Origin of the sequence: Bacillus sp. FSL K6-3149 (assembly GCF_038630515.1) — a bacterium.
Lineage (GTDB): Bacteria > Bacillota > Bacilli > Bacillales > Bacillaceae > Bacillus > Bacillus pumilus.
Genome location: NZ_CP152034.1, coordinates 3,168,324 through 3,280,998, shown reverse-complemented (window position 1 = coordinate 3,280,998; position 112,675 = coordinate 3,168,324). Strand labels below are relative to the sequence as shown.

Sequence of the window (112,675 nt, the reverse complement as noted above, 5' to 3'; positions counted from 1 at the left end):
AATTGCTGCATTTTATCATAATCAGCAGGCAAGTGGGACGGAGAAGAAGAAGGTAGAACCAGATGCGAGCTATAAAGAAGTTGAGATAGTCACCCTCGTGAATGACGGGAGATACATGAGATATGCAGTCAACTATCCGGTCTTTCATCAAGAAAAGTTAGATCAAGAGATGAAAAGATATGCAGAAACAGCGCTAGACAAATTCAAAACATCATTTAGCGAAGCGAGCGATGTCGATGAAGAGAATCGATACGAATTAAATATAGATTACGAGATTATTCATTATGCCAAGCAAACTGCTGCGATTAAATTCAATACATATGAATTGAAAGGCGGAGTAAAAGGCGCACATCAAACGAAGATATTCAATTTTGATTTCAAGAAACAGCATTTTTTATCAATAGATGATTTATTTTTATCAAAGAAAGAAGATCTGCAAAAACTGTCTCAAATGACATTTGAGGAGTTAAAGAAAGATCGTTCTCTTGCTGAAAATGAGCATTTACTCAAGCAAGGAACGTCTCCTGCGGCAGAGCATTATCAGTATTTTGCCATCAAGGATCGTTTTATTGAATTCTACTTTCCAGCAGGGCAAATCGCACCAAGCGAACAAGGCCCTCAAGTGCTGGCGATTAAAAAAACCCTGCTTAAAGGAATGTTAAAGCCTGAATATATTAATAAAGAAAAGAACAAAAATGAGAAAAAAGAACCGATTCCAAAAAGAAAAATCGTAAAACTGCCAAAACAGGCGGTATTCAACCCAAACCAAAAAGCCATTGCCCTGACATTTGATGATGGACCAAATCCATCAACGACTTCAAAAATTTTAACAGCTTTAAAAGAAAACAAAGGACATGCGACATTTTTTGTATTAGGCAGCAGGGTTCAATATTATCCCGATATGCTAAGTAAAATCAGAAAGGGTGGGAATGAAATCGGAAATCATTCCTATAGCCATCCTTTACTCACAAGACTGCCATTAAAACAAGCCGTCAAACAGGTAGAAGAGACCCAGCAAATCATTGAAAAAGCGAGCGGTTTTACACCGACTCACTTTAGACCGCCATATGGAGGAACAAATGGGCAAATCAACGCGGCTGTCAATATGAAAGTCACGCTTTGGGACGTAGATCCTGAAGACTGGAAATATCGCAACAGCCAGTACGTTGCTAACTACATTCTCACACATGCGTCTAGCGGAGAAACCGTCTTAATGCACGACATCTATGACACCTCGGCAAATGCAGCTGTCACGATTATCAAGGAATTAACCAAACAAGGATATCAATTGTTGACAGTGTCAGAGCTTGAGCAGTGGAAGGAAGCGCGGGCGAAGAAAGGTGAATTGAATACGTAATGATCATGCGAATCTTAGTGGATTCGCATCTTTTTTTAAAGCCATTTATGAAAATAAAGGGAAATGATGTTAAAATGAGTGTGGAAAGGGAGGGCTTCGGATGGTATTGATGAGGTTGATCAGCCTATATATGCTAACAGCGTTTTGTTTGGGTTTTATCGTCAACTATGTACCTGGTTTGATGCTGCCCATCTATATTCTTGCGATGATCGGGCTCATTTTATGTCTCGTTCATATTGCGCTGCATTATATTCATAAAATCAGATATATGTTGCTTCATGAGAAACGGTAAGAATTCTCCAATTGCTTTTTCTAAAAAAACTTCCCTCTAAATGAGAGAAGTTTTTATTTTTTCGGTTTTTGATGTTCTAACAGTTGTATGATTTTCTCGTTTGACTTTTTCATTTGTCTTAATAAGGAAACGATATTCCCAGTAAACCCAATGAGGACAATAAGTAAAATGATGATGATCCACATGCTGTGGCCTCCAATCTGCTCACGAATGCTGCTTTGCTTCCTTAACCATTACCTTGTATCAAGGATACCGTATAATGAATGTATTGAAATGAACTGTTCGTGCTATTTATTCGACAATTGCAGAGAAAAGAGAATATTGAGGGGGATTCATTTGAAACGAGTAGACGTAGTATCAGCTATTATTTATGATGAGGAAGAAAATATGTTAATGGTCAAAAATGTAAAGGGATATTGGGGACTTCCTGGTGGTGCTGTAGAAAAAGGCGAACACCTGAAGCAGGCCGTGGTCCGCGAGGTGAAAGAAGAGACAGGGTATGTTTGCAAAGTAAATGAACTTCATTCGGTTCGAGAAGCATACTTTCAAGACAAAAAGCATCATGCGCTGATGATCACCTTCTTTGCTGAAATCACCGGAGGACAAATGAGTATTCTCGATCCGGATCATGATATTGAAGAAGTAAAATGGGTCAGTAAGCAAACCGTTCAAAAGCTAAACCCCAAGCTATATAACTGGCTAAAATTAAACGAAGAACCACAAGCTTTTTATCAATTTGAAGGAAATAGAACAGTTGGTTAACAAGTTGATATAGGTATGAAGGAGAGATATGGATGTTTTTATACTACGGCCCCACAGGAGCTCCATTAGAAAATCCAGAAGAAGAATTCTTGAAAAGAATCTTCTTTCAGGAGGGTGCAGAGTATTGGAAACAGGGAAATGGGGAATCTTCCATTGAGATTGAGGGAGATTGGGAATGTGAAAGTCTAGTTTTCTTTTATACGGAACCGTATGGTTTCTTGATCATGAGGTATCCGAATTTTTTGGTTCCTTTTAAAAAGGGAGAAAAAATTGAAACCATCGAACATTTGGTCGCAGGATCCCCATTGTATGTGCCGTCGTGTAGCTACATCAATCGGGATCAAGCATATCAAATCGTTCATCATTTTTTGACGACAAAAACGTTTCCTGATTTTGTTGAATGGGTCGAGTTGAGAGATATTGATTTTCAGGAGGATATGGAAAGCTAGGGGTGCCAGATGAAAGTGAGTACAGAAGAAAAATTACATAGCTTAGATGAAACTATGCATTTACATGTAGGGTATTATGAACATGGTTTTGATTATGAAGGCGTGTTTTTTTAAGAGTTTAGAAACAGGAAGATGGCTCTTGTTTTTTGATCAAAAAAGTTATGGAGTAACACTTTTGAAGGAATATGAGAAGTGGAATGATCTAGGGCTATTGATTGGAGAATCTCTGATTGAAGATGATCAAATTGAGGAGGAAGGTCATAAGCTTTTTGAGCGTTACTTAAAAGAAAACAGCATAGTGAAATAAATGGGGATAAAACATGACATAGTTTTCTTTTGTGTATGTGGGCTATATTGTGATGTTCAAATAAAAACAGACCCAACAAGGTCTGTTTTTTTAATAGGAGTTGGGAAAAGTTTGTTTTCACTTCCCCTTCTCCCGCTTCCGCTTCTCCTTCTCCGCCCGGTAAAACTCATGAAACATCTTCATCAGCGCCCGCTTCTCAATACGAGACACATAGCTCCGCGATATCCCGAGCTCCTTTGCTATTTCCCGCTGCGTTTTTTCTTTCTTTAAATCAAGGCCGAACCGGCCGACGATCACTTCTTTTTCCCGGCCGTCGAGAATGTCGATATACTCCTTTACTTTTTCAAGCTCCATGTTGAGCTGAATCGTATCAATCACATCTTCATTTTCGGATTTTAAGACATCAATTAAAGAAATTTCATTGCCTTCTTTATCCTGACCAATGGGGTCATGTAAGGAGACGTCTTTTTTTGTCTTTTTTAGCGCGCGTAAATGCATCAGAATTTCATTTTCAATACACCGCGCGGCATACGTTGCCAGCTTTGTTCCTTTTCCAGAGGAATAGCTTTCGATGGCTTTAATGAGTCCGATCGTCCCGATGGAGATGAGGTCTTCAGCGTCTTCCCCGGTATTTTCAAATTTCTTGACAATATGGGCGACGAGCCGAAGGTTATGTTCAATCAGCATATTTCTTGCGTGTTCATCGCCCTGTGCCATAAGGGCTAAGTATTTTTTTTCATCATCTCCCGAAAGGGGCTGTGGAAAGGCATTGTTTTTGACATAGGACACTAAGAACACCAATTCTTTGACCATCAATCCCATCGCTGTAAATACTCCTGCCACGATTTTCACCTCCACCATGTTTAGGCCACTGCCTATATCCTCAAATGTATGTGAAGGGGGGATTGTCTGTGTCTGTACGATGAAAAAATCATCTTTTTCGAAAAAAACGGGCTTCTGTTCGTCTGTTTTTGCTGCCCTTCTCATATGTTTGCGGTTTCTTTGCGGTGCTTGGCGGTCAAGAAGCGTGCTAAAATATGTAATATTAGACCGAAAAGGAAGGGGTTTTTTCGGAACATGGGGAAGGTTCTTTCTTCACATGTAGGTATGAAAATTAATGAATGGTATCGAATGATACGGCAGTTCAGTGTTCCAGATGCGGAAATCCTGAAAGCAGAAGTAGAAGCAGAAATTGAACGGATGGAAGAGGACCAGCATTTACTGATTTATTATCAGCTCATGTGTTTTCGGCACCAGATCATGCTTGACTATATACACCCTTCAAAATATCAACCTTTCTCAGTATCTAATCTTGTCGATAAAATCGAAAACTCCAATCATGAGTTATCTGATATGCTGCATTATTACCATGCATTTTTTCGTGGCATGCATGAGTTTAGTCAAAAAGAATATTTAGAAGCCGTCAAATATTACCGAGTGGCAGAAAAACAGCTGTCTATGGTATTTGATGATATTGAGCAGGCTGAGTTTCATTTTAAAGTAGCAGAAGCCTACTATATTATGAAGCAAACGCATGTCTCGATGCATCATATTTTAAAGGCGCTAGAAATATACGATCAGCATGATGCCTATACTATTCGCATCATTCAGTGCCTGTTTGTGATCTCAGGAAACTACCAAGATTTAAAACGAAAAGATCGGGCACTGCCTCATTTAAAAAAGGCAAAACAGCTCGCATCACAAATTGATCACCCGCGGATATACAGTTCAGCGCTTTATAATTTAGGAAAATGTTACGGGGAGCTGGGCTACCTTGAGGAAGCAGAACGCTATTTAACGGAATCGGCTGATATTGCCTGTAAAGAGAAGCTTCCCACGCTTCCACATACACTCTATACGCTCGCAAAACTGCTTTTTAGACAAAATGAACAAGTAGCAGCACGCCGCATATTAGAAGATGGAAAATTAGCTGCAAAGAAGCATGAAGACCAGCTGTTCTGTCATATGTTTGAGTATCTGGATGCTTTATATGTTCAAGGAATAAATGAAGAACAACTGCAAAAAACCATTGATTATTTGGAAAAACTTAGCCTATACTCTTATATAGAGGATATCTCACTAGAAATTGCGACAGCCTTAGAAGCCTCTCAACAATACCAGAAGTCCAACCAGTATTATCAGAAATTATTATGGGCTCAAAATCAAATCCAAGAAGGAGAGTGTCTGTATGAATTCTAAGCAACGTTCGACAGTTGAAGAGAGAAACCAAACGTGAAACAAAAAGCGGGCCTGATGGGCCGGCTTTTTTATGTGAAAAAAGAAGTCAGATATGCGGATCGTGACCATGAATGCTGAATGATTCATCAAAAAGCGGGCAATTTAATCTGTAAGAATGTTCTGTGGAGGCGGTCAAATGAGAGGGTTGCATGTCTTGATGTGTATATTGCTGCTATGTGCTTTTGTTCCTAATGAAGTAGAGGCACATACATTAAAACGAGTCGATCTCGAAAAAACGGGACGTGCCTTCTGGGACATGAGAGCGGAACGGAAAAAGATTGCGATCACCTTTGATGATGGACCTCATCCAGTTTACACGAATCAAATATTGGATGTGCTGAAGCAGCATCAAGTAAATGCCAGCTTTTTTGTCGTAGGAAGCCGGGTTCACGCATATCCAAAGATCGCAGAACGGATTGTGGACGAAGGAAATGAGCTTGGCAACCACACGATGAATCATACGTATTTTGACCTGTTATCATCAAAGGAGATCAAGCAGGAGCTAAAAGAATCAGCGGCTCATATCGCTTCACTCCAGCCTGGCGGGCCCTTATTATTTCGTCCTCCTGGCGGCCGCTTGACGATGAAATCTTTCCGCATTTTGTCAAAGCAAGGATATGATGTGGTCATGTGGTCCTTTACGCAAGATCCGAAGGACTGGTCAAGACCAGGCGCACATAAAATTGCGAGCCGTATTATTGATCATATTCAAGGCGGCGATATCATTCTTTTGCATGATGGCGGGGGAAACCGGAAGCAGACGGTCGAAGCACTGAAACAAGTGATACCTGAATTAAAGGATCGAGGATATGAATTTGTCAAAGTGAGCGAACTGCTGCATCATGACAAAGCGTATGTACCTGTTCAACTGCAATAGGAAGTATTCGTCAAAAACAGTCATTCATTGAAACCAAAAGTCTTGTCGTTTACTATATGAAGAGGGCTTTTGGAGGTGAATGTTGTGAAGAAATATGTTGTCCTTTTCATCCTGCTTTGTGTCGCTGCTGGGTGCTCAAAGCCAGAACAAGAAAGTGTCATTGCATTTGGCGACAGCAATACAAAGGGATCAAACTGGGACTTCCGAGATTATCCAACATCTGAAAAATGGGTGAATCTCATGAAAAACGTCGAGCGCGGTCAAATTCAAGTGAAGAACGCAGGGATTGGCGGGCAGACGACTGAAGATGCGAAGCTTCGCTTTGAGCAGGATATTTTAAAGCAGAAACCAACTTACGTCCTTATCATGTTCGGTACGAATGATGCGGCGATTTTAGACGGGAAACATCCCCGAGTGACGAAAAAAAGATTTAAAGAAAATGTAACCTACTTCATTTCTGAAAGTAGAAAAGCAGGCATTACCCCGGTTCTCATGACTTGTGTACCTGTTGTAGAAGGCGGAAAAAAGGGCTTGTATTATTACTCTAGGTATAAGTCGTCTTATTTTGCTGAGAGAGGCGGGGCAAGAGCTTGGCAAAATTCCTATAATGACATCACGAGAGAAATAGCCAAGGATCAGCAAGTACCACTTGTCGACAACTGGAAAGCGTTCATCCGAGAAGCTGGTGAAGATAGTGACAATGCGTTGATTCAATCAGGTTTAATCGACCCTTCTGGCAATCATATGACGCCAAAAGGGGCAAGAATCATTTATAACGAAATCAAAGAGCGTGATGTCATCAAACATTTTTAAATGATGGCCATCTGCCTAAACAAGACCATCCATTTAGCATAGTCTAACAGTATATCTTCCTAGAAGGAGGTAACTGATATGTGGGGATGCCCTTATCCTTACCCTGCGTGTTCGCCTTATCCAGCTCAAGGAGCAGGAATCGGTTACGCTTTTCTTGTTGTATTCCTTGTGGTTATTTTGGTCGTAGGTGGAGGGTTATGGTTTTGGAATGAACAGCCTTGCAAATAAGACACCTCTTCTTTACTTGAGAAGGGGTGTTTTTTACGGAAAATAGTAGTAAGCCTATAGCGCAAGTGATATAATATCAGTCACCTGAGTTTAAAAAAGAGAATGCTCGGGAGGCATGGTTCCTGTGATATGGAATTAAGAGGAAACAGAGAGCATATGCCCGAGCGAACGTCTTTTCATTTCTGTCTCAATTAATTCAATGAAGTCGCGATTTAAGTTCATTTCATTTGCTTTATAATACGATTCTATAAGTAAATCATCTGACAGCTTTTTCATACTAGAAACCCATATGATGGGAAAAACACCTCCCCTGAAAAAGTTGGCATAAAACTTGAGGAAAAGACATATCATCATAGGTTGATCGAATGTCTCTGAAGTACCTTTAATCTACCATGAATGGGAAACAAGAACAATCGTTCTGTTATCCACATGGTGAAGTGGATAACTTGTGGGTAGAGTGTTTATAATTGAATGAAAGCGTGATGAAATATAGGTGGATAATGTGTGTAAAATTATCCACAACTGTTGAAGGTCCTCGTCATATGTCGAAAACTTTTTCATTGTATTCGATAGACAGACAAATTGTGATTTGATTCGACACTATCGCTGAAAAACCAATGGAAGAAAGGGTGCAAATTGTGCTAAAGAAGTATTTCTTACCGGATGAATTTGTGAAAAGCATTTTCCACATTTCACCGCAAAAACTAAAAGAACGAAATGTAAAAGGAATTATTACCGATTTAGATAACACACTAGTAGAATGGGATCGTCCAAGTGCGACGCCCCGCTTAATTGAATGGTTTCAAGAAATGAAGGATCACGGGATACAAGTGACGATTGTATCGAACAATAATGAAAAAAGGGTCAAGCTTTTTTCTGAACCAGTTCATATTCCGTTTATTTATAAAGCGAAAAAGCCGATGGGAAGAGCTTTTAATAAGGCCGTCGCTGATATGCAATTGAAAAAAGAAGATGTGGTTGTCATTGGGGATCAGCTCATGACCGATGTTCTAGGCGGGAATCGTCACGGCTTCCATACGATTTTGGTCGTCCCTGTTGCTGCCTCAGACGGATTTATCACTAAGTTTAACAGGCAGATTGAACGCAGAATTTTAGGAGCCTTAAAGCGTAAGGGCCACATTCAGTGGGAGGAAGAGTAATAATGGAAAAGGTTGTTTGTATTGGCTGCGGTGTAGCCATTCAGACGGAAGATAAAGATCAATTAGGATATGCGCCGGCAGCATCTCTATTGAAAGAAGATGTGATCTGTCAGCGCTGTTTTAGGTTAAAGAACTACAATGAAATACAAGATGTTTCTTTAACAGAAGACGACTTTTTAAATATATTGCACAGTATCGGAGAGACAGATTCTCTGATTGTCAAGGTCGTTGATATTTTTGACTTTAACGGAAGCTGGATTAATGGGCTGAGTCGTATTGTCGGTGGTAACCCGATTTTACTCGTCGGCAACAAAGTAGATATTTTACCGAAATCCGTGAAAAAAGATCGTTTAATTCATTGGATGAAACGGGAAGCGAAAGAAAACGGATTGAACCCGATCGATGTTTTCTTAATCAGTGCAAGCAGAGGTCAGGGCGTACCTGAGGTGATGGAAGCGATCGATCATTACCGCGAAGGAAGAAATGTCTATGTCGTCGGCTGTACGAATGTTGGGAAATCCACATTTATCAATCGAATCATCAAAGAAGTATCTGGTGAAGAGAACGTGATCACCACATCCCAATATCCAGGTACAACACTTGATGCCATTGAGATCCCGCTTGATGACGGATCTGCTCTATTTGATACGCCGGGCATTATCAATCGTCATCAAATGGCGCACTATGTCAGCAAAAATGACTTGAAGATCTTAACGCCGAAAAAAGAATTGAAACCGAGAACGTTCCAATTAAATGAAGCTCAAACGCTTTATTTTGGCGGGCTTGCTCGATTTGATTATGTAAAAGGCGGCAGAACGTCATTTGTCTGCTATATGCCAAATGAGCTGAACATACACAGAACAAAGTTAGAGAACGCAGATGATTTATATGAAAAACATGCCGGTGAACTGCTATCACCGCCATCAAAAGAGGAGATGGAAGATTTTCCTCCACTCGTTCCACATACCTTTACCATTGATCAGCCGAAAATGGATATCGTCTTCTCAGGCTTAGGGTGGATCACGGCAAATGATGCAGGTAAGCAAATTAAAGTCTATGCGCCAAAAGGCGTGCATGTGTTTATGAGACGTTCGTTAATTTAAATGTTCAGAGGGGGAGAGACCTTGAAACCTTTATACGGAGTAATCGGTAACCCTGTTGGCCATTCAATGTCTCCGGATATTCATAATGCAGCATTAAAGGATGCTGGAATTGATGGACATTATCATGGCTTTCAAGTAGAAAATGATGACCTGAAAGATGCCATTAGCGGTATGAAAGCCTTAGGAATCAGCGGCTTTAACGTCACTGTTCCGCACAAGGTAGACATCATGCAGTACCTGGACAAAATTGATGTGACAGCTGAACGCCTGCGTGCAGTCAATACGGTGCGGCTCGAAGGAGGTCAGCTCGTCGGGTACAACACAGATGGGGAGGGCTTTCTTCATTCATTGCTTGAAGCCTTGGATCAGCCTTTATCAGAGCTGTCATTTCTAATGATTGGTGCTGGCGGAGCGGCAAATGCGATTTATACGACAATCGCTGACTATGCACCGAAAAGCTTTGATATCACCAATCGTACCATTGAAAAAGCTGAGGCTTTAATTGAAAGTGCAGATGGGAACTTCACTTCTAGTGCCATTACATTAAAGACGGCGGAAGAGCAGCTTGGGGAATATGATGTCATCATCCATACAACCTCAATTGGTATGCACCCGAATGTTGAAGAAACCCCGATTTCTTTAGTAAACGCAAAAAAAACAGCGGTTGTTTGTGATATTGTGTATAATCCAATAGAAACAAAACTGCTCAGAGAAGCAGCTGGGTTAGGTTTGAAAACAGTAGATGGTGTCGGCATGTTTGTTGGACAAGCAGCTAGAGCCTTTGAACTGTGGACAGGCATCACGCCTGACGCAAGAAAAATGAAGTCAATTGTGATACAGAAATTAGGAGGAACACCATGTTAAAAGGGAAACAAAAACGTTTTTTACGTGCAAAAGCACATCATTTATCACCTATTTTTCAAGTAGGAAAAGGCGGGGTAAATGACAATATGATCAAGCAAATTTCCGAGGCGCTTGAAGTAAGAGAATTGTTAAAGGTCAGCATATTACAAAACTGCGACGAGGACAAAACGGAAGTTGCGAAAGCACTTGTCAAAGGTGCAAAAGCTGAACTTGTTCAAACGATCGGAAATGTGATTGTCCTTTATAAAGAATCAAAGGAAAATAAACAAATTAAGCTGCCGTAAAGGTGGATGTGATATGAAAAAAATAGGGTTGTTTGGCGGTACGTTTGATCCTCCTCATAATGGGCATTTGCTGATGGCAAATGAGGTGCGTTTTCAAGTAGGGCTTGATGAAATTTGGTTTATCCCAAATCACAAGCCTCCTCATAAAACAGACCGGAAGCGAGCAGATAGTCGTCACCGGGTGAAAATGGTGGATGCGGCGATCCAGTCAAATCCACATTTTCGATTGGAGCTCATTGAAATGGAGCGAGAGGGTCCATCTTATACAGTAGATACGGTGGAGCTTTTAAAGAAGCGTCATCCTGAAGATGAGTTCTTTTTTATGATTGGAGCGGACATGGTCGAGTATTTGCCAAAATGGCATCGGATAGATGATTTGCTTCAGATGATTACTTTTATTGGGATGAAAAGACCGGGTTATACCCGAAATACGACATATCCTCTTTTATTTGCAGATGTTCCAGCTTTTGATGTATCATCGACATTGATTAGGCAGCGAATCATGCAGGAAAAACCTGTCGATTATTTGATACCGAAAGCTGTTGAGCGTTATATAAAGGAGCATCACTTATATGAATCGTGAAGAAGCATTAAGCTGTGTCAAAGAGCAGTTAACAGAGCATAGATATACACATACACTCGGGGTTATGGAGACAGCTATTTCTTTAGCGGAACGGTTCGGTGCAGATGTGAAAAAAGCAGAGATCGCCGCTATTTTTCATGATTATGCGAAATTTAGACCAAAGGATGAAATGAAGGGGATTATCCAGCAGGAACAGATGAACCCTCTATTGCTGGAATATTCGCCCGAGCTTTGGCATGCCCCGGTTGGTGCCTATTTGGTTAAAAAGGAAGCAGCTATTAACGACCAAGATATTTTAACGGCCATTGAATTTCATACATCAGGCAGACCAAACATGACATTACTTGAAAAGGTCATTTATGTCGCTGATTATATCGAACCAGGACGTCATTTCCCTGGTGTTGAAGAAGTAAGAGAGTTAGCAGAGCAAGATTTAGATAGCGCACTGATTCAGTCACTAAAAAACACGATCAGCTTTTTATTGAAAAAGAACCAGCCAGTCTATCCAGATACGCTTGCGACTTACAACTCACTTGTGCATAAGAACAATTAAGGAGGAATTTGGATGGATTCATCATCAATTTTAAACGTCGCGGCAGGAGCATGCGATGATAAACGGGCTGAGGATATTATTGCCCTTAATATGCAAGGAATCTCACTTGTTGCCGATTATTTTCTCATTTGTCACGGGAACTCTGATAAACAAGTGCAGGCCATTGCAAGAGAAGTAAAACATCTTGCAGAGGAAAGCGGAATCGAAGTGAAGAAGATGGAGGGCTTTGATGAAGCAAGATGGGTATTGATTGATCTTGGTGATGTCATTGCTCATGTGTTCCACAAAGAAGAAAGAGGATACTATAACCTAGAGAAGCTATGGGGAGATGCGCCGAGAGAAACGCTTTCACTTGGCATTAACTCATGATTTATCAAGGGTTTGCAGGTGTGTATGACGAGCTCATGACACATGCACCTTATGATGAATGGGTTCAGTGGATCCAGCAGAATATCAAACCGAATGCTGCCATTATTGATGTTGGCTGTGGAACTGGAGAGATTTCTCTACGGTTAGCTGAAAAGGGTCACGCAGTCACAGGAATTGACCTCAGTGAAGAAATGCTGGCTTTCGCGCAGCAAAAAGCACAGGCGAAAAAGCAGTCCATTCAATTTTTACATCAAGATATGAGAGAGCTGACGGGTTTTGAGCAAGTCTTTCAAGCGGCGGTTATATGCTGTGATTCCTTGAATTACTTAAAAAACGAAAATGACGTCAAAAAAACCTTTAAAAACATGTTTCAGCTTTTAGAGGCAGATGGGGTTTTACTCTTTGATGTTCATACTCCTTATAAAATGGAAGAGGTATTCCCGGGTTCGACTTATGCCGATCAAGATGAAGAGATCAGCTATATTTGGCAGAGTGATAAAGGGGATGACATGTATTCGGTCATTCACGATTTAAGCTTTTTTGTAAAGGACGGAGACGTGTATCAGCGTTATGATGAGACACATGAACAGCGTACATTTCCATTTGAGACCTATGCGGCGTTCCTTGAGTCCGCTGGCTTTGAACAAATAGAAGTGACCGCTGATTTTACAAATGAAGCGCCCAGGGATTTCGCCGAAAGATATTTCATTTCAGCTAAGAAGCCAAAAACCATCGTTTAATGGAACGATGGTTTTTTAAAACCCTTTTTTCGCTTGTTGCAGAGTTGATTAATTTCTGCGATCATCAGTAAACACACTTGGCGGATATTGATGCGCAACCGCTTCAAGATCTTCATCGAATTTTTCATGGGTGTTTTGAAAAAGGCGGTGGAACATATCTTGAACACCTGCTTCAAGTGCTTTAATCCCTTCACCCGTAACGCCGCCTTTTACACACACTTTGTCTTGTAGTGTCGGAAGGGTATAGACTCTTTTTTCAATCAAACGGCCAAGCCCTACAAGCATATCTTCTGATAAGGTGGTGGCTTCTTCTTTAGAAATATCTGTTTCTTCAACGGCTGCTTCAATCATTTTCTGAACGAGGAAGCTGATAAAGGCAGGACCGCAGCTAACGATATCTGACGCCGCTCTTGTAATCGAATGATGAATTTCGATAGGTGTTGAAATGCAGGAAGCTAATTGTCTTAACGCTGTTTTCGTCGCGACATTACATGACGATCCAAATGTTAAAAGTGACGCACCTGATAAAGCGCGGTTCGTAATGCTTGGAATCAGCCTGGCTGTTTGACAAGGAACGATATCCTGAAGCTGTTCAGGATGAACCGGACTTGTAATGATGACAATGGTTTGGTGCTCTTTTAAAAGAGGGCTCAGCTCTTTTAAAAGAGGATAAATATCAAGCGGCTTGACACAAACAAAGATGAAATCTTTATCCATGACAGCTCCTGTAAGCTGTTTTGTTACTTCAAGCTCTGGGTGGTTCTTTTTTATATTGAACGCTTTTTCTATGGTCCGGTTTGTAATGGTGATGGATGAGGGATTGACTGCCTTTGATTCAATAAATGCCTCAGTAAGTATGGTACCCATGTTTCCTGTACCGATTATCCCGATATTCAAACGTTCTCCCTCCTTAGGCGCATAGGATCTGTTATCTTCTAAACAGTATGTTGAGCAATAGAAAAATATGATTGAAAGAAGCGTGAGCACGTGAAGCGACTCATTCCATTGAAAAAATACAGTCTTTATATCGGAGCTGGGCTCATGGGCGCGATCATCATCACTTTCTTCCTTTTGGCAGGAAATAAGGAGAGCTCTAGAGAGCCAAGTGTATTGAAGGGCGATCAAGACAAACAAGTCACATTAGAAAACAAACAAGAAAAGACCGATAATGAATCATCCTCCATTTTTGTGGAGATCAAAGGGGCTGTAAAAAAGCCAGGTGTTTATACGTTTCAATCTGATGCACGGGTAGAAGAAGCCATTCGAAGAGCAGGAGGTTTTACTAGTAAAGCAGACACGATTGAAATTAATCAAGCAGCAAAATTAGAAGACAGTATGATGATTTATGTCCGGAAGCAGGGAGAAGCAGAGAGAGAGGCACAAACAGCAGGTGCAGACGCTCCATCGGCTAATGAAAAGAGTCAAGGTGTCAATGTGAATCAGGCTGATGCAGCGGAATTGCAAACCATTAATGGAATAGGGCCAGCTAAAGCAGAAGCTATCATTACGTACAGAGAGGAGCACGGAGAATTTCAACAAATTGAAGATTTGCGGAACATTTCAGGTTTTGGGGAGAAGACCATTGAACGGCTGAAAAATGAATTGACCGTTAAGTAGAATTGACGGTATAGAAGGAAGGCATGTACACTTAATACCAACCATCATTCTGGAGGGATCAGCTCGTGGAAAGAATTTCATGGAATCAATATTTTATGGCGCAAAGCCATTTGCTTGCTCTGCGAAGCACCTGTGAGCGGTTAGCTGTTGGGGCGACCATCGTCAGAGACAAGCGTATCATTGCAGGGGGATATAATGGCTCAATTGCTGGTGATGTCCATTGTGCAGATGTGGGATGCTATGTCATTGATCATCACTGCGTTCGCACCATCCATGCGGAAATGAACGCTATTTTACAATGTGCCAAATTTGGTGCACCTACAGCCGATGCTGAAATATATGTCACACATTTTCCTTGTTTGCAGTGCTGTAAAGCCATTATTCAAGCAGGTATTCGAACCGTTTACTATGCAAAGGATTATAAAAATCACCCATATGCCATTGATTTATTTGAGCAGGCAGGTGTTCAAACGGAACAAGTTGAACTCGATGAAATGATCATCGACTTAAAAAATCAAGAAAAATTAGCCTTTGTTGCAGATCTAATTGGCAAACTAAGTGAATCAGGACTTAGTGAATCAGAAATTCGCAATATGCATGAGAAGGCGAATCAATTATTTACTTCCTATGTTTAATTATTTGCCGTTTGGGGCAATTTCAGCAGCTGTTGGAATTGCTCTGGCTGCATATCATCTTCATATGTACTTCCTTCTCTTTCTTCTCATCATCTTCCTTCTCAGCCTACTGAAAAAAATCCCCAAACTCTTTCTCATGATCAGCCTATGTGGAGCCGTCTATACTCTTATTTTTATGGTTCATGAGTTTTTTGAAACGGATCAACCTGTTCAAGAAAAATTCTTTTCCGGCTCTGTTGTGATTGAAACGATTCCGAAAATAGATGGCAATCGTTTTTCGGCAACTGTGTCAACAGAAGATGACCGGCTAGCCGCTTTCTATACCATTCAAACAGAGCGTGAAAAAGAGACGTTAAAAGACGTAGAGCCAGGTATGAGCTGTCATATGACAGGTGATGTTCAACCGCCTAAACACGCAACCATTCCTAACGGGTTTCAATACGATCAATTTCTACAATCAAAAGGCATTCGCGCTATTTTCTTACCGCAGTCAATCAAAGGCTGTACAAAAAATGATCGTCCTTCCTATTATCTTCAAAAGATGAGGCAAAAGGGCTTAAAATTCTTAGAAGATCATGTGCCGAAAAACTCTGTAGGTATTGTACAGGCTCTTATTTTTGGAGACCGTGATTTGATTGATCCTGATACGCTAAGAGACTATCAAATGCTCGGTATTATTCATCTGTTAGCGATCTCAGGACTGCATGTGCAAACGCTTCTTGCCTGTTTATTTTGGTGTCTGCTTCGTGCCGGTGTGACAAGAGAGACAGCGCGTCTTCTTCTATTATGCTTTCTTCCTGTTTATGCTTGTTTGACAGGTGCTGCACCATCAGTTTTAAGAGCTTGCCTTATGGCAGGAATCTATTTAGTGATGACAAGCCTGCCAAAAGAAATGAAACAGCCTTCTGCTGTCGTATTAAGCGCAACGTTTTTATTCTTATTAGCGATTCATCCTCTATATCTATTCGAGATCGGATTTCAGCTTTCATTCGTGGTTACGTTTTTTATTTTGTTATCGACCAGAATCTTATCGCAAGCGAAAAGCGCCGTGATGCAGTTGTTCCTTGTCTCATTTGTTGCACAGCTTGCCTCGCTTCCTGTTCTTTTATATCATTTTCAGCAATTTTCTTTGCTGAGCATCCCATTGAATATGATATTTGTCCCTTTTTATACAACAGTTGTCCTGCCTCTATCCTTACTCTTTTTTCTTTTGTCTATCATTTATCTTCCGCTTGGACAAGTGTTGTTCCAGTTGCTTGATTCGGTCATCCAGCTAAGTCATCAGTTGTCAGCACATATGGCAGTTTTTGATGGGTTCAACTTGATTTTTATGAAATCGACTTGGTGGCATATTCTGCTTGAAGTGAGCGCCATTGTTTTTTTGCTGTTTGTGATGGAGTGCAAAATGTCCGTGAAATCCTATGCCGTGCCGATTATATTACTCATCGGTGTCTTGAGTGCACACTATTTCACCCCGAATTTTCTCCAAAAAGGGGAGGTCACGATGCTAGATGTCGGACAAGGGGATAGTTTGTTTATTCAGCTCCCTTACCGAAAGGGACATCTACTTGTGGACACAGGTGGCAGACTTTCTTTTGATGATGAACCATGGAAAAAAAGACGTAAAGTGTCTACGATCGGTGAACAAACACTAATCCCGTTTTTGCATTCTAAAGGTATAGCAAAACTTGATGTGCTGATTCTCACGCATGCAGATCAAGACCACATGGGAGAAGCAGTTCGTTTAATCAAACGAAATAAAGTAAAGCGGCTAGCCATACCAAAAGGTTTTGCCCGAAGTCCAGAAGATGCAAAGCTGCTAAAAGAAGCAGCTGAAAAAGGGATTATGATTGATGAATTAGAAAGAGGAGATCAGCTCCAAGTTGGAGAGCACATATTTGAGGTTCTTCACCCTTCGCAAGACCGGGTGACAAGTAAGAACAATGATTCACTTGTTCTAACTTTTAATCTTGGCGGGAAACGGTTTCTGTTCACTGGAGATCTTGAACATGAAGGGGAACGAGATATTATAGAAGCCTATCCTCACCTGCAAGCAGATGTCTTAAAGGTTGGGCATCATGGGAGCAAAGGGTCAACAAGTGATGAGTGGCTTCGGCATCTGGAGCCGTCGCACGCACTCATTTCGGCTGGTGAACGCAATCGTTATCAGCATCCTCATCAGGAAGTCTTGAAAAAACTAAAGGATCATCAAACGAAGGTGTACCGCACAGATCAAGACGGAAGTGTGACCTATGGATTTCTTGAGAAGGAAGGAACGTTTTACACGCATCCTCCATATGATATCTTACAAAAACAATAAAAAAACTGCCAAAACGGCAGTCATGTAGCAATCATGAAGTTAAGATCCAACGAGGTGTATAATGGTTGCCAAAATAAACATTGAGGCGAAAAATCCGAATGTGACGATAAAACCAACGGCTGAGTCGGTCACATCATTCCGCTTGCTTTGAACATTTTTTTCAAATTCATTCATTTTCATCCCTCCTGGCTAATTTTAGTATACTTGAACTCATTTGGAATTGCTAGAAGGTAAAGTAACCGTTTTCCTTTTTCATGATCATTTTATGAATATCGTCTGAAGCAAGCTGACCCGGGAGCTTGTACCAGACGTTTACTATAAATGAGGAGGCGGTACTTTCAGCTTCCTCTTTACTAATGTCTTCGCACACTTTAGGATAGAGGAGGAAGTGAAAGAGAGGGATTCAATTTATGGTCTTTGAGGTTTGGAACAATTTAAAAAGAGGGGATATCCATCCCGTTTATTGCTTATATGGAAAAGAAACGTATTTACTGCAAGAAACAGCAGCTAAATTAAGACAAGCTGTAGTAGAAGAAGAGACAAAGGATTTTAATTTCTCCGTCTTTGATATGGAAGAGGTGCCGCTTGAACAGGCTGTGACAGATGCAGAAACCTTTCCGTTCATGGGAGAAAGGCGTCTCGTTGTGATCAAGAACCCTTATTTTCTTACAGCGGAAAAGAAAAAAGAGAAGATTGAGCATGAGCTTTCTCTGTTAGAAGCTTATTTAGAAAAGCCGGCGCCTTATACCATTCTCGTCTTATTGGCACCATATGAAAAGCTGGATGAACGGAAGAAAATCACCAAATTGCTAAAAAAGAAAGCGGCTATGGTTGAGGCAAAAGAGTTAAACCCAAAAGAAACAACGGATTTCACCATTACGCTGGTGAAAACAGAAGGAAAGGCGATGACATCTGAAGCGGCTGAGCAGCTTGTGATGCTGTGCGGCGGAAGCCTATCCTCATTGTTTCAAGAGGTCAGGAAGCTGAGTACATATATTGGAGAGCGAGACGAAATTGAATTAGCGGATGTCAATCAGCTCGTTGCAAGAAGCTTAGAGCAGAATATTTTCGAATTAATTAACCAAATTGTCAACAGACGCCGCTCTCAGGCCATGCAGATGTTTTATGATTTGCTGAAACAAAATGAGGAACCCATTAAAATATTAGCACTTATATCCACTCAATTTCGTTTGATTTTACAGACGAAGTATTTCGCTCAGCAAGGATATGGGCAAAAACAAATTGCTTCAAATCTAAAAGTCCACCCATTCCGCGTGAAACTTGCTATGGATCAGGCAAGGCTGTTTTCAGAAGAAGAGCTGAAGCAGATTGTCAAAGAGCTATCAACGATCGATTATGAAATGAAAACCGGTAAAAAGGACAAGCAGCTATTGCTAGAATTGTTTCTGCTTCGCCTATTAGGCGCTTGAACATAAAAAAACGACCTTCTAAAAAGAGGGTCGTTTTTGTTTAGATGTATAATTGTCAGTCTGTCCTAATGGCTGAGCCGGTCAGGACGGACGTACAGTTAAACAGTGCCTCATTACTGAGGCGTTGCAAGCATTATGCAGAAAGTCCGTTTACTTGTTTAGCAAGTCTTGACTTGTAACGCGCAGCTGCGTTTTTGTGTACAAGACCAGTTTTAACGGCTTTGTCAATGCGTTTTGCAGCAGAAGAAAGAGCAGCTTTTGCTTGCTCAGCATCGTTGTTAGCTACAGAAACTTCAACTTGTTTAATCGCAGTACGCATCGCAGACTTGATTGTCACGTTGTGTGCACGGCGTTCGTTATTCGTTTTTGTACGTTTGATCGCTGATTTAATATTTGGCATGTGTTTCACCTCCTAAGATACAACCTAAACACAATTGTCTTAAGGTTAAATCTTCACAATAGAACAAGTTGTATTCTATCAAACACACCTTTAGAATGCAATATAAATGTAAAGTATTTTTCATTGATGAAGCGCTCGAATGTTTCTTTCAAGAGATGGAAAGACTACTGTTAATTACTTGGTGGAAGGAGTCTTTTTATGGAGAAACAGAAACTTGATTTAAGTGCTTATCAAATTCGGACAGACTTGGCTGTTGAAACAAAAGAGATACTAGAACAAGAGAACGATCCGAATGTTGTCAAAAAGGATGGAATTCAAGGGATTGTCGAAAAGGAAAAAGAGGAGCATGGCATCCGTATACGCACGGTGGAGATTACGAAAGAAGGGGAGGCGCTGACCAGCAAAAAGGCAGGAACATACTTGACACTTGAGGCGCAGGGCATTCGGGAGAAAGATTCTGAGATGCAGGAAAAAGTTGTCGAAGTCTTTGCCCATCATTTTGCTCAGTTTTTAAAAGATCGAGGCATTCAGACTGATGCGAGCTGTCTTGTAGTAGGACTAGGAAACTGGAATGTCACGCCAGATGCGCTAGGTCCGCTCACGGTTGAAAGTCTGCTTGTGACTCGGCATCTCTTTGAATTACAGCCGGAAAATGTACAGGAAGGCTACCGCCCAGTGTCCTCTTTATCACCGGGAGTGATGGGACTGACTGGTATTGAAACAAGCGACATTATACAAGGCGTGATCGAGAGGTCCAAACCCGATTTTGTCATTGCAATCGATGCCCTTGCTGCTCGTGCAGTGGAACGGGTGAATACGACGATTCAAATCTCTGATACAGGTATCCATCCCGGTTCAGGTGTAGGGAATAAGCGAAAAGAATTAAGCAAAGAAACGTTGGGAATTCCAGTGATTGCGATTGGCGTTCCGACAGTGGTAGATGCAGTCACCATTGCAAGTGACACAATTGATTATGTCTTAAAGCATTTTGGTAGAGAACTGAAAGATGACAGGCCGTCCCGCTCTCTTGTGCCGGCTGGTTTGACGTTTGGGAAGAAAAAAGTTCTAAACGAAGAAGACTTACCAGATGAAGAAACGCGTCAATCATTCTTAGGTATCGTAGGAACTCTTCCAGAAGAAGAGAAACGGCAGCTGATCCATGAAGTGCTTGCGCCGCTAGGGCAAAATCTCATGGTCACGCCTAAGGAAGTGGATACATTCATTGATGATATGGCAAACGTGCTCGCCAATGGATTAAACACAGCGCTTCATCAAAAAATCTCTCAAGATAACATGGGTTCTTATAATCATTAATCGGTTCTACTTTCTCTAGCTCGCTCATAGTGTAATTACTAGAAAGCGTGCTGGAGGGAGTAAATCATGAAAAAAAGACCCCGCCGTCCTCGACAGTTGGTCGTTGCGATTAATGGAACAAAAGTAGTCAAAAGCATTTTCTTATTTATAGCCTCGCTTGTTGTAGTGTTTGTGATGTCAGGGGCGTTGACATCTTTAAAACCTGAGCTGAGGCCACAAGCCTCCCTATATGGTGTAGCAGATGAGCTTTCCGGGGCGTTTTTCGCCACATTAATGGGCATGGAAAACCAATATTTCGCCTCAGCCGTCCCGAAAGATCAAAAAGGGTTTCATTTCTCTGGACTGTCACTCAAGCTTGCGACCAGTATCAATTTAGAAGACCCGCGTAGTTTTCTAGGTAGAGAACTTCCAGGCTTTGAACATTTTGATACAAAAATCATCTTAGCAGGTGAAGGAACAGACTATACCAACATGCCAATGGAATCGCCGCCGCCAAGTGAAGTCATTCAAGATGAAAAAGAAGCAAATTTAGCAGAGCTGGACAAGCTCGACAAAGATGTGCCGAAAAAGCCTGCGAAAGAGCCGGACCGGTCGACAGGAAAACGAAAAGCTGTGTACATTTACCATACACATAATACGGAATCATATTTACCATTTTTAAAAGGAGAAACGAATCCAAACAATGCACGGCACTCAAAAGTGAATGTCACCCTTGTCGGTGACATGTTCGGAAAGGCGCTTGATCAGCAAGGAATCGGGAATACGGTCGACAAAACAGAAGTTGAAAAACGGCTTCTGCAAAAAGGACTAAAGTATCCCCAGTCTTATAATGAATCAAGACTGGTCGTAAAAGAAGCCTTAGCGAAAAATGATGATCTCGAATATTTAATCGATATCCACCGTGACTCAAGAAGAAAGAAAGACACTACTGCCGAGATCAAAGGGAAAAAATATGCGAGAATTGCGTTTGTTGTGGGAAAGAAGAATCAAAGCTATGAGAAAAACCTCAAGCTTGCGACGGAGTTCCACCATTTGATGGAGAAAAAATATAAAGGACTCAGTGTCGGTGTGTTTGCCAAAGGCGAAATTGGTGATAATGGAATTTATAATCAAGATTTATCCGACAAAGCCCTTCTTTTAGAATTTGGCGGAGTGGATAATAATATGGAAGAATTGAAAAATGCATCCAATGCAGCAGCTGATGTCTTCAGCGACATTTTCTGGGATGCGGAAAAAGTAAACGGCAAAGCAAAGGATGAGAAAAAACGCTCTTAAGGTGGTGACGGTGCATGGGATCATTTATGGGAAAAACCATTATTTTAGGACTGGTCTTGCTATTTGGCGTCTTTTTAGGAATGCAGCAGGCAAATAATGGCATGCTGCAAATGAAGGGTTACCATGACCCGCAATTAAAAGGCGCTTTCTCCATCCAAATGAACGACGAAGAAGAACGAGAAGCCTCTATCTTAGGAACGGCTGTTACAGAAAAGGATCTTGCCGAAAAACAAAAGCAGCTTGAGGAAATAGAGAGCTTTAATGCTTTCTCCAAAGCAGGAAAGGTGTTGTCTGATGGCATGACACATGCAGCTCGTTCTCTTTATGATTGGGTAAATGGGAAATAAATAAATCTACACCTTATGACTAAAGCCGCTAATCAATGAGCGGCTTTTCTTGATTTCGATTGAATCTTTACAGCCCTATTGATATAATCTAACCTAGCGCAACCCGCGTTTTATAGTAGGAGTGATAGATTGTGACAGATAAAGAAAAACGATTAGAACGGCAATCAAGAATTCGAAATTTCTCCATTATCGCCCATATTGACCACGGGAAATCCACATTGGCCGACCGTATTTTAGAAAAAACAGCGGCGATTACGCAGCGAGAAATGAAAGAACAATTACTTGATTCCATGGACTTAGAGCGTGAACGCGGCATAACGATTAAATTAAACTCTGTCCAGCTGAAATATAAGGCGAAGGATGGAGAAGAATATATTATGCACCTGATTGATACACCAGGGCATGTCGACTTCACCTATGAGGTATCTCGAAGCCTTGCTGCCTGTGAAGGTGCGATTCTCGTAGTAGATGCAGCACAAGGAATTGAAGCACAGACACTTGCGAATGTTTATTTAGCTCTTGATAACAACTTAGAAATTCTTCCGATTATCAATAAAATCGATCTGCCAAGTGCAGAGCCTGAGCGTGTAAGAGGAGAAATTGAAGATGTCATCGGGTTGGATGCGTCTGAAGCTGTTCTCACCTCTGCTAAGGCTGGTATTGGGATCGAAGATATTTTAGAACAAATCGTCGAAAAGGTGCCAGCACCTGCTGGAGACCCAGAAGCACCGCTTCAAGCTCTTATATTTGATTCTCTCTACGATGCGTATCGCGGCGTTATTGCGTACATACGAATTGTGGAAGGAACCGTCAAACCAGGTCAGAAAATCAAAATGATGGCGACGGGCAAAGAATTTGAAGTACTTGAAGTCGGCGTATTCACACCAAAAGCCATGCCGACAGATGAACTCACTGTTGGAGATGTTGGCTACTTAACAGCAGCAATTAAAAATGTCGGCGATACACGTGTGGGGGATACGATCACAAGTGCGGTAAATCCAGCGAAAGAAGCACTGCCAGGATACAGAAAGCTGAACCCAATGGTTTACTGCGGTCTTTATCCGATTGATACAGCGAAATATAACGATTTACGTGAAGCACTAGAAAAGCTTGAATTAAATGATTCTTCACTTCAATATGAGGCAGAGACGTCCCAAGCACTTGGCTTCGGTTTCCGCTGCGGCTTTCTTGGAATGCTTCATATGGAAATCATCCAAGAACGGATTGAGCGTGAATTTAAAATCGATCTCATTACGACAGCACCAAGTGTTATTTACGATGTGTATATGACAGACGGAGAAAAAATCATCGTCGATAACCCGTCAAATCTGCCTGATCCGCAAAAGATTGAGAAAATTGAAGAACCATACGTGAAAGCAACAATGATGGTGCCGAATGACTATGTAGGCTCTGTCATGGAGCTTTGCCAAGGAAAGCGCGGACATTTCATTGATATGCAATACCTTGATGCAAACCGAGTGAGCATTGTGTACGAAATTCCTTTGGCGGAGATCGTGTATGAATTCTTTGATATGCTCAAGTCCAACACAAAAGGCTATGCGTCCTTTGACTATGAGCTGATTGGCTATCGCCCATCTACTCTAGTGAAAATGGACATCATGCTGAATGGCGAAAAAATCGATGCCCTTTCCTTTATTGTTCACCGCGATTACGCCTATGAACGAGGCAAGATCATCGTAGAAAAGCTGAAAGAACTCATTCCACGCCAGCATTTTGAAGTACCAGTTCAAGCGGCGATTGGACAAAAAATTGTGGCTCGTTCTACCATTAAAGCGATGCGTAAAAACGTACTTGCTAAATGTTATGGTGGAGACATTTCCCGGAAAAGAAAGCTTCTTGAGAAGCAAAAAGAAGGGAAAAAGCGCATGAAACAAGTGGGCTCTGTTGAAGTCCCGCAAGAAGCATTTATGGCTGTGCTGAAGATGGACGACAGCACACCGAAAAAATAACATCCTCCTCAAGGCAACCTGCTTTACAATGTCAGCCTTGGCGTTTATAGTCGAAAACAAACAAAGGTGCCGCAGCGATAAACTGCGGCTCTTTACCTGTAAAGAAGGTGTCATCAAATGAAAGCAGCATACATTCACATTCCATTTTGTGAGCACATTTGCCACTATTGTGATTTCAATAAATTTTTCATTAAAACGCAGCCAGTCGATGAATACTTAGCGGCTCTTGAAAAAGAGATGCAGCACACGATCGAGCAAAAGGGTGAGCAAGAACTCAAGACGATCTTTATTGGCGGGGGGACTCCGACATCATTGACCGTCAGCCAGCTAGACCAGCTCATGACCAGCATCCACCGTGTGTTAAAACCGTCAAAAAACCTGGTTGAATTTGCAGTTGAAGCAAACCCAGATGAATTATCACTCGAGAAGCTGCATGTGTTAAAAGAAGCCGGTGTCAATCGGTTAAGCTTTGGCGTCCAAACCTTTGAAGATGATTTGCTCAAAAAAATCGGACGAGTTCATCAAAAGAAAGATGTTCTCACGTCCTTTGAGAGAGCTAGAGCGGTTGGATTTGACAATATTAGCCTTGACCTCATGTTTGGCTTGCCGCATCAAGAAAAGCATCATGTTATGAATTCACTTGAGACAGCTTTCTCATTAGGAGCAGAGCATTATTCTGTCTACTCACTGATTGTGGAACCGAAAACGGTGTTTTACAACTTAATGCAAAAAGGAAAACTGCATTTACCGCCGCAAGAACGTGAGGCTGAAATGTATGAACTTGTGATGGATGAAATGGAGCGCCATGGATTACATCAATACGAAATCAGCAATTACGCCAAACCGGGCTTTGAAAGCCAGCATAACCTGACCTATTGGAGCAATGAAGACTACTTCGGTTTCGGTGCAGGGGCACACGGGTATGTAGATGGCATCCGAAATGTGAACGCAGGACCAGTGAAGCATTACTTGGAACTGATTGAGCAAACTGGGTTCCCGTATAAAGAAACTCATCAAGTCACAAAAGCAGAGCAGATAGAAGAAGAAATGTTTTTAGGCCTTCGAAAAATCGAAGGGGTGAAAAGTGCCGACTTCCAAGCCAAATATGGTGCTTCACCAGAAGCTCTTTTTCCCTCAGTTCTTGAAGAATTAGAAGAAAAAGGTCTCATTGTAAAAGATGACATTGGAATTCGTTTAACAAGAAAAGGGAAATTGTTAGGAAATGAAGTATTTCAAGCGTTTCTCGGTGAGTTATAATTGACATTTTAATTTGAGTTTGGTAATTTTGTTTATACAATTAGCACTCGTTGAAAGAGAGTGCTAACAGGGGTGATGATGATGTTAACAAATCGTCAGCTTTTGATTCTGCAAGTCATCATTAATGACTTTATTCGTTCGGCGCAGCCAGTTGGATCAAGGACTCTTTCTAAAAAAGAGGACATCACATTCAGCTCTGCGACGATTAGAAACGAAATGGCTGATTTGGAGGAACTTGGTTTTATCGAAAAGACCCATTCTTCATCAGGAAGAATTCCTTCAGAAAAAGGATATCGTTATTATGTAGATCATTTGCTCTCTCCGCGAAAACTGTCGTCTAAAGATCTTGTGCTTATCCAGTCGGCTTTTCAGGAGAAAATTTTTGAGCTGGAAAAAACAGTTCAAAAATCGGCGGAAATTTTATCAGATCTCACAAACTATACATCGATCGTGCTTGGTCCAAAGCTGAGTGAAAATCGATTAAAGCAAATTCAGCTTGTCCCCGTTCAGCCAAATAAAGCCGTAGCAATCATGATTACAGACAGCGGACATGTTGAAAACAAAACCATTACCTTCTCTGAGCATCTCGATGTCTCCGATATTGAGAAGCTGATGAATATTTTGAATAGCCGCTTAGCTGGCGTTCCAATGGACCAGTTGAAGGACAGGATGTATAAAGAAGTAGTCATGCTTCTGCGCACACATTTAAAAGATTATGATCACATTTTAGATGCGCTTGGCAACACATTTACATCGACACAAAATGAATCAAAACTTTTCTTTGGCGGGAAGATTAATATGTTGAATCAGCCTGAATTTCATGACATCGACCGCATTCGCTCACTCATGATGCTGATTGAGCAAAAGAATGATGTCATGCAGCTGTTTCATCCAAATCAGCAAGGTATCACCATTAAAATCGGTTCAGAAAACAATTTGGAAGCAATGGAGAACTGTAGTTTGATCACAGCGACTTATTCGATTGATCAAAAATCACTTGGCTCCATTGCCGTCATCGGACCAACCCGCATGGATTACGGGCGAGTCGTTAGTCTTTTGCATCATGTATCAAAAGACTTGTCAAACGCACTTTCCAATTTGTATGATGAGTAGGGTGATAAAAAGATAGGGGCACTGCCCCTTCGTATTCTTGAATCTTTTGAGGGAGGTGAACACAATGTCAGAAGAAAAACAGACACCTGAGCAAGAAGCAGAGGTTGAAGCACAAGAAGAAGCAGTTCAAGCAGATACTGAGGAAGCAAAGCATGATGAACAGTCTGCCTTCCAAGAGAAAATCGATGAATTGAAGCAGCTTCTAGATGAAAAAGAAAACAAGATTCTGCGTGTTCAAGCAGATTTTGAAAACTATAAACGCCGTGCTCGAACTGAAGTGGAGACCGTGCAAAAATATCGTTCTCAACATGTTGTCAGCGATCTTCTCCCAGCTCTTGACAACTTTGAAAGAGCCCTTGGAATTGATCCAGACAATGAGCAGGCGAAAAGTTTGTTAGAAGGAATGCAAATGGTTTACCGCCAGCTGGTAGAAGCGTTGAAAAATGAAGGCGTTGAACCAATTGAAGCTGTCGGCAAAGAGTTCGATCCAAACCTTCATCAAGCCGTCATGCAAGTTGAAGATGAAAACTTTGATTCAAATATCGTAGTAGAAGAATTGCAAAAGGGCTATAAACTCAAAGACCGAGTTATTCGTCCATCAATGGTAAAAGTAAATCAATAACTACATAATGGGAGGTCATCGATTATGAGTAAAATCATTGGGATTGACTTAGGAACAACAAACTCATGTGTTGCAGTACTTGAAGGCGGAGAGCCAAAAGTCATTGCAAACGCTGAAGGAGCACGTACAACACCATCTGTTGTCGCTTTTAAAAATGGAGAGCGCCAAGTTGGTGAAGTAGCGAAACGCCAATCAATTACAAACCCGAACACAATCATGTCTGTTAAAAGACATATGGGTACAGACTATAAAGTAGAAGTTGAAGGCAAGAACTATACACCGCAGGAAATCTCTGCAATCATTCTTCAACACCTTAAATCTTACGCTGAAGGCTACCTTGGCGAAGAAGTAACAAAAGCTGTTATCACAGTTCCTGCTTACTTCAACGATGCAGAACGTCAAGCTACAAAAGATGCTGGTAAAATTGCTGGTCTTGAAGTAGAACGTATCATCAACGAACCAACAGCAGCTGCGCTTGCTTATGGTTTAGATAAAACAGATGAAGATCAAACGATCCTTGTATACGACCTTGGCGGCGGTACATTTGACGTATCAGTCCTTGAGCTTGGAGACGGCGTCTTTGAAGTACGCTCAACTGCTGGGGACAACCGTCTAGGTGGAGACGATTTTGACCAAGTGATCATTGATCACTTAGTAGCTGAATTCAAAAAAGAAAATGGCATTGACCTTTCAAAAGATAAAATGGCGCTTCAGCGTTTAAAAGATGCTGCTGAAAAAGCGAAAAAAGATCTTTCTGGTGTATCTTCTACACAAATCTCACTGCCATTTATCACAGCTGGAGATGCAGGTCCTCTTCACCTTGAATTAACGCTAACACGTGCTAAATTCGAAGAGCTTTCTGCAGATCTTGTAGAGCGTACAATGACACCTGTACGTCAATCATTGAAAGATGCTGGTTTATCTGCTAGCGAGATTGATAAAGTCATCCTTGTTGGTGGATCAACTCGTATTCCTGCAGTTCAAGAAGCAATCAAAAAAGAAACAGGCAAAGAGCCTCATAAAGGTGTAAACCCTGATGAAGTGGTTGCTCTTGGTGCGGCGATTCAAGGTGGAGTCATCACAGGAGATGTCAAAGACGTTGTTCTTCTTGATGTAACACCACTTTCTTTAGGAATTGAAACAATGGGCGGCGTATTCACAAAGCTGATTGAACGTAATACAACAATTCCAACAAGTAAATCTCAAGTATTCTCAACGGCTGCTGACAACCAAACAGCGGTAGACATCCATGTTCTGCAAGGTGAGCGCCCAATGGCAGCAGACAACAAAACATTAGGTCGTTTCCAATTGACTGACATTCCGCCAGCACCACGCGGCGTACCACAAATCGAAGTATCTTTTGATATCGATAAAAACGGTATTGTCAACGTACGTGCGAAAGATATGGGTACAGGCAAAGAGCAAAACATCACCATCAAATCTTCTTCAGGTCTTTCTGATGATGAGATCGAAAAAATGGTCAAAGAAGCAGAAGAAAATGCTGAAGCAGATGCGAAGAAAAAAGAAGAAATCGAAGTGCGCAATGAAGCAGATCAATTAGTGTTTACAACAGAAAAAACATTAAAAGATCTAGAAGGCAAAATCGATGAAGAGCAAGTGAAAAAAGCAAACGATGCGAAAGATGCACTAAAAGCTGCGATCGAAAAAGGCGAGCTTGAAGACATCAAAGCGAAAAAAGATGAGCTGCAAACAATCGTTCAAGAACTAACGACAAAGCTCTATGAAGAAGCTGCAAAACAAGCACAAGCTCAGCAAGAAGGCGCTGAAGGTGCTCAAAAAGCAGATGACAATGTAGTGGATGCAGAATACGAAGAAGTAAACGACGATCAAGAGAAAAAATAATCACCTTTACTTTTGAAAAAGACTGCTGAAACGTACTCGTCAGAAAGTCAAAGTCAGGATCTCTTGGCTTTGACTTTTTTTCTTTCCAACGATGAAAGCAATTGAAAAAGGTCAAATCAAAATGATACAATCGTACTTATGTGAGAAAATCGGGAGTGTGAAGAGATGAGTAAGCGTGATTACTATGAAGTGCTTGGCGTGAGTAAGAGCGCCTCAAAAGACGAGATCAAAAAGGCATACCGCAAGCTTTCAAAAAAGTATCACCCTGATATTAATAAAGAAGCTGGCTCAGATGAGAAATTCAAAGAAGTAAAAGAAGCCTATGAAACCCTTTCTGACGATCAAAAACGTTCGCAGTATGATCAGTTCGGTCATACCGATCCAAACCAAGGCTTTGGCGGCGGCGGTTTTGGCGGGGGAGGAGACTTTGGCGGCTTCGGCGGCTTTGATGACATCTTCTCTAGTATTTTTGGCGGTGGAGCCAGAAGAAGAGATCCAAATGCACCGCGTCAAGGAGCAGACTTGCAATATACAATGACGCTTTCATTTGAAGAAGCAGCATTTGGGAAAGAAGCAACGATTGAAATCCCTCGCGAGGAATCATGTGAAACATGTCATGGATCAGGGGCAAAGCCTGGGACAGAAGCGAAGACTTGTTCACATTGCGGCGGCTCTGGTCAATTAAATGTTGAGCAGTCAACTCCGTTTGGTAAAGTGGTCAACCGCAGAGTATGTAACTACTGTAGCGGAACAGGAAAACAAATCGATCACAAATGTTCTACATGCGGCGGCTCTGGTAAAGTGCGTAAGCGTAAGAAAATCAATGTGACGATCCCAGCTGGTGTTGACGATGGTCAGCAGCTCAGAGTGTCTGGTCAAGGGGAACCAGGTGTAAATGGAGGACCTTCAGGCGATCTATTTGTTGTGTTCCATGTGCGTTCGCATGAATTCTTCGAGCGTGACGGGGATGACATTTACTGCGAAATGCCGTTAACCTTTGCACAGGCTGCATTAGGTGACGAAATTGAAGTGCCGACATTACACGGTAAAGTGAAATTAAAAGTTCCTGCTGGCACGCAAACTGGCACGAAGTTTAGACTCAAAGGAAAAGGTGTGAAAAATGTACGCGGCTATGGCCAAGGCGATCAACATATCGTTGTACGAGTCGTCACACCAACAAATTTAACGGACAATCAAAAAGATATCATTAGAAAATTTGCTGAAGTGAGCGGAAATAAACCGGACGAACAAGAAATGAGCTTCTTCGATAAGGTAAAACGCGCATTTAAAGGCGAGTAAGACGGATAAGGAGTTGGTAGTATTGAAGTGGTCAGAAATTAGCGTCCATACAACAAATGAAGCGGTGGAACCAATCACCAATATTTTGCATGAAGCAGGTGCGAGTGGTGTCGTGATTGAGGACCCGCTTGATTTAGTCAAGGAACGTGAAAATGTATACGGTGAGATCTACCAGCTCGATCCGAATGACTATCCTGAAGAAGGGGTCATCGTCAAAGCCTATCTTCCAATGAACAGCTTTTTAATGGAAACGGTAGATGAGATCAAAGAAGCCATCAACAATCTTCTTCTATACGATATTGACCTTGGACGAAATACGCTGTCCATTTGTGAAGTAAATGAAGAAGAATGGGCCACCGCATGGAAAAAATACTATCATCCTGTGAAAATCTCTGAAAAATTCACCATCGTTCCAACATGGGAAGAATATACTCCGGTTCATTCTGATGAACTGATTATTGAAATGGACCCAGGAATGGCATTTGGAACAGGGACACATCCAACAACCGTTCTTTGTATTCAGGCGCTTGAGCGCTATGTGAAGGAAAACGATACGGTGATTGATGTTGGAACAGGCTCTGGGATTTTAAGTGTGGCAGCAGCGATGGTTGGTGCAAAGGACATTCAAGCCTTTGATCTCGACACCGTTGCGGTTGAAAGTGCAAAGCAAAACATCGAACTAAATGGTGTAAGCGAACAAGTGACGGTCAAGCAAAACAACTTACTTGATGGGATTTCAGGCGAACGTGATGTGATCGTCGCCAACATTCTCGCAGAAGTGATTTTGCGCTTTACAGATCAAGCCTATGACTTATTGAAGAAAGATGGCTATTTCATTACATCAGGCATCATTGGACAAAAGAAATTACAAGTCAAAACAGCATTAGAAGAAGCAGGTTTTGACATTGTTGAAGTGCTGTCAATGGAAGATTGGGTCAGCATTATAGCGAAAAAATAAAGCGAGTAGGTGTCAGGACACGTATGCAACGATATTTTATCGACCTCACGAAAGAAGAAGTGATCGCAAAGGGATCTATCGTCATCAATGGTGAAGATGTACATCACCTTTCCAACGTCATGCGCATGAAAGCAGGGCAGGAAATCCTTTGCTTAACGACAGACGGCTTTGAAGCGCTCAGTAAAATTGATACAATAACAAAGGAAGAAGTCATTTGTCACGTTGAAGGCTGGACAAATCAGGACAGAGAGCTTCCGGTAAGAGTAACAATTGCGAGCGGTCTCCCAAAGGGAGATAAGCTTGAGCTGATTATCCAAAAAGGCACAGAGCTTGGCGCAAGCGCATTTATCCCGTTTCAAGCGGCTCGTTCTATTACAAAAATTGACCAAAAGAAGTCACATAAAAAACGAGAGCGCTGGGAGAAAATCGCGAAAGAAGCAGCTGAACAGTCCTACCGGAATATCATTCCTCGTGTTGATCCAGTATCAACATTTAAAGAGCTGACTCAATTAGCTGGTGAATTCGATAAATGTGTCGTTGCATACGAAGAATCATCGAAAGAAGGAGAGCAAAGCCGCTTTCAAACTGTGCTCCAACAGATGAAAGGCGGACAAACCTTGCTAGTGGTTTTTGGCCCTGAAGGCGGTTTAGCAGAAAAGGAGATTGAAGCGCTTGAAACGCTTGGTGCAGTCATTTGCGGGCTTGGACCACGCATTTTAAGAACAGAAACAGCTCCTCTTTACGCGCTTTCTGCTATATCTTATCAAACAGAGTTATTAAGAGGTGAATCATGATGGGAACAGTAGCGTTCCATACACTTGGCTGTAAGGTCAATCACTATGAAACAGAAGCGATCTGGCAGCTGTTTAAAGAAGCAGGCTATGAAAGAAAAGAGTACGAATCAAAAGCAGACGTATATGTCATTAATACATGTACGGTCACGAATACTGGCGATAAAAAAAGCCGCCAAGTCATTAGAAGAGCCATTCGTCATAACCCGGATGGTGTCATTTGTGTAACAGGCTGTTATGCGCAAACATCTCCAGCAGAAATCATGGCGATTCCTGGTGTTGATATTGTCGTGGGAACACAAGACAGACATAAATTACTCGGTTACATTGAAGAATATCGCAGAGAAAGACAGCCGATTAATGGGGTTGGCAATATTATGAAAGCACGTGTGTTTGAAGAACTCGATGTTCCTGCTTTTACAGACAGAACACGTGCGTCATTAAAAATCCAAGAAGGCTGTAACAATTTCTGTACATTCTGCATTATTCCTTGGGCTCGCGGACTTCTTCGTTCTCGTGATCCAGAAGAGGTCATCAACCAAGCGCAGCAGCTTGTGGATGCCGGCTATAAAGAAATTGTATTAACAGGTATTCACACAGGTGGATACGGAGAAGACTTAAAGGATTATAACTTTGCAAAGCTTCTGAAAGAATTAGATGAACGTGTCAACGGCTTAAAACGAATTCGTATTTCATCTATCGAAGCAAGTCAAATTACAGATGAAGTGATAGAAGTGCTTGATCAGTCAGATAAGATTGTCAGACACCTTCACATCCCGCTTCAATCTGGCTCTAATACAGTGCTGAAAAGAATGCGCCGTAAATATACGATGGAATTCTTTGCAGAGCGTTTAACAAAGCTGAAAAAAGCATTGCCAGGTCTTGCTGTCACCTCTGATGTGATTGTAGGATTCCCTGGAGAAACAGAAGAAGAGTTTTTGGAAACATACAACTTTGTCAAAGACCATCAATTCTCTGAACTGCACGTATTCCCTTACAGCAAACGTACAGGTACGCCAGCTGCAAGAATGGAAGATCAAGTGGATGAAAATGTGAAAAACGAACGTGTCCACCGCTTGATCGCTCTTTCTGATCAGCTTGCGAAAGAATACGCATCAGCTTATGAAGGAGATGTCCTAGAGATTATTCCGGAAGAATCCTTCAAAGAACAAGAAGGAAAGCACAATCTTTATGTGGGCTATACAGATAACTATATGAAGGTTGTTTTTGAAGGAACAGAGGACATGATCGGCCGTTTGGTCAAAGTGAAAATTACGAAAGCGGGTTATCCTTATAACGAAGGACAATTCGTTCGTATAAGCGATGAAGTACAAACAGACAAAGTGAGAATGACCTCATAATCAATAAAACACCGGTGCCAAAAGGGCAAGCCGGTGTTTTATTTTGATTGATTCGGTAAAAGGCATAAAATCAATGTGTGAAATGGACGGATGAACGGGAAGAAAAGCAAAGAGCTTGCCACATTAAACAGCAGGCTGAAGTGCGCAATTTGCTGTGCGGGAGCGTTTGCAAGAAGGGCGACGAATTCTGTCATCATGGCGAGAAATGGGAGACATAAAAGCACTCCGAGCACATTAAACAAAACGTGTGCATAAGCCGTTTGACGTGCTGCATAGCCGCCAGATATGGCAGCCATTACGGCTGTAATACATGTCCCAATATTGGACCCTAACACAAAGCTGATGCCTTCCTGAAGCCCAACCGTTCCTTCATTCATAAACCCCATTAAAATGCCGATACAGACGGAGCTTGAATGAACAATCGCTGTGAAGATAGTACCCGAAAGCAGCGCCGTCCAGTCAGAATGCTGCATCATTTCGAGAAAGCGCAATGTCTCAGGCTGACTTGTCATCATACCTGCAATTTTAGAAAAGCCTTGAATACAAAAAAAGATCATCCCGAGTCCAAATATACTTTTTCCTGCATGCCTAAAAGATTTTTTGCCTAACATCATGCATATCAGACCAGCTAGGATTAAAACCCACATGAAAACATCCATTTTAATGGCGATAAATTCTGTTGTAAACGTAGAGCCAATATTGGTACCAAGAATCATTGGAATGGATTTTTTAAAAGAGAGAATACCTGTACTGACAAAGCCAATCACGATGACCATAAACGCTGAACTGCTTTGAAGAATCCCTGTAAATACGATGCTGACTAAGAATGCTTTTACCGGATGATCTGTAAAGAGAAGAAGTGATTTCTCAATACGAGACGACGCAAGCGCCATTAATCCTTTTCTCAGCAAACCCATTGACCATAAAAAAATGAAAATAAGTGCACAAAAATAAATGATCGCCATCATAGAAAAGTCCTCCTCTTACCAATGAATATATGGACTTGTCTACCTGCTCATGACGAAAATATATTTCCAAATCACTTAGTTGACCTCACACTAGGCTTATATTATAATGTCTAGGTACATGTTTTGCATGTATATCTTTTTTTAATGCAGTCGATTGGTGTATTCGGAGGGAGGGAAAGAGAATGTCAAAAACGGTCGTTAGAAAAAACGAATCGCTTGAAGATGCTCTTCGTCGCTTTAAACGCAGTGTATCCAAAACTGGAACATTGCAAGAAGCAAGAAAGCGTGAATTTTATGAAAAGCCTAGCGTAAAGCGCAAGAAAAAGTCTGAAGCTGCTAGAAAACGTAAATTCTAAAGAGGGTGGATTTTATGAGTCTTCTTGAGCAATTAAATTCTGATATGAAGCTTTTTATGAAAAACCGTGAGAAAGACAAGCTTGTTGTCATTCGGATGGTTAAGGCTTCGCTCCAAAATGAAGCAATTAAGCTTAAGAAAGACAGTTTGACCGGCGATGAGGAACTAACCGTCCTTTCCCGCGAGATTAAGCAACGTAAAGACTCCCTCCATGAATTTTCGAAAGCTAATCGCTTAGATTTAGTAGATAAAGTTCAAAAAGAGATTGACATCTTAGACGTTTATTTACCTGAACAGCTTTCTGAAGAAGAACTGCAAACGATCGTGAAAGAAACGATTGCTGAAACAGGTGCTTCATCGAAGACTGATATGGGTAAAGTCATGAGCGCTATTATGCCAAAAGTAAAAGGTAAAGCTGATGGAGCTGTCATTAACAGACTTGTCAGCGAACAGCTGTCTCAATAAAAAAGTATCCTTCTATTGTTAGAAGGGTACTTTTTTTATACCTTCATCATTCTGTCATATAAAAATGAAACCTATGATACATTTGTAACGTATGTAAAGGAACAGTAAAATGGAAGATAGAGAGGAGGGATCACCAAATAGATGAAAAAAATAAAAATTTCTATTGCTCTCTTCAGTTGTTTTATAATATGCTTATTATTAGGGGTTCAATTGACCGCGAAATCAGTAGATCAGAAAGTTCATGTTATCCCTATTGAAGATACAGTAGAAAAAGGACTTTCTCAATTTATTGAACGATCATTTGAGCAGGCAAAGTCCGAACGAGCAAAACATATCATTCTAGACATCAATACACCAGGTGGTGCAGTCGATGCTGCGCTAGAGATCGCAGATGCCATTCGTGCGTCTGATATCCCTGTGACAGCGTTTGTGAATCATAGAGCGCTTTCAGCTGGGGCATTCCTTGCACTAAATGCCGATCAAATCTATATGACCCCAAATGGAAAGATGGGGGCTGCGGCGATCATTGATGGAGAAGGCAATGCTGCCGATCAAAAATCTGAATCGCTATGGCTTGCTGAAATGAGTGATGCTGCCGAAAAGCAGGGGCGTGATCCAAAGTATGCACTTGCAATGGCAGATGTAGATATAGACGCAAAAGAAGCTGGTGCACCAAAAGGAGAATTGCTCACCTTCAACACAGACCGTGCGCTTCAATTCGGTTATGCAGAAGGGGAAGCGAAAAATATGGATGACTTGCTTCAAAAGCTGAATTTAGCCGATGCTTCTGTTCAATACGATGAAGTGAGCTTTGCTGAAAAGGTTGCGCGCTTTCTCACGCACCCAATCGTCATTCCAATCCTTTTATCCATCGCAAGCTTAGGGTTAATTGTTGAGCTCTATTCTCCTGGCTTTGGGATTCCAGGCACCATGGGAGTGACAGCGCTTCTTTTATTCTTTTATGGTCATCTCGTGGCTGGTTTTGCAGGATATGAGACGTTGTTCCTGTTTATAGCAGGGATATTGCTCATGATTCTGGAATTGTTTTTGCCGGGGGGAATCGTAGGTGTCATTGGACTGATCTGTGTGGTTGTCAGCTTGTTTTTAGCAGCTGGAAGCTTTACAGAAATGGCGATTTCCATCTTGATTGCCACTGCTGTTTCAATCGTAGCAGTTATTTTATTGACAAAGGTGTTGGGGAAACGTATGAAATTTTTCAAAAAGTTCATTTTAACCGATTCAACCAATAAGGAAAGCGGTTATGTCTCAAATGAAACAAGAGAAGATCTTGTTGGGCAAATCGCGGTGACAGCAACCGCACTTCGTCCGTCAGGTACAATAGTATTTGGAGATGAGCGCATTGATGTTGTGTCAGAAGGTGCATTCATCGATAAGGATGAACAAGTAAAAATTGTGAAAGCGGAAGGCTCACGCATTGTCGTGAGGAAAGTATAGATAACTGATTTTATAGGAGGAATAAAATGGATCCATCTACTTTACTATTATTTGTGATTATCGCAGCAGGTCTGATCGTTCTATCGATCTTCTTCACCTTTGTACCGGTGATGCTGTGGATTTCTGCCCTAGCGGCTGGCGTAAAGGTAAGCATTTTTACACTTGTAGGAATGAGACTTCGCCGCGTTATTCCAAACCGAGTGGTCAACCCGCTTATTAAAGCACATAAAGCAGGTCTTGATGCGACGATTAACCAGTTAGAGAGCCACTATCTTGCAGGTGGTAACGTGGACCGAGTTGTGAACGCATTAATCGCAGCTCAACGCGCGAATATCGAATTGAACTTTGCACGCTGTGCAGCGATCGACCTAGCAGGCCGTGACGTACTTGAAGCAGTTCAAATGAGTGTAAACCCTAAAGTCATTGAAACACCATTTATCTCTGGTGTGGCGATGGACGGGATTGAAGTGAAAGCAAAAGCACGTATTACAGTTCGTGCAAACATCGACCGACTTGTTGGTGGTGCAGGGGAAGAAACGATTATTGCTCGTGTAGGTGAAGGGATTGTCTCTACAATCGGTTCATCAGATAATCATAAAAAGGTTCTTGAGAACCCTGATATGATTTCACAAACAGTTCTTGGTAAAGGATTAGATTCAGGTACTGCGTTTGAAATCCTCTCGATTGATATCGCAGATGTTGATATCGGTAAGAACATCGGGGCGATTCTGCAAACAGACCAAGCAGAAGCAGACAAAAACATTGCACAGGCAAAAGCGGAAGAACGCCGCGCGATGGCTGTTGCCCAGGAGCAAGAAATGCGTGCAAGAGTTGAAGAAATGCGCGCGAAAGTTGTAGAAGCAGAGGCTGAAGTACCACTTGCAATGGCTGAAGCATTACGTGAAGGTAATATTGGAGTCATGGACTACATGAATATTAAGAATATCGATGCTGATACGGATATGAGAGATTCATTTGGTAAAATGACTAAAGGTCCATCTGATAATGAAAACAAATAAGCATCCTCTCACGCTTTAAGGAGGGAGCCCATTGGACATTCTATTTGAAAATCCGCTACTAATTGCGATTATCATCGGTATCATCTCTGCTGTCTTTGGGAAAATCGGCAAACAAGAGGAGAACGAACAAAAGAATCAGCAAAACAAGCCCGCTCCTCAGCGTAAGCAGATGCCCCAAAAGCAAACAAAACAAACAAGTCCAGATCCAGTCGTGACGGATCAGATGGACGATTTCGGCGATGTACATGATCATGGCGGGATGAAGAAAAAAACATCTCAATCCTTACAGGACCGCTATACCGCTACACTTGCCGAAATGGAAGAAAGAAAAAGCGAGCTGAATAGAGAATTCCAATCGCTTGAAAGAGAACTGACAAGGCCAAAGGCTGCTTCTGCCGAAGTGAAGCCAAAGATCATTGAGAAGCTCAATCAAGATACAATTGTTCAGGGGATGATCCTTGGAGAAGTATTTGGAGAGCCGCGCGCGAAAAAGCCGCACAGAACGATGAAACGGCCATATAACAGATAAACGAGAAAGTCCCTTTATATAAAGGGGCTTTTTTTGTTTGACCTGATGGAGATTTCTTGCAGTAAAAATGCTGAAACGGCTGTTTTGCGGGATTCATTAGCATGATCTGAACCGCTGAGGAATAGGATGATATAGAGGCTTTCTCATCAGTCTCACCATCTTTCAGTTTGATCTCATACACATGGGGCGGGAAGGGGTTCTAATTGAATGGGAAAAAGAAAAAATCGACTTAAAGCATGGCTGACAAGAACACTTGAAATCCCTCCAGACGTCATGATGGATCTTCCCCGTATTACGATGGTTGGCAGACTCCACATTTACATAGAGAATCATAAAGGGCTTTTGCTTTTCAGTGATCAAGAGGTAAGGCTGATGCTCAAACAAGGACAATGCATTATTTCAGGGAAAGATTTTGTGATTAAAACGATTTTGCCAGAAGAGATCTTATTAGAAGGGAAAATCGATGAGGTCCGTTATATTGATTCTTAACTGACGGAGGGGAGAAGTGTGAAGAATAAATGGTTCGCCTATTTTATTGGCAGAGTGGAAGTGGAAATCAAGGGAAACGGCATTGAGCGGCTCATCAATGAGTGCACGAGACAGGGGATCACAATGTTTCAAGTGAGCCGCCGTCAAGACAGCGTGCGCTTATTTATTCGCTTATCAGATGTACATGCCTTCAGAAAAGTACAAAGACATCATGAGGTAACATGTTCATTTCATCAAAAGAAAGGATTTCCGTTCCTTCTCCTATGGTCAAGGAATAATATTGGGTTTACCCTTGGGATTGTGTTTTTTCTAGTGACGATATTGGCACTTTCAAACATGGTGTGGAAAATTGATATTAAAGGAGCCAATCCAGAAACTGAACATCAGATGAGAAAGCATTTAAACGAGATTGGTGTGCAAAAAGGCCGTTTTCAGTTTCTAATGGGAACACCTGAAAAAATTCAAAAATCACTGACCGCCAATATTCAAAGCATTACATGGGTTGGCGTTGAACTAAACGGTACAACATTTCAAATGAAAGTTGTGGAAAAAAATGAGCCGGAAAAAGAGAAATATACGAGTCCTCAGCATATTGTGGCCAAGAAGAAGGCGGTCATCACGAGAATGTATGTGGAAAAAGGGGAGCCGCTTGCCGCAGTTGATGAACATGTGAAGAAAGGACAAATGCTTGTCTCTGGCCTCATCGGCAGCGAAGACCAGCAAAAAACGGTTGGTGCTAAAGCGAAAATTTATGGTGAAACGTGGTATCGTTCTGAAGTTTCTGTCCCTCTTCGAACATCTTTTGATGTCTTTACGGGTAAAATGAAGACAAAGCACAAGCTCTCCGCATTTGGAGGTTCAATGCCATTTTGGGGCTTTTCCTTTAAAAAGGATGATTTTAAGCAGCCAAAAACAGAAACTGAAGTTCACCCACTCCATTTCTTAAACTTCCAGCTCCCATTTTCCTATGAAAAAGAAACGACACGCGAAAGCGAAAAAATAAACTGGACATACACAAATAAAGAAGCGGTTCAAGCAGGGATTAAAATGGGTAAAAAAGAATTAGAAGAGAAGCTAGGTCAAACAGGAGAGGTGAAAAGTGAAAAAGTTTTGCACGAGACAACAGGGAATGGTAAAGTTAAGTTAATCATCCTTTACCAAGTAATAGAAGATATTGTTCAACCAACACCTATTGTTCAGGGAGACTAGAGAATGACAGAACATTTACTTGAAATTCAACAAAAATTAGATAGCCCAAACGAAGCCATTGCTTTATTTGGAAATCAAGATGCTTATCTGAAACTGATGGAAAACGAGCTGAATGTCTCCATTATTACGCGCGGAGAAAAGGTGTATGTTTCTGGTCAGGAAGCATCAAGAGAAACAGCGAGCCGTCTGATGACATCTCTCTTACATCTCATCCGAAAAGGAATTGAGATTTCTGAACGGGATGTCGTATATGCCATCAAAATGGCGCAAAAAGACAAGCTCAATTATTTTGAAAATATGTATGAAGATGAAATTACGAAAAATGCAAAAGGAAAGTCAATCAGGGTAAAAACCATTGGCCAGCGGGAATATGCTGCGGCGATGAAAAAAGATGACCTGGTCTTTGGAATTGGACCAGCTGGTACAGGCAAGACGTATTTGGCCGTCGTCAACGCCGTTCATGCACTGAAAAATGGACATGTGAAACGGATTATCCTGACAAGACCAGCTGTTGAAGCAGGAGAAAGTCTTGGCTTTTTACCAGGTGATCTAAAGGAAAAAGTAGATCCTTATTTAAGACCACTATATGATGCCTTGCATGATGTGCTTGGCAGTGATCATACGGAACGTTTAATCGAGCGCGGTGTGATTGAAATAGCGCCTCTTGCCTATATGAGAGGACGGACACTCGATGATGCATTTGTTATTTTAGATGAAGCGCAGAATACAACGCCTGCCCAAATGAAAATGTTTTTGACGAGACTTGGGTTTGGCTCTAAAATGGTCATTACAGGAGATATTACACAGATTGACCTGCCGAAGGGCATGCAGTCTGGCCTTGCAGCTGCAAAGGACATGCTTGCAGAGATCAAGGGCATCTCATTTATTGAGCTAGACCAGACAGATGTGGTCAGACACCCGCTTGTGGCAAAGATCATCGGAGCATACGAAAAGCAAAAATGACCTTAGTGACCCGATCGTCTTCATCGGGTCATTTTGTTTCGATCGTGGTTTAAAGTAAAAAAGGAGGTACTTTCCTTGAGAAAGAATCAGAAAGACAGTAAGCGCAAAAGACTGCTGTCTAAAAAAGAACCTCAGAAAATGGAGCGCTCACGTTATTTAAATGTTTTGCTATACGCTGGTTTAGCAGCCATTCTATTCGTGGTGCTCTTCTTCCATGTAAAGCCTGAATCGCTCGACTTAGATTTATTTTCAGTGAGCGAACAGACCATCTATTCTCCATCAACCGTCGATGATCAAGAAGCGACAGAAGAAAAGAAGCAAGAAGCAACAGATCAAGTAGAGGATCAATATACACTCAAAAAAGCGTATTCTGACAATCGTGTTGACCTCATCTCCTCCCTTTTCGAAGCCATTAAAGAAGAGAAGAAAGCAGCTGATGAAAAAGAAAATCCGCCATCAGATAAAGAAATGGTCAAGCGTGTCAAAGAAAAACTCACATCAGATATGCAGGAGGCTGTTTCAGACCAATCCATCAAAGCACTGCTTCAGGCAAGTGACGAAAATCTCTCTTTTACTAAGGATTCCATCATCACAGTGGTGAATTCACTGATGAGTAAAGAAATCACAGCAGCGAAATTACAAGATGAGAAAAAACAAGTGAAAACAGAGCTTGAAAATAACTCAATTCCATCCAAATACTTAAATGCGGCGAAAGAAATCGGTGAATTTGCGATCATTCCAAACTATGTATTTGATCCAGTGGCGACAGAGAAGAAAAGGCAAGAAGCCGCTGATAATATACAGCCGGTTCAAATTAAGCAAGGGCAAATCTTAGTCGAAGAAGGGGAACTTATCGACCGAGAAGTGTATCGTAAATTAGAACTGACAGGGCTCTTAAATAGCTCCAATTTGATTAAACCTGTAAGCGGTCTTATGATCTTGATTGGTCTATTCTTAGCAGCGATTATTCATTCACTTGAATCGAGGAAAAAATCGCTTGTTCATAAGAATAAGTCGTTGCTTCTCTACTCGCTCATTTTCACCATTATTTTAGTTATCATGGAAGTATTCAGTCTCTTCCAGGAAACGAAGTATACGACGATAGGTTATGTGGTGCCAGTGGCACTTGGCACGATGCTGATCAAGCTGCTTATCAATGAACGACTAGCGATCTTCTCTGGCCTTGTATTTGCTCTTTGCGGCAGTATGATGTTTAATCAAGGAGTAACCGGCGTCTTTAACTATGTGATCTGCGCTTATTACCTTGTGAGCGGGATGGCGGGCATTTTATTTTTGAGAAAGCATAATGCACGTTCAAAAATATTGCAGGCAGGGCTTTCGGTCGCTTTGGTGAATGTCCTTGTGGTTCTATCCATTACGCTGATTCAAAACTCCTCACCATCAGGGCTTGAAATCGGTGTGAACCTTATGATGGCGATTGTGTCAGGGTTTGCATCATCTATTTTGGTAATTGGGCTAATGCCTGTGTTTGAGAGCATGTTCGGCATTCTTTCAACAATGAAGCTGATTGAACTATCAAACCCAAATCATCCGCTGCTTAAAAAGATTTTAACAGAGACACCAGGTACATATCATCATAGTGTCATGGTGGCAAATTTAGCGGATGCTGCATGTGAAGCAGTCGGAGCAAACGGTCTTTTAGCAAGGGTCGGCGCTTATTATCACGACATTGGGAAAACGAAAAGACCGCAATACTTTATCGAAAACCAAATGAATATTGATAATCCGCACGACAAGCTTTCTCCTCAGCTAAGTAAAAATATCATTATTGCCCATACGACAGATGGAGCTGATATGCTGAGAGAAAAGAAGTTTCCTGAAGAGCTTGTCGATATTGCCGAACAGCATCACGGGAAGTCGCTGTTAAAGTTCTTTTACTATAAGGCAAAAGAGCGTGATGATCAGGTGACAGAAGAAGAATTCCGTTATCCTGGGCCAAAACCGCAATCAAAAGAAGCGGCGATTATTTCTGTAGCGGACAGCGTGGAAGCGGCGGTACGATCGATGCATAATCCAAATCCAGAGCGGATCGAAAAGCTCGTCAAAGGCATTATTTCCGATAAAATGCAGGATGGGCAATTTAGCGAATGTGATCTGACATTTAAAGAGTTAAATATTATTAGTCAAACGATTTGTACAACATTAAAGGGGATTTTCCATTCTCGGATTGAATATCCAGATGCCCCGAAGCAGAAGGTGAAGTAAATGACATTGTTAATCGATTTAATAGATGAAACAGGACAAGTATCAAAAGAGCAGCTTGAAGAAGTGGAAAAGCTTCTTCAGTTCGCTGCTGATGCCCTTGAGGTCAAAGATCAAGCGGAGGTATCAGTGACGATCGTTTCGAATGAAGAGATTCATCAAATTAATAAAGAATACCGCGGAAAAGACGCACCAACGGATGTGATCTCCTTTGCACTCGAAGAAGAAGGAGAAGGGGAAATTGAAATCATTGGTGCTGATGATATTCCGCCTGTACTCGGTGACATCATCATTAGTGTGGACCGTACGAAAGAGCAGGCAGAGGAATATGGACATTCCTTTATGAGAGAGCTTGGATTTCTCACCATTCATGGGTTCCTGCATTTGCTCGGGTTTGATCATATGACAGAGGAAGATGAAAAAGAAATGTTCGCCAAACAGACAAAGATCTTGGATGATTATGGCCTTTCAAGATCTTCGTAAGAAAAGAAGGCCGCTTGCCCGTTTTTTTCGGAGCTTTTATTATGCATTTAGAGGAATATGGCGAACTTTCTTGAATGAACGGAATTTTCGATTTCACACAGTCGCAGCCATCATCGTGGTGATCTGCGGCTTTTGGTTTCACATTGAACCATTCGAATGGATGATCGTTTTGCTTTTATGCGGGGGGATGTTTGCCCTTGAACTTGTCAATACAGCCATTGAACATACAGTGGACCTTATGACAGAAGAGAGGCACCCGCTTGCTGAGAAAGCGAAAGACGCCGCAGCAGGCGCTGTTTGCGTTTACGCCGCGATTTCGGTTATGATTGGGTTGATGATCTTCTTACCGAAGATCATGCAATAGAACAATATTACTATTTATTAACATTTTTAGAAATGGGCGTGAAAATGTCACGTGAATTATGTAAAATATAAATGTGACAGTGGGTCCATTTCTTCTGAAAGTGGGAACTAGGAATGAACAAACAAGAGTTGATTTCAGAAGCAGTTAAAGCAAGAGATTTTGCATATGTACCCTATTCAAAATTCAAAGTCGGTGCAGCATTGTTGTCGAATGATGGAAAAGTGTATGGCGGCTGCAACATTGAAAATGCAGCATATGGTATGTGTAATTGTGCGGAAAGAACAGCACTTTTTAAAGCCTATTCAGAAGGCATCACATCGTTTCAAATGCTAGCGGTAGTAGCTGATACAGACCGGCCTGTTTCGCCGTGCGGCGCATGCAGACAGGTTATTTCAGAGCTATGTGCACCTGACATGCCAGTGATTCTAACGAACTTAAAAGGACAAATATACGAAACAACAGTAAACGAACTATTGCCAGGCGCATTTTCACCGGAGGATTTAAATGACTAACGAAAGCTTCAAATCAGGATTTGTATCCATTATTGGAAGACCAAATGTAGGAAAATCAACCTTTCTTAATCGTGTGATTGGACAAAAGATCGCCATCATGAGTGATAAGCCCCAAACGACACGAAACAAAGTGCAAGGTGTCTTAACAACAAACACGTCACAAACGATCTTTATCGATACACCAGGGATTCATAAACCTAAGCATAAGCTTGGTGATTTTATGATGAAAGTAGCTACAAATACACTGAAGGAAGTCGACCTGATCTTGTTTATGATCAATGCAAAGGAAGGCTATGGCAAGGGTGATGAATTCATCATTGAACGACTCAAGCAAACATCTACACCGGTATTCCTAGTCGTCAATAAAATCGACCAAATTCACCCAGATGAGCTGTTCCTTTTAATTGATGAATACCGCACACGTTATCCATTTAAGGAAATTGTGCCAATTTCAGCTCTTGAAGGAAACAACATTGACACGCTTCTTCAGCAGGTTGAAGGTTATCTTCCTGAGGGCCCGCAATTTTATCCAGCAGATCAAGTAACAGATCATCCAGAGCGGTTTATTATTTCTGAATTAATTCGTGAAAAAGTGCTGCATTTAACAAGAGAAGAGATCCCGCACAGCATTGCAGTGGCGATCGAATCCATTAAGCCAGATGAAAATGGCAAGATCCATGTGGCGGCGACCATTGTCGTAGAACGTGATTCACAAAAAGGGATTGTTATTGGGAAACGAGGCAGCTTATTAAAAGAAGTGGGACAAAAAGCGCGCAGAGATATTGAAGCACTTCTCGGTTCAAAAGTGTATCTGGAGCTTTGGGTAAAGGTTCAGAAGGACTGGCGTAATAAATCCACTCACCTTCGTGACTTCGGATTTAGAGACGACGAATATTAAAAAATTGCTGCTGTTGTCATAAAATCTGACAATGGTGCGGTTCGATTAGTAAAAATTGTTTATCATGAAATGGAGGTAGCCTGGTCAAGATATAATTAATATGTTGGATGTAGCGTTGCTGCTTCTAATAAAGAAAGGTGGGGTTTTTATGTTGAATTTTACATGGAACGTATTTTCACAAACAGGAAGCGTTGACACGTATCTGCTTTTCAAAGAGTTAGAAAAGGAGAACCTGGAAAGACCCGATGTACTTGAAGAAGAGATAGCACGATTTGATTTTCCAATCTTATAATTCTTGACCCCCTCCAATGCTCGGAGTGTAGACAAATGCTCATTAAAAGTGAAGGAATCGTCCTTAGAACAACAGATTATGGCGAAACAAACAAAATTGTCACGCTGCTCACTAGAGAACATGGGAAAATTGGTGTGATGGCAAGAGGCGCAAAAAAATCAAACAGCCGCCTGTCAGCCATAAGCCAGCCGTTTTTATACGGAACCTTCCTGATCCAATCATCAACAGGACTTGGAACGCTCCAGCAAGGCGAAATGATTGAAAGTATGCGAACCATTCGGGAAGATTTATTTTTGACCGCATATGCCGCATATATGACAGAGTTACTCGATAAAGGCACAGAAGAAAAAAAGCCAAACCCTTATTTGTTTGAGCTCCTGCTTCAATCTTTGCGTCATCTGAATGAAGGCACAGATGCTGATGTTATCTTATTTATCGTAGAGGTCAAAATGTTATCAGTGATGGGAATGAAGCCCGAACTGGATCAATGTGTCCACTGTGGTCAAAAAGAAGGGCAGTTTCATTTCTCGATTAGAGACAACGGCTTTATTTGCCAAAATTGCTTTTCTAAAGATCCGTATAAAATGCCCTTATCTCCAGCAGCTGCAAGGCTGCTCCGTTTATTTCATTATTTTGATTTATCAAGGCTCGGTCAGGTTGATGTGAAACCGCAGACGAAACAAGAAATTCGTCAAGTGCTCGATCACTACTATGAAGAGTATTCAGGCCTTTATTTGAAATCAAAAAAATTCATGAATCAGATGGAATCCATGAAAAAGCTCATGGGCGGGGAAAACAAAAGTTGACATCTTCCATGACTTTTTGTAAGATCATCTAAGATAAAATATGTTGCATTGACAGAAAGAAGTACTTGCGCAGAATCCATAAAAGCGACCTTAGGGCGGTGTGAGCTAAGGATGGAGGCGTAACGAAAGGCATTCTTGAGCAACGTAAAACAAAGCGGCTGGTTGCTACGATACCAGCAAATAGGGTGGAACCGCGGGAAAAACTCTCGTCCCTATGTTTGCAAGGAGCCTTGCGAGCATAGAGACGGGAGTTTTTGTGTTCTTTTGCGAGGTTCTAGACCCACCCGCCATACAAAGCGGCTGGTGTAGAAAAGATGGAGGTGCGATCATTGAATATTCAAGACATGATTTTGACGTTGCAAAAGCATTGGTCAAATGAAGGCTGCGTATTAATGCAGGCGTATGACACAGAAAAAGGTGCCGGAACGATGAGTCCATACACGTTCCTGCGAAGCATTGGTCCAGAGCCATGGAAGGTAGCGTATGTAGAGCCTTCAAGACGCCCTGCTGATGGTAGATATGGAGAAAACCCAAATAGATTGTATCAGCATCATCAATTCCAAGTAATCATTAAGCCGTCACCTGACAATATTCAAGAATTGTATCTTGAATCTTTGAAAGCGCTTGGTATTGACCCGCTGAAACATGATATTCGTTTTGTAGAAGACAACTGGGAAAACCCATCTCTTGGCTGTGCAGGGCTTGGTTGGGAAGTATGGCTTGATGGGATGGAAATCACCCAATTCACGTATTTCCAGCAAGTCGGCGGCTTAGAATGTAAGCCCGTTTCCGTTGAAATCACATACGGTATTGAACGTCTTGCTTCCTACATCCAAGACAAAGAAAATGTCTTCGATCTTGAATGGACTGACGGATTTACGGTGAGAGATTTATTCTTAATGGCTGAATATGAGCATTCTGTTTATACATTTGAAACATCTAATACTGACATGCTGTTTGATTTATTTACAACCTATGAGAAAGAAGCGCATAGCCAAATGGACAAAGGGCTTGTTCACCCGGCATACGATTATGTGCTCAAATGCTCTCATACGTTTAACCTGCTCGATGCAAAGGGCGCAATTTCTGTTACTGAGCGAACTGGATATATCGGAAGAGTGCGCCAGTTAGCAAGAAAAGTAGCCAAAACATATTATGAAGAACGAGAAAAATTGGGATTCCCTATGCTAAAAGAGGAGGCGGCTTCTCATGAATAAACAAGATGTATTACTCGAAATCGGCTTAGAAGAGATGCCGGCTCGTTTCATGCCAGAAAGCACAAAGCAGCTAGGCGAGAAAGTAAAAGTGTGGTTTGAAGAGCAAAACATTTCATTTGAAGATGTTGCTCTATTTAACTCACCAAGACGTCTTGCTGTACTTGTGAAAGGTGTCGCAGAAAAACAAGAAGACATCAAAGAAGAAGCAAAAGGTCCGGCTAAAAAGATCGCACAAGATGCGGAAGGCAATTGGACAAAAGCAGCGGAAGGCTTTGCCCGCGGACAAGGTGCTTCAACAGATGATCTCTATTTTAAAGAGATCAAAGGAGTAGATTATGTCCATGTCCAGAAGTTTCAAGAAGGAAAGCAAGTCAAAGACCTTCTGCCAGCATTAGGTGAGATCGCCGCTTCATTAAGTTTTCCAAAGAACATGAGATGGGGAAGCAAAGATTTACGCTACATCCGTCCGATTAAATGGATTGTTTGTTTATTTGGAGAGGAGATTGTACCTGCTCACATTGCTGGGGTGAAAAGCGGTCGCGAGACAAGAGGACACCGTTTCCTTGGTAAGGCAGCCACCATCGACTCGCCTGCTTCTTATGAGCAAACATTGCGCGATCAATTTGTCATTGCAGATTCAGATAAAAGAAAACAATCCATTACCGAGCAGCTAAATGCTCTATCTTCAGAAAAAGGCTGGGTGATACCTGTTGATCCTGAGCTTCTAGAAGAGGTCAACAATCTTGTAGAATACCCAACGGTACTATCTGGTTCCTTTGAAAAAGAATTCCTTGCATTGCCGGAAGAAGTATTGGTAACGACAATGAAAGAGCATCAGCGCTATTTCCCTGTGAAAAATGAGCAAGGTGAATTATTGCCTCACTTTATTACGGTGAGAAATGGAAACAGTGAGGCGCTTGAAAATGTCGCAAGAGGGAACGAAAAAGTACTTCGTGCCCGTTTATCAGATGCTGCCTTCTTCTATAAAGAAGACGAAAAACTAGTCATTGAAGACAATATTAAAAAGCTTGATAAGGTTGTATTCCATGAGAAACTTGGCACAATTGGCGACAAGCTCAAGAGAGTGACAGACATTGCGACGCGTCTAGCAGCGCATGTCGGTGCAAATGACGAAACGACAGAGCGTGTGGCAAGAGCCGCAAGTATTTCGAAATTTGATCTTGTGACTCAAATGGTCTATGAATTCCCAGAATTACAAGGAATCATGGGCGAGAAATATGCAAAAGCACTTGGTGAACATGAAGAAGTGGCAAAGAGCATCAATGAGCACTATATGCCGCGCTTTGCCGGTGATGAGGCGCCTTCCACTTTAATTGGTGCGATTGTGGCAGTAGCCGATAAGCTGGATTCTATTTGTTCCTTCTTCTCAATTGATGTCATTCCAACGGGCTCTCAAGATCCTTATGGACTAAGAAGACAAGCGAGCGGTATCGTTCAAATTCTGCTTGATCGTCATTGGAACATTTCATTCAAAGAGCTTTTGGCACTTGCTCAAGTAGAAGCAGCACATGAAACGGCTCTCATTGAATTTTTAACACACCGTTTAAAATATGTCCTCCAAGCAGAGCATATCCGTCATGATGTTGTCGATGCAGTACTGGATGTTGAAAATATTGAACCTTATGCAGTCGTGAAAAAAGCAGCTGTTCTTGAAGAGAGCGTGAAACAAGAAAGCTTCAAAGAAACAGCAGAAGCATTAGGACGCGTCATTTCAATCAGTAAAAAAGGGGAAGACGCAGAGATTCAGCCTGAGCTGTTTGAAAATGAGCATGAGCAAAAGCTATATGAGGCGTATCAGCAAGTAGAGACAGCTGTCAAGGAACATGTAGCAGCAGGGCAATACAGTGCAGCACTTGAGGCGCTTGATACGTTAAAAACACCGATTGTTCATTATTTCGATCACACAATGGTTCATGCAGATGATGAAAAGCTGAAGCGAAATCGTTTGGCACAAATGGTTAAACTAGCAAAAGTCATTCAATCATTTGCGAATATGAACAATTTAATAGTAAAATAAATACCTAAGAACGGTTGCCTTTTTTGAAGGGCAATCGTTTTTTACTCATTTAATTCACGGTTTTTGAGTGGATTTTTGTTTCATTCGGACAAAGATGCGCTATAATATGATGAGTTATGAAAATGATATACATAAAGTAAAGATTCGCTCTCTCTATTTAAAGGTGGTGAGTACAATCGAGTTAAATAAACGGCAAGAGCAGATTTTACAGATTGTCAAAGAGAATGGTCCGATCACTGGAGAGCATATCGCCGATCGGCTGAACTTAACTAGGGCGACCCTCAGACCGGATTTAGCCATATTAACGATGTCAGGCTTTTTAGAAGCAAGACCAAGGGTCGGCTACTTTTTCACAGGAAAAACAGGTACGCAGCTTCTAGCAGATAAGTTGAAAAAACTTCAAGTGAAAGATTTTCAATCCATTCCAGTGGTGATACATGAGAATGTTTCAGTTTATGATGCGATTTGTACGATGTTTTTAGAAGATGTGGGCACATTATTCGTTGTGGACGATCACTCTATTTTAACAGGCGTGTTGTCAAGGAAAGACCTCCTTCGCGCAAGTATTGGAAAACAGGAGCTTCCATCTATTCCTGTCCATATTATTATGACAAGAATGCCGAACATTACCGTTTGCCGCAAGGAAGATTTCATTATGGGTGTGGCGAAGCACTTGATTGAAAAGCAGATAGACGCACTTCCTGTTATAAAAGATACGGATAAAGGCTTTGAAGTGGTCGGCAGAATTACGAAAACAAACATGACGAAAATACTTGTTAACTTATCGGAGAATGAAATAATCTAATTACAGAAGACTGCGAGGGGATGTTATGAGTAATCGCGTAATTTTTGTGGTATCAGATTCAGTAGGAGAAACGGCAGAGCTCGTAGTCAAAGCGGCACTTAGCCAATTTGATGGCGGCTCATCAGACCATTCAAATATCAGAAGAATCCCGTATGTAGAGGATGTCGGTACGATTAAAGAAGTCATTTCACTGGCGAAAGCAGATAACGGAATCGTCTGCTTTACTCTTGTTGTGCCAGAAATGCGCCAATTCTTAATTGAAGAGGCAGAAGCAAACGGAGTCGTTTATTATGACATCATCGGACCACTGATCGATAAAATGGAGACTGCTTATGGAAATGAAGCGAAACATGAGCCGGGGCGTGTACGTCAATTAGATGAGGACTATTTTAAAAAGGTTGAAGCCATTGAGTTCGCAGTGAAGTATGATGACGGCAGAGACCCAAGAGGCATTCTAAAGGCTGATATTGTGCTCATCGGTGTATCACGCACATCTAAGACACCACTATCTCAATACTTGGCGCATAAACGGCTGAAGGTAGCAAACGTTCCAATTGTTCCTGAAGTAGATCCGCCAGAGGAGTTATTTTCAGTTGATCCAAAGAAATGCATCGGTCTGAAAATCAGTCCAGACAAACTAAATCATATTCGTAAAGAGCGTTTGAAATCTCTAGGTTTAAATGATCGCGCGATTTATGCGAACATTGAACGGATTAAAGAAGAGCTAGAGTATTTTGAAAAAGTGGTGGACCGCATTAACTGTCAAGTTGTTGATGTATCGAATAAAGCAGTTGAAGAAACGGCAAATGTCATTCATCAAATGCTGACCAAAAGAGGTTCCGAATAAACTCAGGATGCTCCTCCTGGGTTTTTCCTATGGTGGGAAACGGGTAAACAAAAACAATGGCATATTTGCTGCATTTGTATTATAATAAAAAATTGTGATAAAATGATTGATTTTAGGTTTAAGTTAAGTCAAGAACGAATAAACTAATATTGGCAGAAGTCAAGTGATTCTGAACATAACTTTTCGACAAAATGAGTTTTACTGTTGTTTGCTATATGGGGGAAAAGTATGGTCTTTTTGCTTCTCTAAAGCAGGAATAAGGTGGAGGGATGGAGAATTAGTCACCTGAATGAACATAAACAAGAGAGGACGATTTATGTCGATGCAGATGCTTGTCCTGTAAAAGACGAAATCCTTTCTGTCGCATCTCAATTTCAAGTACCTGTGACGTTCATTGCTTCATATGAGCATTTTCAAACCAAAAGATCTCCACTTGAAGATTGGCGGTTTGTAGATACACATAAGGAAGCAGCGGATTTAGTCATTGCGAACTCAGCTTCAGCGCATGATATTGTCGTCACCCAAGACATTGGTCTTGCCTCCTTACTGCTTCCAAGACAGGTCATTGTACTGTCTGAAAGAGGACGGATGTACACAAACGAAACAATTGATTTTGATTTGGAACGCAGACATGTTTCCAGTAAACAGCGAAGAAAAGGTGTATATGGAAAAGGTCCCAAAAAGCTTTTAGAAGAGGATAAAAAGCGATTTATTACGCAACTACAAAAAATCCTGTCGAATCATGAAGGATTTTTGAATTAAAAGGCGAATAATGTACGACGGAGTGTTATTAGGATGAGCAAACGTATACCAGATGAACTTTTGGAGCAAATCCAAAAAAACGCAGACATTGTCGAAGTGATTGGAGAATACGTACAGCTTAGAAAGCAAGGTCGAAATTATTTCGGTCTTTGTCCATTCCATGGTGAAAATACTCCTTCATTCTCTGTTTCAGCAGATAAGCAAATCTTCCATTGTTTTGGCTGTGGTGCAGGAGGTAATGTATTTTCGTTCCTCAGACAAATGGAAGGCTACTCATTTATTGAAGCCGTTTCACATGTTGCTGATAAGTACCATATTGATTTGCCTGATCATGTAGCAAATGCTCAGATCAGCTCCTCACAGCAAGAGGACACTGCAGATCATAAAATGATTGAAGCGCATGAGCTTCTTAAGAAATTTTACCACCATTTGCTGGTAAATACAAAGGAAGGTCAAAATGCACTCGATTATTTACGGGCGAGAGGCTTTACAGATGAAACAATTGCCAAGTTTGAGATCGGATATGCTCTTGACTCTTGGGATTTCGTGACCAAGTTTTTAGAAAAGCGAGGGTTTGATCCTGCGATGATGGAGAAGGCCGGTCTTTTGATTCAACGTGAAAACGGAACAGGCTTTTTTGACCGCTTTAGGGATCGTGTGATGTTTCCCATTCATGATCATCACGGGACAGTCATCGCTTTTTCCGGAAGATCGCTTGGTGATCAGCAGCCTAAGTATATGAATAGTCCTGAAACGCCACTTTTTCATAAAAGTAAGCTGCTTTATCACTTTCATGACGCGCGTATGCATATTCGAAAACGCGAACGGGCGGTTCTTTTCGAAGGATTTGCTGACGTCATTTCAGCTGTCACATCAGGTGTCGGCGAAAGTGTTGCAACAATGGGTACGTCTCTAACAGAAGAGCACGTAAAACTTCTCAGACGGAACGTAGAAGAGATCATTCTTTGCTATGACTCTGACACGGCCGGTTATGAAGCCACCATGAAAGCATCAGATTTGCTTGGAAAAAGAGGATGTAAAGTTCGCGTTGCCATGATACCAGATGGACTTGATCCAGATGATTACATTCGTAAATATGGTGGCGAGAAATTTAGGAATGACATCATAGATGCAAGTGTGACATTAATGACTTTTAAGATGAACTTTTTCCGTAGGGGAAAGAATTTATCTGATGAAGGAGACCGGCTTACTTATATGAAGCAGGTACTCCGAGAAATTAGCCGATTAAACGGTTCCTTGGAACAAGAGATTTACATGAAACAGCTTGCTGGAGAGTTCTCGATCTCACTTGATTCATTAAAGGAACAACTGGAGCTGTTTGAAAAACAGCAGCGTCAAGAAGCCAAAAGCACGCAGGAAGAAAGCGGGCTTGAAAAACGGCGTGCACATCTGTCAACACAGGTACGAAGAAAGCGCCTGCGGCCAGCATATGAAAATGCAGAGCGAATGCTGCTTGCTCATATGTTGAAAAGCGATGACGTGATCCGAAAAGTACTTGACAGAGTAGGGATTGAATTTAATATAGATTCTCACAGGGCGCTGGCCACGTACATTTATGCTTTGTATGAAGAAGGCAAAGAACCAACGCCGCAGCACCTAATGAACCGTATAGAAGATGATATCATCAATCAACTTCTGACGGATATATTCATGATTCAAGTTGGAGACGAACTAAGTGAAGCTGAATTAAGTGATTATGTAAAAAAAGTGTTGAATCATCGGAATTTGTCAATGATAAAGGAAAAAGAACTAGAACGTGCAGAAGCGGAGAGGCAAAAAGATTTCTTCAAAGCGGCAACACTTGCAAAAGAAATTGTTCAGTTGAACCGTTCGCTGAAGTAATACGTCTAATATTTATGACAAGACTTACGGCTGGCAATGAATCCTTTACGGGAGGAGCATAAGACCGCAAGCATCTTGCCTTCATCATTTTTTATTTTATTCCTATTTGCTCATCTGTTTGATAAAGAGAGAAAAGCAGAGCGGAAGCAAATCGCAAGTTACTTTAGAATTCGTTGCAAGCTTTGGAAGGAGGGATCCATAATGGCTGATAAACAAGCCCACGAAACCGAAACTGAATTAACCTTTGAACAGGTGAGAGATAAGCTCACTGAAACGGGTAAAAAACGGGGCGTTTTAACATACGAAGAAATTGCAGAGCGTATGTCTAGCTTTGAAATTGAATCAGACCAAATGGATGAATACTATGAATATTTAGGCGAACAGGGTGTAGAGCTCATTAGTGAAAACGAAGAGACAGAAGACCCAAATGTTCAGCAGCTGGCTAAAGCAGAAGAAGAATTTGACCTAAATGATTTAAGCGTACCACCAGGTGTCAAAATTAATGATCCTGTTCGTATGTACTTAAAAGAAATCGGACGCGTCAATTTGTTATCTGCTAAAGAAGAAATTACGTATGCTCAAAAGATCGAAGAAGGCGATGAGGAATCAAAAAGAAGATTAGCGGAAGCAAACCTTCGTCTCGTTGTCAGCATCGCGAAACGCTACGTCGGACGTGGTATGCTGTTCCTTGACTTGATTCAAGAAGGAAACATGGGTCTTATGAAGGCAGTTGAGAAATTTGATTACCGCAAAGGATACAAATTCTCAACATATGCGACTTGGTGGATTAGACAGGCGATCACGCGTGCGATTGCCGATCAGGCAAGAACAATCAGGATCCCGGTTCATATGGTCGAAACCATTAATAAATTGATCCGTGTTCAAAGACAGCTTCTGCAAGACCTAGGCAGAGAACCAACGCCAGAGGAAATTGCTGAAGACATGGATTTAACGCCAGAAAAGGTTAGAGAAATTCTTAAAATTGCACAAGAGCCAGTATCTTTAGAAACACCTATTGGTGAAGAAGATGACTCGCACCTTGGTGATTTTATTGAAGACCAAGAGGCGACATCTCCATCTGACCATGCTGCATACGAATTGTTAAAAGAGCAGCTTGAAGATGTACTAGACACGCTAACGGACCGTGAAGAAAATGTACTGAGACTACGTTTCGGACTAGATGACGGAAGAACACGTACGTTAGAAGAGGTTGGAAAGGTGTTCGGCGTCACAAGAGAGCGTATCCGCCAAATTGAAGCGAAAGCTCTGCGTAAATTAAGACACCCAAGCAGAAGTAAACGATTAAAAGACTTCTTAGAGTAGAAACTGGACGGATCTTGAAAGAGATCCGTTCTTTCTTCATCAAAAATGAAAACGCTTTTTTCAATCTGATTATATTTTACTGAATAAATAATAAATTTGCAACGTTCTTAGAGAAAAGATGTATAAAAAATACATCAAAATGTGCTGAAGGCTTCATTTCTCATCTTTGCATCATTTTTGTCTAATCTGTGAACTTGACCAAAGTTTTGTATCATAATTCGTTTACTTTTTGTAAAATTAAAGTAGAATTAGAATTGTTTGTATAGTCTTAAAGGGGTTTTCACAAAGGGGAGGATGAAAGAAATGAAACGGAATCCACTTATACCATTTTTATTGATTGCCATTTTAGGTATTGGACTCACTTTTTTCTTATCAATGAAGGGGCTGAAAGATGAAGAAAAAATCGCCTCTGGAGGCGAGGAGCAAAAGCAAGAAGAAACAGCGAATGCGACGCCGGAAGAATTGTATAAGCAAAACTGTCTGAGTTGTCACGGGGAAAACTATGAAGGCGGTGCTGGTCCTGCATTAAAAGGTGTTGGAGACAAGCTTGAAGTAGCAGACATCAAGAAGAAAATTCAAGAAGGCGGCAACGGGATGCCAGGCGGGCTAATCCCGAATGAAAAGCTCGATGAAATGTCAGAATGGGTATCCAAAATTAAATAATGTTACGCAAAAAGCTCTTTTTGATCAGAAGAGCTTTTTTCATTTGAAAACGACTTTTAAAAAGTCCATAATTTATATAAGATAGACAAGTATGAACATTAAAGAAAAGTAGTGATACGTATGAATGAAATGAATTTATCAAAACGATTAAAAAGAGTCGCAGACTTTTTACCACATGAGGCTGTCTTTGCTGATATCGGCTCAGATCATGCCTATTTGCCGTGCTATGCAATCCTGCATCAAAAAGCAGTAAAAGCGGTTGCTGGTGAAATTACAGAAGGACCGCTTCAATCGGCGAAGCAGCAAGTACATAGACTTGAATTAGATGACCAGATCTCGGTCAGAAAAGGTAATGGTCTTGAAGTCATTGAAAAGGGCGAAGTGAATGCTGTAACGATTGCAGGTATGGGCGGAGCACTCATCGCAAGCATTTTACATGACGGCAAGCATAAGCTCACAGGCCATGAAAGGCTTATTCTTCAGCCGAATATCCATGCTCACCACATTCGTTTATGGCTCTATCAAGAGGGGTATGAATTGATGGGTGAAGTCATTTTAGAAGAGGATGGCAAAATATACGAAATCATCATCGCCGAAAAAGGCGACAAAGATAAAGCCTATGAAGGGATGTCAATTGAAACAGGCATGCTAGTTGGTCCGTTTCTTGCGAAAGAGCAAAATGACGTCTTCCGGCGCAAGTGGATGCAAGAGCTCCAGCATATGGAGAAGATAGAAAGTCAAATTCAGCAGGCAGCGCGAACAGAAGAGAACAAGGAGCGTCTTGAAGAGCTGCATGTAAAAATAAAGATTCTAAAGGAGGTTTTGACTGTTGGCTAAAACAGTAAACGGACATGAAATCATCCAATTATTTGAACAATTTTCACCAAAGGCATATGCCATGGAAGGTGACAAAATCGGTCTCCAGATTGGGACGTTAAATAAAAAGGTAAACAATGTCATGATCACCTTAGATGTACTAGAGAATGTGGTAGATGAGGCGATCGAAAAAAATGTGGATCTCATGATTGCTCACCATCCGCCGATCTTCCGTCCGTTAAAACATGTAGCGACAGATCAGCCAGCTGGACGAATCATTGAGAAATGCATCAAACATGATATTGCAGTATATGTGGCACATACGAATTTAGATGTGGCTGATGGAGGAGTCAATGACTTGCTTGCGGAGGCTTTAGAGCTTGAAGAAACAAGTGTGTTAGTCCCGACATATGAAGATCAAATCAAACAGCTTGCCCTCTATGTCCCGCAGGAATTTGAAGAAGCCATCCGGACAGCTTTAGGAAATGCGGGCGCCGGCCATATTGGCAACTACAGCCATTGTGCGTTTTCAAATGAAGGGACAGGCAGCTTTTTGCCATCAGAAGATGCGGACCCGTTCATTGGTGAGACCGGTCAATTGGAATTTGTTAAAGAAGTACGGATTGAAACCATTTTCCCGGCAAGTATTGAAAAACAAGTCATTCGTGAAATGATCAAAGCACATCCTTATGAAGAAGTCGCTTATAGTGTACACACGACAGACCTTCCTCCTATTCAAAAAGGGCTTGGCCGTATAGGGGAGCTAAGAGAGCCTATGACCCTTGGAGACTTCGCGCGATTTGTGAAGACAAAGCTGGATGTAAATGGTGCTCGCTTTGTAGGTGATCAGGACGCTGTTGTGAAAAAAGTAGCTGTGCTTGGCGGAGACGGAAATAAATACATTCATCAAGCAAAAAGAATGGGTGCTGATGTGTATGTGACAGGGGACCTTTATTTCCATGTCGCCCATGATGCCATGATGCTCGGGCTGAACGTAGTGGACCCAGGGCATTATGCAGAAAAGATGATGAAAGAGGGCGTAAAGGCGAAGCTTCAATCGCTATGTTCAGAGAAAAAGTATGATGTACAGCTCTTTGTTTCTGAATCAAACACAAATCCATTTCAATTTATGTAAACAAAAAAACGTCAGAGCATAGAAGCTCTGACGTTTATTTCTTTGTTTTCACGCGCGGTAGTATTTTCGAAAGAGGAACCGATCGTTCAATCTTCCAAGTTGATTCATCATCCGGCTCGTAGTTTTCTAAGAAACGGATCACTTCTTTTGTAATAGGCGTTGGTGTAGAAGCGCCAGCAGTAATGGCAACGGTATTTACGCCTTGCAGCCACTCCAGCTTGAGCTCACTTAGGTCACCAATACGGTAAGCCTGCGTTCCGGCAATCTCCATTGACACTTGTGCCAGACGGTTGGAGTTATTACTTTTTGGATCGCCGACAACAATGGTAAGATCGGCTTGGCCAGCTTGCTGAGATACAGCTTCCTGACGTACTTGTGTCGCAAGACAAATTTCTTGATGGTACTCGACGTGAGGATATTTCTCTTTTATGAGCTCCATCAGATCGTGGACATCCCACTGAGACATCGTTGTCTGATTGGTGATAAGCAATTTATCTGATGTTAAATCGAGCGCCTCAATGTCCGCTTCTGATTCGACAAGATGCACCTTGTCAGGGGCTACTCCGACAGCTCCCTCTGGCTCAGGATGACCTTTTTTTCCGATATAAATAATGTCATACCCATCGGCTGTTTTCTCTGAAATGAGTTCATGTGTTTTCGTTACATCGGGACAGGTTGCATCAATGGCGACAAGACCTTTTTCTTCTGCAATTTGACGAACCTCAGGTGAAACGCCGTGAGCAGTGAAAATAACTGTTCCGCTTTCAACCTGCTTTAAAATGTCCAAGCGGTTTGGGCCGTCCAGTGTGTAGATCCCATCTTCTTCGAAGGCATCTGTCACGTGTTTGTTGTGCACAATCATACCTAATATATAAATTGGGCGTGGCAAGTTTTTATCAAGTGCGGCATTTTTAGCAATGACCATTGCATCTACAACGCCATAGCAATAGCCACGCGGCGAAATTTTAATTACATTCATTTATTCGTCCTCCTGTAGGGAAGTGCTGCTAGAGAAGAACAATATAAAAAGCCGTGGAAAAACGGCTTTTTATCATTCTCTAGCTTCCATTATAGCCAAAGTAAGCGTATATATCAAAGATTGTTATACGCAGGGGACACTTCGCCGTTAAAAGATCACTAGACATATAGTTTTGGAACAGAGCTGCCAGGTCTTTTTTTCGGTTTTGCTTCAGGAGCAGGTGATGTGTGAGGATCTGCTTTTTTGACGAGGATGTCCTCTGGTTCTTCGTTTTCTTCTATTTCATCATCTCCTGATGCAACCTCTTTTTGCACTTCTGTTTCCTCGCCGATTTCTTTAGGTTCTTCATCTGTACTTGTTTCATCATCATCTGCACTGCCAAGCTGGCTGTACAGCTTAATCATCGCAGGCAAATTTCTGACTAAAGGACCGTATTGCTGAATCATTGGCGTAAATTGCTGCGCCATTCCGAGCACCTTTTGAACATTTCCCAACATGCTTGAGAGGGTTGCAGGATTTGCGAAGCTCTGGATTCCTTGTAATCCCGCACCACCTCCAGAAACCCCTGCTCCCCCTGCGCCAGGAAGAAATTTAGAGAGCAAGCCTTTCATTCCTGCTCCGCCGCCTAGTGCACGGCTTTCGCCTCCTGGAATTCCGCCCATTCCGCGTACACCGCCTCCCTGTACAGACGGGGAGCGAGGCATCATTTGCTGAAATTGATTGCCTTGCCCTTGAAAAGTCTGTTCGATAGGAGCCTGCTGCCTCCTTTGAAAAATTCCGGGCTGTCCGCCATTTCCAAGATGCCGGCGTGAGGGACGGTGCGGCTGAAAATCGCCCATAGGCCTTTGCCCTAACATACTTGTACCTCCCTTACTGCATTCTCTTTCTAATCATAGGTTATGCAAGGAAGCATCAATTGGTTTCCTGTAAGAAAAGCGGACATGGTTTTTTTGCTGAAAATCAGCTATAATGAGGAGATGAGCAAAAAGGCATTGCCTTAAGGAGTGAAAACATGAACGAAACAAAATTTACGACATATGAATTAAAGTCTTTTATAATAGATGCTATTCATGAACTGGGCTTTTATGAGCCAACTGATATTCAAAAAAGAATTATCCCTGCTGTGTTAAAAGGAGAAAGCGTGATTGGTCAATCACAAACAGGAACAGGGAAAACCCACGCGTACTTATTGCCGCTTATTCATTCAATTGATCCAAGCAAAGAGCACGTACAAGTCGTGATTACTGCACCTACAAGAGAATTAGCCAATCAAATTTTCAAAGAAGCCCAAACGATCTTAAAGAAGGCCTCTCCAGAAGAAGAAATTAAAGCAAAGCTTTACATTGGCGGAACGGACAAGCAGAAATCCATTCAAAAGCTAAAAAACCAGCCGCATTTGGTTGTCGGCACACCTGGACGTATTGCGGACCTCATTCATGAGCAGGCGCTGAACGTTTACAAAGCGACATCTCTTGTCATTGATGAAGCGGATTTAATGCTGGATATGGGCTTTTTAGAAGATGTGGACCGTATTGGTTCACAAATGCCAGAGCAGCTGCAAATGCTTGTGTTCTCAGCTACGATTCCAGAAAAACTAAAGCCATTCCTGAAAAAATATATGGACAATCCAAAATATGCCCATGTTGAACCAAAACGGATTACAGCTGAAAACATCCAGCATATTTTAGTCCCATCTAAACAGCGCGACAAGCTAAAATTGCTCCATGAAATGGTGACGAATGTACAGCCTTATTTAGGCATCATTTTTGCCAATACAAAAACAACCGTTGATGAAATCGCATCATTCCTACAAGAAAAAGGAATGAAAGTTGGAGTGCTTCATGGCGGATTAACGCCGCGCGAACGTAAAAAAGTGATGAAACAAATTGATGATTTAGAGTTCACTTATATTGTGGCATCTGACCTTGCAGCCCGCGGAATTGATATTAAAGGTGTCAGCCATGTGATCAACTATGAGCTTCCATCTGATCTTGATTTTTATGTTCACCGTGTTGGTCGAACGGCTCGAGCTGGTTCATCTGGAATTGCGATGACTATTTATGAGCTTGCTGATGAGGATGCACTCATTCAAATTGAGAAAATGGGCGTTGTGTTTGAAAACAAAACCATTGTTCATGGCGAATGGCGAGATGCAGATGACCGCTTGAAGCGTCAAAGACGTAAAAAAGCACCTAATGAAATTGAAGAAAAAGCAAAGCGTCTTGTGAGAAAACCGAAAGCCGTCAAACCTGGATATAAAAAGAAAATGACACGTGAGATGGACAAAATCAAAAGACAGGAACGTAGAAAGTCAAAGCGTAATGGAAAGTAGGGGGAAACATTGTTGAAGATTGGTTCACATGTATCCATGAGCGGAAAACATATGCTTCTTGCAGCGAGTCAAGAAGCTGCCTCTTATGGTTCGAATACGTTTATGATTTATACTGGTGCACCGCAAAATACGCGCCGTAAAAAAATTGAAGATCTCAATATTGAAGCTGGACAAGCGCATATGAAAGAGCATGGTATGACAGATATCGTCGTGCATGCACCATATATTATTAATATTGGGAACACCGTCAATCCAGCGACCTTTGAGCTTGGTGTGGACTTCCTTCGCTCTGAGATTGAACGTACAGAAGCGCTAGGTGCGAGGCAGATTGTTCTCCACCCAGGTGCACATGTCGGAGCAGGACCAGAAGCAGGAATCCAAAAAATCATTGAAGGTTTAAACGAAGTCATCGTAAAAGGGCAAAAGGTTCAAATTGCACTTGAAACAATGGCTGGCAAAGGATCAGAGTGCGGAAGAAGCTTTGAAGATCTTGCCCAAATTATCGACGGAGTGACACATAACGAAGCACTTTCTGTCTGCTTTGATACGTGTCACACACACGATGCTGGTTATCCGATTGTGACTGACTTTGATGGGGTGTTAGAAGAATTTGATCGAATCGTCGGTATTGACCGAATCAAGGTTCTTCATATTAATGACAGTAAAAACGTACAAGGCGCAAGAAAAGACCGACATGAAAATATCGGCTTTGGTGAAATTGGCTTCGATGCACTGAACAATATTGTGCATCATCCGCAGCTTCAAGATGTACCAAAAATCTTAGAAACGCCTTATGTAGGTGAAGATAAAAAGAACAAAAAGCCACCTTACAAATTCGAAATTGCAATGCTAAAAGAAAAGCAATTTGACGAAGGCTTACTAGATAAAATTAAGAATCAGTAAAAAAGCATACAACATCATGAGGTGCCGCTAAATGCGGCCCTTTTTTGTTTAACTTGTAAACTGATTAAACAGATCATTGACAGTCTGAGCTGTCTGTTTAGATGTAATCGCTTCTACTTGCTTAAGAAGCCGGCTCCGCTCTGCATCATTAAAAATATTGATGTTCTTCCCATTCATGAGTTTGGCCACCTCAGCAGCTTGGTTTGACGTTAAACTGACACCATACTGCTTCGCATACCTTAACAGATCATTTGCTGTGATCTGATTGAGCCGTTGCAGGACAATTTTTTGAATTAAAATCAATTCCATTCCTCCCCTCTGTAACAATGTATGGGCGAAAACGGAAAATGTGCAAAAAATTTTATTTTACCCTGTGAAATGATAAAATAGTAAAGTGAATAAAATGTTCATTGAAAATTTAAGTTGTGTAGAGGGGAGAACGTATGGCAAATAGTAAACAGCATAGAAAGGAATCAGTGCCTCATTTTATATTTAGAATTTTCCTGATTCTAGTAGGAGCTACATGCGCAGCAGTCAGCATTGAATTATTTTTAGTGCCAAACAATATTATCGATGGAGGCATCATCGGCATTTCGCTTATTTTGGATTATCTCTTTACAGATAACCCGTTCATCAATTTTGCGACGATTGTTGTCATTTTGAATATTCCATTTATGATATCAGGATACAAACATATTGGGAAAACCTTTCTGGTTTCCACAGTAATTGGGATTGTCAGCTTAGCCGTGATTGAATCTTCACTCCATCATGTAGAGGCATTTACAAATCAGCCAATCTTAGCCACTGTATTTGGCGGGCTATTACTTGGTTTTGGTGTGGGTCTTGTCATTCGAAATGGAGGCTCAATGGATGGAACAGAGATCTTAGGCATTCTGCTAACGAAAAAAATTCCATTCTCCGTCGGTGAGTTTGTCATGATCGTCAATGTGTTCATTTTTATTTGGGCAGGCTTTGTCTTCGGACCAGAGCAGGCTATGTATTCTGTTATGACATATTATTTGGCAATGAAAACAATTGATGCTGTCATTCAAGGGCTTGATGAAACAAAAGCTGTCATTATCGTGTCAGATTATTATGATGAAATTTCAGATGCGATTCTTCATCGACTTGGCAGGGGAACGACAAAGCTGAGAGGGAAAGGCGGTTATACAGATGAAGAAAAAGATGTCATCTACGCCGTTGTCACAAGACTTGAAATCACAAAGCTAAAATCCATTGTATTTGAAATTGATAGTCAAGCATTTATTACGATTATGGATACGCATGAAACAAAAGGCGGTAAGTTCAAAACAGCCATTCATTAGCTTTTATTTTACTTTTTAATCTTTCTTTTATATAATGAAATGTATGTATGGACAGAGAAAATGGCAAAAGCCATTTTCTTTTTGTTGTATAAATCGTAATCATTCTTTTTATATTGATTAAAGGTGGAAAGATTCATGGCAAAGCCAATTATTGAAATGAAGGACATTTCGTACTCGTATGGACAGCGAAATGTCATAGATCACATTCATTTAACAGTCGAGGAAGGAAATTTTCTAGCACTTGTTGGACCGAATGGATCTGGTAAAACAACCTTATTAAAGTGCCTGCTTGGGCTCATTAAACCACAGCAAGGTGAATTAAAGCTATTTGGCACGCCTGCTTCAAAATTTAGAGACTGGGATCAAATTGGATTTGTTTCTCAAAAGGCGAATAGTTTTAATACAGGTTTCCCTGCTTCTGTTTACGAAGTCGTCGCAAGTGGATTGACGGCGAAAATAGGTTTATTCAAACGAATGAGCAAGCAGGACAAATGGCAAGTTGAGGAAGCCATTCGTTCAGTTGGGATACAAGATTTAAAGCACCAAAACATCGGGGAACTTTCAGGCGGTCAGCAGCAGCGTGCCTTTATTGCACGTGCGCTCGTCAGTCAGCCGAAGCTGCTCATTTTAGATGAACCGACGGTTGGGGTAGACCAGCGGACAGTAGAAGGCTTTTATCAGCTGCTCGAAACATTAAACAAAGAAAAAGGAATGTCTTTAATTCTCGTCACACACGACGTGGGCACCGTTTCTGATAAAGTCACCCATGTGGCTTGTTTAAATCAGACACTTCATTTCCACGGAGATGCAGCAACGTTTGATTCAATGGATGATCAGGCGTTATCTCAATTTTACGGACATGACATTCAAGTGATTCATCACGATCATCACCATCATGGGGGACATGAATAATGCTATTTCCATTTTTTCATTATGAATTTTTACAAAATGCGTTTATCGCAGGAATGCTGATCGGTTTTATTGCGCCCTTGCTTGGTGTATTTATCGTCGTGAGAAGGCTCTCGCTGATTGCAGATGCCCTCAGTCACGTATCACTTGCCGGTATTGCAGCTAGTTTATTTCTTGATAAAAAGTTTGGCCTCTTGACAGGGGTAAGCCCGCTGTACTTAGGGATGGCGTTTTCTGTTGCCGGTTCGTTATTTATTGAACGCCTGCGCTCTGTGTATAAGCATTATCAGGAGCTGGCGATACCTATTATTTTATCAGGCGGTATCGGGATTTCCGTCATCTTCATTTCACTAGCGAATGGCTTTAATACAGATTTGTTTAGTTATTTGTTCGGAAGTGTCAGTGCGGTGTCGAGATTAGATCTTTGGATTGTTGTTGGGATCTCACTCGTTGTGGTGTTAGTTGTCGTGCTTTTATATAAAGAATTATTTTTACTTTCTTTTGATGAAGAGCATGCAAAGGCTTCTGGTATTTCAGCGAAATGGATTCATTTTATTTTTATTTTAGTTGTTGCACTTGTCATTGCGGCATCGATGCGTATCGTAGGTACACTACTTGTCTCTGCGCTCATGACACTTCCTGTTGCGGCAAGTATCCGCATTGCCAAAGGGTTCAAACAGGCGATTTTCCTTTCGATCTTGTTCGGTGAATTGTCTGTATTGGCGGGATTGATCTTAAGCTATTATCTAGATTTAGCGCCAGGCGGAACCATTGTGATGCTGTCCATTTTGATTTTAATCGGATGTATTTTTATTGGAAAATTCAAAAGGGGGAATCATCATGAACGTACAAGAAGCGCTTGATTTATTAAAGGAAAAAGGCTACAAGTATACAAGCAAACGTGAAGACATGCTTCAACTGTTTTCTGATTCTGATAAATATTTGACTGCTAAAAATGTGCTGACGGCACTAAGTGAAGACTACCCGGGTCTTAGCTTTGATACGATTTACCGAAACCTGTCGCTATATGAAGACTTAGGTATATTAGAAACAACGGAATTGTCAGGTGAGAAGCTTTTTCGTTTTAAATGTTCCTTTTCTCATCACCATCATCATTTTATTTGTCTGACATGCGGTAAAACAAAGGAGATCGATGCCTGCCCTATGGACAAGTTAGACGCCGATCTAGAGGATTATCACATTAGCGGACATAAATTCGAAATATACGGAACGTGTCCTTCCTGCGAACCGAAGGAAGTTCACTCATAAAACAGCCAGCCGCAGAGCTGGCTTTTTCTCTTGTCTTTTTGAAAACGTTTTACAAAGGGCGGCTGTTTCATTAAAATGAGAACAAGGTACTGAAGAAATTTGTGTCTTTTGGAGTAAAGGGAGGGTCAAAAATGGCGTATTATGTCGTGTTTGATGTAGGCGGGACGAGAACAAAACATGGATTAATGGATCGGGATGGGGGGCTGGTCACGAGCGGTGACTATGAAACGAATTGCCGTCAGCTTGAACCGTTTTTAGAAGCGATGGCGGATGTGGTCAAACAATATCAGAGAACGTCAGATGTCAGCGGAATCGCCATTAGTCTTCCGGGCTTTGTGGACAGTGAAACAGGTTATACAGAATTTGCAGGAGCCATCATTGCCTTAAATGGTCAAAATGTAAAAACTCTTTTAGAAGAGAAAACCTCTCTTCGTGTTGAAGTCGAAAATGATGCGAACTGTGCAGCTCTTGCAGAAAAATACAGTGGCCATGCGAAAGAGTGTGACAGTTTTATTTGTATGACGCTTGGCACAGGTGTTGGCGGTGGTATTTTCGCTGGCGGTCAGCTTGTACGCGGGGCTTCCTTCCGCGGCGGTGAATTTGGCATGATGCTGACAGAGACAGACAATGGACAATTTACAACACTCAACAGCAGTGCTTCAACAGCTGGTTTAATTCGCAGCTATAAAGAAAAGCAAGGAATTCCGCAAAGCACGCAAATAGACGGTCAAGACATTTTTGAAAAGGCAAAGCATGATCCGTCCATTGAAAAGCTAGTGGATCAGTGGTACAAGCGAATCGCCATTGGTATTTACAATGTAGCAACTGTCCTTAATCCTGAGAAAATCCTCATTGGTGGCGGTGTAAGTGCAAGACCAGATTTGCTATCAAATATTGAGAAACATTTACATACTCTGCCTGCGTGGAAGAACATTCAAGTGAAGGTGGAAACGTGCTATTACTTGAATCAGGCAGGCATGAAGGGAGCGCTGTACCATTTCCTCATGACAGAAGGGAAGCTTGCTCCATCAAAAAAGCCGATACATTAGAGTATCGGCTTTTCTGTATTAATAAGCAGTTTCCAAACGCTGCTCGTATTGTTTAATCCATTGAGATGCTTCCTGCCAGTTGTTGACGCGTATAATCCTGTCGTCAATGGGCATTTGATTATATGGGGAGTTAAAAAGAATAACCGGGATGTCAGCCTCTTTTGCAATCATTGTGGCATTTCCATGATGATCCTCGAAAAACACATCAATTTTGTGCTTTTGAACAGCTTCGAGCTTATGATGACCGCCAACCAGCTCAATGTCATCATAGTGCACGTGATGTTTGTGAAACCACTCGTAGGTGATATCCGCATGATGCTGCCTTCTCGCTGTAATATAGATCAGCCTGTGTTGATGTTTCATTTGATCAAGCATCTCTTTTGCGTCCTTAGCAGGCTTTGCCTGTTTATATATAAGAGGCTCATGCTGATTCATCCAGCCCCAAAACTCTTCTTGAGAAATATTTAAAAGCTTCGTCAAATCATATTCTGTCATATCATCTAGTGTCATGGCACATTGGAACGACTCATTTAAATAGGGAACAAAGGTGTCCTGCGCCGTCACTGTGCCATCTATATCAATTCCTAAACGTAACATGCCCACACTCCTCATTTTTATACTCTTAAAGTGTAACATAATCAATTCACAATTCCAGCAAGTTTTAGCAAACATGAAACAGACATTTTTGCTCATACTAAAAAAGCTCCTTTCTATTAACCAAAAGGGGGAATTGATCATGGAAAGAGACGAAGATTTCAGAAGAAATGATCGTGAAATCGACACACACTTTAGTAATGATGATGGCTATCTAGAGGAAACAGCTGCTGAAATTGCAGAGCCATATCAGGCTTCAAGAGATCGAGTAGACAGACGAGAACGTGACCAAGTAGGTGACGATTCAGGCAGTAAGGGGATAGGCTATACAGCACTCGCGATTGCGATTATCTCGTTATTTGTCTTGCCGGTGCTATTAGGAGTAGCGGCAATCGTCGTTGGTTATATTGCAAGAAGAAAAGGAGCACATGCGCTTGGCGCATGGTCAATCGGGATCGGAATTGTTTCCGTCATCCTTGGCATATTTATCACCCCGTTCTTTTAACAAGAACAGAAAAACGCCTGACAGTGACGTCAGGCGTTTTTTGTTATGCGTTGGCTTTTGCTTTTTCAGCTTCCATTTTTGCATAATGCTCTTCAGCAATTTTATCGATTTCTTTTTTCAGTTCTTCGACCATTGTTTCTTCTGGCACTTTACGAACAATTTCACCTTTACGGAACAATAGACCTTCTCCTCTAGCTCCGGCAATTCCGATATCAGCTTCACGCGCTTCACCTGGACCGTTTACAGCACAGCCAAGAACAGCTACTTTAATCGGTGCTTTTATCGTGGAGATATATTCTTCGACTTCATTTGCAATGCTAATGAGGTCAATTTCGATTCGTCCACAAGTTGGGCAAGAGATCAGTGTGGCTGCATTTGCTGCAAGACCAAATGATTTCAACAGTTCACGTGCTACTTTTACTTCCTCAACTGGATCAGCACTTAATGAGATGCGGAGTGTATTCCCAATCCCCATATTCAAGATAGCGCCGAGACCAGCTGCACTTTTGACCGTACCTGCAAATAATGTACCTGATTCTGTAATTCCAAGGTGAAGAGGGTAGTCAAATGCTTTTGCAGCTTTTTCGTACGCCTCAATCGCTAGGTTGACATCAGATGCTTTCATGCTGACGATGATATCATGAAAATCTAGATCTTCAAGAATTTTAATGTGGTGCAGTGCACTTTCGACCATACCATCTGCTGTTGGGTAGCCGTATTTATCAAGAATTTTTTTCTCTAATGAACCAGCGTTTACCCCAATACGGATTGGAATGCCTTTTTCTTTTGCTGCTTTCACAACCGCTTCGACTTTTTCTCGTCTTCCGATGTTTCCTGGGTTGATTCGAATTTTGTCTGCACCTGCTTCAATCGCTTTCAGTGCAAGCTTGTAGTCAAAATGAATATCGACAACTAGCGGGATGTTGATCTGTTTTTTTATGTCTGCAATCGCATTTGCTGCACGCTCGTCTGGGCATGCGACACGCACGATTTGACAGCCAGCTTCTTCAAGACGCTTAATTTCAGCTACTGTCGCTTCGACATCATGTGTTTTGGTTGTTGCCATACTTTGAATGACAACCTCATTATTTCCACCTATAGTTAAAGGTCCCACTTTGACGGGACGTGTTTTAGTACGATGTGTGACTTCACTCACTTGTCAATCGCTCCTTAGTGTACAAGCAATTCTTTGCCATGTACGTCTTGTTTTACAGTTCATATTGTAACAGTCTCTTTGTATGAATGACAAGGAATTAACGTTTTATCTCTTATATACCGGAAACTTATATGTGCTGCCTGCCCGAATTTCGTTTGCTTTGACGCCTTGATTCAGCTCTTCAAAATCTTCAATGACTTCATCAAGAGGCTTACTTGTATGGACGATAGAGACGACGGTTTCACCTTGTTTCACTGTGACGTTCTTATATGCTTTTTTCTCAGGTGTTTGAAAGGCATTTGCAGGGACAGCTGGACCTTCTTCAACGGGAATGGTGCCATTTTTTAAATCAAAAAAGATAATAAATAGGACAAACAAACTGATTAGCAAAAAAATAATACGCCGCATTTCACTCACCGCTTTTAAGAGTTTACTTCAGTCTATGCGTGTCCCGAAATGATAGAACCAACATGAGGAAAAAAGCTGGAAAGGGAGGTTCTAGTTCGTTCTAGTGTGTCTTGTATTGAATTTACGCTCGGCGGTGCTTTTTCAAGCTTCTATCACGATTATGATAAAATAAAAGCAGGGGGGAGAGTTTATGAAGAAAATCAGTCAGCATATATATGTGAGAGCGCTAACAGAAGAAGATGCACAATCACTACTCGCACTTGAACTTGAGAATCGCTCCTATTTTCAGCAATTTACACCTTTGGTCAAAGATGATTTTTTCACGTTATCTCGTCAAATTGAACGAATTCAGCGCAGTGTGGAAAGATGCGTACAGGATGAAGCCTACATGCACGGTATTTTCTTAAATGAAACAGATGCCTTAATTGGGACAATCTCATTAAATTCTGTCGTAAGAGGCCCGGTAGAAGGAGCTTGGCTGGGGTATGTACTTGATGAAAAGCATGGCGGGAAAGGGTATATGACAGAAGCCATTCGTTTAATCATCGATTATGCCTTTGATGAGCTGCACCTGCATCGTATTGAAGCTGGAGTAAAGCCGAGTAATATAGGTTCCATTCGTGTGCTTGAAAAGACAGGTTTTGAAAATGAGGGACTCAATCGTAAAAAAGTAAAGATTAATGACGTGTGGGAAGATCATTATTTGTTTGCGATCATTCATCCGGATGAATCATAGAGAATGCACATACATAAAAAGCTCCTCCAAGTTGGGGGAGCTTTCATATACTAAATTAATTTTTGACAAGTGGTTTATGTTTAGCGGGTATTTCCTTTACAACAAGGTATAAAAAGATAAAGTTAATGACCCAATTTAATAAAAATGAATTCGCAACAGGCGTGTTTAATGCACTCATGATGGCGAAAAAGACTGTTGTTAATGTGAGTGAGTAAGCAGAGAGCTTCCATAGCATTTGGAAGGACAGCTCTTTTTGCTGCATGCGTTTAATAAATGTACCAAGCATCGCAAGGAAAGTTGCGCTAATGAACATGAGAGCCGCAGTTGATAGATATAGCAGCACACAGATGACTGGGATAATAATCGCTTGATTCTGATTTGTGACGCGGGCAAGTTCGTCTTTTGTCAGCGTCCCACCAAGCAGCTGATACGGGATATCTGTCATTTGCCCATCAATAGCAATCACAGCTTTTTCTTTTAATAATGCGATGGCCGTTTGCTTTGATTCAAGCTCACTTGCTTTTATTTTTTCAGCAGGATCAAAAATGATCGTAATGCCGTTTTCTTCTTTTTCTATCGGTTCACTTTGATCCGCTTGAAGCTTTCCTTTTTCGATTGAGAAATCAGGTAAATCTTTTTTGATCACATGCTGAAATCCTGACATCGCATTCGAGATCTCTTGACTCATATGATAGCCCTGCGGAACTGCTGCGATGATCGAAAGGATAAAAATGAATAAAATCGCTTTGCCAATCCCTGTAAACCGTGCTTTCGCAATATCTTTTGGTGAATAAATGCCTTTTAACAATAGTTTAAATACGTTCAATCAATTCACTTCCTACATTCTTTTCTATTTCTCATATTGTATCAATGTCTATCTAACAAGTACAAGTATGGCCTTCATTGCTGGTTAAGATAGAGGGAATGAGGCATAATGTATACAGCAAATAAAAAGGAGGCGGCTGTGACTTGGACGTGCTGTATTGGATTCTGATCATTTGTGCATTTATCATTGCATTTGTTGGACTTGTTTATCCAATTATCCCCAGTGTGGTTTTTATGGTTCTCGGATTTATTCTATATGGTTTCTTTTTCAGCTTCGAGCCGCTGACACTGACGTTTTGGCTCATTCAAGCCGTATTTACCGCGGTATTATTTGCGGCAGATTATGTCTCGAACCTGATTGGGGTCAAGCGTTTTGGCGGCAGCCGTGCAGCTATTTGGGGAAGCACCATTGGGTTATTAGTCGGTCCTTTTGTGATTCCGATTGCAGGAATTATCATTGGTCCATTTATCGGAAGTGTTATAGCAGAGCTCCTTGTTCATCAAAAAGATGTGAAGACAAGTGTGAAAGTAGGATTAGGCTCGTTAATCGGATTTATATCAGGTGTATTTGCCAAAGGATTGATTCAAGCGCTGATGCTGGGCATCTTTTTATTTTATGTCCTTCGATAAATAGAAAAAGGGCGTTTAAAACTCTTTCTAAAGGGCTAAATACAAAATAAACACTGAAATGTTTCAGATCATGAGCAATAACGTTGAAACAAGCCAATTCTTTTGATACTCTTTGAGTAGGGTGAATTGCTTGCTTACGACCTAAGGAAGCATTTCAGTACATACATTTCTAAGGAGGAATTTAACCATGGCTTTTAAACTTCCAGAATTACCATATGCTTACGATGCATTAGAACCACATATCGACAAGGAAACAATGACGATTCACCACACAAAACACCACAACACATATGTAACAAACTTAAACAAAGCAATCGAAGGTGTATCAGCTCTTGAAGATCAATCAATCGAAGAGCTAGTGGCTAACCTAAACTCTGTACCTGAAAACGTACGTACAGCTGTACGTAACAATGGCGGAGGACATGCTAACCACTCATTATTCTGGACGCTTCTTTCACCAAACGGTGGCGGCGCACCAACTGGTGAACTTGCAGATGCAATCGAAAAAGAATTAGGCGGATTTGAAAAATTCAAATCTGATTTCGCTGCAGCAGCTGCAGGACGCTTTGGTTCTGGTTGGGCATGGCTTGTTGTGAACAATGGCAAACTTGAAATCACAAGCACGCCAAACCAAGATTCTCCTTTAACTGAAGGAAAAACACCAATTCTAGGACTTGACGTTTGGGAGCATGCTTACTACCTAAACTACCAAAACCGTCGTCCTGATTACATTTCAGCTTTCTGGAATGTTGTGAACTGGGATGAAGTGGCTCGCCTTTACAGCGAAGCTAAATAAACCATTTGATTTGAAAAGACCTGCTCTTTAGAGAAGCAGGTCTTTTTATATTTTCCCTCCTTTTTTTACATATCTGCCTTTTGATGAGACAGACTATTGTGTAGAAAAGGAGAATGAAATATATGAGCAGATTAAAGAAAATGTTCGGGGACATGGATGTTACAAGAGATTTAATGCTCCTCCTCACGATTGGCGGATTATACGCACTTGCCATTGCACTTTCTAATACGTTTGTAAACGTGTATTTATGGAAACAGTCTGGGAAATTCACAGATCTTGCGATTTACAATCTGGCTATTGTTGTGCTTCAGCCCATTACATTTTTATTCGCAGGCCGGCTTGCTAAAAAAATAGACCGGGCGTTTGTCCTTCGTTTCGGCGTGATCTTCTTAGCCGCTTTTTACTTAATTGTCTTAATAGCAGGAGAGCACGCGGCCGCGCGGCTTGTTTTATTAGGGAGTGTCCTTGGGATCGGCTATGGTTTTTACTGGCTTGCTTTTAACGTACTTACCTTTGAGATCACCGAGCCTGAAACAAGAGATTTCTTTAATGGGTTTCTCGGAGTCCTCACCTCTACAGCTGGCATGATCGGTCCACTGATCGCGGGTATTGTCATTTCTCAATTAACAGATGATACGGGCTATACAGTGATTTTTACTTTATCGCTAATTTTGTTTTCATTAGCGGTTGTGATGAGCTTTTTCCTCAAGAGAAGGCAGTCCAAAGGAAAATTTATCATCAAGCAAATATGGAAAGAACGCCATGCCGACGAGAATTGGCGTAAGATTACAACAGCTCACTTTTTTCAAGGGCTTCGTGAAGGGGTCTTTGTCTTCTTAATCAGTGTCTTTGTGTTTATCGCAACAAACAGTGAGCTTGCTCTCGGGACATTTGGTTTGGTGAACTCAGGTGTTGCCTTTTTCGCTTATTTCTTCGCTACGCGTTTGATTAAGAAAAAATGGCGTAAGAAAGCCATTATGCTTGGCGGGCTGATTTTATACGGCGCCTTGTTCTTAATCGTCTTTCATTTGTCCTATGTATCACTTCTCATGTATGCGGTAGCCATCGCGATAGGATACCCGCTTCTGCTTGTTCCATATGTATCCTTAACATACGATGTCATCGGTCATGCAAGGTATGCAAGGAAAGCCCGGATTGAATATATTGTGGTCAGGGAGCTGTTTTTAAATGCTGGCCGTATTTGTTCCATTGTGTTGTTTCTTCTGTCTGTCACTTTACTTGGTGATGAGCTCGGGATACCTGCATCTCTTGTTGTGCTTGGAGCGGGACATACCCTCATTTATTTCTTTGTAAAAGATATTCATTTGAAAGAAAAAACAGCTGATATGAAAGAGGCAGACGGTCAAAAGCCAGTTTCTCAGACGAACCTTATTAAGGGAGAAAGGTAAAATTTCTTACCAATGGAACATCAAATTTCTAGATAAATAATAGAAAAACCGCTAAAATGATGATGGCACCTTTTATACACAAAAAGGGGTGCCATTTCTTTCTTGATAGAAAAGGTGATGTGATGAGAAACAAGAAAAACAAAAAAGACGCGAAGGAAGGGCGCAAAACACTTCCACTTCGGCTGAATTTACTATTTTTAGCTGCGTTTATTATTTTTACCGGTGTTGTTGTAAGACTCGGATTTGTACAAATTGTCAATGGAGAAGATTATAAAAAGCAGGCAGAAAAACAAGAGGATGTGAATGTCAGCTCATCTGCTCCGCGCGGAAAAATTTACGATCGAAACTATAATACGATTGTCAGCAATAAAGCGCTAAATGCCATTACATATACGAGAACCTCGACGACTTCACAAGAAGAGCGGCTCAAAGTGGCTACAAAATTAGCGGATATGATTCATGTGAGTACGAAAAAAATCACCGATCGTGACAAAAAAGATTTCTGGATTTTAACGCACCCGAATGAAGCGAAAAAGCTTGTTCAAAAGGAATCGGAATTAAAGGGTGACGATAAGGTCGCTGATGATAAATTATATGAGCTTCAGCTGAAACGCATCACGGATAAGGAATTAAATCAACTGACGAAAAAAGACTTACAAGTGCTTGCGATTAAAAGACAAATGGATGCAGGCTATGCACTTACGCCTCAATTCATTAAAAATGATGATGTGAAGCCAAGCGAAATTGCTTACGTCTCTGAGCATTTGGACGAGCTGCCAGGTGTGGATGTCACAACAGACTGGTCACGCAGCTATCCGTATAAAGGACTGCTTCGCAGTATGCTCGGCAGCGTGTCCTCAAGTGATGAAGGACTTCCGCAGTCACTTCTTGAACATTATTTATCGCTCGGCTACAGCCGAAATGACCGTGTAGGAAAAAGCTATCTAGAATATCAATATGAAGATGTCCTGCAAGGCCAAAAGGAAAAAGAGCAGAGTACAACTGATAAAGAGGGCAATGTGACAAGCTCTAAAGTGCTAACAGAAGGAAAGAGCGGGAAAGACCTAGTTCTCACCATTGATATTCAGCTGCAAAAAGCAGTAGAAAAAATCGTTGAAAAGAACTTAAGAAGTGCGAAACAAAGAGGCGGGACGGAGCTTCTTGATCGTGCGTTTGTTGTCATGATGGACCCTAGAAATGGAGAAGTTCTCTCCGTTGCGGGGAAACAGATTTCAAACAAAAACGGAAAATACAAATTTGATGACTACGCATTAGGAACGATGACTTCATCCTATGCGATGGGCTCAGCTGTAAAAGGGGCCACTGTACTGACGGGATATAAAACAGGCGTGATTCATATTGGAAGTACCCAGTACGATGAACCGCTGTATATCGCGCAGTCACCGCCTAAGAAATCCTATCAAAATATGGGACTCATTAATGATTTAACGGCACTCGAGCGTTCATCTAACGTGTATATGTTTAAAACAGCGATTGCCGTTGGAAAAGGGGAGTATCGTAAGAACCAGCCGCTCCCAATCGATCCGAAAGCTTTTGATACATTCCGTTATAATTTCAGTAAATTTGGTCTTGGTGTCAAAACAGGGATTGACCTGCCAAACGAAGCGACAGGCTACCGGGGAACGTCTACACAATCTGGTCTCCTGCTTGACTATGCAATTGGACAGTATGATACGTTTACACCGCTGCAAATGGCGCAATACGTTTCAACGATTGCCAATGGCGGATATCGTTTACGTCCGCAGCTTGTTAAAGAAGTGAGAGAGCCAGATCCGCAGCGCGGCATTGGTGCTGTAACAGAATCCGTCAAACCGGACGTATTGAATAAGCTAGACATGACAGGTGATGAGATCAAGCGTGTTCAGCAAGGCTTCAAGCTTGTCATGCAGAACCCAAGAGGGACGGCCTACTCGAACTTTGGCAACAAAAAGTATAACCCAGCTGGCAAAACAGGAACCGCTCAATCATTCTATGACGGCCCAATTAAAAGCAAACGCGGCACACCAACATATAACACAACACTTGTGGCGTATGCGCCTGCTGATAATCCAGAAGTGGCCATTTCCGTCGTTGTACCATGGGTGTATCAAGACTACAATCAGCGCTATCCAATTACAAATGATATCGGTGAACAAGTATTAGACAAATACTTTGAGCTAAAATCAAAACAGGAAAGCAATGATACACAAGCGAAGAACAAAAATAAAATTGAAAATGAAGCAGAAACAAACGACTAGACCTTTCCTAGGTAAAAACGCTCACTTTTTGTGGGCGTTTTTTTACGTTTTCTTCAAAATTTTCGAGATAAATTGACAAAATACATAAAAAACATCGCAAGATCTCTACAAAACTTCGACATTTACAAAACCTTAACATTCCATTTAAACGAAATTAATAAAGAACCTTTAATGTATTACTCGTAGGACAAATTATTCAGGGGGTATTCTTGAAATGAAAAAGAACAAATTATGGCTGCTTACTTTCCTTACTATCGCATTGTTAGCATTCGTCACAGCATGCGGAAACAGCAGCTCAAGCGGAGATTCAAAAGACAGTAAAGGAAATGCTTCAAACAAAGATGAGGCATCAGGTTCCATTACCATCTCAGGATCATCTGCGATGCAGCCTTTAGTTCTTGCGGCAGCAGAAAAATTCATGGATAAACATCCAAAAGCCGATATTCAAGTACAAGCCGGCGGTTCAGGAACAGGACTTTCTCAAGTGTCAGAAGGATCTGTACAAATTGGTAACTCAGATGTATTCGCAGAAGAGAAAGACGGAATCGACGCAAAAGCTTTAACAGACCACAAAGTAGCAGTTGTTGGAATGGCCGCAGCTGTAAACCCTGAAGTGGGTGTCAAAGACATCACAAAGGACGAATTGAAAAAAATCTTCACTGGTAAAATCAAAAACTGGAAAGAGCTTGGCGGGAAAGACCAAAAAATCACGCTTGTGAACAGACCTGACTCTTCAGGAACTCGTGCAACATTTGTGAAATATGCACTTGATGGTGCAACACCTGCAGAAGGAATCACAGAAGATTCTTCAAACACAGTGAAAAAACTGATTGCAGAAACGCCAGGTGCGATTGGATACCTAGCATTCTCTTATTTAACAGATGACAAAATTACACCGCTTAGCATTGATGGTGTGAAACCGGAAGAAAGCAATGTAGAAAGCGGTAAATATACAATTTGGGCTTACGAGCATTCTTATACAAAAGGTGAGCCAGATGGTCTAGCAAAACAATTCTTAGATTACCTCATGAGTGATGAAGTACAAAAAGAAATCGTCAAAGACCAAGGCTACATCTCAGTTGCTAATATGAAAGTAGAAAGAGACGCAACAGGCAAACAAACAGATAAGTAAGAGGTCTTGAATTGCTGATGAAGGAAAAGTGGAGCTTTTCACTTTTCCTTTTATGACATTCATAGGAGTGTAGAAAAAGATGAAGCAGATAGAACATACAGAAGCGAGCGATCGACTGATCAGCTCGAAGAAAAATAGGCAAATGGATGAAGTGAGAGGAAGTATTTTGGTGAGATTTTGCGCATTCTTAATGATTGCTGTATCTATCGCCATCACCATCTTCCTTGGCATTAAGGGTTTACAATCTTTCATCGTAAATGGTGTAAGCCCAATTGAGTTCTTAACCAGTATCAATTGGAACCCAACAGCAGAAAACCCGCAGTACGGCGCATTTCCTTTTATTTTCGGATCAATCGCCGTCACGCTCCTATCGGCACTCATTGCAGCGCCACTAGGCATCGCAGGCGCAATCTTTATGACAGAAATTGCACCTGCTTGGGGACGTAAAATCCTCCAGCCAGTCATTGAATTGCTTGTAGGGATTCCATCCGTTGTTTACGGATTCATAGGTCTTACAGTATTGGTGCCGTTTATCGGACACTTCAAGTCAAGCGGCTCAGGGCATAGCGTGCTAGCAGGAACGATTGTCCTGTCTATTATGATCCTGCCAACCGTTACATCCATTGCGACTGATGCAATGGGTTCACTACCAAAAAGTTTACGTGAGGGATCGTACGCATTAGGCGCAACAAGATGGCAAACGATTAGACGTGTGCTTGTCCCAGCAGCTCTGCCAACATTAATGACAGCGGTCGTTCTTGGCATGGCTAGAGCATTTGGAGAAGCCCTTGCTGTACAGATGGTCATTGGAAACACGCGTAATTTACCAGAAAGCATTATGGATACAGCTGGTACATTAACAACCATTATTACGTTAAACATGGGTCACACAACGTATGGAAGTGTTGAGAACAATACACTTTGGTCAATGGGACTTGTCCTTCTAGTTGTATCATTTATGTTCATACTCATTATCAGATACTTGTCGTCTAGGAGGAAGATTTAATGAATAGCAAAATGACCGATCGTTTTGCCACATTTATATTTGGATTATGTGCTGCCATTATTACGGCGATTCTCGTTGGTTTGTTTTCTTATATCATTTTCAACGGTGCAAAAGAATTAAACTTCGACTTTTTAACAACCCGTTCAAGTGCGATTGGCTCTGGCGGCGGTATCAGGGATCAGCTCTTTAACTCGTTTTATATTTTGTTTATTACGATGCTGATTACAGTACCGCTTGGCGTCGGCGGCGGAGTGTATATGGCAGAGTACGCTCCTCAAAACAAAGTCACAGACTTTATTCGTACATGTATCGAAGTGTTGTCTTCACTTCCGTCTATCGTCATTGGTATGTTTGGTTTACTCATGTTTGTGAATTTAACAGGCTGGGGCTATACGATTATTGGAGGAGCTCTTGCGCTCACGGTGTTTAACTTGCCAGTGATGGTCAGGGTGACAGAAGATGCGCTACGCTCTGTACCGAAGGATCAAAAGGAAGCATCACTAGCGCTTGGTGTAACGAAGTGGCATACAGTCAAAACGGTCCTTATTCCAGGTGCGCTTCCGTCTATTATCACTGGTGCGATTTTAGCATCAGGAAGAGTCTTTGGTGAGGCGGCTGCTCTTCTTTTTACAGCAGGTCTCTCCACACCGCGCCTTGATTTCACAAACTGGAGTCCTTTTTCTGATACGTCACCGCTGAATGTGTTTAGACCGGCAGAAACATTAGCCGTTCATATATGGAACGTCAATACACAAGGAATCATTCCAGATGCAGAGGCCATTGCAAATGGTGCATCAGCTGTACTTGTGCTTTCAGTCTTATTATTCAACTTAGCTGCTAGATGGCTTGGTTCATTTATTCATAAAAAGCTTACGTCAAAATAATGTGAGAGAGGTGTGAAGGGGATATGGTTCAAATGCTAGCAGAAAAAAAAGAGATTGCAGCGAAAAAGGCTCCACTTCAAGCAGAACAGATTTTACAGGTGCAGGATTTAAGCATTTATTATGGTGAAAAAAGAGCGGTCAATCACATTTCATTCGAGATTGAGAAGAATGCAATCACCGCATTAATCGGCCCATCCGGCTGCGGGAAATCTACCTTTTTACGCAGCATTAACCGCATGAACGACTTAATTTCAGGTGCGAGAAGTGAAGGGGCGATCATGTACAAAGGATTAAATATTTTGGATGACCGTATTAATGTGGTGAATTTAAGAAGAGAAATCGGCATGGTCTTCCAAAAACCAAATCCATTTCCTAAATCGATCTACAATAACATCACCCATGCGTTAAAGTATGCCGGGGAAAAAAGAAAATCTGTGCTTGATGATGCGGTTGAGGAAAGCTTAACAAAGGCGGCGTTATGGGATGAGGTCAAAGATCGTCTGCACCGATCTGCTTTGTCATTGTCAGGCGGTCAGCAGCAGCGACTTTGTATTGCACGTACACTTGCGATGAAACCTAGTGTCTTATTATTAGATGAACCGGCTTCTGCCCTAGACCCTATCTCAAATGCGAAAATTGAAGAGCTATTAGGCGAATTAAAAAATGATTATTCAATCGTCATTGTGACACACAACATGCAGCAAGCGCTCCGTGTATCAGATCGTACGGCTTTTTTCTTAAACGGAGATCTAGTAGAATATGATGCCACAGAACGTATCTTTACACGTCCTGCACAGCAAAAAACAGAAGACTATATCAATGGTCGATTTGGATAAGGCGGGTGGATTTGATGAATGCAGTAGCAACTAAAGCAGCAAAAAAAGAAGTGTTTCGTGTGAATGATATGAATCTTTGGTATGGACAGCATCATGCATTGAAGCATATTGACTTAGCGATCAGAGAGCATGAAGTCACAGCGATTATCGGCCCGTCCGGCTGCGGAAAGTCAACGTTTATTAAAACGTTAAATCTTATGGTCAAAACAGTGCCAGGTGTGAAAATCACCGGGGATATGATGTATAAAGATGACAACATTTTAAAAGGTCGTGTCGATTTAGTGGAGCTGCGTAAAAATGTCGGGATGGTGTTTCAAAAAGGAAATCCTTTCCCTCAGTCAATTTTTGATAATGTCGTATACGGACCAAGAATTCATGGAGTTAAGAGCAAGCAGCAATTGAAAGAAATCGCGGAAAAAGCGCTTCGAGATGTTGCCCTATGGGATGAAGTGAAAGATCGATTAAGTGCTCCCGCTCTAGGCCTTTCTGGCGGTCAGCAGCAGCGTCTTTGTATCGCAAGAGCCATTGCTACAAGCCCAGACATCTTATTAATGGATGAACCAACATCAGCGCTTGATCCTGTCTCAACATTAAAGATTGAAGAATTGATTATGAAATTGAAAGAGAAATATACGATTGCCATTGTGACGCATAACATGCAGCAAGCGGCTCGGGTATCAGACCGAACGGCCTTCTTCTTAATGGGGGAGCTTGTTGAGGTCAATGATACGAATGTGATGTTTTCTGAGCCAAACGATCAAAGAACGAATGATTATATATCTGGTCGATTTGGATAACAAAACCCCCCTGGAGGTCAGTGCCGCCAGGGGGGGTTTGTTGTTATTTTGTTAAGGCTTTGACAATCTGTTTGAATGTCATTCCTGTTTTTAAATTGAACTTGCCTGCACGAATTTCTTTATGGTAGCCGGCGTCAATTACGTAATCATTAAAATCTTTAGACGAGTTGATGATGCCGTCCTTTTCAAGCATGTCTGAAACATCACTTGTACTCATACCGTTTTTAATCACAAATTTGATCGATTTGCCTTTAGGCTTGTCCTCTTTTTGTTGATCACTTTTAGAATCTCCGTCTTCATTTGCCTTCAGCGCTTTTTCCTTATAGTCAAGAAGCTGCTGGTACGTTTCACGGCTGACAGTGACTTCTTTTTTGGAGTCTAAATAGTTTTTCACGTCAGTGTCTGTTACTTTCTGTGCGAGGGTTTCTTTTGTTGTTGTATCAGCTGCTGCCTCGTCTTTCCCAGTGAGGAAAAAGACAATCGCAAGAACCCCAGTTGCAAGAATCATACCTGCTGCAAACGTTTGGATGCTTTTTTTCGTCATACAAGCACCCTCTCGTTGTCTTTAATGATCATGTTGACATCTTCTACAGATACATGCTCAGCGCGCGCAATGGCCTCAGGAGACATGCCATTTTGGTGCTTTGAAATGATCTGTCTTGCGATGGATGGATCAATTTCTGAATGCTTGCGGACGACGATGTTTGTTTCAAGTAATTCTTCTTCAAGCACTTTCATTTTCTTTTTCAGTTTATAGATTTCTTGCATTGCAGATAGTTGAAGTGTTTCAAGTTCCTGCTCGACTTCTTTAATCGGTTCTCTTTGAAAATATGAGAATGCGATCAGTACAATACTGACAACAAGCAATCCGATAATTGCAATTTCCATGTTTCATCACCTTTTATTCATATTTTAATGCTGAAAGCCATAAAAGGCTTCCAAGATTGTTTCAGACAGTTTTCGACCCTTCTTTTTTATACCATAAAAAAGCTAGTTTCAAAAGGAATTGCTGAAGAAAATCACCTTTTTTTCATCTTTTTTCTTTTTATATGTAAAACGGGTATGAAAACCTTGCCTCGCTGTCAAAATAAATGAAAGCGGCGGGGAGAAGAGGGTCTCTCATGTATACAGTACGACAAAGGATCAGGTTTTATAGGGGAGCAGACGATTTTTCATGACATAAGCATGCGATATGTAAGTGGATGCACTCAAATTGAAATTGGTGAAAAAACATTCTAGCATTCCTAAGCTAGAAGTGGTATTATAGTTAGGTCTGAATGTGAATTGATTTTAGTTTGGAGGGAAAAATATGCGCGTAAATATTACTCTAGCTTGCACTGAATGCGGTGAGCGTAACTATATTACTAAAAAGAATAAGCGAAACAATCCAGATCGCGTTGAATTCAAAAAGTATTGCTCACGTGATAAAAAACAAACTGTACATCGTGAAACAAAGTAAGCAGCAGGGAATTTTCCTGCTGTTTTTTTATGATGGGAGATGATCTGTATGAAAAAGGAGCTTCGCCTTCAAACATTAGCCAAGCTTGATCAGATAAGCCCTGAAGAATTTGAGCGCAGCACGGCTTTACTTCATGAGCACTTATTGCAGCTGCCAGCATGGAAACAGGCGAAAAAGATCGCTTTGACGATGTCTAGAGGAAAAGAGATACCGACAATGCCTCTAATTGAAAAAGCGTGGGAAGAAGGAAAAACAGTATGTATCCCTACCTGTTTTCCGAAAACAAAAGAGATGATGTTTTATGAATATACACCCGAAACAAAGATGACATCCAGCTACTTTGGGCTATTGGAACCAGACCCTCAAGTATCAACAGCTGTACATAAAGAAACCATTGATTTAATCATTGTGCCTGGGGTATGCTTCGATCAAAAAGGCTACCGGATTGGATTTGGGGGCGGCTATTATGACCGCTACTTAGCTGACTATCACGGGGGAACCATTGCACTTTGTCTGTCTTTACAGCAAATCAGGGATGTGCCGACTGAAGCGCACGACATACCGGTGTCTATGATTGTCAGTGAAAAAGGCACGTTATATCAAAAGTAAAAGTCCGCTGATTGTCCAAAGAACGGGCTTTTTGTTGTTTCATAAGGTCATGGCATTTTAGCTGATAGGAGGTCCGTTTTGAAAAAATTTCGTGGAAAGAAAAGATACTTCCGCAATATGTGGGAGGAAGTGAATACTTGTGACCTAAAACTTGATCAGGATTCATGGTTTTATTTTTGGCATACGCACCTTGATTTTTTTGGGGTCGGGGAAAATAGCTTAAAAATAAGAAGAGAGCATATCAAAGCCCATATCGCTTTATATCATAGGCTGTTAAAACAGCTTGAAGGCTTTGAAAAGCCATACCAAACATGGATTTGTATTCACGAACATGACCCTGGTTTAGACGCTGTATATGTTCATACACCAAATCCATACGACAGTTACTTCCCTCACAAGATGGAAGAGGTAGAGCCGAATTGTAAGCTGCCTCATACGTTCAAGGATTTAATCGATCTTCATCAATTTGACGTTTCTTATGATCAATCCGAGTGTGAAGAGGTCTATTATATTCAATCAAAAGAACAAGGGATTAGAGTGTGAAAGCATATCGCATGGTAAGCGATAAAAATGATGGTTCATGCATAAACACATCCTATTTAAGCCACGATACGAACATAGGAGGGAATATGATGAATAAAATGATTTGGAGCATTGTGTTCACATTGTTTGCATTCGTTCTCGTGCAAAATCGTTACCGGCTGATGAATTTGATCTTAGGTCAAAATCAAGTGCGTCACTTTTTTATTAAGTGGCTGATGAAAATCCCATATTTTCGGACGAAATTTATTCGCCAAGCATTCTAATCCCGCAGACGCCGGGATTTTTTTGTTCAGAAATGCGGATCAGAACGATTCTTGTTATAATAATGTAAAAAATGGAGCGCGAATGAATGAATGTCATAGATAGTTTATTTTGGCGAGTTGTTGATGAATTAAGACAAAAAGGGTACGAGATGATTCAAAGTCCGTTTCCAGAAGATGAAATATTTTTTGAAGCACCACGAAACTCAGGGTATGATCTCATCCGTCTATATAGAAAAGATGTGAATTTTAAACAGGAGATCGTTCGAGATATCGAAGAACAGACGTATCGGATGGATCAGCTGAGAGAGGCCATGCGTAAACGTTCTCTGCATCTCTTACAGCTCCAATTTACAGCTGACGACCCTGTAGATGATTGGGAGGACCTAAACGGTCAACCGCAAAAAAAGCAAAAGGTGACGGTTACACCTGTATTACTGAATGCAGACACTCTTCAACACGACGTAAATGAGCTGCAAAAATGGCTCAATACATCGCTGACAGTGGATGTAGAAGAGGCAAAAAGAGACACAGCTGAAGATGTCATTCAGCTTAAAGTGAGCGTACTTCAAGCATTTGATGATCAGGAAAAGCAGCGTGAACGAGAACGGGCCGTTTTTCAAAATGGCAGACCGATTTTCACCTACCTGTTCATCGCTGTTCAAGTGGTGATGTTTCTTTTACTTGAACTATTTGGAGGAAGTACCAATACGGCAACTTTGACAGCGTTTGGTGCTAAAAATAATGGGCTGATCTTAGATGGAGAATGGTGGCGTCTGATTACACCGATGTTTTTGCATATTGGCTTGACACACTTACTCTTTAATACATTTGCTCTTTGGTCTGTCGGAGCGGCTGTTGAGAAAATTTATGGCTCATGGAGATTTTTGCTCATCTATTTCATTTCCGGCATTTTTGGTTCCATAGCGAGCTTTGTCTTTAATACGGCCATCGCAGCCGGTGCATCAGGCGCGATCTTTGGATGCTTAGGTGCACTATTATATTTGGCAATTTCTAACCGCAAGCTCTTCTTCCGGACGATGGGGACAAATATTATTGTGATCATCCTCATCAATTTAGGGATCGGCTTTACCGTATCAGGTATTGATAACGCAGGGCACCTTGGCGGTCTGGTTGGCGGTTTTTTAGCGGCTTTAGCTGTCCGGCTTCCTAAACAAGTGAAGCCTGTCAAAATGTTTCTTGCTAGTATTGTTCTACTGTTGATTGGTGGTTTTGGATTGTATACAGGGTTTCATTCAGACGATCAAAAGGAAGCGGCAGCAGTAAGTGAGGCAGCAAGTTTATTTGATGACAAGAACTATAACGAAGCAAGTAAACGTCTAGAGGAATATGTACATCAAAAGGATGCATCAGCTGAGGCTCTACATATATATGCACTATCGGAAGCCCAGCTCGGACACCTTGACAAAGCGATTGGATTTTTACAAAAGTCGCTTAAAAAAAATCCAGATGATCCAAATAAACTGTATCATTTATCGTTGTTGTACGTAGAAAAAGGAGAGACAGCGAAAGCAGAGGATCTAATAGAAAAAGGGTTAGACCAAGATCCAAAAAATGATCAATTTTTAAAGCTGAAACAATATATTGAAAACACGCAAACACATTGAATGACTTGACTGAAAGCGCATTTATGAATACGCTTATTCTATCTGTTGATGAGAAGAAATGGTGGAAACAATGAAAACGTTATATGATGTACAGCAGCTGCTCATGAGATTTGGAAATTATGTGTATTTCGGAGATCGTGAAGTGGAATTAGAATTTATGGCAGATGAACTGAAGGAAATGTATACATCGGGCATTATTGACCGGACAGAATGGTCAAACGCAATGACGATTCTTCAAATGGAACTAGCCAAATTAAATCGAAAAACAATGTGAAGGTGGAGGGCATATGATCGGGGATTGGTTTGTAGGAGTTGATCTTGGCGGTACGACAATTAAGCTTGCGTTCATTAATCTATATGGTGAAATTCAGCATAAGTGGGAGATTCCTACGGATAAATCAGGGCAGACGATCACAGTCGATATTGCCAAATCAATTGACCACAAACTAGTCGAAATCAGTATGCCCAAATCAGCGCTGATTGGGATTGGAATGGGTGCACCTGGGCCTGTAGATAAAGTATCTGGGATTGTCTATAAAACAACGAATCTCGGCTGGACAAACTATCCACTCAAAGATCACCTAGAGGCAGAGACCGGACTTCCATCTGTCATCGAAAATGATGCGAATATTGCTGCACTCGGTGAAATGTGGAAGGGTGCAGGCGATGGCGCAAAAAACATCCTGATGGTCACACTTGGCACAGGTGTTGGCGGCGGCATTATTGTAAATGGTGAAGTTGTTCAAGGTGAGACAGGGGCTGGCGGAGAAATTGGCCATATTTGTGCCGTTCCATTCCAAGGAGCACCTTGTAATTGCGGGAGAACAGGCTGTATTGAAACCATTGCATCTGCGACTGGCATCGTCCGGCTTGCAAAGGATAAATTAGTAACAGAGCAGCATACATCTTCACTTGGCACGCTCACTTCACTGACTGCAAAGGAAGTGTTTAAGGCCGCTGAAAGTGGAGATGATCTTGCCATGCGTGTCGTAGAAGAAGTGACGACTCATCTTGGGCTTGTGTTAGCGAATCTTGCCAGTGCGTTAAACCCAACAAAAATCGTGATTGGCGGCGGTGTTTCAAAAGCAGGTGAGCTCCTTCGCAGTAAAGTAGAGCGCGTTGTTAAGCATCACGCATTTCCGCCTTGCGCTGATGATGTCGAAGTCGTGATTGCCTCTCTCGGAAACGATGCAGGAGTCATCGGCGGTGCATGGATGGCAAAAAACAAATGGTTGTCTTAAACAAAAAAGTCATCATGATGTCATTTTTATTAAAAAAAGCGATAGATGGGCATGAAATGAAATGTTTAGCATATTCATAAGTTTGTCATGAGGAAAAAGACATTGATTTTCCAGCACATACAGGATAAGATATAGTTTAGTTATTTTTGAAGAAGCACCAATAATTAGGGTGTATCCCTAGCTTGAGTGCTCGCTTAGCATAAGGAGGTTACAATGCGAAAGAAAAGATTAAAGGCGATTTCATTTTTACTGATTGCGACATTGCTCATGTGGGTCAAAACCTATGTTATCTATAAATCTAGCTTCAATATTAAAATAGAAAATTTCATGCAGGAGTTCATCCTGTTTATTAATCCGCTTAGCTTTATCTTGTTTATCTTCGGAATCGGTTTATTTATGAAAGAAAAAAATCGCAATCGATATATCATCGTGACGAGCTTTATTCTGACATTTATTTTGTTAGCTAACATTGTGTTTTACCGATTCTATAGTGACTTTTTAACCATCCCCGTCCTATTTCAAACAAACAATATGGGTGACCTCGGGTCAAGTATTACCTCTTTAATTGAACCAGTCGATTTTCTAATGTTCGTTGATATTATCATTTTAATGTGGCTCTATAAAAAGCAGCCTTCCTTTAGAACGGATGTCACCATTTCACGAAAAGAACGAGCAGCCTATTATTTATTTGTGGCAGCGACTTTCTTCTTTAACCTTGGTTTGGCTGAAACAGAGAGACCAGAACTGCTCACTCGCTCATTTGACCGTGAGATGCTGGTAAAAAATATCAGCTTATATAATTTCCATATTTATGATGGAGTGCTGCAATCGAAGCAGTCTGCTCAACGAGCCCTTGCTGACAGCAATAGCTTAACAGAAATTGAAAACTATATAAGTGCAAATCAAACCGACCGTAATGAAAAGACGTTTGGTCAAGCAAAAGGACGAAATGTCATTCTTGTCTCACTTGAATCTACACAAAGTTTCGTGATCAATGAAAAACTAAACGGGAAAGAAATCACCCCGTTTTTAAACAAATTAATCAAGAAAAGCTACAACTTTACTAATTTCTATCATCAAACAGGTCAAGGGAAAACATCTGACTCAGAGTTTATTGTTGATAACTCTCTCTATCCACTTGGAAGAGGGGCTGTGTTCTTCACAAATCCAAGCAATGAGTTTACAGCCACACCTGAGCTGTTAAAGGATGAGGGGTACCATTCTTCTGTCATTCATGCGAATAACAAAAGTTTCTGGAACCGTGACCTGATCTACGATAGCTTTGGCTACGATAAGTTTTTTGATATTAAATCATTTGATGTAAATGAAGAAAATTCAGTTGGCTGGGGGCTGAAAGATGGTCCATTCTTCGAACAGTCAGCGGAATTGATGAAATCGATCCCGCAGCCTTTCTATACGAGATTGATTACATTAACGAATCACTTTCCGTTTGATCTAGATGAAGAAGATAAGCTCATTGATGAATATGATTCTAAGAGCAAAACGCTAAACAAATATTTCCCTACAGTGCGTTATCAAGATGAAGCACTTAAGCTTTTCTTTAAGAAGATGAAGGAAGCTGGGTTATACGATAACTCCATTTTTGTTTTGTATGGGGATCATTACGGAATTTCTGAAAACCATAACGAAGCCATGGGGCAATTTTTAAATAAAGAGATTACGCCATTTGAAGAAGTACAGCTTCAAAAAGTCCCGTTTGTTGTACACATTCCAGGGATCACAGACCAACATCCAAAAGAAATTGATACGGTAGGTGGTCAGGTCGATCTCCGCCCAACTGTACTCAATCTATTAGGAATTGATACAAGTAAACAAATTCAATTTGGCCATGATCTTTTATCGAAAGATACGAATGATTTTACCGTGCTTCGTGATGGCAGTTTTATTACGAAGGACAGTGTTTTCACAGATGGTGTTTGCTACAATAAAAAAACGGGTGAGCCAAGAGATGATGAGACTGTGTGTCAGTCTTATGAAGAGAAAGCAAAGCAAGAGCTCCAATTCTCTGATCAAATCATCTATGGGGATCTCCTTAGATTTTATGACCGGAATAGCCCGGACCATTCTCCATCCAAAAAAGAAGATGAAACTCAGCTAAAAAAGGCGTCCTAACATACGAGAAAACCTCTGTTATTTTTACATGCAGAGGTTTTCTTTTTTGGTCTGCCGGCTCATATAGTATGAGAGGAGGGATGTAAATGAAGACAACGTCGTTTGGGAAAATTGAATGGCACCTAGATGGAGAGGAGAAGGATCATGTAGCAAAGCAGTTAGGGATAGGGAATGCAGCTTTCCATTTATCCAATCAAATCAGCAATGAGTACCTCCTTTTACCGGGATACCGACTTCCGGAAGGCATCCATTCATTTTCTTCCATAGGTGAGCTGCAGAAATTTATTGCGCCTTACAGGCTGCAGCAATCCGATGATTGGATCAATGGAACCTTTGAATATGATAGTGCTCAATTAGAAGAAGAGCTGAGCTACTTGAAAGCCGCATTTCCTTTTCTTCAAATGAGCATCATAGGTCATTCAGTGCTTGATACACCTATTTATGAAATCCGAACAGAGCCTGTTCAGCATTTACATTCTATTCATTTGAATGCCTCTTTTCATGCAAATGAATGGATCACGACGTCTGTTTTAATAAAATGGCTGAAATCGCTGTGTTTGGCTGCATCTGACCCGGTGCAAGCAAGGCATCATGAAGCCGTTCATATTCTGCGAACCACAGCTCTCTCTATCGTACCATTGGTGAATCCAGATGGTGTGGACCTCGTACGAAATGGACCAGAGTCACTTGGTCTGAGCAGTGAAGAATTCACACCGCTACATGATGGATATGCTGACTATCAGGAGTGGAAAGCAAATATACGAGGGGTGGATTTGAACAATCAATTTCCTGCTTATTGGGAGATCGAATACTACCGTCATGAGACTAAGGCTCCGTCCAATCGAGGTTTTCCTGGGTATCAGCCGCTAACAGAACCAGAAGCGAAAGCGATGGCAAATCTAGCGTTACGAAAACGCTTTGACAGGCTTGTTGCTCTCCATACACAAGGAGAAGAGATATACTGGGGGTTTCTTGGTCATGAACCAGCCATCTCAAAAGAAACGGTCAAACGATTCGAACAAGTAAGCGGCTATAAACCGATTCAATATCTTGACAGCTATGCAGGCTATCGCGATTGGTTTATTTATCAATGTCACAATGAGGGGTATACAGTCGAGCTTGGCCTAGGAAAAAATCCTCTTTCCATGAATCAATTTGACACGATCTATGAGAAAACAAAGCGGTTGTTATGGGAAGCATGTAAGTGTTAAAAAGCACCTGTCAGGTGCTTTTTACATTTGAACATGAAGCAATTTCTTATTGTCAATAAAAATAATGTTAGGGCAATTGACGAAGGCTGAATTGTGAGCTATTGTGAAAGGTATGGATGTAAAAAAAAGGATATGTTTTAGGGAGATGTCGATCATTGAGTGCTCAAAGCCTGTGGAAAAGGAATTTCACTTACTTATTTATGTCTAAAATGTGCAAAATAACAGCTGATAGTTTATCTTTCAACACCATCTTGTGGCTTTTAGTACTAGGCGGAAAAGGGGCAATTGGAACAGCCTTTTTTATTGCGGTCAGCTTTGTTCCGCAAGCCATTGTTGGGCCACTAATTACCCCAATGATGAAGCCGCATCAATTGAAATTTTGGATGTGTTTTGCTGATTTAACAAGAGGAGCGATAATTCTTGTGATTGTGGTCAGTTACTTTTATGGTTTCACGCCATTAGCACTTGTTATTGGGTGTATGCTGCTTCATTCGGCAACTGGTGGCTCCTACGAACCGGCGTCTGTATCAATTATTCCAAAGCTTGTCCATGAGGACCTCATACAAAAAGCGAATGCAACTATTCAATCAGCAAGTCATGTAGTCAGGCTTGTGACGGTCACAGTTTGTGGTGTCATGATTGCGTTTGTAGGGGTAGGATATACAATGCTTGTGATTATTCCTCTTTATCTCTTGTCCGCTTTACTTGTATTAATCATTACATATGAAACAGAAATCATCATTGATAAAGCCAAAAAAGGGGTATCATACGGCAAAAGATTGATTCGGGGATTTTCACTTGTGAGAAGGCATCATATTTTGTTCCCATTGGCGATTTTTTGTGTCTGCTCAAACTTTGCTGCCGCACCATGGGAAGCATTGTCTGTTATTTATTTAACAGAGGATTTACATAGTGGACCCGTGATCTATTCATTTATTAAAGTCACAACGGCACTAGGTGCATTCTTGATGGGGTTTGTTTTGACAAAGGTAAAAGTGAACCGGTATGGGCTGCTGTTTATAGGTGCCGGGATTGTTGATGGAATCTCGTTTTTCATCACAGGTATGAACGCATTTTTACCACTTGTGTTTATATCAGCTTTTGCATTAGGTGCCGCCATCAGTGCAGTCAACGTGCCTGAACATACAATGATTCAATTGTCAGTAAAAGCAGAGGATCAGCCGCAAGTGTATGCAATTATCAATATGATCTCCTTCTTCATGATCCCGTTAGGCGCTCTCATTGGCGGCTATATGGCGACATTATTTGGTTCCGGATATGTCATTGCGGCTGGAGGCATCATTGAAGCTGTATCAGGGATATGCCTGCTGCTATTCACAAAAATTGGGAAGGTAGAGAGGGCGGATTTGACGATAGAACGGGACAAACCTTCTTTAAATGCAACGTGAGCATGGCATGATGGATTGCGAATAGGTTACAATGAGGACGAGAAAACATGAGGATTTGAGTGGAAAGGGGCAATAAACATGGCCATAGCAGATGTCACTATCATTCCAATAGGTACGGAAACACCAAGTGTCAGTGCTTATGTAGCAGATGTACAAAGAATTTTAGAAGGCTTTCAAAAAGAAGGGAAAATTAATTATCAACTAACACCAATGAATACATTAATTGAAGGTGAATTATCCGTTTTATTTGAAGTCATTCAGCACATTCATGAAGCACCTTTTGAAAAGGGACTGCACCGCGTAGCGACCAATATCCGCATTGATGACAGGCGGGATCAAACCACAACGCTTACAAGTAAAATAGAAAGCGTGAATAAGCACTTGAATCAATAAAAAAAGCCTGCTAAATGCAGGCTTTCAGCGTGTAGACAAACCCTCGCATTCGGTGTCAGTCCTGCGTGCCGGTGCTCACGAATATCAAATTCGCTCCGCTCCGGTACTCGTCCTTCCTAGGGCTGCAAAGGTTTTCTATCACGCTGAAAAAAAGACAAAGGGCTAAAATAAAGATCATTTTAGCCCTTTGTCAACAATCCGAAAGCCTGCTAAATGCAGGCTTTTTAATGTGCAGTTGGATAACCGCTATAGATGATGGTCATGACAGTAAACCAGCCAAAAACCAAAAATGTCGCGCCAGCAAAAGCGATGGCAAGTACGTTCACTTTTTTAAGTGAGCGATAGATCCCGAGTGCAGCTAAAATCGTGACTAGACCAAAAATAATGACGAGCATCATGTGAAAGTCCCCCTTTGTCATCAATCCCCTTGATTTCCTTTCTTTTCATTTTAACCGTTTTCATAAAGCTTGTCGAGTAGATTCCAGTTGACGATTGTTTGAATTTTTATTGTGTAGCCTTCATAATAAAAAAGAATGAATAAAGTAGGTGATGAAAATGAATTGGAGAAGAATGCCACTAGGCTATGTACAAGCGAATGCGTATATTTGGAAAAATGAGCACGGAGAATGTTTAATCTTTGATCCAGGCGGTGAAGCACAAAAGCTAATTTCCTATGTAAAAGAAAAACAGCTCACACCGCTTGCGGTCTTACTGACACATGCTCATTTTGATCATATCGGTGCCGCAGATGAAGTGCGCGCAGAGTGGGGAGTGCCACTCTATGTACACGAGAATGAAAAAGAATGGCTCACGAACGCTGAATTAAACGGTTCAGCTCGATTGATTGGAAATGGAATTACGGTCAAAGAAGCTGAAAAATTAATTACGTCAGAAGGAACTCTTCAAATTGGATCGTTTACATTAGAGATGTTCCACACTCCTGGGCATTCACCAGGCAGTGTGTCTTACTATTCGGCGGAAGAAGGATTTGTGATTTCTGGTGACACGCTATTTGAAGGCGGCATCGGGAGAACAGATTTAGTAGGGGGCAGTCAAGAAGTGCTGCTTCAATCAATTCATAACAAATTATTGTCTTTACCAGAATCAACTCTTGTTTTAAGTGGACATGGCGGAGAAACCACTGTACTTACGGAGCAGGAACAAAATCCATTTATCAATGGCTTTTCTCTTTAAACGTATGAAAAAAAGCATCTCTTTTTATAGAGATGCTCAGCGTGTAGACAAACCCTCGCATTCGTTGTCAGGTCTGCGCTCCGGTGCTCACGAATGTCAAATTCGCTCCGCTCCGATGCTCGTCCTTCCTAGACTTCAAAGGTTTTCTATCACGCTGAAAAGAAGACAAAGGGCTAAAATAAAATCATTTTAGCCCTTTGTCAACAATCTGAGCATCTCTTTTTATAGCGATGCTTTTTTTCAATTAATGTCCGGTACCGGGAACCATGATGAAAATCGAATAATATGTAAATCCGGCAAAGAAAATCGTCAAGTACGCTCCGAAAATGTAAATATACATTCTTTCGGATAAATTCAAGTAGGATAAAAATACAAAAAGAACGGTTTGACCGAAGAACAGCAACGATGCATCTTTCATATGCCCTAAATAGAACATGACAGCAAAAATACCCGTCCAAAAGCCAAGCACGCGGAACATGCGATTCATTTCTTTCCCTCCCCTTAAAAAAACCCCTTTGATTCATATTATAGCTGATCACCACTTGTTATGTAAACATTTACATTTTTGACAACGTGTGAACATTTATTTTACGAGGAGAAAAATTTTTTTGAAAAAGTGATCAAAACGTGTTTATGCTGAAATACATGAGGGTACTTACTCCATAAGAGAAAAGGTTAACGACCTAAGGAGGAAGACTAATGAGTGACATTACTTTTTATTCATACCCGAGCTGCACGTCTTGCCGCAAAACAAAACATTGGTTAAAGGCGAATCAAATTGATTTTAAAGAGCGTCACCTTTTCAGAGAAACGCCAACACTAGAAGAATTAAAAAAGATCCTTTCCTTAACAACAGAAGGAATGGATGAAATTTTAGCCACACGAAGTCAGGCTTTTAAAAGCTTAAATTTAAATATTAATGATTTAAAAGTAAACGAGGTTCTTCAGCTTCTTATTGAAAAACCAAAACTGCTCCGAAGACCAATTATCATTGATGGAAATAAATTAGTAGTAGGCTATAATCCAGGCGAACTCATGAAATTATCAAAAAAGAAAGCGATACATCAATCAGTTTCCTAATAAAAACGAAGATCAGCTGAAACATGCTTCAGCCGTCTTCGTTTTTGTGCTGAACTGGGCTAGCTGGGTTCGAACCAACGATCACGGAGTCAAAGTCCATTGCCTTACCACTTGGCTATAGCCCAATATCAAACGTGTAATGATATTCTTCACCATCTGCGGTCATTTATACATAAAAGTTGTATGTCACGAGTTTTAAGTGAAAAAGGAGCGGAAGAAGTAAATGAAAAATGAAAAATCTAAGCAATTATATGAATTTATCCTAAAAGAAGCCCCCGTCATGACCGAAGAATGGCTGAAAACAAGAACAGAAGAAGGCTCATTATATTCCAAACATGCTTCAGAGGAAACGGAAATGAAGTTGAAGGAACAGAACACAGCGTTTATTCAAACCATTGCAGCAACGCTTGTGACGCTGTCAGACAAAGTAGAAAATCATTTGAAAAAGTGGTCTGTTGATATCGCACGTGATCGAGCCGTTCACGAAGTGCCTTTATATGAAATCATTGGACAATTTAAGATATTTCGTCAGATTTTCTGTTCGAGAATCGAGAAATTCATACTAGAAACTGAGCTTGAAGTGACGCTCCAAGATGTATGCGGGTGGAATCAGCATTTTCATTCAACGTTTGATGATATGATCGAGCGTTTATCAGAGGAATACGACCGCGTGACACTGAGTCAGCTCAATGCACAAAGAGAGATGATTCAGGAACTGAGTGCTCCTGTTATTCCAGTTTCAAAGGAAATCGGAATTTTGCCGCTCATCGGGGAGATTGATACGTACCGGGCCAAAATTATTTTGGAATCCGTGCTAGAACAGGCTTCAAGATTGCGTCTAACGCATTTGTTTATTGATATATCAGGCGTACCGATCGTTGATACGATGGTTGCTTATCAGCTGTTTAAAGTGGTGGATAGTGCGAAGCTTCTAGGCATTGAGACGATTATTTCAGGCATCCGCCCAGAAATTGCTCAAACCGTTGTGAAACTCGGCATTGATTTCTCAAAAGTAAATACAGAACACAGCCTTGCAAAAGCCTTGGAAAAAAGAGGATTTCGTATTTTTGAAGAACAGCCGCAAGAAGCCACATGACTAAAAAACCTGCACTTGTAAAAGTCAGGTTTTTTTATATGCACTTTTTTTAAAAACCACGTTTTCCATCGCAAGCTGATGATTTTTTCGATTGATTAGGCATTAAAATGATAAATTGCTCTTTTGTCATACTGGTTCCTCTGACTTACAATATGGTCAGAGAAGGGAGTGGACCATTTGTATGGGATTGAATACTTGGGACAAGAGCTGCTAGAAGAAGCATGCCGCATGAGAGCATCTGATGTGCACATTGTTCCAAAGGAAAAGAAAGCGTCGGTATCTTTCCGCGTAGACTCAGATTTAATTCAGCAGCGAACCATTGATAAAAAAAGCGGCGAGCGGCTCATTGCTCATTTTAAATTTTTATCATCCATGGATATCGGAGAAAAACGGAGACCGCAAAATGGGTCATTAGCTGTGATGCTAAGAAGGGGTCAGATGTTTATTCGGATGTCTACCCTACCAACTGTAAATGATGAGAGCTTAGTGATTAGAATATTGCCGCAGGATCATGTTCCAAAAATAAAACATCTGTCACTATTTCCGAAAGCATCCACCAGGTTATTATCATTTTTGAATCATTCGCATGGGCTCATTTTATTTACCGGTCCAACCAATTCAGGGAAAACAACAACCCTTTATTCATTGATCCAGTTTGCAAAAAAGAATTTCAACAGAAATATTATTACACTTGAAGATCCTGTGGAAACGAGAAATGAAGAAGTGCTGCAGGTTCAAGTAAATGAAAAAGCCGGTATCACATATGCGGCAGGATTACGCGCTATTTTAAGACATGATCCAGATATGATTGTGCTAGGAGAAATAAGAGATGCTGAAACGGCTCGAACGGCAATTAGAGCAGCACTGACAGGCCATTTAGTGATGAGTACACTCCATGCGAAAAATGCAAAAGGAGCCCTTTATCGTATGCTTGAATTTGGTGTCACGATGAATGAACTCGAACAAACGATGGTGGCGATTGCTGCGCAGCGATTAATCGAGCTCACCTGTCCTTTTTGCGGAGAAACATGCCAGCTTTACTGTAAATTAAATCGACCGGTCAGACGAACAAATGTATTTGAACTGCTGTTCGGAAAGGAGCTTGGTGAGTGTATCAAGGAGGCTAAAGGAGAATATGCTCACTCGTCATATGAAACATTGCAAAGATTAATTCGTAAAGGAGTGGCACTAGGCTATTTATCGAAAAACACCTATCATCGCTGGGTTTATGAAGAAGCAAGCCTCTAAAGCATGGTCTAAAAAGGATCAAGCGGAATGTCTATCAAAACTTGCTCAATTGATTCAGGCTGGATATACATTGATTGAGGCATTAACGATGTTGAATATCCAGTTGTCGAACAAGCAGCAGCAACAATTAGCACCGGGCATTCAGTGGCTGCTCGAAGGGGAGCCTTTTTATGTGGTGCTAGAAAGACTCCATTTTCAGCGGGAAGTCATCGCTATTTTAAGTTTCTCCGAAAAGCATGGAAGTCTAGCAAAAGCACTTGAACAAAGCGCACGGTTTTTAGAGAAAAAAATTAAACAGGTAGACACGTTTAAACGCATATTACGTTACCCAATTTTCCTCATCTTTACGGTTTTGATCGTGCTCATACTCGTTCAGCAAATGATCATTCCTCAATTTTCTCTCTTGTACTCCTCGATGGATACCCGAATGTCATGGCTGATTCAAGGTATGTTTGGAATTTTTCAATTGCTTTATGTATCTCTCCTCCTCATCGGCTGTGTGTGTATTTGTCTGACTGGATACTATGCCTTCTTTTTTAGGAAAAAATCTACCCTTGAGAAGCTGAGGGTGATCAGCAGGTTTCCTTTTTTATATAAAGGAATGCGGCTGATGCATACGTACCTTTTCTCTCTACAGTTAAGCGGACTGCTTCAGGCTGGATTATCGATGTACGAGAGCTTGCTAGCTTTTAAGCAGCAAAGCTACTTACCCTTTCTTCAAGAAATATCAGAACAGATGATTAAAGAGTTAAGAAAAGGAGAGAGAATGGCACATCAAGTGAGCCTGTCTCCTTTTTTTGAAAAACGTTTTGCAGCCGTCATCGAGCATGGTGAAGCGAGCGGGATGCTTGCAAGAGAAATGTACACGTACAGTCAATTTCTATTAGAGAATGCAGAGCTGAAAATTGAAAAATGGATGTCGTGGCTGCAGCCGGTTATCTATGGACTGACGGCAATTCTTATACTCATTGTGTATTTATCTATTCTTTTACCAATGTATCAACTGATGGAGCAAGTGTAAGGAGGAGGGCAAAGACATGAATGATAAAGGATTTACTCTGTTAGAAATGTTAATTGTCATGCTTGTGATTTCGATTCTTTTACTTATTACCATTCCGAATATTACTCGTCACCACCAAACGATTCAAGCAAAGGGCTGTGAAGGGCTTAAATCAATGGTGAGCACTCAGGTGATGGCATATGAATTAGAGCACGATGGCAAGACACCATCTTTAGCTGAATTAGAAAAAGAAGGCTATGTTAAAAAGGGATTAACGTGTCCTAATGGAAAAGCGATTGTCATTCAAAACGGCCATGTGAAGCATGAATAAATTAATTTTTCATGAAAAGGGTTTTACCCTCATAGAACAGCTAATGATCTTACTGGTTCTATCGATTCTATTGTCGATCATAGGAGTAAAAATCCCAAATTTAATAGAAGACGCTGAAGCCAAAAAACAAGTGAACATCATGAAACAAGATTTTCAATTGGCTGCTAATACTGCATTTGTCAAAAAAACACGTGTATATGTTGAATTCCATCCGCCACATGTATCGTATCAAGTAATCGATCAAAAGGATGGCGAAGTCATTGCTTCTTTTCAGCAACAAAAGGGAAGCATTCAGGCTTCTACATTTCCACAAGGTATCTATTTTAATGTAAACGGACATCCAAGCAGCGGCGGGTCTCTCATCATTCAATTTGGCAGTCAAACGTATAAGCTCACGATCTATTTAGGAAGCGGGCGAATCCATGTTCAAAAGCAATAGAGGGTTTAGTACGATAGAAGCGCTGTTTGCTTGTCATATCTTCCTATTTGCAGCCCTTGTGCTTATGCCGGCCTATGAAAAAATCATAATAGGGAAAAATGAAGTAAGAGCCAAACTTGAGGCTTATCAAATTTTGCATGAACAGATGAATGAATCGTTCATAGAGGGTACAAAATCTTCTGTCAAAAAGAAGCGAGGCGACATCACATATGTATTCAATTGGAGTAAAGAGAAGGGATGTGTATCATACAACATACAAAAAAAGCAGACCATATGCTTTCATCAGGTTGCTGAACGGTGAACAAGGTTTTACCTTTGTCCAGGCTTTATGGCAATTGCAGCTATTTTTGTTCCTTTCTTTTGGCTGTGTACTGATCTTTTCTACAGCTGAGAAAGCCCGTCCTTTTGAAGAGATTAACCGATTTTCGCAAATGGAGTGGAAACAGACTGTTCTGCAATTAGATGAGGAATTAAGCCGAGCAACGGCTGTTCGATCGGTGCAAGGAGGTAAAGCGTTAGAGTATGTATCTGATCAAGGGCGAGTCGTAACGATTGAGCCATATCAAGAGATGCTTCGGAAGCGAATGGATCAAGCAGGCCATCTCCCTTTATTGCAAAAGGTGAAAGAATTTCGCGTGAGAACAAATCAGCATAGAGCTATCCTTAAAGTCACAGATGAGTCTGGTAAGGTGTATGAAGCTGTTTTTTTCATATATAAAGGGATGGTTCCTACATCGTGAAAAGGGAAGGAGGATTTATCTATCCGTATGTACTGGCTGCAATTCTATTTTTTCTCTTGATCCTAGGGGCGATGACGATAGGGTTTCAAAAAGAGCTGAGAAGTACAGAGCTGACGATTTCGTTTTATAAAAAACAGCAGCTTTTCAGGGTGGGTGCGAGTGAAGCTGCCCGTACATTCCATCGTTTGTGTGAAAAGCAGCAAACTCATATTCACACTGAAGAAGGCCGCGTGACATTAAAGAAGATAACATGCGATCAAAAGAAAAAGCGTATCCACATTTTAGTCAGGGTGAAAACAAAAGATGGTTTATCAGATGAACGGGAACTCGTGCTGAATTGGAAGACCCGTGAAATCATGAAATGGGCAAACCGTGAATAGCCAGTGTATAAAATGATCCTCTTCCTGGTAACACTTGAAGAAAGAAGAGGTGAATGTGCTTGAAAACCAATGACTATGTAAAATATATGACACAGGAAATCATTAAATATATGAATACACCACGTGACGAACGGAAAGAACATAAACAAGAGAGAATGGAAACGAAACCGCCATTTTCACAGCGTTTATTTGGGGTTCTGCCGTTTGGGTTTTCAATGATGCTAAAAAAACGTAAGCGACATCGACAAAAGTAAAAAGCCGCCAGTAGGCGGTTTTTTTATGCCCCTTTAGCTGTATTCTTCCACAACAATCACTTTATTGACCTTGTTTGAGTAAGGGTTATAAGAAATAGTGACAAATACCCCAAATTCTTTGGTGTGGTCTTTTAACGTAATATGATACTGTTTCACAGATTCCTTCTCACGATGACGGTCCCATACTTTTTGTTTGAATAAGACTTGCGTTAGCGGATATCGTTTCTTTGCTTCTTTGACTGCCCGCGTTTCCCATTGATCTGCGGCGGCAGTGAAACCTCTCGCATCCGCAGGATTGGCGTCTTGTATCATAGGACCCAACAGTAAACTGAGCATGATTATCATCTTTCCATATTTCACTTCACATCACCTCACCTGCTATTATTCTGACCAAATGCTGCACTTTTATGTAAATTTTTAAGAAGTACAAATGTCACACAAAAAAATATTGAATACGGCGAAAGAATGAGAAAATGGAAGAATTTTCTCGTAATCATTCTTGTTTAAGAACAAAATGGACTAATTTGACGTTTTGGGTTTTATAGGTATTTCCTTATACTGTATGTAATCGTTCTTATTAAAGAACAATCGTTCAAGGAGTTGGAGAATGAATGAAACAGTCGTTCTTTGTACTTTTTTGTGCCATTTGTTTGATTTTCACGTCACTCTTGATCTCAACAACGAACGCTTCTTTTAACGATATTGAGCACTCAAATTTTGTCATGAAAACATGCGAAAATTTTGAACAGACGGACCAGCATTGTCAGCCTTCCAAATGGGATAGAAGTCATTTGGAGCTCATTGATCAAACGATGATCAAAGGAACAGTCTGCGCGCCTCAAAGCTTGAGCATGACACTAAAAAATAGTGGACAACCTATTGCACACTCTGAATGGAAATGGGAATTACATAAAGTGAAAAGTGAGCAAAAGCCGTTACAAGATGGTCATATTCTTGAAAAAGGCTCTATACAGTCCCTTCTTTCTCAACAAACAACGACTGTCACGACAGATAAAGCAAAAACGAATGGAATCTATGTGTTTAAAATCTATTACCCTAAAGGTTTTGAAGGATCTGGAGAAGCATTTATATGGTCTAAACATATGCAGCTCGCAAAGTGTCAAGAAAAGGCATCCTAAATGGAGCTGTCTTCTAAATGAAACAATGATAGGCGAAGGGGAGAAGAGGTCATGAAAAAATGGATGAAGATGTCTGGAAGTATTCTTTATGTGGTGGTGTTCACGGTGATGATTGCATGTATTATTGTCGTATTGTCATCAAGAACTACAGGGGAAGATCCTCAAATTTTCGGTTATCAATTCAAGCAAGTATTATCTGGCTCAATGGAACCAGAATTTTCGACTGGCTCACTCATTGTCGTAAAAGAAGTGACTTCACCGGAGGCACTTAAAAAAGGGGATATTATCACATTTCAAACGAAGCAGGACCAGTCTTATGTGACCCACCGAATTGTTGGGGTGAAAGGAAAGGGAGTAAATAAAGCCTTTGAGACGAAAGGTGACCACAATATGTATCAGGACGGCACGCTAGTAAAAGCGGATCAGGTGGCTGCGCAGTATACGGGTGTGACCATTCCATATGCAGGAAAGCTTCTTTCGTATGCAGGGACTTCGGCTGGAACCGCGTTGCTGCTCATTATACCAGGTGTGATGCTGCTCGTTTATTCGACTCTTCATTTTGTAGGCGCTGCAAAACATCGAAGACACACGGCCGATTTACAGATGTCAGAGGAACAAGCTTAAATTTTCGTTTGTAACCTAATTAGGTTTCAATAAAACAATTTATTAGGGGGTTCATTCATGGCAAAGAAAAGATCAATTCGTTTAGGTGTATTATCAGGGGCTTTAGGCCTGGCATTAATTGGTGGGGGGACATGGGCGGCGTTTAACGATGTAGAAACGGCAAATGCGGTCTACTCGACAGGAGAGCTGGATTTATCTGCAAAAGAGAACTCCGGCGCCATCAACCTTTCAAACTTAAAACCTGGTGATCGCATCAAGAAAGAATTTAATTTTGAAAATAAAGGATCTCTTGCGATCAATCAAGTGCTGATGAGTCTTGATTACAGCCAGTTTCAAGATGGAGCTTCCTCGAAAAATGGCGGTAAGAATACAGCTGAAGAATTTCTCAGTCAGTTTCAGGTGAGTGTTCTGACGGTTGGAGCCGAAGGTGGAAATGGTTATCCGAAAAATATTATCTTAGACGCTGCAAACCTGCTTGACTTGCATGAACTAACGGCAAAACAGGATCAGACTGCATTTGAAAAGCTTCGTCATGCCGTCGATGAGAAGTTTTTACATGAAAGTGGGAAGATTAATGTAGCAACTGTTGATGGAACAGTGGCTCCAGAGTATGACGGCATACCAAAGAACCCGTTTGATTACGATAAAATGGAAATGATCATTGAATTTGTCAATGACCAGACGAAGGATAAAGCTGGTCACTATATCCAAAATAAATACCAAGGCGATGCGATTCAAATTGATCTTTCCTTCGAAGCGACTCAGTGGAATGGTTTAACGATCAATCCCAAAAAGCATACGGATGAAAAAGGCTACGTGAAAGAAAACGAAAAAGCACACAGCGAAGATAAAAAATAAAGTCAGTCTTTAGACTGATATCAAGTTCTGCATAGCAATTGGAGGAGTATGCGCTAAAATGTGCGCTTTACTCCTCTTCTTGCTTTTTTCTCCAGATTTGATAATCTAAAAATTCACGAAATTGCTTTTTCGAAACCCCTGATGTCATTGCATCTCGAACTAGTTTTTCCCATTCACTATCTAATTGACCATCGTATTCGGTTTCATCTTTTTCGTGTAACAGTGTATGAACCGAGACGTCCAGAACAGCGGAGACTTTTTCAAGAAATTGAATGGAGGGGTTTGTTTGCAAGTTTCTTTCTATTGAGCTTAAATAAGACTTCGCTACCCCAGCCTTTTCGGCCAGTTCTGATAGTGAGTAGCCTTTTTCATTGCGGTATTGTTTAATACGCTGGCCAATCAATGTCATCACCTTCCTTTCGATATTATAGCACATTCAGAAAGGTTTGATAGAATGACTTCTTACCAGAGGGTGAGACTCAGAGGACTTTTCACTTGATTTGAGGAATTGACGGACTTCTTCTACTGTTAGCCCTGCTTTACGAGCTTCAAGTAATAATTGAACCCATTCACTGTCTAATATGTTCGTTTTCTTTTCCATACAAATACCCTCCTAAAATACTGAATCATGTATTTCAGGCACTTAACGCATGAAATGGAAAGACACAGGTGGTAAGACCTCATAGTTTGCTTGCGTCATTTTTCCGCCCAATACAAACAGACAAACGTTGCTTTTGGCTGATCGAAAATTGTACGTCACATGAAAGGGAGGGGACCTATAGGTCAACCTCCTCTTTTTTGCTGTAAGTAAAAAAGTCCGCCATTTTCAATCGTTAGACTGATTTTTGGTTCGTATAAAGTTTTGAGTGCTTGTCTTTCTATTTCATATTCTACAGACGTGTCTGAAGTCCCTTCATAAAATTGGTTTAAAAGTTCAGTGTCTTCTTTCCATTTTTGAACAGCTCTTACCGCCCAATCATCTGGTTCCTCATGGGCGTAATGCTCCATTAAACTGTAGAGCCGTTTGACGCCGCTTTCTGGCTTGATCATTGTACTCATCGTAAAGCAGTAATCGGGAATTTGAGATGACAGCTCACGGGTTTCCAGCTTTTCTTGAAATTGTTCAACGACTTCTCCGCGTATTAGATGAAGTCCTAGTGATAAAAGCTTATCCTTCTTTCGATCTGCCAGATAAGAAATTTTCACATTGAGACCAAGCCAGGGCTCGAGTGCGATCTGGTTGGCCATGAGCGGGGTGACTCGTTCATAGAGACGGATAAATCGGCCCTGCTGCTTGACGGCTTCAAAAATCTGAAATAAACGAGGGGAGCCGAAGTGGATAAATTCACCCTCAATGGTATCATCCACTTTTTTTTGATCGGTGATGAGGGTCAATTGCCGCGGCTCCGGAACACCACCAGTTTTTTCAAGCCAGTGCCAATAAAAAGGGCGGTTCATAATCAATTTATCCATATCGATGGTTAGTTGTACGGTCATATGTCCAGCACTTTCTTCTAGTATGTGGCATTGATTTGCCTGAAAGAAACGGAGAAGAAAGGTATGTATGTCACGCTGCTTCATTGATCAACTCTCCTTTATGAGCCTTGCTGTCTTTTTTCTAAAAACGGTGTTTTTGCTTCTGTTAAATAGGAAGCAAACTGAGTTAATTTCTTTTTCATGTCACCGTCTGATTCGTGCTGAAAGAGAATCTGATGCAGTTCTGATTCGGCATCTTTGATATCGATTCGCGTTAAAATATCATCTAGATCGCCAATGACGTTTTCAAACAGCTGAATTTTTTCATATAAAAGCTTTAAGATGTGTTCCTCAACGGTACCGTTAGTTGCCATATTGTAAATGTGGACATCTCGCTCTTGTCCAAGGCGGTGGATTCGTCCAATCCGCTGTTCTAAACGCATCGGGTTCCACGGAAGATCGTAGTTGATGATTTGGTTACAAAACTGAAGGTTGATTCCTTCGCCGCCGGCTTCTGTAGCAATTAACACTTGCGCCCGTTCTCTAAATAAATCTTTCATCCAATCCTTTTTGCCCCGCTTAAAGCCGCCCCGAAAAGGAACGGAGCTGATGCCATTTTGCTGAAGAAACCATTGTAAATAAATTTGTGTCGCGCGGTATTCGGTGAAAATAATGACTTTTTCATTTAACTGTTGAATAAGCCTAACGACTTCAAGCGCCTTTGTGTTTTGCTGCACTTGATTGATTTTCTCCATAATTTGCGCTATAGCAGAGGATCCAAGGATATGTTTTTCATCTTCCTGCATTTTTTTAATTGTCATATAGACCGCCTCGCGGCTTGAACAGCATTCTCGTTCCAAGGTCATGATGGAAAACATATGTTTAGTATAGGACGGGTTCTCTTTCAGCTTGCAGATTTCATCATATAATGCTTGTTCCGTCGGAGAGAAATCAATGGAAATCGTTTTGACATGCCGTTTTGTCCACTCAATGCCCGTGTCTTGCCTTCGGTTACGAATCATCACTTTATTCACAAGCTGTTTTAAACGATCATGGTCTTCTAGCTGTAAATCCTTTTTGGCAAAGACATCTTTAAACTGATGTTCATTCCCTAGGTGACCTGGCTTCAGAAGGGAGACAAGATTAAATATTTCTCCAATACGGTTTTGGATAGGCGTCGCTGTCAGCAGCAAGCAGAATTTCTTATTTAGATTTCTCACAAATTCATAGTTTTTCGTTTTATTGTTTTTCAGTTTGTGTGCTTCATCGATAATGACCATATCGTAGGCAATGGATAAAATGGTATCTCGATGCGGCTGCCTTTTGGCTGTATCAATGGAGGAAACCACGACGTCACACTGCTCCCACACATAGCTCTTTTTTTGTTCGACAGCATCAATATAAAATTTCGTCCGCAGCTCCTGTACCCATTGAGATACGAGAGAGGCGGGGACGAGTATGAGAATTTTTTTGGCAAGTCCACGAATCATGTATTCTTTGATAATAAGTCCTGCTTCTACGGTTTTTCCAAGTCCCACTTCATCTGCTAAAATGGCTTTTCCGTTCATCTCTTCTACGACTCTTCTGGCTACTTCAAGCTGATGTTTTAAAGGCGTGAATGCAGGCAGATGGGCAGGAGCTTGCAGTCCTTCAAATGAATCAATGGCTGTGACTTTTTGGACCTGCGTCGCTAAACGGTACATTTCCCAGTTCGCCCAGGGGCCGTCTGCTGCAAGCCGCTGCTGAAATTCACTTGCCCATTCCTGATCAAAAATCGTTTGAATATTCAATGTGGTCGCCTGCCTTTCTAGTAGGTTGAGGATAAAATTGTTCTGTATTTAAACGCTTCATTTTTTAAGAGGTCTTGAAAAGACTAGATATTTGAATAAAAGCGAACGATAATGAATGGTTGTTTAAAAAATGTTAATGATTTTTCTGTTGCTCTTCATCCGTTTCTAATGGTAGGATGTTGGTAAGTGATCTAGCAAATAAGTCACCCATTTTGATAGTATGTCCAATAAATGTGAAGAATATGAGCGGATGATGGTATGGGGAGAGACTTGGCGGTTATTTAGCACTGGCAGGCGCCGAAGGAGCAAGCTGAATCGTTTCAGTGAATCTCTCAGGCAAAAGTACTCTTACCGGACGCAACTCTGGAGAGTGTTTGCTCATCGTTTTTTTAGCAAACCACCAAAGGGGAAAACGCACAATGATGTTGTGCTGTAAACTTTCAGGTGCAAGGACAGAGACTTCTTTTTGATAAAAGGGAGCGCTCTGTCCTTTTTTGCTGTGATTTTTTTCTGAAAATTCAGCTTGTGATCTGCACTGAAAGAAAAAAGGGGGAAACGATTGATGTTGAAACGAACACCGCTTTTTCATGCGTATGAAACGTTTGGCGCAAAAACCATTGACTTCGGGGGCTGGGAATTACCTGTCCAATTTTCTTCCATTAAAGAAGAGCACGAAGCTGTTCGAACAAAGGCAGGGCTTTTTGATGTGTCTCACATGGGTGAGGTGGAAATCAAAGGTCAAGATGCCCTTCCTTTTTTACAAAGGTTATTAACCAATGATGTGTCTAAGCTGACAGACGGCAAGGCACTATATACAGCCATGTGCTATGAAGATGGCGGGACAGTGGATGATCTGCTCGTCTACCAAAAAGAAAAGAACGATTATTTGCTTGTCATTAATGCATCAAATATTGAAAAAGATGTGGAGTGGCTGCTTCAGCATCAAGGTGAGAACGACGTATTGATCCAAAATGTCTCTGATCAAATCGCTTTGCTAGCCCTTCAAGGACCTCTTGCCGCTGACATCATGAAAGATGTGGCGGATGAAGAAGTGACATCGCTTAAGCCATTTACATTTTTATCAAAAGCTGAGGTTGCTCAAAAAGAGGTGCTTGTTTCAAGAACTGGCTACACAGGAGAAGATGGCTTTGAAATCTACTGCCAGTCAGAAGATGCGGTCCACATTTGGTCGGCTTTATTAAAAGCAGGCGCACCAAAAGGATTAATACCGTGCGGGCTCGGTGCACGTGACACCTTGAGATTTGAAGCAAGACTTCCGCTTTATGGGCAGGAGCTATCAAAGGATATCTCTCCATTAGAAGGCGGGATTGGCTTTGCTGTCAAAACGGATAAAGAAGCCAATTTTATTGGCAAAGAAGCGCTCAAGAAGCAAAAAGAAGAAGGGCCGAAGCGAAAGCTTGTCGGCATTGAAATGATAGATAAAGGGATTCCGCGCACAGACTATCCGGTCTTTTCAGGAGAAAAGCAGATTGGGGTAGTCACAACGGGCACACAGTCCCCAACATTAAAGAAAAATGTCGGGCTTGCTTTAATTGAATCTGCTCAGGCGCAGCTTGGAACAGAGATAGAAGTACAAGTTCGCAAAAAACGTCTAAAAGCGAAAATCGTCGCAACACCATTTTATAAAAGAGCCAAATAACGAGGGGGAATAGAGGATGAAGCATAGGTATTTGCCGCAAACCGAGCAAGATCAAAAAGAAATGCTGGATGTCATCGGCGTTCAGTCGATTGATGAGCTTTTTTCAGATATCCCAGAAAAAGTGAGATTTAAAGGAGCATACAACATTAAACCAGCCGCATCTGAAACAGAGCTTGTAAGGGAATTATCCCGATTAGCTGCAAAGAATAAAGATACGGTTTCCTATGCATCGTTTCTTGGTGCCGGTGTATATGATCATTACCAGCCTGTCATTGTGGATCATGTCATCTCACGTTCTGAATTTTATACAGCATATACACCTTATCAGCCGGAGATTTCGCAAGGTGAACTACAAGCCATTTTTGAATTTCAAACAATGATTGCTGAGCTGACGGGTATGGATCTTGCTAACTCCTCGATGTATGATGGCGGGACAGCATTAGCTGAAGCGGCAATGCTAGCTGCTGGGCATACAAAAAAGAAAAAAGTGGTTGTTTCTGAAACGGTTCACCCTGAAGCAAGAGCCGTGCTAAAAACATATGCCAAAGGACAGCACATCGAAGTTGTTGAAGTGCCTGCGAAAAAAGGGCAGACGGACCTAGCAGCATTAGAAAAGGCTGTCTGCGAAGATACAGCAGCAGTTCTTGTGCAATATCCAAACTTTTTTGGTGTCGTCGAACCGTTAAAAGACATTGAACCTATTGCCCATCAAGGGAAAAGTCTGTTCGTTGTCTCTAGTAATCCACTTACACTAGGGTTACTGACGCCGCCAGGAAAACTTGGAGCAGACATTGTCGTTGGTGATGCACAGCCGTTTGGTATTCCAGCAGCGTTTGGCGGGCCACATTGCGGATATTTTGCTGTGACGAAAAAGTTGATGCGAAAAGTGCCAGGTCGATTAGTCGGGCAGACAGAAGACGAAAATGGTGTTCGTGGGTTTGTACTAACCCTTCAAGCGCGTGAGCAGCATATTCGAAGAGATAAAGCGACGTCTAATATTTGTTCGAATCAGGCATTAAATGCATTAGCCGCTTCCGTTGCCATGACAGCACTCGGAAAAACAGGCATCAAAGACATTGCGTATCAAAACGTACAAAAAGCCCACTATGCGAAGACGCAGGCAAAAGCATATGGACTGCTTGCTGATGTAGAAGGGGCCCATTTCAATGAATTTGTAATCAAATTACAAGAACCTGTGAAAGAAGCCAATAAACGATTGCTTGAAAAAGGAATCATCGGCGGCTATGACTTAGGGAGAGACTTCCCAGAGCTTCAACATCACATGCTTGTCGCCGTGACAGAGCTAAGAACAAAAGAAGAAATTGATACGTTCATGAAGGAATTGGGGGATCGCCATGAATAAACAAGATCAGCCGCTTATTTTTGAATTATCCAAAGAAGGAAGAATTGGTTATAGCCTGCCTGATTTAGATGTGCCTGAACAGGAAATCCCAGCTTTATTTGATGACACGTATATCCGTCATGATGATGCTGAGCTTCCAGAAGTATCTGAGCTTGATATTATGCGTCATTATACAGCATTATCAAGACGTAATCACGGGGTCGATTCCGGATTTTATCCTCTTGGCTCTTGTACAATGAAATATAATCCAAAGATTAATGAAAAGGTTGCACGCCTTGCAGGCTTCGCGCAAGTCCATCCACTACAAGAGGCAGACACTGTGCAGGGAGCATTAGAATTGCTGTATGATCTAGGTGATCATCTTGAAGAAATTACGGGGATGGACGCTGTGACATTACAGCCTGCGGCAGGAGCACACGGGGAATGGACAGGACTCATGATGATCCGTGCGTACCATGAAGCAAGAGGAGATCATAAACGAACAAAAGTCATTGTGCCGGATTCTGCTCATGGAACGAACCCAGCATCTGCGACAGTGGCTGGGTTTGAAACCATTACCGTCGCATCTGATGAGAATGGGCTTGTTGATTTAGAGGACCTGCGCCGTGTTGTCAATGAAGAAACTGCGGCTTTAATGCTGACGAATCCGAATACACTTGGCCTATTCGAAGAAAATATTTTAGAAATGGCTGAAGTCGTTCACGAAGCTGGTGGCAAGCTTTATTATGATGGAGCGAACTTGAATGCCGTTTTAAGTAGAGCAAGACCGGGGGATATGGGATTTGATGTCGTTCACTTAAATCTTCATAAAACCTTTACAGGTCCACATGGAGGCGGAGGCCCTGGTTCAGGTCCTGTAGGCGTAAAAAAGGATTTGATTCCGTACTTGCCAAAGCCGGTGCTTGTGAAGAAAGAAGGCCGCTTTTACTTCGATGATGATCGACCAGAATCAATTGGCCGAGTGAAGCCGTTCTATGGTAACTTCGGCATTAACGTCAGAGCATACGCGTATATTCGCTCTATGGGCCCAGACGGCTTAAAGGCTGTCACTGATAATGCCGTGTTAAATGCGAACTATATGATGCGCCGCTTAAGTACTCATTTCGATTTGCCATTTGACCGTCACTGTAAGCATGAATTTGTCCTTTCAGGTAAACGTCAGAAAAAATTAGGTGTACGCACACTGGATATTGCCAAGCGATTACTTGATTTTGGCTATCATCCGCCAACGATCTACTTCCCGCTCAATGTAGAGGAATGCATCATGATTGAACCAACTGAAACAGAATCAAAAGAAACACTTGATGCCTTTATCGAAGCGATGATTCAGATTGCAAAAGAAGCGGAAGAGAATCCAGAAGTCGTGCAGGAAGCGCCGCATACAACGGTCGTCAAACGAATGGACGAAACAAAGGCTGCCCGGAATCCAGTTCTCGTTTTTGAAAGATAAAGAAAAAAGACTCAGGGGGATCATGCTCCCAGAGTCTTTTTTGTTAGTTCTTCGTTTTAATGCGGCCGCCCCATTTTTTAAAGCCGCCTTTTAAATTATAAATCTCACGACAGCCGTTTTTACGTAACGTTTGCGCTGCTTTTCCGCTTCTCAAATTGTTTTGGCAATAAAGATAAACAGGCTTGTCAGGACGAATTTCATTTTTGCGCTGCTTTAGCTGGGAAAGGGGGATGTTTCTTGCCCCTAAAATATGTCCGCCATCAAACTCATTTGGCTCTCTCACATCAATGAGTTGAGCTTTGCGGTAACCTTTAATAAATTCTTCTTCCGTCAGCGTTTTCATAATACGCTGCTGATAAATGTAGCTGCCGACAGAATAAAGAACGAAAAGTCCACAAAGTGAGAGGACGATATAGTTGAACATTGACAATACAACTCGACTCCTTCTTGAGCATCAGCACAGTGGCCTGTCTGATGGTACGTTTTAGACAAATACTATTATAGTAAAGCAAAAGAAACTTGTCATCATAAATGGTAAGAATTATTTTCAATTCGTTCCCTATTTGATAGACTGATGGAGAGAGAATATCGGTGGTCATGACCATCATCTAACATTGACTACGTAAAAGAGAAGGGATTTTTATATGCAAAAAGAGAAATGGTGTTTCATTGATACAGGAAATCAAGACCCTGCCTTTAACATGGCAATGGATGAAGCCTTGCTTTATTGGCATAGTGAGAAGCTGATCCCGCCTGTCATCCGCTTTTATGGATGGAATCCTGCGACATTGTCTGTTGGGTATTTTCAGCATGTTGAAAAAGAAATTAACATGGAAGCAGTCGAGCGCTATGGCCTTGGGTTTGTCCGCAGACCAACTGGAGGGCGTGGGGTTCTTCATGATCAGGAGCTGACCTACAGCGTGATTGTGTCAGAGGAACATCCAGAAATGCCGGCGACGGTGACAGAGGCGTACCGCGTCATTTCAGAAGGCATTTTAGAGGGCTTTAAAGAACTGGGACTCGATGCGTATTTTGCCATTCCTCGAACAGATAAAGAAAAAGAAAGCTTAAAAAATCCAAGATCGTCTGTATGCTTTGATGCCCCTTCCTGGTACGAGCTTGTCGTAGAAGGCAGAAAGGTAGCAGGCAGTGCTCAAACGAGACAAAAAGGAGTGATCCTCCAGCACGGCTCCATCTTAATTGACCTTGATGAGGACAAACTGTTCGATTTATTTCTTTATCCAAACGACCGTGTGAGAGAGCGGATGCAGAGAAGCTTTAAAAACAAAGCGGTCGCCATCAATGAAATCTCAAACCGAACTTGTACAATAGACGATGCGCGTGTGGCGTTTAAACGAGGATTTGAAAAAGGATTAAATATTGAGCTTGTGCCTTATGAGCTGACAGATGAAGAGTTAGCATTTGTCCACCATCTTGCCAAAACGAAATATGCCTCAGACGAGTGGAATTACAAGCGTTAGGACAAAGGACACTCCTTGTTTTTTAAAGGGCGATGGTGTAGAATTGTTATGATTATTAAGTAAAGGTGCATTATGGAGGGGTTTTATGACTACACCTAGTATGGAAGATTACATTGAACAAATATATATGCTGATAGAAGAAAAAGGATATGCCAGAGTCTCTGATATTGCAGAAGCACTCGCTGTCCATCCCTCCTCTGTAACAAAAATGGTTCAGAAGCTAGATAAAGATGAATACCTCATTTATGAGAAGTATCGTGGTCTAATTTTAACCCCGAAAGGCAAAAAAATTGGAAAACGTCTCGTATACAGACATGAACTGCTAGAGCAATTTTTAAGAATCATTGGTGTAGACGAAGAGAAAATTTATGATGATGTAGAAGGCATTGAACATCATCTCAGCTGGAACAGCATTGACCGCATCGGCGATCTCGTTCAATTCTTTGAAGAAAACGACGAGCGATCTGTTCAGCTGAAAGCGATTCAAAAGAAAAACGAACAAACAAATCAAGAATCTTAAGAAAAAGGACACCCATGCTGAGGGTGTCCTTTTTGATTAAAGTTCTAATTGAAAGCATATGCTCTTACACTATTAATAGCGTGATATCAAAGGGGGCTCCTTGATGAAGATAGATGGTGTGTTCTCAGGTGGAGGCATTAAAGGGGCAGCACTTGCGGGTGCCTATGAAGCGCTTGAAGCAAGAGGATATCAATTTGTCCGCCTTGCTGGTACAAGTGCTGGAGCGATCATTGCTTCACTCATCGCAGCAGGCTTTACAAGTCAGGAGATTCGGGAGCTTTTAGATGAAATGGATGAACATCACTTGCTTGATAGGAGATGTCAATTCATTCCGTTTAAAATGCTTAGGTGGGTCTCCATTTACTGGCGCCTCGGTCTGTACAAAGGCGACCGGCTGGAAAAATGGCTGACAGATGTGTTGAAACGAAAGGGGGTCACCGTATTTGGGGATCTCAAAAAAGATTCGCTGAAAATTGTTGCCTCTGATTTAACAAATGGGAAAATCCTCGTTCTGCCAGACGACCTTCCTTCATACGGCTTAAATCCAGAGCGCTTTTCTGTTGCAAGGGCAATCCGGATGAGTTGCAGTCTGCCGTATTTTTTCGAGCCTGTCAAACTAAAGTCATCAAAAGGCATTTGTACCATTGTGGATGGAGGCGTGCTTAGCAATTTTCCAATTTGGTTGTTTGCCGAAGAGAAAAAAAGACCATTCGTCGGTGTCACATTAACCCCAAACGAAAAAGAACGCCCTCAACACTCCATCCGCAATGCGTTTGAACTGTTTGGCGCTCTTTTTGAAACGATGCGTGGTGCTCATGACGAAAGACACATTGCCACAAAACACGAACGTCATGTTATTTTTATTCCAGTGGAACACG

At 41.4% G+C, this 112,675-nt stretch carries 130 protein-coding genes, 1 tRNA gene and 1 riboswitch (2 of these 132 only partly in view); of the genes, 106 read left to right on the top strand and 25 right to left on the bottom strand.

The window, feature by feature from the left end; genetic code table 11:
- Both MHB83_RS16715 and MHB83_RS16710 read left to right on the top strand, forming a co-directional pair.
- A protein-coding gene (locus MHB83_RS16715) for a polysaccharide deacetylase family protein (protein ID WP_339205748.1) crosses the window boundary here: on the top strand, positions 1–1,357 show its 3' portion. It extends 56 nt beyond the left edge of the window; only the last 1,357 of its 1,413 coding nucleotides appear in the window; its start codon lies beyond the left edge, outside the window; it ends in the stop codon at positions 1,355–1,357.
- 100 nt (positions 1,358–1,457) lie between these two features.
- Positions 1,458–1,649: a hypothetical protein gene (locus MHB83_RS16710; RefSeq protein ID WP_050943721.1), complete on the top strand. Its 192-nt coding sequence runs from the start codon at positions 1,458–1,460 to the stop codon at positions 1,647–1,649.
- Positions 1,650–1,702: 53 nt separating this feature from the next.
- Here MHB83_RS16710 and MHB83_RS16705 read toward each other — a convergent pair whose 3' ends face one another.
- Positions 1,703–1,834 carry a hypothetical protein gene (locus MHB83_RS16705; RefSeq protein WP_267875469.1) on the bottom strand — a complete coding sequence of 44 codons (132 nt, stop codon included), beginning with the start codon at positions 1,832–1,834 and terminating at the stop codon, positions 1,703–1,705.
- 151 nt (positions 1,835–1,985) lie between these two features.
- Between MHB83_RS16705 and MHB83_RS16700 the strand changes: the two genes are divergently transcribed.
- The 3 genes from MHB83_RS16700 to MHB83_RS16690 all read left to right on the top strand — a co-directional run bounded on the left by MHB83_RS16700 (position 1,986) and on the right by MHB83_RS16690 (position 3,167).
- Complete coding sequence (locus MHB83_RS16700) at positions 1,986–2,411, top strand: NUDIX hydrolase (RefSeq protein WP_137054955.1); 426 nt, start codon at positions 1,986–1,988, stop codon at positions 2,409–2,411.
- Between the two features lie 32 nt (positions 2,412–2,443).
- The gene (locus MHB83_RS16695; RefSeq protein WP_342496483.1) at positions 2,444–2,860 is read left to right on the top strand and encodes a hypothetical protein; all 417 of its coding nucleotides are present in this window, start codon (positions 2,444–2,446) and stop codon (positions 2,858–2,860) included.
- Between the two features lie 139 nt (positions 2,861–2,999).
- Positions 3,000–3,167, top strand: a complete 168-nt coding sequence (locus MHB83_RS16690) for a hypothetical protein (RefSeq protein WP_268458434.1) — start codon at positions 3,000–3,002, stop codon at positions 3,165–3,167.
- Positions 3,168–3,284: 117 nt separating this feature from the next.
- On the opposite strand, the gene sigK is transcribed toward MHB83_RS16690, so the two are convergent.
- A complete protein-coding gene (sigK, locus tag MHB83_RS16685; protein ID WP_034738387.1) occupies positions 3,285–4,013 on the bottom strand; it encodes an RNA polymerase sporulation sigma factor SigK in 729 nt (242 codons plus the stop codon).
- Positions 4,014–4,244: 231 nt separating this feature from the next.
- Between sigK and MHB83_RS16680 the strand changes: the two genes are divergently transcribed.
- The 3 genes from MHB83_RS16680 (at position 4,245) to MHB83_RS16670 (ending at position 7,095) form a co-directional block, all read left to right on the top strand.
- Positions 4,245–5,366 carry a Rap family tetratricopeptide repeat protein gene (locus tag MHB83_RS16680; protein ID WP_050943725.1) on the top strand — a complete coding sequence of 374 codons (1,122 nt, stop codon included), beginning with the start codon at positions 4,245–4,247 and terminating at the stop codon, positions 5,364–5,366.
- Between the two features lie 175 nt (positions 5,367–5,541).
- Entirely contained in the window at positions 5,542–6,282 is a 741-nt protein-coding gene (locus MHB83_RS16675; RefSeq protein WP_050943726.1) for a polysaccharide deacetylase family protein, read from the top strand.
- An 84-nt stretch (positions 6,283–6,366) separates the two neighbouring features.
- Entirely contained in the window at positions 6,367–7,095 is a 729-nt protein-coding gene (locus tag MHB83_RS16670) for a GDSL-type esterase/lipase family protein (protein ID WP_223251386.1), read from the top strand.
- A 363-nt stretch (positions 7,096–7,458) separates the two neighbouring features.
- Here the strand turns inward: MHB83_RS16670 and MHB83_RS16665 are convergent, their stop codons facing one another.
- On the bottom strand, positions 7,459–7,599 hold the full coding sequence (locus tag MHB83_RS16665; protein ID WP_003217327.1) for a sporulation histidine kinase inhibitor Sda: 141 nt from the start codon (positions 7,597–7,599) through the stop codon (positions 7,459–7,461).
- Between the two features lie 362 nt (positions 7,600–7,961).
- Between MHB83_RS16665 and MHB83_RS16660 the strand changes: the two genes are divergently transcribed.
- The 8 genes from MHB83_RS16660 to MHB83_RS16625 are packed head-to-tail and all read left to right on the top strand — an operon-like array spanning position 7,962 to position 12,979.
- Positions 7,962–8,483: a YqeG family HAD IIIA-type phosphatase gene (locus MHB83_RS16660; protein WP_034620856.1), complete on the top strand. Its 522-nt coding sequence runs from the start codon at positions 7,962–7,964 to the stop codon at positions 8,481–8,483.
- Positions 8,484–8,485: 2 nt separating this feature from the next.
- Positions 8,486–9,586 (top strand): ribosome biogenesis GTPase YqeH, encoded by a 1,101-nt coding sequence (yqeH, locus tag MHB83_RS16655; protein WP_226803684.1) that lies wholly within the window; start codon positions 8,486–8,488, stop codon positions 9,584–9,586.
- Positions 9,587–9,607: 21 nt separating this feature from the next.
- Positions 9,608–10,450 carry a shikimate dehydrogenase gene (gene aroE, locus MHB83_RS16650; RefSeq protein ID WP_050943728.1) on the top strand — a complete coding sequence of 281 codons (843 nt, stop codon included), beginning with the start codon at positions 9,608–9,610 and terminating at the stop codon, positions 10,448–10,450.
- Positions 10,444–10,734, top strand: a complete 291-nt coding sequence (gene yhbY, locus MHB83_RS16645) for a ribosome assembly RNA-binding protein YhbY (protein WP_003217501.1) — start codon at positions 10,444–10,446, stop codon at positions 10,732–10,734. The genes aroE and yhbY overlap by 7 nt, the downstream gene beginning before the upstream one ends.
- A 13-nt stretch (positions 10,735–10,747) precedes the next feature.
- On the top strand, positions 10,748–11,317 hold the full coding sequence (locus MHB83_RS16640) for a nicotinate-nucleotide adenylyltransferase (RefSeq protein ID WP_106029125.1): 570 nt from the start codon (positions 10,748–10,750) through the stop codon (positions 11,315–11,317).
- A complete protein-coding gene (gene yqeK, locus MHB83_RS16635; protein ID WP_003217386.1) occupies positions 11,307–11,870 on the top strand; it encodes a bis(5'-nucleosyl)-tetraphosphatase (symmetrical) YqeK in 564 nt (187 codons plus the stop codon). The genes MHB83_RS16640 and yqeK overlap by 11 nt, the downstream gene beginning before the upstream one ends.
- 12 nt (positions 11,871–11,882) lie before the next feature.
- Entirely contained in the window at positions 11,883–12,239 is a 357-nt protein-coding gene (gene rsfS, locus MHB83_RS16630) for a ribosome silencing factor (RefSeq protein WP_003217467.1), read from the top strand.
- On the top strand, positions 12,236–12,979 hold the full coding sequence (locus tag MHB83_RS16625; protein WP_342496482.1) for a class I SAM-dependent methyltransferase: 744 nt from the start codon (positions 12,236–12,238) through the stop codon (positions 12,977–12,979). The genes rsfS and MHB83_RS16625 overlap by 4 nt, the downstream gene beginning before the upstream one ends.
- A 48-nt stretch (positions 12,980–13,027) precedes the next feature.
- On the opposite strand, the gene comER is transcribed toward MHB83_RS16625, so the two are convergent.
- Positions 13,028–13,876, bottom strand: a complete 849-nt coding sequence (comER, locus tag MHB83_RS16620) for a late competence protein ComER (protein WP_003217379.1) — start codon at positions 13,874–13,876, stop codon at positions 13,028–13,030.
- Positions 13,877–13,966: 90 nt separating this feature from the next.
- On the opposite strand from comER, the gene MHB83_RS16615 reads away from it, so the two are divergent.
- From MHB83_RS16615 to MHB83_RS16605, 3 genes are all read left to right on the top strand, one after another.
- Positions 13,967–14,596: a helix-hairpin-helix domain-containing protein gene (locus MHB83_RS16615; protein WP_342496481.1), complete on the top strand. Its 630-nt coding sequence runs from the start codon at positions 13,967–13,969 to the stop codon at positions 14,594–14,596.
- Between the two features lie 65 nt (positions 14,597–14,661).
- Positions 14,662–15,231 (top strand): ComE operon protein 2, encoded by a 570-nt coding sequence (locus tag MHB83_RS16610; RefSeq protein WP_003217422.1) that lies wholly within the window; start codon positions 14,662–14,664, stop codon positions 15,229–15,231.
- Entirely contained in the window at positions 15,224–17,551 is a 2,328-nt protein-coding gene (locus MHB83_RS16605) for a DNA internalization-related competence protein ComEC/Rec2 (protein ID WP_342496848.1), read from the top strand. The genes MHB83_RS16610 and MHB83_RS16605 overlap by 8 nt, the downstream gene beginning before the upstream one ends.
- 39 nt (positions 17,552–17,590) lie before the next feature.
- On the opposite strand, the gene MHB83_RS16600 is transcribed toward MHB83_RS16605, so the two are convergent.
- Positions 17,591–17,725 (bottom strand): YqzM family protein, encoded by a 135-nt coding sequence (locus tag MHB83_RS16600; RefSeq protein WP_012010638.1) that lies wholly within the window; start codon positions 17,723–17,725, stop codon positions 17,591–17,593.
- Between the two features lie 236 nt (positions 17,726–17,961).
- Between MHB83_RS16600 and holA the strand changes: the two genes are divergently transcribed.
- The gene (gene holA, locus MHB83_RS16595; RefSeq protein ID WP_310024479.1) at positions 17,962–18,981 is read left to right on the top strand and encodes a DNA polymerase III subunit delta; all 1,020 of its coding nucleotides are present in this window, start codon (positions 17,962–17,964) and stop codon (positions 18,979–18,981) included.
- Between the two features lie 133 nt (positions 18,982–19,114).
- Here holA and rpsT read toward each other — a convergent pair whose 3' ends face one another.
- A complete protein-coding gene (rpsT, locus tag MHB83_RS16590) occupies positions 19,115–19,381 on the bottom strand; it encodes a 30S ribosomal protein S20 (RefSeq protein WP_003217506.1) in 267 nt (88 codons plus the stop codon).
- 198 nt (positions 19,382–19,579) lie between these two features.
- Between rpsT and gpr the strand changes: the two genes are divergently transcribed.
- From gpr to mtaB, 12 genes are all read left to right on the top strand, one after another.
- Entirely contained in the window at positions 19,580–20,695 is a 1,116-nt protein-coding gene (gpr, locus tag MHB83_RS16585; RefSeq protein ID WP_003217353.1) for a GPR endopeptidase, read from the top strand.
- Positions 20,696–20,761: 66 nt separating this feature from the next.
- A complete protein-coding gene (locus MHB83_RS16580; RefSeq protein WP_003217396.1) occupies positions 20,762–21,970 on the top strand; it encodes a stage II sporulation protein P in 1,209 nt (402 codons plus the stop codon).
- A 14-nt stretch (positions 21,971–21,984) separates the two neighbouring features.
- A complete protein-coding gene (locus tag MHB83_RS16575; protein ID WP_050943734.1) occupies positions 21,985–22,317 on the top strand; it encodes a YqxA family protein in 333 nt (110 codons plus the stop codon).
- A gap of 131 nt (positions 22,318–22,448) precedes the next feature.
- The gene (gene lepA / locus MHB83_RS16570) at positions 22,449–24,287 is read left to right on the top strand and encodes a translation elongation factor 4 (RefSeq protein WP_050943735.1); all 1,839 of its coding nucleotides are present in this window, start codon (positions 22,449–22,451) and stop codon (positions 24,285–24,287) included.
- A gap of 117 nt (positions 24,288–24,404) precedes the next feature.
- The gene (gene hemW, locus MHB83_RS16565; RefSeq protein WP_003217319.1) at positions 24,405–25,544 is read left to right on the top strand and encodes a radical SAM family heme chaperone HemW; all 1,140 of its coding nucleotides are present in this window, start codon (positions 24,405–24,407) and stop codon (positions 25,542–25,544) included.
- Positions 25,545–25,625: 81 nt separating this feature from the next.
- On the top strand, positions 25,626–26,657 hold the full coding sequence (gene hrcA / locus MHB83_RS16560) for a heat-inducible transcriptional repressor HrcA (RefSeq protein WP_050943737.1): 1,032 nt from the start codon (positions 25,626–25,628) through the stop codon (positions 26,655–26,657).
- A gap of 64 nt (positions 26,658–26,721) precedes the next feature.
- Positions 26,722–27,279: a nucleotide exchange factor GrpE gene (grpE, locus tag MHB83_RS16555; RefSeq protein WP_335365376.1), complete on the top strand. Its 558-nt coding sequence runs from the start codon at positions 26,722–26,724 to the stop codon at positions 27,277–27,279.
- A gap of 24 nt (positions 27,280–27,303) precedes the next feature.
- The gene (gene dnaK, locus MHB83_RS16550; RefSeq protein WP_003217444.1) at positions 27,304–29,142 is read left to right on the top strand and encodes a molecular chaperone DnaK; all 1,839 of its coding nucleotides are present in this window, start codon (positions 27,304–27,306) and stop codon (positions 29,140–29,142) included.
- 165 nt (positions 29,143–29,307) lie between these two features.
- On the top strand, positions 29,308–30,441 hold the full coding sequence (gene dnaJ, locus MHB83_RS16545) for a molecular chaperone DnaJ (RefSeq protein WP_310024491.1): 1,134 nt from the start codon (positions 29,308–29,310) through the stop codon (positions 30,439–30,441).
- Positions 30,442–30,463: 22 nt separating this feature from the next.
- Positions 30,464–31,399 (top strand): 50S ribosomal protein L11 methyltransferase, encoded by a 936-nt coding sequence (gene prmA / locus MHB83_RS16540; RefSeq protein WP_003217481.1) that lies wholly within the window; start codon positions 30,464–30,466, stop codon positions 31,397–31,399.
- A gap of 23 nt (positions 31,400–31,422) precedes the next feature.
- Positions 31,423–32,193: a 16S rRNA (uracil(1498)-N(3))-methyltransferase gene (locus MHB83_RS16535; RefSeq protein WP_339160184.1), complete on the top strand. Its 771-nt coding sequence runs from the start codon at positions 31,423–31,425 to the stop codon at positions 32,191–32,193.
- The gene (gene mtaB / locus MHB83_RS16530; protein ID WP_050943741.1) at positions 32,193–33,551 is read left to right on the top strand and encodes a tRNA (N(6)-L-threonylcarbamoyladenosine(37)-C(2))-methylthiotransferase MtaB; all 1,359 of its coding nucleotides are present in this window, start codon (positions 32,193–32,195) and stop codon (positions 33,549–33,551) included. Before MHB83_RS16535 ends, mtaB begins: the two co-directional genes overlap by 1 nt.
- A 38-nt stretch (positions 33,552–33,589) precedes the next feature.
- Here the strand turns inward: mtaB and MHB83_RS16525 are convergent, their stop codons facing one another.
- Entirely contained in the window at positions 33,590–34,519 is a 930-nt protein-coding gene (locus MHB83_RS16525; RefSeq protein ID WP_003217427.1) for a Na/Pi symporter, read from the bottom strand.
- A gap of 182 nt (positions 34,520–34,701) precedes the next feature.
- Between MHB83_RS16525 and rpsU the strand changes: the two genes are divergently transcribed.
- From rpsU to MHB83_RS16400, 25 genes are all read left to right on the top strand, one after another.
- Positions 34,702–34,875: a 30S ribosomal protein S21 gene (gene rpsU, locus MHB83_RS16520; protein ID WP_003152957.1), complete on the top strand. Its 174-nt coding sequence runs from the start codon at positions 34,702–34,704 to the stop codon at positions 34,873–34,875.
- Between the two features lie 14 nt (positions 34,876–34,889).
- Positions 34,890–35,339, top strand: a complete 450-nt coding sequence (locus tag MHB83_RS16515) for a GatB/YqeY domain-containing protein (protein ID WP_003217508.1) — start codon at positions 34,890–34,892, stop codon at positions 35,337–35,339.
- 141 nt (positions 35,340–35,480) lie between these two features.
- Entirely contained in the window at positions 35,481–36,794 is a 1,314-nt protein-coding gene (locus MHB83_RS16510) for a nodulation protein NfeD (RefSeq protein WP_050943742.1), read from the top strand.
- Positions 36,795–36,820: 26 nt separating this feature from the next.
- On the top strand, positions 36,821–37,813 hold the full coding sequence (floA, locus tag MHB83_RS16505) for a flotillin-like protein FloA (RefSeq protein ID WP_003217317.1): 993 nt from the start codon (positions 36,821–36,823) through the stop codon (positions 37,811–37,813).
- A 31-nt stretch (positions 37,814–37,844) separates the two neighbouring features.
- Positions 37,845–38,342, top strand: a complete 498-nt coding sequence (locus MHB83_RS16500; RefSeq protein ID WP_003217339.1) for a hypothetical protein — start codon at positions 37,845–37,847, stop codon at positions 38,340–38,342.
- Positions 38,343–38,549: 207 nt separating this feature from the next.
- Positions 38,550–38,831, top strand: a complete 282-nt coding sequence (gene yqfC / locus MHB83_RS16495; protein ID WP_012010618.1) for a sporulation protein YqfC — start codon at positions 38,550–38,552, stop codon at positions 38,829–38,831.
- Between the two features lie 18 nt (positions 38,832–38,849).
- On the top strand, positions 38,850–40,040 hold the full coding sequence (yqfD, locus tag MHB83_RS16490) for a sporulation protein YqfD (RefSeq protein WP_342496480.1): 1,191 nt from the start codon (positions 38,850–38,852) through the stop codon (positions 40,038–40,040).
- 3 nt (positions 40,041–40,043) lie between these two features.
- The gene (locus MHB83_RS16485) at positions 40,044–41,003 is read left to right on the top strand and encodes a PhoH family protein (RefSeq protein WP_003217430.1); all 960 of its coding nucleotides are present in this window, start codon (positions 40,044–40,046) and stop codon (positions 41,001–41,003) included.
- A 138-nt stretch (positions 41,004–41,141) separates the two neighbouring features.
- The gene (locus tag MHB83_RS16480) at positions 41,142–43,229 is read left to right on the top strand and encodes an HD family phosphohydrolase (protein WP_050943969.1); all 2,088 of its coding nucleotides are present in this window, start codon (positions 41,142–41,144) and stop codon (positions 43,227–43,229) included.
- Positions 43,230–43,709: an rRNA maturation RNase YbeY gene (gene ybeY, locus MHB83_RS16475; protein WP_012010615.1), complete on the top strand. Its 480-nt coding sequence runs from the start codon at positions 43,230–43,232 to the stop codon at positions 43,707–43,709. It begins immediately after the preceding gene.
- Positions 43,687–44,073 carry a diacylglycerol kinase family protein gene (locus MHB83_RS16470; RefSeq protein ID WP_003217363.1) on the top strand — a complete coding sequence of 129 codons (387 nt, stop codon included), beginning with the start codon at positions 43,687–43,689 and terminating at the stop codon, positions 44,071–44,073. Before ybeY ends, MHB83_RS16470 begins: the two co-directional genes overlap by 23 nt.
- A gap of 113 nt (positions 44,074–44,186) precedes the next feature.
- Positions 44,187–44,585, top strand: a complete 399-nt coding sequence (locus MHB83_RS16465; protein WP_003217296.1) for a cytidine deaminase — start codon at positions 44,187–44,189, stop codon at positions 44,583–44,585.
- Positions 44,578–45,483 (top strand): GTPase Era, encoded by a 906-nt coding sequence (gene era, locus MHB83_RS16460; protein ID WP_003217394.1) that lies wholly within the window; start codon positions 44,578–44,580, stop codon positions 45,481–45,483. Before MHB83_RS16465 ends, era begins: the two co-directional genes overlap by 8 nt.
- A gap of 148 nt (positions 45,484–45,631) precedes the next feature.
- A complete protein-coding gene (locus MHB83_RS16455; RefSeq protein WP_003217288.1) occupies positions 45,632–45,775 on the top strand; it encodes a YqzL family protein in 144 nt (47 codons plus the stop codon).
- Between the two features lie 35 nt (positions 45,776–45,810).
- Positions 45,811–46,581, top strand: a complete 771-nt coding sequence (recO, locus tag MHB83_RS16450) for a DNA repair protein RecO (RefSeq protein ID WP_251190305.1) — start codon at positions 45,811–45,813, stop codon at positions 46,579–46,581.
- A 329-nt stretch (positions 46,582–46,910) separates the two neighbouring features.
- On the top strand, positions 46,911–47,798 hold the full coding sequence (gene glyQ / locus MHB83_RS16445) for a glycine--tRNA ligase subunit alpha (RefSeq protein WP_003217487.1): 888 nt from the start codon (positions 46,911–46,913) through the stop codon (positions 47,796–47,798).
- Positions 47,791–49,836, top strand: a complete 2,046-nt coding sequence (glyS, locus tag MHB83_RS16440; protein ID WP_212045898.1) for a glycine--tRNA ligase subunit beta — start codon at positions 47,791–47,793, stop codon at positions 49,834–49,836. The genes glyQ and glyS overlap by 8 nt, the downstream gene beginning before the upstream one ends.
- A 166-nt stretch (positions 49,837–50,002) precedes the next feature.
- Positions 50,003–50,641 carry a helix-turn-helix transcriptional regulator gene (locus MHB83_RS16435; protein WP_034620854.1) on the top strand — a complete coding sequence of 213 codons (639 nt, stop codon included), beginning with the start codon at positions 50,003–50,005 and terminating at the stop codon, positions 50,639–50,641.
- Positions 50,642–50,666: 25 nt separating this feature from the next.
- Positions 50,667–51,488: a pyruvate, water dikinase regulatory protein gene (locus MHB83_RS16430; RefSeq protein WP_008342399.1), complete on the top strand. Its 822-nt coding sequence runs from the start codon at positions 50,667–50,669 to the stop codon at positions 51,486–51,488.
- 261 nt (positions 51,489–51,749) lie between these two features.
- On the top strand, positions 51,750–52,250 hold the full coding sequence (locus MHB83_RS16425) for a YaiI/YqxD family protein (RefSeq protein ID WP_003217513.1): 501 nt from the start codon (positions 51,750–51,752) through the stop codon (positions 52,248–52,250).
- 33 nt (positions 52,251–52,283) lie between these two features.
- Complete coding sequence (dnaG, locus tag MHB83_RS16420; RefSeq protein WP_050943746.1) at positions 52,284–54,113, top strand: DNA primase; 1,830 nt, start codon at positions 52,284–52,286, stop codon at positions 54,111–54,113.
- A gap of 201 nt (positions 54,114–54,314) precedes the next feature.
- Positions 54,315–55,436 carry an RNA polymerase sigma factor RpoD gene (gene rpoD, locus MHB83_RS16415; protein ID WP_008342392.1) on the top strand — a complete coding sequence of 374 codons (1,122 nt, stop codon included), beginning with the start codon at positions 54,315–54,317 and terminating at the stop codon, positions 55,434–55,436.
- Between the two features lie 303 nt (positions 55,437–55,739).
- Positions 55,740–56,099, top strand: a complete 360-nt coding sequence (gene cccA, locus MHB83_RS16410) for a cytochrome c550 (protein WP_034319511.1) — start codon at positions 55,740–55,742, stop codon at positions 56,097–56,099.
- Positions 56,100–56,219: 120 nt separating this feature from the next.
- Entirely contained in the window at positions 56,220–56,936 is a 717-nt protein-coding gene (locus MHB83_RS16405) for a tRNA (adenine(22)-N(1))-methyltransferase TrmK (protein WP_106029136.1), read from the top strand.
- Positions 56,929–58,050, top strand: coding sequence for a Nif3-like dinuclear metal center hexameric protein (locus MHB83_RS16400; protein ID WP_003217458.1), 1,122 nt, complete (start codon positions 56,929–56,931; stop codon positions 58,048–58,050). Before MHB83_RS16405 ends, MHB83_RS16400 begins: the two co-directional genes overlap by 8 nt.
- Before the next feature lie 34 nt (positions 58,051–58,084).
- Here the strand turns inward: MHB83_RS16400 and MHB83_RS16395 are convergent, their stop codons facing one another.
- Both MHB83_RS16395 and vrrA read right to left on the bottom strand, forming a co-directional pair.
- Positions 58,085–59,029 (bottom strand): 4-hydroxy-3-methylbut-2-enyl diphosphate reductase, encoded by a 945-nt coding sequence (locus MHB83_RS16395; RefSeq protein WP_003217509.1) that lies wholly within the window; start codon positions 59,027–59,029, stop codon positions 58,085–58,087.
- Between the two features lie 158 nt (positions 59,030–59,187).
- Entirely contained in the window at positions 59,188–59,886 is a 699-nt protein-coding gene (gene vrrA / locus MHB83_RS16390) for a VrrA/YqfQ family protein (protein ID WP_342496479.1), read from the bottom strand.
- Positions 59,887–60,041: 155 nt separating this feature from the next.
- Between vrrA and MHB83_RS16385 the strand changes: the two genes are divergently transcribed.
- Together MHB83_RS16385 and MHB83_RS16380 are read left to right on the top strand one after the other, a co-directional pair.
- Positions 60,042–61,361, top strand: a complete 1,320-nt coding sequence (locus MHB83_RS16385) for a DEAD/DEAH box helicase (RefSeq protein WP_003217519.1) — start codon at positions 60,042–60,044, stop codon at positions 61,359–61,361.
- Between the two features lie 9 nt (positions 61,362–61,370).
- Complete coding sequence (locus MHB83_RS16380) at positions 61,371–62,264, top strand: deoxyribonuclease IV (RefSeq protein WP_342496478.1); 894 nt, start codon at positions 61,371–61,373, stop codon at positions 62,262–62,264.
- Positions 62,265–62,312: 48 nt separating this feature from the next.
- Here the strand turns inward: MHB83_RS16380 and MHB83_RS16375 are convergent, their stop codons facing one another.
- A complete protein-coding gene (locus MHB83_RS16375; protein WP_003217420.1) occupies positions 62,313–62,567 on the bottom strand; it encodes a DUF2624 domain-containing protein in 255 nt (84 codons plus the stop codon).
- A gap of 140 nt (positions 62,568–62,707) precedes the next feature.
- On the opposite strand from MHB83_RS16375, the gene MHB83_RS16370 reads away from it, so the two are divergent.
- The 5 genes from MHB83_RS16370 (at position 62,708) to MHB83_RS16350 (ending at position 66,816) form a co-directional block, all read left to right on the top strand.
- Complete coding sequence (locus MHB83_RS16370; RefSeq protein ID WP_003217308.1) at positions 62,708–63,589, top strand: YitT family protein; 882 nt, start codon at positions 62,708–62,710, stop codon at positions 63,587–63,589.
- 135 nt (positions 63,590–63,724) lie between these two features.
- Entirely contained in the window at positions 63,725–64,501 is a 777-nt protein-coding gene (locus tag MHB83_RS16365) for a metal ABC transporter ATP-binding protein (RefSeq protein WP_050943751.1), read from the top strand.
- On the top strand, positions 64,501–65,361 hold the full coding sequence (locus MHB83_RS16360; RefSeq protein WP_003217436.1) for a metal ABC transporter permease: 861 nt from the start codon (positions 64,501–64,503) through the stop codon (positions 65,359–65,361). Before MHB83_RS16365 ends, MHB83_RS16360 begins: the two co-directional genes overlap by 1 nt.
- On the top strand, positions 65,339–65,767 hold the full coding sequence (locus MHB83_RS16355) for a Fur family transcriptional regulator (protein WP_003217433.1): 429 nt from the start codon (positions 65,339–65,341) through the stop codon (positions 65,765–65,767). The genes MHB83_RS16360 and MHB83_RS16355 overlap by 23 nt, the downstream gene beginning before the upstream one ends.
- A gap of 131 nt (positions 65,768–65,898) precedes the next feature.
- Positions 65,899–66,816 (top strand): ROK family protein, encoded by a 918-nt coding sequence (locus tag MHB83_RS16350; protein WP_050943752.1) that lies wholly within the window; start codon positions 65,899–65,901, stop codon positions 66,814–66,816.
- Between the two features lie 18 nt (positions 66,817–66,834).
- Here the strand turns inward: MHB83_RS16350 and MHB83_RS16345 are convergent, their stop codons facing one another.
- Positions 66,835–67,413 (bottom strand): nucleotidase, encoded by a 579-nt coding sequence (locus MHB83_RS16345; protein WP_050943753.1) that lies wholly within the window; start codon positions 67,411–67,413, stop codon positions 66,835–66,837.
- 139 nt (positions 67,414–67,552) lie between these two features.
- Between MHB83_RS16345 and MHB83_RS16340 the strand changes: the two genes are divergently transcribed.
- Complete coding sequence (locus tag MHB83_RS16340) at positions 67,553–67,915, top strand: DUF308 domain-containing protein (protein WP_003217474.1); 363 nt, start codon at positions 67,553–67,555, stop codon at positions 67,913–67,915.
- Positions 67,916–67,958: 43 nt separating this feature from the next.
- On the opposite strand, the gene ispG is transcribed toward MHB83_RS16340, so the two are convergent.
- Positions 67,959–69,071 (bottom strand): flavodoxin-dependent (E)-4-hydroxy-3-methylbut-2-enyl-diphosphate synthase, encoded by a 1,113-nt coding sequence (gene ispG, locus MHB83_RS16335; RefSeq protein WP_003217392.1) that lies wholly within the window; start codon positions 69,069–69,071, stop codon positions 67,959–67,961.
- Positions 69,072–69,176: 105 nt separating this feature from the next.
- Positions 69,177–69,479 (bottom strand): hypothetical protein, encoded by a 303-nt coding sequence (locus MHB83_RS16330; protein ID WP_003217371.1) that lies wholly within the window; start codon positions 69,477–69,479, stop codon positions 69,177–69,179.
- Positions 69,480–69,669: 190 nt separating this feature from the next.
- Between MHB83_RS16330 and MHB83_RS16325 the strand changes: the two genes are divergently transcribed.
- Positions 69,670–70,215 carry a GNAT family protein gene (locus tag MHB83_RS16325; RefSeq protein WP_050943755.1) on the top strand — a complete coding sequence of 182 codons (546 nt, stop codon included), beginning with the start codon at positions 69,670–69,672 and terminating at the stop codon, positions 70,213–70,215.
- Positions 70,216–70,270: 55 nt separating this feature from the next.
- On the opposite strand, the gene MHB83_RS16320 is transcribed toward MHB83_RS16325, so the two are convergent.
- Entirely contained in the window at positions 70,271–71,041 is a 771-nt protein-coding gene (locus MHB83_RS16320) for a DUF1189 domain-containing protein (protein WP_003217320.1), read from the bottom strand.
- A 143-nt stretch (positions 71,042–71,184) separates the two neighbouring features.
- Here MHB83_RS16320 and MHB83_RS16315 point away from each other — a divergent pair, with 143 nt between their 5' ends.
- The 9 genes from MHB83_RS16315 to pstB (MHB83_RS16275) all read left to right on the top strand — a co-directional run bounded on the left by MHB83_RS16315 (position 71,185) and on the right by pstB (MHB83_RS16275) (position 80,788).
- On the top strand, positions 71,185–71,670 hold the full coding sequence (locus MHB83_RS16315; RefSeq protein WP_003217408.1) for a DUF456 domain-containing protein: 486 nt from the start codon (positions 71,185–71,187) through the stop codon (positions 71,668–71,670).
- 187 nt (positions 71,671–71,857) lie between these two features.
- Positions 71,858–72,466 (top strand): superoxide dismutase SodA, encoded by a 609-nt coding sequence (gene sodA, locus MHB83_RS16310; protein ID WP_003217313.1) that lies wholly within the window; start codon positions 71,858–71,860, stop codon positions 72,464–72,466.
- A 122-nt stretch (positions 72,467–72,588) separates the two neighbouring features.
- A complete protein-coding gene (locus tag MHB83_RS16305) occupies positions 72,589–73,875 on the top strand; it encodes an MFS transporter (RefSeq protein ID WP_003217361.1) in 1,287 nt (428 codons plus the stop codon).
- A gap of 122 nt (positions 73,876–73,997) precedes the next feature.
- Positions 73,998–76,133: a penicillin-binding protein 2 gene (locus tag MHB83_RS16300; protein ID WP_113387145.1), complete on the top strand. Its 2,136-nt coding sequence runs from the start codon at positions 73,998–74,000 to the stop codon at positions 76,131–76,133.
- Positions 76,134–76,347: 214 nt separating this feature from the next.
- On the top strand, positions 76,348–77,265 hold the full coding sequence (locus tag MHB83_RS16295; protein WP_003217324.1) for a phosphate ABC transporter substrate-binding protein: 918 nt from the start codon (positions 76,348–76,350) through the stop codon (positions 77,263–77,265).
- Positions 77,266–77,344: 79 nt separating this feature from the next.
- Positions 77,345–78,271 (top strand): phosphate ABC transporter permease subunit PstC, encoded by a 927-nt coding sequence (gene pstC / locus MHB83_RS16290; protein WP_003217329.1) that lies wholly within the window; start codon positions 77,345–77,347, stop codon positions 78,269–78,271.
- Complete coding sequence (gene pstA, locus MHB83_RS16285) at positions 78,271–79,155, top strand: phosphate ABC transporter permease PstA (RefSeq protein ID WP_003217489.1); 885 nt, start codon at positions 78,271–78,273, stop codon at positions 79,153–79,155. Before pstC ends, pstA begins: the two co-directional genes overlap by 1 nt.
- A gap of 32 nt (positions 79,156–79,187) precedes the next feature.
- Positions 79,188–79,991: a phosphate ABC transporter ATP-binding protein PstB gene (pstB, locus tag MHB83_RS16280; RefSeq protein WP_342496477.1), complete on the top strand. Its 804-nt coding sequence runs from the start codon at positions 79,188–79,190 to the stop codon at positions 79,989–79,991.
- A 14-nt stretch (positions 79,992–80,005) separates the two neighbouring features.
- Positions 80,006–80,788, top strand: coding sequence for a phosphate ABC transporter ATP-binding protein PstB (pstB, locus tag MHB83_RS16275; RefSeq protein WP_034620853.1), 783 nt, complete (start codon positions 80,006–80,008; stop codon positions 80,786–80,788).
- Positions 80,789–80,831: 43 nt separating this feature from the next.
- Here the strand turns inward: pstB (MHB83_RS16275) and MHB83_RS16270 are convergent, their stop codons facing one another.
- Both MHB83_RS16270 and MHB83_RS16265 read right to left on the bottom strand, forming a co-directional pair.
- Positions 80,832–81,332, bottom strand: coding sequence for an endolytic transglycosylase MltG (locus tag MHB83_RS16270; protein WP_003217472.1), 501 nt, complete (start codon positions 81,330–81,332; stop codon positions 80,832–80,834).
- Positions 81,329–81,676, bottom strand: coding sequence for a hypothetical protein (locus MHB83_RS16265; protein ID WP_003217285.1), 348 nt, complete (start codon positions 81,674–81,676; stop codon positions 81,329–81,331). The genes MHB83_RS16270 and MHB83_RS16265 overlap by 4 nt, the downstream gene beginning before the upstream one ends.
- Before the next feature lie 421 nt (positions 81,677–82,097).
- Between MHB83_RS16265 and rpmG the strand changes: the two genes are divergently transcribed.
- The 11 genes from rpmG to MHB83_RS16210 all read left to right on the top strand — a co-directional run bounded on the left by rpmG (position 82,098) and on the right by MHB83_RS16210 (position 91,674).
- Complete coding sequence (gene rpmG, locus MHB83_RS16260) at positions 82,098–82,247, top strand: 50S ribosomal protein L33 (protein ID WP_012010579.1); 150 nt, start codon at positions 82,098–82,100, stop codon at positions 82,245–82,247.
- A gap of 48 nt (positions 82,248–82,295) precedes the next feature.
- The gene (locus MHB83_RS16255) at positions 82,296–82,856 is read left to right on the top strand and encodes a 5-formyltetrahydrofolate cyclo-ligase (RefSeq protein ID WP_342496476.1); all 561 of its coding nucleotides are present in this window, start codon (positions 82,296–82,298) and stop codon (positions 82,854–82,856) included.
- Between the two features lie 78 nt (positions 82,857–82,934).
- Positions 82,935–83,399 (top strand): hypothetical protein, encoded by a 465-nt coding sequence (locus MHB83_RS16250; protein WP_137054971.1) that lies wholly within the window; start codon positions 82,935–82,937, stop codon positions 83,397–83,399.
- An 89-nt stretch (positions 83,400–83,488) separates the two neighbouring features.
- Positions 83,489–83,662 carry a hypothetical protein gene (locus MHB83_RS16245; RefSeq protein WP_017367602.1) on the top strand — a complete coding sequence of 58 codons (174 nt, stop codon included), beginning with the start codon at positions 83,489–83,491 and terminating at the stop codon, positions 83,660–83,662.
- Between the two features lie 86 nt (positions 83,663–83,748).
- On the top strand, positions 83,749–85,287 hold the full coding sequence (locus tag MHB83_RS16240) for a rhomboid family intramembrane serine protease (protein WP_226803665.1): 1,539 nt from the start codon (positions 83,749–83,751) through the stop codon (positions 85,285–85,287).
- A gap of 70 nt (positions 85,288–85,357) precedes the next feature.
- Positions 85,358–85,561, top strand: coding sequence for a YqgQ family protein (locus tag MHB83_RS16235; protein WP_008342322.1), 204 nt, complete (start codon positions 85,358–85,360; stop codon positions 85,559–85,561).
- 13 nt (positions 85,562–85,574) lie between these two features.
- Positions 85,575–86,528: an ROK family glucokinase gene (locus MHB83_RS16230; protein WP_003217302.1), complete on the top strand. Its 954-nt coding sequence runs from the start codon at positions 85,575–85,577 to the stop codon at positions 86,526–86,528.
- 213 nt (positions 86,529–86,741) lie between these two features.
- Positions 86,742–88,661, top strand: coding sequence for an LTA synthase family protein (locus MHB83_RS16225; RefSeq protein ID WP_310024555.1), 1,920 nt, complete (start codon positions 86,742–86,744; stop codon positions 88,659–88,661).
- 86 nt (positions 88,662–88,747) lie between these two features.
- Positions 88,748–89,872, top strand: coding sequence for a M14 family metallocarboxypeptidase (locus MHB83_RS16220; RefSeq protein ID WP_253622430.1), 1,125 nt, complete (start codon positions 88,748–88,750; stop codon positions 89,870–89,872).
- Between the two features lie 155 nt (positions 89,873–90,027).
- On the top strand, positions 90,028–91,281 hold the full coding sequence (locus MHB83_RS16215) for an MFS transporter (RefSeq protein ID WP_003217413.1): 1,254 nt from the start codon (positions 90,028–90,030) through the stop codon (positions 91,279–91,281).
- 78 nt (positions 91,282–91,359) lie between these two features.
- Complete coding sequence (locus MHB83_RS16210) at positions 91,360–91,674, top strand: MTH1187 family thiamine-binding protein (protein ID WP_003217504.1); 315 nt, start codon at positions 91,360–91,362, stop codon at positions 91,672–91,674.
- A gap of 224 nt (positions 91,675–91,898) precedes the next feature.
- Here MHB83_RS16210 and MHB83_RS16205 read toward each other — a convergent pair whose 3' ends face one another.
- Positions 91,899–92,072: a DUF2759 domain-containing protein gene (locus MHB83_RS16205; RefSeq protein WP_003217333.1), complete on the bottom strand. Its 174-nt coding sequence runs from the start codon at positions 92,070–92,072 to the stop codon at positions 91,899–91,901.
- Between the two features lie 157 nt (positions 92,073–92,229).
- On the opposite strand from MHB83_RS16205, the gene MHB83_RS16200 reads away from it, so the two are divergent.
- The gene (locus MHB83_RS16200; RefSeq protein WP_003217463.1) at positions 92,230–92,868 is read left to right on the top strand and encodes an MBL fold metallo-hydrolase; all 639 of its coding nucleotides are present in this window, start codon (positions 92,230–92,232) and stop codon (positions 92,866–92,868) included.
- Between the two features lie 244 nt (positions 92,869–93,112).
- On the opposite strand, the gene MHB83_RS16195 is transcribed toward MHB83_RS16200, so the two are convergent.
- Positions 93,113–93,355, bottom strand: a complete 243-nt coding sequence (locus MHB83_RS16195; RefSeq protein WP_003217440.1) for a DUF2626 domain-containing protein — start codon at positions 93,353–93,355, stop codon at positions 93,113–93,115.
- A 212-nt stretch (positions 93,356–93,567) separates the two neighbouring features.
- Here MHB83_RS16195 and MHB83_RS16190 point away from each other — a divergent pair, with 212 nt between their 5' ends.
- Positions 93,568–93,948: a Spx/MgsR family RNA polymerase-binding regulatory protein gene (locus MHB83_RS16190; RefSeq protein ID WP_003217382.1), complete on the top strand. Its 381-nt coding sequence runs from the start codon at positions 93,568–93,570 to the stop codon at positions 93,946–93,948.
- Between the two features lie 54 nt (positions 93,949–94,002).
- On the opposite strand, the gene MHB83_RS16185 is transcribed toward MHB83_RS16190, so the two are convergent.
- Positions 94,003–94,073, bottom strand: a tRNA-Gln gene (locus MHB83_RS16185).
- 98 nt (positions 94,074–94,171) lie between these two features.
- Between MHB83_RS16185 and MHB83_RS16180 the strand changes: the two genes are divergently transcribed.
- The 9 genes from MHB83_RS16180 (at position 94,172) to MHB83_RS16140 (ending at position 99,436) form a co-directional block, all read left to right on the top strand.
- On the top strand, positions 94,172–95,044 hold the full coding sequence (locus MHB83_RS16180) for an STAS domain-containing protein (protein WP_003217438.1): 873 nt from the start codon (positions 94,172–94,174) through the stop codon (positions 95,042–95,044).
- 177 nt (positions 95,045–95,221) lie between these two features.
- Positions 95,222–96,292, top strand: a complete 1,071-nt coding sequence (comGA, locus tag MHB83_RS16175) for a competence type IV pilus ATPase ComGA (RefSeq protein ID WP_342496475.1) — start codon at positions 95,222–95,224, stop codon at positions 96,290–96,292.
- Entirely contained in the window at positions 96,273–97,313 is a 1,041-nt protein-coding gene (gene comGB / locus MHB83_RS16170; RefSeq protein ID WP_137054977.1) for a competence type IV pilus assembly protein ComGB, read from the top strand. Before comGA ends, comGB begins: the two co-directional genes overlap by 20 nt.
- A 16-nt stretch (positions 97,314–97,329) precedes the next feature.
- Entirely contained in the window at positions 97,330–97,623 is a 294-nt protein-coding gene (gene comGC, locus MHB83_RS16165; RefSeq protein ID WP_003217322.1) for a competence type IV pilus major pilin ComGC, read from the top strand.
- Positions 97,616–98,062: a competence type IV pilus minor pilin ComGD gene (gene comGD / locus MHB83_RS16160; RefSeq protein ID WP_003217424.1), complete on the top strand. Its 447-nt coding sequence runs from the start codon at positions 97,616–97,618 to the stop codon at positions 98,060–98,062. The genes comGC and comGD overlap by 8 nt, the downstream gene beginning before the upstream one ends.
- Positions 98,046–98,363, top strand: coding sequence for a competence type IV pilus minor pilin ComGE (gene comGE, locus MHB83_RS16155; RefSeq protein WP_003217390.1), 318 nt, complete (start codon positions 98,046–98,048; stop codon positions 98,361–98,363). Before comGD ends, comGE begins: the two co-directional genes overlap by 17 nt.
- Positions 98,302–98,802, top strand: a complete 501-nt coding sequence (comGF, locus tag MHB83_RS16150; protein ID WP_137054978.1) for a competence type IV pilus minor pilin ComGF — start codon at positions 98,302–98,304, stop codon at positions 98,800–98,802. Before comGE ends, comGF begins: the two co-directional genes overlap by 62 nt.
- On the top strand, positions 98,799–99,182 hold the full coding sequence (gene comGG / locus MHB83_RS16145; protein ID WP_137054979.1) for a competence type IV pilus minor pilin ComGG: 384 nt from the start codon (positions 98,799–98,801) through the stop codon (positions 99,180–99,182). The genes comGF and comGG overlap by 4 nt, the downstream gene beginning before the upstream one ends.
- A 59-nt stretch (positions 99,183–99,241) precedes the next feature.
- Complete coding sequence (locus MHB83_RS16140) at positions 99,242–99,436, top strand: YqzE family protein (protein ID WP_034620826.1); 195 nt, start codon at positions 99,242–99,244, stop codon at positions 99,434–99,436.
- A 33-nt stretch (positions 99,437–99,469) separates the two neighbouring features.
- Here the strand turns inward: MHB83_RS16140 and MHB83_RS16135 are convergent, their stop codons facing one another.
- Positions 99,470–99,748, bottom strand: coding sequence for a DUF3889 domain-containing protein (locus MHB83_RS16135; RefSeq protein ID WP_003217457.1), 279 nt, complete (start codon positions 99,746–99,748; stop codon positions 99,470–99,472).
- Positions 99,749–100,047: 299 nt separating this feature from the next.
- Here MHB83_RS16135 and tapA point away from each other — a divergent pair, with 299 nt between their 5' ends.
- Genes tapA through MHB83_RS16120 form a run of 3 tightly spaced genes read left to right on the top strand, consistent with a single transcriptional unit; the run spans position 100,048 to position 102,057 of the window.
- The gene (gene tapA / locus MHB83_RS16130; protein WP_137054980.1) at positions 100,048–100,575 is read left to right on the top strand and encodes an amyloid fiber anchoring/assembly protein TapA; all 528 of its coding nucleotides are present in this window, start codon (positions 100,048–100,050) and stop codon (positions 100,573–100,575) included.
- A gap of 51 nt (positions 100,576–100,626) precedes the next feature.
- The gene (locus MHB83_RS16125) at positions 100,627–101,199 is read left to right on the top strand and encodes a signal peptidase I (protein ID WP_342496474.1); all 573 of its coding nucleotides are present in this window, start codon (positions 100,627–100,629) and stop codon (positions 101,197–101,199) included.
- A gap of 57 nt (positions 101,200–101,256) precedes the next feature.
- Positions 101,257–102,057, top strand: a complete 801-nt coding sequence (locus MHB83_RS16120; protein ID WP_003217403.1) for a TasA family protein — start codon at positions 101,257–101,259, stop codon at positions 102,055–102,057.
- A 67-nt stretch (positions 102,058–102,124) separates the two neighbouring features.
- Here the strand turns inward: MHB83_RS16120 and sinR are convergent, their stop codons facing one another.
- The 4 genes from sinR to MHB83_RS16100 all read right to left on the bottom strand — a co-directional run bounded on the left by sinR (position 102,125) and on the right by MHB83_RS16100 (position 105,323).
- Positions 102,125–102,460 carry a transcriptional regulator SinR gene (sinR, locus tag MHB83_RS16115; protein WP_012010555.1) on the bottom strand — a complete coding sequence of 112 codons (336 nt, stop codon included), beginning with the start codon at positions 102,458–102,460 and terminating at the stop codon, positions 102,125–102,127.
- Between the two features lie 33 nt (positions 102,461–102,493).
- A complete protein-coding gene (locus MHB83_RS16110) occupies positions 102,494–102,658 on the bottom strand; it encodes an anti-repressor SinI family protein (protein WP_003217357.1) in 165 nt (54 codons plus the stop codon).
- 182 nt (positions 102,659–102,840) lie between these two features.
- Positions 102,841–103,638 carry a YqhG family protein gene (locus MHB83_RS16105; protein WP_342496473.1) on the bottom strand — a complete coding sequence of 266 codons (798 nt, stop codon included), beginning with the start codon at positions 103,636–103,638 and terminating at the stop codon, positions 102,841–102,843.
- A 14-nt stretch (positions 103,639–103,652) separates the two neighbouring features.
- The gene (locus tag MHB83_RS16100) at positions 103,653–105,323 is read right to left on the bottom strand and encodes an SNF2-related protein (RefSeq protein ID WP_342496472.1); all 1,671 of its coding nucleotides are present in this window, start codon (positions 105,321–105,323) and stop codon (positions 103,653–103,655) included.
- Between the two features lie 250 nt (positions 105,324–105,573).
- Positions 105,574–105,681, top strand: a riboswitch (glycine riboswitch).
- Between the two features lie 204 nt (positions 105,682–105,885).
- On the opposite strand from MHB83_RS16100, the gene gcvT reads away from it, so the two are divergent.
- From gcvT to gcvPB, 3 genes are read left to right on the top strand one after another with little or no spacing between them, the layout of a single operon-like run.
- Positions 105,886–106,983 carry a glycine cleavage system aminomethyltransferase GcvT gene (gene gcvT / locus MHB83_RS16095; RefSeq protein WP_268458397.1) on the top strand — a complete coding sequence of 366 codons (1,098 nt, stop codon included), beginning with the start codon at positions 105,886–105,888 and terminating at the stop codon, positions 106,981–106,983.
- Positions 106,984–106,999: 16 nt separating this feature from the next.
- A complete protein-coding gene (gcvPA, locus tag MHB83_RS16090) occupies positions 107,000–108,346 on the top strand; it encodes an aminomethyl-transferring glycine dehydrogenase subunit GcvPA (RefSeq protein ID WP_268458396.1) in 1,347 nt (448 codons plus the stop codon).
- The gene (gene gcvPB / locus MHB83_RS16085) at positions 108,339–109,796 is read left to right on the top strand and encodes an aminomethyl-transferring glycine dehydrogenase subunit GcvPB (protein ID WP_253622437.1); all 1,458 of its coding nucleotides are present in this window, start codon (positions 108,339–108,341) and stop codon (positions 109,794–109,796) included. The genes gcvPA and gcvPB overlap by 8 nt, the downstream gene beginning before the upstream one ends.
- Positions 109,797–109,839: 43 nt before the next feature.
- Here the strand turns inward: gcvPB and MHB83_RS16080 are convergent, their stop codons facing one another.
- Complete coding sequence (locus tag MHB83_RS16080; protein WP_034620482.1) at positions 109,840–110,220, bottom strand: rhodanese-like domain-containing protein; 381 nt, start codon at positions 110,218–110,220, stop codon at positions 109,840–109,842.
- 220 nt (positions 110,221–110,440) lie between these two features.
- On the opposite strand from MHB83_RS16080, the gene MHB83_RS16075 reads away from it, so the two are divergent.
- From MHB83_RS16075 to MHB83_RS16065, 3 genes are all read left to right on the top strand, one after another.
- Positions 110,441–111,277 (top strand): biotin/lipoate A/B protein ligase family protein, encoded by an 837-nt coding sequence (locus tag MHB83_RS16075; protein WP_050943772.1) that lies wholly within the window; start codon positions 110,441–110,443, stop codon positions 111,275–111,277.
- A gap of 85 nt (positions 111,278–111,362) precedes the next feature.
- On the top strand, positions 111,363–111,797 hold the full coding sequence (mntR, locus tag MHB83_RS16070; RefSeq protein WP_003215946.1) for a transcriptional regulator MntR: 435 nt from the start codon (positions 111,363–111,365) through the stop codon (positions 111,795–111,797).
- Positions 111,798–111,900: 103 nt separating this feature from the next.
- Positions 111,901–112,675: the 5' portion of a patatin-like phospholipase family protein gene (locus MHB83_RS16065; protein WP_003215585.1), read on the top strand. 101 nt of this gene lie beyond the right edge of the window; 775 of the gene's 876 nt are visible here — the first part of the coding sequence; its start codon is at positions 111,901–111,903; its stop codon lies off the right edge, out of view.

Excerpts from the sequence above, each read along its gene's own strand:
- MHB83_RS16710 (WP_050943721.1), top strand. The coding sequence starts at position 1,458 with ATGGTATTGATGAGGTTGATCAGCCTATATATGCTAACAGCGTTTTGT.
- MHB83_RS16705 (WP_267875469.1), bottom strand. The coding sequence starts at position 1,834 with ATGTGGATCATCATCATTTTACTTATTGTCCTCATTGGGTTTACTGGG.
- MHB83_RS16695 (WP_342496483.1), top strand. The coding sequence starts at position 2,444 with ATGTTTTTATACTACGGCCCCACAGGAGCTCCATTAGAAAATCCAGAA.
- MHB83_RS16680 (WP_050943725.1), top strand. The coding sequence starts at position 4,245 with ATGGGGAAGGTTCTTTCTTCACATGTAGGTATGAAAATTAATGAATGG.
- MHB83_RS16675 (WP_050943726.1), top strand. The coding sequence starts at position 5,542 with ATGAGAGGGTTGCATGTCTTGATGTGTATATTGCTGCTATGTGCTTTT.
- MHB83_RS16665 (WP_003217327.1), bottom strand. The coding sequence starts at position 7,599 with ATGAAAAAGCTGTCAGATGATTTACTTATAGAATCGTATTATAAAGCA.
- yqeH (WP_226803684.1), top strand. The coding sequence starts at position 8,486 with ATGGAAAAGGTTGTTTGTATTGGCTGCGGTGTAGCCATTCAGACGGAA.
- yhbY (WP_003217501.1), top strand. The coding sequence starts at position 10,444 with ATGTTAAAAGGGAAACAAAAACGTTTTTTACGTGCAAAAGCACATCAT.
- MHB83_RS16640 (WP_106029125.1), top strand. The coding sequence starts at position 10,748 with ATGAAAAAAATAGGGTTGTTTGGCGGTACGTTTGATCCTCCTCATAAT.
- yqeK (WP_003217386.1), top strand. The coding sequence starts at position 11,307 with ATGAATCGTGAAGAAGCATTAAGCTGTGTCAAAGAGCAGTTAACAGAG.
- rsfS (WP_003217467.1), top strand. The coding sequence starts at position 11,883 with ATGGATTCATCATCAATTTTAAACGTCGCGGCAGGAGCATGCGATGAT.
- MHB83_RS16625 (WP_342496482.1), top strand. The coding sequence starts at position 12,236 with ATGATTTATCAAGGGTTTGCAGGTGTGTATGACGAGCTCATGACACAT.
- MHB83_RS16605 (WP_342496848.1), top strand. The coding sequence starts at position 15,224 with ATGTTTAATTATTTGCCGTTTGGGGCAATTTCAGCAGCTGTTGGAATT.
- MHB83_RS16600 (WP_012010638.1), bottom strand. The coding sequence starts at position 17,725 with ATGAATGAATTTGAAAAAAATGTTCAAAGCAAGCGGAATGATGTGACC.
- holA (WP_310024479.1), top strand. The coding sequence starts at position 17,962 with ATGGTCTTTGAGGTTTGGAACAATTTAAAAAGAGGGGATATCCATCCC.
- rpsT (WP_003217506.1), bottom strand. The coding sequence starts at position 19,381 with ATGCCAAATATTAAATCAGCGATCAAACGTACAAAAACGAATAACGAA.
- gpr (WP_003217353.1), top strand. The coding sequence starts at position 19,580 with ATGGAGAAACAGAAACTTGATTTAAGTGCTTATCAAATTCGGACAGAC.
- MHB83_RS16580 (WP_003217396.1), top strand. The coding sequence starts at position 20,762 with ATGAAAAAAAGACCCCGCCGTCCTCGACAGTTGGTCGTTGCGATTAAT.
- MHB83_RS16575 (WP_050943734.1), top strand. The coding sequence starts at position 21,985 with ATGGGATCATTTATGGGAAAAACCATTATTTTAGGACTGGTCTTGCTA.
- hemW (WP_003217319.1), top strand. The coding sequence starts at position 24,405 with ATGAAAGCAGCATACATTCACATTCCATTTTGTGAGCACATTTGCCAC.
- hrcA (WP_050943737.1), top strand. The coding sequence starts at position 25,626 with ATGTTAACAAATCGTCAGCTTTTGATTCTGCAAGTCATCATTAATGAC.
- grpE (WP_335365376.1), top strand. The coding sequence starts at position 26,722 with ATGTCAGAAGAAAAACAGACACCTGAGCAAGAAGCAGAGGTTGAAGCA.
- dnaK (WP_003217444.1), top strand. The coding sequence starts at position 27,304 with ATGAGTAAAATCATTGGGATTGACTTAGGAACAACAAACTCATGTGTT.
- dnaJ (WP_310024491.1), top strand. The coding sequence starts at position 29,308 with ATGAGTAAGCGTGATTACTATGAAGTGCTTGGCGTGAGTAAGAGCGCC.
- MHB83_RS16535 (WP_339160184.1), top strand. The coding sequence starts at position 31,423 with ATGCAACGATATTTTATCGACCTCACGAAAGAAGAAGTGATCGCAAAG.
- mtaB (WP_050943741.1), top strand. The coding sequence starts at position 32,193 with ATGGGAACAGTAGCGTTCCATACACTTGGCTGTAAGGTCAATCACTAT.
- MHB83_RS16525 (WP_003217427.1), bottom strand. The coding sequence starts at position 34,519 with ATGATGGCGATCATTTATTTTTGTGCACTTATTTTCATTTTTTTATGG.
- rpsU (WP_003152957.1), top strand. The coding sequence starts at position 34,702 with ATGTCAAAAACGGTCGTTAGAAAAAACGAATCGCTTGAAGATGCTCTT.
- MHB83_RS16515 (WP_003217508.1), top strand. The coding sequence starts at position 34,890 with ATGAGTCTTCTTGAGCAATTAAATTCTGATATGAAGCTTTTTATGAAA.
- MHB83_RS16510 (WP_050943742.1), top strand. The coding sequence starts at position 35,481 with ATGAAAAAAATAAAAATTTCTATTGCTCTCTTCAGTTGTTTTATAATA.
- floA (WP_003217317.1), top strand. The coding sequence starts at position 36,821 with ATGGATCCATCTACTTTACTATTATTTGTGATTATCGCAGCAGGTCTG.
- yqfC (WP_012010618.1), top strand. The coding sequence starts at position 38,550 with ATGGGAAAAAGAAAAAATCGACTTAAAGCATGGCTGACAAGAACACTT.
- MHB83_RS16485 (WP_003217430.1), top strand. The coding sequence starts at position 40,044 with ATGACAGAACATTTACTTGAAATTCAACAAAAATTAGATAGCCCAAAC.
- MHB83_RS16480 (WP_050943969.1), top strand. The coding sequence starts at position 41,142 with ATGGAGCGCTCACGTTATTTAAATGTTTTGCTATACGCTGGTTTAGCA.
- ybeY (WP_012010615.1), top strand. The coding sequence starts at position 43,230 with ATGACATTGTTAATCGATTTAATAGATGAAACAGGACAAGTATCAAAA.
- MHB83_RS16470 (WP_003217363.1), top strand. The coding sequence starts at position 43,687 with ATGGCCTTTCAAGATCTTCGTAAGAAAAGAAGGCCGCTTGCCCGTTTT.
- MHB83_RS16465 (WP_003217296.1), top strand. The coding sequence starts at position 44,187 with ATGAACAAACAAGAGTTGATTTCAGAAGCAGTTAAAGCAAGAGATTTT.
- era (WP_003217394.1), top strand. The coding sequence starts at position 44,578 with ATGACTAACGAAAGCTTCAAATCAGGATTTGTATCCATTATTGGAAGA.
- MHB83_RS16455 (WP_003217288.1), top strand. The coding sequence starts at position 45,632 with ATGTTGAATTTTACATGGAACGTATTTTCACAAACAGGAAGCGTTGAC.
- recO (WP_251190305.1), top strand. The coding sequence starts at position 45,811 with ATGCTCATTAAAAGTGAAGGAATCGTCCTTAGAACAACAGATTATGGC.
- glyS (WP_212045898.1), top strand. The coding sequence starts at position 47,791 with ATGAATAAACAAGATGTATTACTCGAAATCGGCTTAGAAGAGATGCCG.
- MHB83_RS16430 (WP_008342399.1), top strand. The coding sequence starts at position 50,667 with ATGAGTAATCGCGTAATTTTTGTGGTATCAGATTCAGTAGGAGAAACG.
- dnaG (WP_050943746.1), top strand. The coding sequence starts at position 52,284 with ATGAGCAAACGTATACCAGATGAACTTTTGGAGCAAATCCAAAAAAAC.
- rpoD (WP_008342392.1), top strand. The coding sequence starts at position 54,315 with ATGGCTGATAAACAAGCCCACGAAACCGAAACTGAATTAACCTTTGAA.
- cccA (WP_034319511.1), top strand. The coding sequence starts at position 55,740 with ATGAAACGGAATCCACTTATACCATTTTTATTGATTGCCATTTTAGGT.
- MHB83_RS16405 (WP_106029136.1), top strand. The coding sequence starts at position 56,220 with ATGAATGAAATGAATTTATCAAAACGATTAAAAAGAGTCGCAGACTTT.
- MHB83_RS16395 (WP_003217509.1), bottom strand. The coding sequence starts at position 59,029 with ATGAATGTAATTAAAATTTCGCCGCGTGGCTATTGCTATGGCGTTGTA.
- vrrA (WP_342496479.1), bottom strand. The coding sequence starts at position 59,886 with ATGTTAGGGCAAAGGCCTATGGGCGATTTTCAGCCGCACCGTCCCTCA.
- MHB83_RS16385 (WP_003217519.1), top strand. The coding sequence starts at position 60,042 with ATGAACGAAACAAAATTTACGACATATGAATTAAAGTCTTTTATAATA.
- MHB83_RS16370 (WP_003217308.1), top strand. The coding sequence starts at position 62,708 with ATGGCAAATAGTAAACAGCATAGAAAGGAATCAGTGCCTCATTTTATA.
- MHB83_RS16365 (WP_050943751.1), top strand. The coding sequence starts at position 63,725 with ATGGCAAAGCCAATTATTGAAATGAAGGACATTTCGTACTCGTATGGA.
- MHB83_RS16360 (WP_003217436.1), top strand. The coding sequence starts at position 64,501 with ATGCTATTTCCATTTTTTCATTATGAATTTTTACAAAATGCGTTTATC.
- MHB83_RS16355 (WP_003217433.1), top strand. The coding sequence starts at position 65,339 with ATGAACGTACAAGAAGCGCTTGATTTATTAAAGGAAAAAGGCTACAAG.
- MHB83_RS16350 (WP_050943752.1), top strand. The coding sequence starts at position 65,899 with ATGGCGTATTATGTCGTGTTTGATGTAGGCGGGACGAGAACAAAACAT.
- MHB83_RS16345 (WP_050943753.1), bottom strand. The coding sequence starts at position 67,413 with ATGTTACGTTTAGGAATTGATATAGATGGCACAGTGACGGCGCAGGAC.
- MHB83_RS16340 (WP_003217474.1), top strand. The coding sequence starts at position 67,553 with ATGGAAAGAGACGAAGATTTCAGAAGAAATGATCGTGAAATCGACACA.
- MHB83_RS16330 (WP_003217371.1), bottom strand. The coding sequence starts at position 69,479 with ATGCGGCGTATTATTTTTTTGCTAATCAGTTTGTTTGTCCTATTTATT.
- MHB83_RS16325 (WP_050943755.1), top strand. The coding sequence starts at position 69,670 with ATGAAGAAAATCAGTCAGCATATATATGTGAGAGCGCTAACAGAAGAA.
- sodA (WP_003217313.1), top strand. The coding sequence starts at position 71,858 with ATGGCTTTTAAACTTCCAGAATTACCATATGCTTACGATGCATTAGAA.
- MHB83_RS16305 (WP_003217361.1), top strand. The coding sequence starts at position 72,589 with ATGAGCAGATTAAAGAAAATGTTCGGGGACATGGATGTTACAAGAGAT.
- MHB83_RS16300 (WP_113387145.1), top strand. The coding sequence starts at position 73,998 with ATGAGAAACAAGAAAAACAAAAAAGACGCGAAGGAAGGGCGCAAAACA.
- MHB83_RS16295 (WP_003217324.1), top strand. The coding sequence starts at position 76,348 with ATGAAAAAGAACAAATTATGGCTGCTTACTTTCCTTACTATCGCATTG.
- pstC (WP_003217329.1), top strand. The coding sequence starts at position 77,345 with ATGAAGCAGATAGAACATACAGAAGCGAGCGATCGACTGATCAGCTCG.
- pstA (WP_003217489.1), top strand. The coding sequence starts at position 78,271 with ATGAATAGCAAAATGACCGATCGTTTTGCCACATTTATATTTGGATTA.
- pstB (WP_342496477.1), top strand. The coding sequence starts at position 79,188 with ATGCTAGCAGAAAAAAAAGAGATTGCAGCGAAAAAGGCTCCACTTCAA.
- pstB (WP_034620853.1), top strand. The coding sequence starts at position 80,006 with ATGAATGCAGTAGCAACTAAAGCAGCAAAAAAAGAAGTGTTTCGTGTG.
- MHB83_RS16270 (WP_003217472.1), bottom strand. The coding sequence starts at position 81,332 with ATGACGAAAAAAAGCATCCAAACGTTTGCAGCAGGTATGATTCTTGCA.
- MHB83_RS16265 (WP_003217285.1), bottom strand. The coding sequence starts at position 81,676 with ATGGAAATTGCAATTATCGGATTGCTTGTTGTCAGTATTGTACTGATC.
- rpmG (WP_012010579.1), top strand. The coding sequence starts at position 82,098 with ATGCGCGTAAATATTACTCTAGCTTGCACTGAATGCGGTGAGCGTAAC.
- MHB83_RS16255 (WP_342496476.1), top strand. The coding sequence starts at position 82,296 with ATGAAAAAGGAGCTTCGCCTTCAAACATTAGCCAAGCTTGATCAGATA.
- MHB83_RS16245 (WP_017367602.1), top strand. The coding sequence starts at position 83,489 with ATGAATAAAATGATTTGGAGCATTGTGTTCACATTGTTTGCATTCGTT.
- MHB83_RS16240 (WP_226803665.1), top strand. The coding sequence starts at position 83,749 with ATGAATGTCATAGATAGTTTATTTTGGCGAGTTGTTGATGAATTAAGA.
- MHB83_RS16235 (WP_008342322.1), top strand. The coding sequence starts at position 85,358 with ATGAAAACGTTATATGATGTACAGCAGCTGCTCATGAGATTTGGAAAT.
- MHB83_RS16230 (WP_003217302.1), top strand. The coding sequence starts at position 85,575 with ATGATCGGGGATTGGTTTGTAGGAGTTGATCTTGGCGGTACGACAATT.
- MHB83_RS16225 (WP_310024555.1), top strand. The coding sequence starts at position 86,742 with ATGCGAAAGAAAAGATTAAAGGCGATTTCATTTTTACTGATTGCGACA.
- MHB83_RS16220 (WP_253622430.1), top strand. The coding sequence starts at position 88,748 with ATGAAGACAACGTCGTTTGGGAAAATTGAATGGCACCTAGATGGAGAG.
- MHB83_RS16210 (WP_003217504.1), top strand. The coding sequence starts at position 91,360 with ATGGCCATAGCAGATGTCACTATCATTCCAATAGGTACGGAAACACCA.
- MHB83_RS16205 (WP_003217333.1), bottom strand. The coding sequence starts at position 92,072 with ATGATGCTCGTCATTATTTTTGGTCTAGTCACGATTTTAGCTGCACTC.
- MHB83_RS16200 (WP_003217463.1), top strand. The coding sequence starts at position 92,230 with ATGAATTGGAGAAGAATGCCACTAGGCTATGTACAAGCGAATGCGTAT.
- MHB83_RS16195 (WP_003217440.1), bottom strand. The coding sequence starts at position 93,355 with ATGAATCGCATGTTCCGCGTGCTTGGCTTTTGGACGGGTATTTTTGCT.
- MHB83_RS16190 (WP_003217382.1), top strand. The coding sequence starts at position 93,568 with ATGAGTGACATTACTTTTTATTCATACCCGAGCTGCACGTCTTGCCGC.
- MHB83_RS16180 (WP_003217438.1), top strand. The coding sequence starts at position 94,172 with ATGAAAAATGAAAAATCTAAGCAATTATATGAATTTATCCTAAAAGAA.
- comGB (WP_137054977.1), top strand. The coding sequence starts at position 96,273 with ATGAAGAAGCAAGCCTCTAAAGCATGGTCTAAAAAGGATCAAGCGGAA.
- comGC (WP_003217322.1), top strand. The coding sequence starts at position 97,330 with ATGAATGATAAAGGATTTACTCTGTTAGAAATGTTAATTGTCATGCTT.
- comGD (WP_003217424.1), top strand. The coding sequence starts at position 97,616 with ATGAATAAATTAATTTTTCATGAAAAGGGTTTTACCCTCATAGAACAG.
- comGE (WP_003217390.1), top strand. The coding sequence starts at position 98,046 with ATGTTCAAAAGCAATAGAGGGTTTAGTACGATAGAAGCGCTGTTTGCT.
- MHB83_RS16135 (WP_003217457.1), bottom strand. The coding sequence starts at position 99,748 with ATGATACAAGACGCCAATCCTGCGGATGCGAGAGGTTTCACTGCCGCC.
- tapA (WP_137054980.1), top strand. The coding sequence starts at position 100,048 with ATGAAACAGTCGTTCTTTGTACTTTTTTGTGCCATTTGTTTGATTTTC.
- MHB83_RS16125 (WP_342496474.1), top strand. The coding sequence starts at position 100,627 with ATGAAAAAATGGATGAAGATGTCTGGAAGTATTCTTTATGTGGTGGTG.
- MHB83_RS16120 (WP_003217403.1), top strand. The coding sequence starts at position 101,257 with ATGGCAAAGAAAAGATCAATTCGTTTAGGTGTATTATCAGGGGCTTTA.
- MHB83_RS16110 (WP_003217357.1), bottom strand. The coding sequence starts at position 102,658 with ATGGAAAAGAAAACGAACATATTAGACAGTGAATGGGTTCAATTATTA.
- MHB83_RS16105 (WP_342496473.1), bottom strand. The coding sequence starts at position 103,638 with ATGAAGCAGCGTGACATACATACCTTTCTTCTCCGTTTCTTTCAGGCA.
- gcvT (WP_268458397.1), top strand. The coding sequence starts at position 105,886 with ATGTTGAAACGAACACCGCTTTTTCATGCGTATGAAACGTTTGGCGCA.
- gcvPA (WP_268458396.1), top strand. The coding sequence starts at position 107,000 with ATGAAGCATAGGTATTTGCCGCAAACCGAGCAAGATCAAAAAGAAATG.
- gcvPB (WP_253622437.1), top strand. The coding sequence starts at position 108,339 with ATGAATAAACAAGATCAGCCGCTTATTTTTGAATTATCCAAAGAAGGA.
- MHB83_RS16080 (WP_034620482.1), bottom strand. The coding sequence starts at position 110,220 with ATGTTCAACTATATCGTCCTCTCACTTTGTGGACTTTTCGTTCTTTAT.
- MHB83_RS16075 (WP_050943772.1), top strand. The coding sequence starts at position 110,441 with ATGCAAAAAGAGAAATGGTGTTTCATTGATACAGGAAATCAAGACCCT.
- mntR (WP_003215946.1), top strand. The coding sequence starts at position 111,363 with ATGACTACACCTAGTATGGAAGATTACATTGAACAAATATATATGCTG.